Source organism: Lysobacter sp. CFH 32150, from assembly GCF_022758295.1.
Classification (GTDB): Bacteria; Pseudomonadota; Gammaproteobacteria; order Xanthomonadales; family Xanthomonadaceae; genus CFH-32150.
Genome location: NZ_JALDWJ010000007.1, coordinates 115,344 through 225,256, shown reverse-complemented (window position 1 = coordinate 225,256; position 109,913 = coordinate 115,344). Strand labels below are relative to the sequence as shown.

Annotated in this window: 118 protein-coding genes, 3 tRNA genes and 1 riboswitch (2 of these 122 cut by a window edge); of the genes, 69 read left to right on the top strand and 52 right to left on the bottom strand. The window is 64.5% G+C overall.

The window, feature by feature from the left end:
* Positions 1-85, top strand: partial view of a VTT domain-containing protein gene (locus tag MO486_RS10990; protein ID WP_242907428.1) — the 3' end only. The gene continues 620 nt to the left of window position 1, outside the view; 85 of the gene's 705 nt are visible here — the last part of the coding sequence; its start codon lies off the left edge, out of view; the stop codon is at positions 83-85.
* 12 nt (positions 86-97) lie between these two features.
* Here MO486_RS10990 and MO486_RS10985 read toward each other — a convergent pair whose 3' ends face one another.
* Both MO486_RS10985 and MO486_RS10980 read right to left on the bottom strand, forming a co-directional pair.
* Positions 98-562: a hypothetical protein gene (locus tag MO486_RS10985; RefSeq protein WP_242907426.1), complete on the bottom strand. Its 465-nt coding sequence runs from the start codon at positions 560-562 to the stop codon at positions 98-100.
* 239 nt (positions 563-801) lie between these two features.
* The gene (locus MO486_RS10980; protein ID WP_242907424.1) at positions 802-1,362 is read right to left on the bottom strand and encodes a DUF3016 domain-containing protein; all 561 of its coding nucleotides are present in this window, start codon (positions 1,360-1,362) and stop codon (positions 802-804) included.
* Positions 1,363-1,610: 248 nt separating this feature from the next.
* Here MO486_RS10980 and MO486_RS10975 point away from each other — a divergent pair, with 248 nt between their 5' ends.
* Positions 1,611-2,192 (top strand): DUF1353 domain-containing protein, encoded by a 582-nt coding sequence (locus tag MO486_RS10975; protein ID WP_242907422.1) that lies wholly within the window; start codon positions 1,611-1,613, stop codon positions 2,190-2,192.
* A 24-nt stretch (positions 2,193-2,216) separates the two neighbouring features.
* Here MO486_RS10975 and MO486_RS16495 read toward each other — a convergent pair whose 3' ends face one another.
* Both MO486_RS16495 and MO486_RS10965 read right to left on the bottom strand, forming a co-directional pair.
* Entirely contained in the window at positions 2,217-4,154 is a 1,938-nt protein-coding gene (locus tag MO486_RS16495; protein WP_242907420.1) for a glycosyl hydrolase family 18 protein, read from the bottom strand.
* A 233-nt stretch (positions 4,155-4,387) separates the two neighbouring features.
* Positions 4,388-5,077 (bottom strand): hypothetical protein, encoded by a 690-nt coding sequence (locus MO486_RS10965; protein ID WP_242907418.1) that lies wholly within the window; start codon positions 5,075-5,077, stop codon positions 4,388-4,390.
* 117 nt (positions 5,078-5,194) lie between these two features.
* Here MO486_RS10965 and MO486_RS10960 point away from each other — a divergent pair, with 117 nt between their 5' ends.
* Entirely contained in the window at positions 5,195-5,575 is a 381-nt protein-coding gene (locus tag MO486_RS10960; RefSeq protein WP_255746746.1) for a YajD family HNH nuclease, read from the top strand.
* Positions 5,576-5,613: 38 nt separating this feature from the next.
* Here the strand turns inward: MO486_RS10960 and MO486_RS10955 are convergent, their stop codons facing one another.
* The gene (locus MO486_RS10955) at positions 5,614-5,832 is read right to left on the bottom strand and encodes a hypothetical protein (RefSeq protein ID WP_242907416.1); all 219 of its coding nucleotides are present in this window, start codon (positions 5,830-5,832) and stop codon (positions 5,614-5,616) included.
* Positions 5,833-6,061: 229 nt separating this feature from the next.
* On the opposite strand from MO486_RS10955, the gene MO486_RS10950 reads away from it, so the two are divergent.
* Positions 6,062-6,496: a hypothetical protein gene (locus MO486_RS10950; protein WP_242907414.1), complete on the top strand. Its 435-nt coding sequence runs from the start codon at positions 6,062-6,064 to the stop codon at positions 6,494-6,496.
* A 5-nt stretch (positions 6,497-6,501) separates the two neighbouring features.
* Here MO486_RS10950 and MO486_RS10945 read toward each other — a convergent pair whose 3' ends face one another.
* The gene (locus MO486_RS10945) at positions 6,502-7,758 is read right to left on the bottom strand and encodes a PilT/PilU family type 4a pilus ATPase (RefSeq protein ID WP_305037369.1); all 1,257 of its coding nucleotides are present in this window, start codon (positions 7,756-7,758) and stop codon (positions 6,502-6,504) included.
* A 163-nt stretch (positions 7,759-7,921) separates the two neighbouring features.
* On the opposite strand from MO486_RS10945, the gene MO486_RS10940 reads away from it, so the two are divergent.
* Positions 7,922-8,158: a DUF1508 domain-containing protein gene (locus MO486_RS10940; RefSeq protein ID WP_242907412.1), complete on the top strand. Its 237-nt coding sequence runs from the start codon at positions 7,922-7,924 to the stop codon at positions 8,156-8,158.
* A 53-nt stretch (positions 8,159-8,211) separates the two neighbouring features.
* Here MO486_RS10940 and MO486_RS10935 read toward each other — a convergent pair whose 3' ends face one another.
* Positions 8,212-8,919, bottom strand: a complete 708-nt coding sequence (locus MO486_RS10935) for a glycosyltransferase (RefSeq protein WP_242907410.1) — start codon at positions 8,917-8,919, stop codon at positions 8,212-8,214.
* A 123-nt stretch (positions 8,920-9,042) separates the two neighbouring features.
* Between MO486_RS10935 and MO486_RS10930 the strand changes: the two genes are divergently transcribed.
* Both MO486_RS10930 and MO486_RS10925 read left to right on the top strand, forming a co-directional pair.
* On the top strand, positions 9,043-9,363 hold the full coding sequence (locus MO486_RS10930) for a PilZ domain-containing protein (protein WP_242907408.1): 321 nt from the start codon (positions 9,043-9,045) through the stop codon (positions 9,361-9,363).
* A gap of 113 nt (positions 9,364-9,476) precedes the next feature.
* Entirely contained in the window at positions 9,477-10,595 is a 1,119-nt protein-coding gene (locus tag MO486_RS10925) for a sensor domain-containing diguanylate cyclase (protein WP_242907406.1), read from the top strand.
* 31 nt (positions 10,596-10,626) lie between these two features.
* Here the strand turns inward: MO486_RS10925 and MO486_RS10920 are convergent, their stop codons facing one another.
* A complete protein-coding gene (locus tag MO486_RS10920; protein WP_345779211.1) occupies positions 10,627-11,118 on the bottom strand; it encodes a DUF3224 domain-containing protein in 492 nt (163 codons plus the stop codon).
* A gap of 81 nt (positions 11,119-11,199) precedes the next feature.
* On the opposite strand from MO486_RS10920, the gene MO486_RS10915 reads away from it, so the two are divergent.
* Positions 11,200-12,009 (top strand): helix-turn-helix domain-containing protein, encoded by an 810-nt coding sequence (locus MO486_RS10915; RefSeq protein WP_242907404.1) that lies wholly within the window; start codon positions 11,200-11,202, stop codon positions 12,007-12,009.
* A gap of 44 nt (positions 12,010-12,053) precedes the next feature.
* Here MO486_RS10915 and MO486_RS10910 read toward each other — a convergent pair whose 3' ends face one another.
* Positions 12,054-12,272: a DUF4386 family protein gene (locus tag MO486_RS10910; protein ID WP_242907402.1), complete on the bottom strand. Its 219-nt coding sequence runs from the start codon at positions 12,270-12,272 to the stop codon at positions 12,054-12,056.
* A 310-nt stretch (positions 12,273-12,582) separates the two neighbouring features.
* Between MO486_RS10910 and MO486_RS10905 the strand changes: the two genes are divergently transcribed.
* The 10 genes from MO486_RS10905 (at position 12,583) to MO486_RS10860 (ending at position 18,912) form a co-directional block, all read left to right on the top strand.
* Complete coding sequence (locus tag MO486_RS10905; RefSeq protein WP_242907400.1) at positions 12,583-13,344, top strand: alpha/beta hydrolase; 762 nt, start codon at positions 12,583-12,585, stop codon at positions 13,342-13,344.
* An 80-nt stretch (positions 13,345-13,424) separates the two neighbouring features.
* On the top strand, positions 13,425-14,006 hold the full coding sequence (locus MO486_RS10900; RefSeq protein ID WP_242907398.1) for an NADPH-dependent FMN reductase: 582 nt from the start codon (positions 13,425-13,427) through the stop codon (positions 14,004-14,006).
* Positions 14,003-14,563: a hypothetical protein gene (locus MO486_RS10895; protein ID WP_242907396.1), complete on the top strand. Its 561-nt coding sequence runs from the start codon at positions 14,003-14,005 to the stop codon at positions 14,561-14,563. The genes MO486_RS10900 and MO486_RS10895 overlap by 4 nt, the downstream gene beginning before the upstream one ends.
* Before the next feature lie 198 nt (positions 14,564-14,761).
* Positions 14,762-15,232: an EF-hand domain-containing protein gene (locus MO486_RS10890; RefSeq protein WP_242907394.1), complete on the top strand. Its 471-nt coding sequence runs from the start codon at positions 14,762-14,764 to the stop codon at positions 15,230-15,232.
* A gap of 43 nt (positions 15,233-15,275) precedes the next feature.
* Positions 15,276-15,515 carry a hypothetical protein gene (locus MO486_RS10885; protein ID WP_242907392.1) on the top strand — a complete coding sequence of 80 codons (240 nt, stop codon included), beginning with the start codon at positions 15,276-15,278 and terminating at the stop codon, positions 15,513-15,515.
* 105 nt (positions 15,516-15,620) lie between these two features.
* Positions 15,621-15,992, top strand: coding sequence for a hypothetical protein (locus MO486_RS10880; RefSeq protein ID WP_242907390.1), 372 nt, complete (start codon positions 15,621-15,623; stop codon positions 15,990-15,992).
* Positions 15,993-16,087: 95 nt separating this feature from the next.
* Positions 16,088-16,387 carry a DUF2798 domain-containing protein gene (locus tag MO486_RS10875; RefSeq protein WP_345779210.1) on the top strand — a complete coding sequence of 100 codons (300 nt, stop codon included), beginning with the start codon at positions 16,088-16,090 and terminating at the stop codon, positions 16,385-16,387.
* A gap of 29 nt (positions 16,388-16,416) precedes the next feature.
* On the top strand, positions 16,417-17,208 hold the full coding sequence (locus tag MO486_RS10870) for an alpha/beta hydrolase (protein ID WP_242907386.1): 792 nt from the start codon (positions 16,417-16,419) through the stop codon (positions 17,206-17,208).
* 7 nt (positions 17,209-17,215) lie between these two features.
* The gene (locus tag MO486_RS10865; protein WP_242907384.1) at positions 17,216-18,154 is read left to right on the top strand and encodes an ABC transporter ATP-binding protein; all 939 of its coding nucleotides are present in this window, start codon (positions 17,216-17,218) and stop codon (positions 18,152-18,154) included.
* The gene (locus MO486_RS10860; RefSeq protein WP_242907381.1) at positions 18,151-18,912 is read left to right on the top strand and encodes an ABC transporter permease; all 762 of its coding nucleotides are present in this window, start codon (positions 18,151-18,153) and stop codon (positions 18,910-18,912) included. The genes MO486_RS10865 and MO486_RS10860 overlap by 4 nt, the downstream gene beginning before the upstream one ends.
* A 26-nt stretch (positions 18,913-18,938) precedes the next feature.
* Here the strand turns inward: MO486_RS10860 and MO486_RS10855 are convergent, their stop codons facing one another.
* The 7 genes from MO486_RS10855 to MO486_RS10825 all read right to left on the bottom strand — a co-directional run bounded on the left by MO486_RS10855 (position 18,939) and on the right by MO486_RS10825 (position 23,791).
* Positions 18,939-19,913: a hypothetical protein gene (locus MO486_RS10855; RefSeq protein WP_242907380.1), complete on the bottom strand. Its 975-nt coding sequence runs from the start codon at positions 19,911-19,913 to the stop codon at positions 18,939-18,941.
* Positions 19,880-20,824 carry a tetratricopeptide repeat protein gene (locus MO486_RS10850; protein WP_242907378.1) on the bottom strand — a complete coding sequence of 315 codons (945 nt, stop codon included), beginning with the start codon at positions 20,822-20,824 and terminating at the stop codon, positions 19,880-19,882. Before MO486_RS10850 ends, MO486_RS10855 begins: the two co-directional genes overlap by 34 nt.
* A gap of 130 nt (positions 20,825-20,954) precedes the next feature.
* Complete coding sequence (locus MO486_RS10845; RefSeq protein ID WP_242907376.1) at positions 20,955-21,188, bottom strand: hypothetical protein; 234 nt, start codon at positions 21,186-21,188, stop codon at positions 20,955-20,957.
* Positions 21,189-21,308: 120 nt separating this feature from the next.
* The gene (locus MO486_RS10840; RefSeq protein WP_242907373.1) at positions 21,309-21,683 is read right to left on the bottom strand and encodes a YciI family protein; all 375 of its coding nucleotides are present in this window, start codon (positions 21,681-21,683) and stop codon (positions 21,309-21,311) included.
* 52 nt (positions 21,684-21,735) lie between these two features.
* A complete protein-coding gene (locus tag MO486_RS10835) occupies positions 21,736-22,020 on the bottom strand; it encodes a DUF4031 domain-containing protein (RefSeq protein ID WP_242907371.1) in 285 nt (94 codons plus the stop codon).
* 15 nt (positions 22,021-22,035) lie between these two features.
* Positions 22,036-22,302 carry a DUF3297 family protein gene (locus MO486_RS10830; RefSeq protein WP_242907369.1) on the bottom strand — a complete coding sequence of 89 codons (267 nt, stop codon included), beginning with the start codon at positions 22,300-22,302 and terminating at the stop codon, positions 22,036-22,038.
* A 61-nt stretch (positions 22,303-22,363) separates the two neighbouring features.
* On the bottom strand, positions 22,364-23,791 hold the full coding sequence (locus tag MO486_RS10825) for a PLP-dependent aminotransferase family protein (RefSeq protein ID WP_242907368.1): 1,428 nt from the start codon (positions 23,789-23,791) through the stop codon (positions 22,364-22,366).
* A gap of 86 nt (positions 23,792-23,877) precedes the next feature.
* On the opposite strand from MO486_RS10825, the gene MO486_RS10820 reads away from it, so the two are divergent.
* On the top strand, positions 23,878-24,783 hold the full coding sequence (locus MO486_RS10820) for a DMT family transporter (RefSeq protein ID WP_242907366.1): 906 nt from the start codon (positions 23,878-23,880) through the stop codon (positions 24,781-24,783).
* 67 nt (positions 24,784-24,850) lie between these two features.
* On the opposite strand, the gene MO486_RS10815 is transcribed toward MO486_RS10820, so the two are convergent.
* Positions 24,851-27,016, bottom strand: coding sequence for a M36 family metallopeptidase (locus MO486_RS10815; RefSeq protein WP_305037368.1), 2,166 nt, complete (start codon positions 27,014-27,016; stop codon positions 24,851-24,853).
* Between the two features lie 167 nt (positions 27,017-27,183).
* Here MO486_RS10815 and MO486_RS10810 point away from each other — a divergent pair, with 167 nt between their 5' ends.
* The 3 genes from MO486_RS10810 (at position 27,184) to MO486_RS10800 (ending at position 30,110) form a co-directional block, all read left to right on the top strand.
* Positions 27,184-29,064, top strand: a complete 1,881-nt coding sequence (locus tag MO486_RS10810; protein WP_242907364.1) for an ABC transporter ATP-binding protein/permease — start codon at positions 27,184-27,186, stop codon at positions 29,062-29,064.
* A gap of 111 nt (positions 29,065-29,175) precedes the next feature.
* Positions 29,176-29,487, top strand: coding sequence for a carboxypeptidase-like regulatory domain-containing protein (locus tag MO486_RS10805; protein WP_242907362.1), 312 nt, complete (start codon positions 29,176-29,178; stop codon positions 29,485-29,487).
* Between the two features lie 200 nt (positions 29,488-29,687).
* Positions 29,688-30,110, top strand: a complete 423-nt coding sequence (locus MO486_RS10800; protein WP_242907360.1) for a PepSY domain-containing protein — start codon at positions 29,688-29,690, stop codon at positions 30,108-30,110.
* 22 nt (positions 30,111-30,132) lie between these two features.
* On the opposite strand, the gene MO486_RS10795 is transcribed toward MO486_RS10800, so the two are convergent.
* Positions 30,133-30,693 (bottom strand): cysteine hydrolase family protein, encoded by a 561-nt coding sequence (locus tag MO486_RS10795; RefSeq protein WP_242907358.1) that lies wholly within the window; start codon positions 30,691-30,693, stop codon positions 30,133-30,135.
* A gap of 97 nt (positions 30,694-30,790) precedes the next feature.
* Here MO486_RS10795 and MO486_RS10790 point away from each other — a divergent pair, with 97 nt between their 5' ends.
* The 4 genes from MO486_RS10790 to MO486_RS10775 all read left to right on the top strand — a co-directional run bounded on the left by MO486_RS10790 (position 30,791) and on the right by MO486_RS10775 (position 35,184).
* Positions 30,791-31,225, top strand: coding sequence for an Lrp/AsnC family transcriptional regulator (locus MO486_RS10790; RefSeq protein WP_242907356.1), 435 nt, complete (start codon positions 30,791-30,793; stop codon positions 31,223-31,225).
* 113 nt (positions 31,226-31,338) lie between these two features.
* Positions 31,339-31,527: a hypothetical protein gene (locus MO486_RS10785; protein WP_242907354.1), complete on the top strand. Its 189-nt coding sequence runs from the start codon at positions 31,339-31,341 to the stop codon at positions 31,525-31,527.
* Positions 31,528-31,600: 73 nt separating this feature from the next.
* Positions 31,601-33,724, top strand: coding sequence for a TonB-dependent receptor (locus tag MO486_RS10780; protein WP_242907352.1), 2,124 nt, complete (start codon positions 31,601-31,603; stop codon positions 33,722-33,724).
* Positions 33,725-33,858: 134 nt separating this feature from the next.
* Positions 33,859-35,184, top strand: a complete 1,326-nt coding sequence (locus MO486_RS10775) for a sorbosone dehydrogenase family protein (protein WP_242907350.1) — start codon at positions 33,859-33,861, stop codon at positions 35,182-35,184.
* A gap of 122 nt (positions 35,185-35,306) precedes the next feature.
* Here the strand turns inward: MO486_RS10775 and MO486_RS10770 are convergent, their stop codons facing one another.
* Together MO486_RS10770 and MO486_RS10765 are read right to left on the bottom strand one after the other, a co-directional pair.
* On the bottom strand, positions 35,307-35,573 hold the full coding sequence (locus MO486_RS10770) for a hypothetical protein (protein ID WP_242907348.1): 267 nt from the start codon (positions 35,571-35,573) through the stop codon (positions 35,307-35,309).
* Positions 35,574-35,966: 393 nt separating this feature from the next.
* Positions 35,967-36,302 carry a DUF6249 domain-containing protein gene (locus MO486_RS10765; RefSeq protein WP_242907346.1) on the bottom strand — a complete coding sequence of 112 codons (336 nt, stop codon included), beginning with the start codon at positions 36,300-36,302 and terminating at the stop codon, positions 35,967-35,969.
* A 123-nt stretch (positions 36,303-36,425) separates the two neighbouring features.
* On the opposite strand from MO486_RS10765, the gene MO486_RS10760 reads away from it, so the two are divergent.
* The 4 genes from MO486_RS10760 to MO486_RS10745 all read left to right on the top strand — a co-directional run bounded on the left by MO486_RS10760 (position 36,426) and on the right by MO486_RS10745 (position 39,219).
* Entirely contained in the window at positions 36,426-36,992 is a 567-nt protein-coding gene (locus MO486_RS10760) for a sigma-70 family RNA polymerase sigma factor (RefSeq protein ID WP_242907344.1), read from the top strand.
* Positions 36,989-37,414: a hypothetical protein gene (locus tag MO486_RS10755; RefSeq protein ID WP_242907342.1), complete on the top strand. Its 426-nt coding sequence runs from the start codon at positions 36,989-36,991 to the stop codon at positions 37,412-37,414. The genes MO486_RS10760 and MO486_RS10755 overlap by 4 nt, the downstream gene beginning before the upstream one ends.
* Positions 37,415-37,498: 84 nt before the next feature.
* Positions 37,499-38,509, top strand: a complete 1,011-nt coding sequence (locus tag MO486_RS10750; RefSeq protein WP_242907676.1) for a class I SAM-dependent methyltransferase — start codon at positions 37,499-37,501, stop codon at positions 38,507-38,509.
* Positions 38,506-39,219, top strand: a complete 714-nt coding sequence (locus tag MO486_RS10745) for a pseudouridine synthase (RefSeq protein WP_242907340.1) — start codon at positions 38,506-38,508, stop codon at positions 39,217-39,219. Before MO486_RS10750 ends, MO486_RS10745 begins: the two co-directional genes overlap by 4 nt.
* A gap of 97 nt (positions 39,220-39,316) precedes the next feature.
* Here the strand turns inward: MO486_RS10745 and MO486_RS10740 are convergent, their stop codons facing one another.
* Entirely contained in the window at positions 39,317-39,859 is a 543-nt protein-coding gene (locus MO486_RS10740; protein WP_242907338.1) for a DUF1415 domain-containing protein, read from the bottom strand.
* Between the two features lie 201 nt (positions 39,860-40,060).
* On the opposite strand from MO486_RS10740, the gene MO486_RS10735 reads away from it, so the two are divergent.
* From MO486_RS10735 to MO486_RS10725, 3 genes are all read left to right on the top strand, one after another.
* Positions 40,061-40,888 carry a hypothetical protein gene (locus MO486_RS10735; protein ID WP_242907336.1) on the top strand — a complete coding sequence of 276 codons (828 nt, stop codon included), beginning with the start codon at positions 40,061-40,063 and terminating at the stop codon, positions 40,886-40,888.
* Between the two features lie 70 nt (positions 40,889-40,958).
* Positions 40,959-41,765 (top strand): transporter, encoded by an 807-nt coding sequence (locus tag MO486_RS10730; RefSeq protein WP_242907334.1) that lies wholly within the window; start codon positions 40,959-40,961, stop codon positions 41,763-41,765.
* Positions 41,766-41,937: 172 nt separating this feature from the next.
* Positions 41,938-42,387, top strand: coding sequence for a hypothetical protein (locus tag MO486_RS10725; protein ID WP_242907332.1), 450 nt, complete (start codon positions 41,938-41,940; stop codon positions 42,385-42,387).
* A gap of 95 nt (positions 42,388-42,482) precedes the next feature.
* On the opposite strand, the gene MO486_RS10720 is transcribed toward MO486_RS10725, so the two are convergent.
* The 5 genes from MO486_RS10720 to MO486_RS16400 form a co-directional block, all read right to left on the bottom strand.
* Positions 42,483-43,697 carry an RtcB family protein gene (locus tag MO486_RS10720; protein WP_242907330.1) on the bottom strand — a complete coding sequence of 405 codons (1,215 nt, stop codon included), beginning with the start codon at positions 43,695-43,697 and terminating at the stop codon, positions 42,483-42,485.
* Positions 43,698-43,754: 57 nt separating this feature from the next.
* Complete coding sequence (locus MO486_RS10715) at positions 43,755-44,879, bottom strand: slipin family protein (RefSeq protein ID WP_242907329.1); 1,125 nt, start codon at positions 44,877-44,879, stop codon at positions 43,755-43,757.
* 476 nt (positions 44,880-45,355) lie between these two features.
* Positions 45,356-45,427 (bottom strand) — tRNA-OTHER (locus MO486_RS10710).
* Positions 45,428-45,497, bottom strand: a tRNA-Arg gene (locus MO486_RS10705).
* Between the two features lie 376 nt (positions 45,498-45,873).
* Entirely contained in the window at positions 45,874-46,008 is a 135-nt protein-coding gene (locus MO486_RS16400; protein WP_255746725.1) for a hypothetical protein, read from the bottom strand.
* A gap of 196 nt (positions 46,009-46,204) precedes the next feature.
* On the opposite strand from MO486_RS16400, the gene MO486_RS10700 reads away from it, so the two are divergent.
* Positions 46,205-47,107: a DMT family transporter gene (locus tag MO486_RS10700; RefSeq protein WP_242907327.1), complete on the top strand. Its 903-nt coding sequence runs from the start codon at positions 46,205-46,207 to the stop codon at positions 47,105-47,107.
* A 95-nt stretch (positions 47,108-47,202) separates the two neighbouring features.
* Here the strand turns inward: MO486_RS10700 and MO486_RS10695 are convergent, their stop codons facing one another.
* Positions 47,203-47,835, bottom strand: a complete 633-nt coding sequence (locus MO486_RS10695) for an OmpW family outer membrane protein (protein WP_242907673.1) — start codon at positions 47,833-47,835, stop codon at positions 47,203-47,205.
* Positions 47,836-48,035: 200 nt separating this feature from the next.
* Complete coding sequence (locus MO486_RS10690) at positions 48,036-48,239, bottom strand: hypothetical protein (RefSeq protein WP_242907325.1); 204 nt, start codon at positions 48,237-48,239, stop codon at positions 48,036-48,038.
* Positions 48,240-48,414: 175 nt separating this feature from the next.
* Between MO486_RS10690 and MO486_RS10685 the strand changes: the two genes are divergently transcribed.
* The 15 genes from MO486_RS10685 (at position 48,415) to MO486_RS10615 (ending at position 61,923) form a co-directional block, all read left to right on the top strand.
* The gene (locus MO486_RS10685) at positions 48,415-49,152 is read left to right on the top strand and encodes a DUF2884 family protein (RefSeq protein WP_242907323.1); all 738 of its coding nucleotides are present in this window, start codon (positions 48,415-48,417) and stop codon (positions 49,150-49,152) included.
* A 157-nt stretch (positions 49,153-49,309) separates the two neighbouring features.
* A complete protein-coding gene (gene aceF, locus MO486_RS10680; RefSeq protein ID WP_242907321.1) occupies positions 49,310-50,719 on the top strand; it encodes a dihydrolipoyllysine-residue acetyltransferase in 1,410 nt (469 codons plus the stop codon).
* Entirely contained in the window at positions 50,716-51,606 is an 891-nt protein-coding gene (gene lepB, locus MO486_RS10675; RefSeq protein WP_242907319.1) for a signal peptidase I, read from the top strand. Before aceF ends, lepB begins: the two co-directional genes overlap by 4 nt.
* 9 nt (positions 51,607-51,615) lie before the next feature.
* Positions 51,616-51,741, top strand: coding sequence for a 2-oxo acid dehydrogenase subunit E2 (locus MO486_RS10670; protein WP_242907317.1), 126 nt, complete (start codon positions 51,616-51,618; stop codon positions 51,739-51,741).
* A 12-nt stretch (positions 51,742-51,753) separates the two neighbouring features.
* Positions 51,754-52,503 carry a hypothetical protein gene (locus MO486_RS10665; RefSeq protein ID WP_242907315.1) on the top strand — a complete coding sequence of 250 codons (750 nt, stop codon included), beginning with the start codon at positions 51,754-51,756 and terminating at the stop codon, positions 52,501-52,503.
* 25 nt (positions 52,504-52,528) lie between these two features.
* Positions 52,529-54,304 (top strand): dihydrolipoyl dehydrogenase, encoded by a 1,776-nt coding sequence (lpdA, locus tag MO486_RS10660; RefSeq protein ID WP_242907313.1) that lies wholly within the window; start codon positions 52,529-52,531, stop codon positions 54,302-54,304.
* Between the two features lie 420 nt (positions 54,305-54,724).
* The gene (locus MO486_RS10655; RefSeq protein WP_242907311.1) at positions 54,725-55,093 is read left to right on the top strand and encodes an ATP synthase subunit I; all 369 of its coding nucleotides are present in this window, start codon (positions 54,725-54,727) and stop codon (positions 55,091-55,093) included.
* 10 nt (positions 55,094-55,103) lie between these two features.
* Entirely contained in the window at positions 55,104-55,931 is an 828-nt protein-coding gene (gene atpB, locus MO486_RS10650; protein WP_242907309.1) for a F0F1 ATP synthase subunit A, read from the top strand.
* Between the two features lie 70 nt (positions 55,932-56,001).
* Positions 56,002-56,268, top strand: a complete 267-nt coding sequence (gene atpE, locus MO486_RS10645; protein ID WP_242907306.1) for a F0F1 ATP synthase subunit C — start codon at positions 56,002-56,004, stop codon at positions 56,266-56,268.
* A gap of 84 nt (positions 56,269-56,352) precedes the next feature.
* The gene (locus tag MO486_RS10640; RefSeq protein ID WP_242907304.1) at positions 56,353-56,823 is read left to right on the top strand and encodes a F0F1 ATP synthase subunit B; all 471 of its coding nucleotides are present in this window, start codon (positions 56,353-56,355) and stop codon (positions 56,821-56,823) included.
* 24 nt (positions 56,824-56,847) lie between these two features.
* The gene (locus MO486_RS10635; RefSeq protein WP_242907302.1) at positions 56,848-57,375 is read left to right on the top strand and encodes a F0F1 ATP synthase subunit delta; all 528 of its coding nucleotides are present in this window, start codon (positions 56,848-56,850) and stop codon (positions 57,373-57,375) included.
* A 67-nt stretch (positions 57,376-57,442) separates the two neighbouring features.
* Positions 57,443-58,993 carry a F0F1 ATP synthase subunit alpha gene (gene atpA / locus MO486_RS10630; protein ID WP_242907300.1) on the top strand — a complete coding sequence of 517 codons (1,551 nt, stop codon included), beginning with the start codon at positions 57,443-57,445 and terminating at the stop codon, positions 58,991-58,993.
* 113 nt (positions 58,994-59,106) lie between these two features.
* The gene (gene atpG / locus MO486_RS10625) at positions 59,107-59,970 is read left to right on the top strand and encodes a F0F1 ATP synthase subunit gamma (protein WP_242907297.1); all 864 of its coding nucleotides are present in this window, start codon (positions 59,107-59,109) and stop codon (positions 59,968-59,970) included.
* Between the two features lie 98 nt (positions 59,971-60,068).
* Complete coding sequence (atpD, locus tag MO486_RS10620; protein ID WP_242907295.1) at positions 60,069-61,472, top strand: F0F1 ATP synthase subunit beta; 1,404 nt, start codon at positions 60,069-60,071, stop codon at positions 61,470-61,472.
* A gap of 25 nt (positions 61,473-61,497) precedes the next feature.
* Positions 61,498-61,923, top strand: coding sequence for a F0F1 ATP synthase subunit epsilon (locus MO486_RS10615; protein ID WP_242907292.1), 426 nt, complete (start codon positions 61,498-61,500; stop codon positions 61,921-61,923).
* 64 nt (positions 61,924-61,987) lie between these two features.
* Here MO486_RS10615 and MO486_RS10610 read toward each other — a convergent pair whose 3' ends face one another.
* Positions 61,988-62,371, bottom strand: coding sequence for a GtrA family protein (locus tag MO486_RS10610; RefSeq protein WP_242907291.1), 384 nt, complete (start codon positions 62,369-62,371; stop codon positions 61,988-61,990).
* A 107-nt stretch (positions 62,372-62,478) separates the two neighbouring features.
* Here MO486_RS10610 and MO486_RS10605 point away from each other — a divergent pair, with 107 nt between their 5' ends.
* A complete protein-coding gene (locus MO486_RS10605) occupies positions 62,479-63,468 on the top strand; it encodes a glycosyltransferase (RefSeq protein WP_242907289.1) in 990 nt (329 codons plus the stop codon).
* Here MO486_RS10605 and MO486_RS10600 read toward each other — a convergent pair.
* The gene (locus MO486_RS10600; protein WP_242907285.1) at positions 63,380-64,945 is read right to left on the bottom strand and encodes a glycosyltransferase family 39 protein; all 1,566 of its coding nucleotides are present in this window, start codon (positions 64,943-64,945) and stop codon (positions 63,380-63,382) included. The genes MO486_RS10605 and MO486_RS10600 overlap by 89 nt on opposite strands.
* A gap of 67 nt (positions 64,946-65,012) precedes the next feature.
* Here MO486_RS10600 and glmU point away from each other — a divergent pair, with 67 nt between their 5' ends.
* A complete protein-coding gene (glmU, locus tag MO486_RS10595; protein ID WP_242907282.1) occupies positions 65,013-66,383 on the top strand; it encodes a bifunctional UDP-N-acetylglucosamine diphosphorylase/glucosamine-1-phosphate N-acetyltransferase GlmU in 1,371 nt (456 codons plus the stop codon).
* Positions 66,384-66,445: 62 nt separating this feature from the next.
* Here the strand turns inward: glmU and MO486_RS10590 are convergent, their stop codons facing one another.
* The 7 genes from MO486_RS10590 to MO486_RS10560 form a co-directional block, all read right to left on the bottom strand.
* Positions 66,446-67,762, bottom strand: coding sequence for a PAS domain-containing sensor histidine kinase (locus tag MO486_RS10590; RefSeq protein WP_242907280.1), 1,317 nt, complete (start codon positions 67,760-67,762; stop codon positions 66,446-66,448).
* 268 nt (positions 67,763-68,030) lie between these two features.
* The gene (locus tag MO486_RS10585; RefSeq protein ID WP_242907278.1) at positions 68,031-69,386 is read right to left on the bottom strand and encodes a sigma-54 dependent transcriptional regulator; all 1,356 of its coding nucleotides are present in this window, start codon (positions 69,384-69,386) and stop codon (positions 68,031-68,033) included.
* A 21-nt stretch (positions 69,387-69,407) separates the two neighbouring features.
* Positions 69,408-70,640, bottom strand: a complete 1,233-nt coding sequence (locus tag MO486_RS10580) for an FtsX-like permease family protein (RefSeq protein WP_242907276.1) — start codon at positions 70,638-70,640, stop codon at positions 69,408-69,410.
* An 8-nt stretch (positions 70,641-70,648) separates the two neighbouring features.
* Entirely contained in the window at positions 70,649-71,968 is a 1,320-nt protein-coding gene (locus tag MO486_RS10575) for an ABC transporter permease (RefSeq protein ID WP_242907274.1), read from the bottom strand.
* A 78-nt stretch (positions 71,969-72,046) separates the two neighbouring features.
* Entirely contained in the window at positions 72,047-72,778 is a 732-nt protein-coding gene (locus MO486_RS10570; protein WP_242907272.1) for an ABC transporter ATP-binding protein, read from the bottom strand.
* A gap of 129 nt (positions 72,779-72,907) precedes the next feature.
* Positions 72,908-73,120 carry a hypothetical protein gene (locus MO486_RS10565; protein ID WP_242907270.1) on the bottom strand — a complete coding sequence of 71 codons (213 nt, stop codon included), beginning with the start codon at positions 73,118-73,120 and terminating at the stop codon, positions 72,908-72,910.
* A gap of 2 nt (positions 73,121-73,122) precedes the next feature.
* The gene (locus MO486_RS10560; protein WP_242907268.1) at positions 73,123-74,409 is read right to left on the bottom strand and encodes an HlyD family efflux transporter periplasmic adaptor subunit; all 1,287 of its coding nucleotides are present in this window, start codon (positions 74,407-74,409) and stop codon (positions 73,123-73,125) included.
* 179 nt (positions 74,410-74,588) lie between these two features.
* Between MO486_RS10560 and glmS the strand changes: the two genes are divergently transcribed.
* On the top strand, positions 74,589-76,418 hold the full coding sequence (glmS, locus tag MO486_RS10555; RefSeq protein ID WP_242907265.1) for a glutamine--fructose-6-phosphate transaminase (isomerizing): 1,830 nt from the start codon (positions 74,589-74,591) through the stop codon (positions 76,416-76,418).
* Between the two features lie 73 nt (positions 76,419-76,491).
* Here glmS and MO486_RS10550 read toward each other — a convergent pair whose 3' ends face one another.
* The 8 genes from MO486_RS10550 to MO486_RS10515 form a co-directional block, all read right to left on the bottom strand.
* Positions 76,492-79,083: an EAL domain-containing protein gene (locus MO486_RS10550; protein WP_242907263.1), complete on the bottom strand. Its 2,592-nt coding sequence runs from the start codon at positions 79,081-79,083 to the stop codon at positions 76,492-76,494.
* 1 nt (position 79,084) lies between these two features.
* Entirely contained in the window at positions 79,085-79,522 is a 438-nt protein-coding gene (locus MO486_RS10545; protein ID WP_242907261.1) for a response regulator, read from the bottom strand.
* Positions 79,519-81,006 carry an ATP-binding protein gene (locus tag MO486_RS10540; RefSeq protein ID WP_242907259.1) on the bottom strand — a complete coding sequence of 496 codons (1,488 nt, stop codon included), beginning with the start codon at positions 81,004-81,006 and terminating at the stop codon, positions 79,519-79,521. The genes MO486_RS10545 and MO486_RS10540 overlap by 4 nt, the downstream gene beginning before the upstream one ends.
* Complete coding sequence (locus tag MO486_RS10535) at positions 81,003-81,563, bottom strand: YfiR family protein (protein ID WP_242907257.1); 561 nt, start codon at positions 81,561-81,563, stop codon at positions 81,003-81,005. The genes MO486_RS10540 and MO486_RS10535 overlap by 4 nt, the downstream gene beginning before the upstream one ends.
* Positions 81,564-81,586: 23 nt before the next feature.
* Positions 81,587-83,434, bottom strand: a complete 1,848-nt coding sequence (locus MO486_RS10530) for a TonB-dependent receptor (RefSeq protein WP_242907254.1) — start codon at positions 83,432-83,434, stop codon at positions 81,587-81,589.
* A 512-nt stretch (positions 83,435-83,946) separates the two neighbouring features.
* On the bottom strand, positions 83,947-84,753 hold the full coding sequence (agaR, locus tag MO486_RS10525; protein WP_242907252.1) for a transcriptional repressor AgaR: 807 nt from the start codon (positions 84,751-84,753) through the stop codon (positions 83,947-83,949).
* The gene (locus tag MO486_RS10520) at positions 84,750-85,961 is read right to left on the bottom strand and encodes an amidohydrolase family protein (RefSeq protein WP_242907250.1); all 1,212 of its coding nucleotides are present in this window, start codon (positions 85,959-85,961) and stop codon (positions 84,750-84,752) included. The genes agaR and MO486_RS10520 overlap by 4 nt, the downstream gene beginning before the upstream one ends.
* A 15-nt stretch (positions 85,962-85,976) precedes the next feature.
* Positions 85,977-86,897 carry a fructose-bisphosphate aldolase gene (locus MO486_RS10515; protein ID WP_242907248.1) on the bottom strand — a complete coding sequence of 307 codons (921 nt, stop codon included), beginning with the start codon at positions 86,895-86,897 and terminating at the stop codon, positions 85,977-85,979.
* A 51-nt stretch (positions 86,898-86,948) separates the two neighbouring features.
* Between MO486_RS10515 and MO486_RS10510 the strand changes: the two genes are divergently transcribed.
* The 4 genes from MO486_RS10510 to MO486_RS10495 are packed head-to-tail and all read left to right on the top strand — an operon-like array spanning position 86,949 to position 91,401.
* A complete protein-coding gene (locus MO486_RS10510; protein WP_242907242.1) occupies positions 86,949-88,142 on the top strand; it encodes an SIS domain-containing protein in 1,194 nt (397 codons plus the stop codon).
* Entirely contained in the window at positions 88,139-89,077 is a 939-nt protein-coding gene (locus tag MO486_RS10505; RefSeq protein WP_242907240.1) for a carbohydrate kinase family protein, read from the top strand. The genes MO486_RS10510 and MO486_RS10505 overlap by 4 nt, the downstream gene beginning before the upstream one ends.
* On the top strand, positions 89,074-90,006 hold the full coding sequence (locus MO486_RS10500; RefSeq protein ID WP_242907238.1) for a 1-phosphofructokinase family hexose kinase: 933 nt from the start codon (positions 89,074-89,076) through the stop codon (positions 90,004-90,006). Before MO486_RS10505 ends, MO486_RS10500 begins: the two co-directional genes overlap by 4 nt.
* A gap of 39 nt (positions 90,007-90,045) precedes the next feature.
* On the top strand, positions 90,046-91,401 hold the full coding sequence (locus tag MO486_RS10495) for a Gfo/Idh/MocA family oxidoreductase (RefSeq protein ID WP_242907236.1): 1,356 nt from the start codon (positions 90,046-90,048) through the stop codon (positions 91,399-91,401).
* Between the two features lie 69 nt (positions 91,402-91,470).
* On the opposite strand, the gene btuB is transcribed toward MO486_RS10495, so the two are convergent.
* The 3 genes from btuB to MO486_RS10480 all read right to left on the bottom strand — a co-directional run bounded on the left by btuB (position 91,471) and on the right by MO486_RS10480 (position 94,589).
* The gene (btuB, locus tag MO486_RS10490) at positions 91,471-93,330 is read right to left on the bottom strand and encodes a TonB-dependent vitamin B12 receptor (RefSeq protein WP_242907233.1); all 1,860 of its coding nucleotides are present in this window, start codon (positions 93,328-93,330) and stop codon (positions 91,471-91,473) included.
* Positions 93,331-93,446: 116 nt separating this feature from the next.
* A riboswitch (cobalamin riboswitch) is annotated at positions 93,447-93,688 on the bottom strand.
* Between the two features lie 53 nt (positions 93,689-93,741).
* Positions 93,742-94,107: a TfoX/Sxy family protein gene (locus MO486_RS10485; protein WP_242907231.1), complete on the bottom strand. Its 366-nt coding sequence runs from the start codon at positions 94,105-94,107 to the stop codon at positions 93,742-93,744.
* Entirely contained in the window at positions 94,104-94,589 is a 486-nt protein-coding gene (locus tag MO486_RS10480) for a GAF domain-containing protein (RefSeq protein WP_242907229.1), read from the bottom strand. The genes MO486_RS10485 and MO486_RS10480 overlap by 4 nt, the downstream gene beginning before the upstream one ends.
* Before the next feature lie 62 nt (positions 94,590-94,651).
* Between MO486_RS10480 and MO486_RS10475 the strand changes: the two genes are divergently transcribed.
* The 4 genes from MO486_RS10475 (at position 94,652) to MO486_RS10460 (ending at position 99,783) form a co-directional block, all read left to right on the top strand.
* Positions 94,652-94,795, top strand: coding sequence for a hypothetical protein (locus MO486_RS10475; RefSeq protein WP_242907227.1), 144 nt, complete (start codon positions 94,652-94,654; stop codon positions 94,793-94,795).
* Positions 94,792-95,463, top strand: a complete 672-nt coding sequence (gene bioD / locus MO486_RS10470; RefSeq protein ID WP_242907199.1) for a dethiobiotin synthase — start codon at positions 94,792-94,794, stop codon at positions 95,461-95,463. Before MO486_RS10475 ends, bioD begins: the two co-directional genes overlap by 4 nt.
* A gap of 87 nt (positions 95,464-95,550) precedes the next feature.
* Complete coding sequence (locus tag MO486_RS10465; RefSeq protein WP_242907197.1) at positions 95,551-96,699, top strand: efflux RND transporter periplasmic adaptor subunit; 1,149 nt, start codon at positions 95,551-95,553, stop codon at positions 96,697-96,699.
* A gap of 3 nt (positions 96,700-96,702) precedes the next feature.
* Positions 96,703-99,783 carry an efflux RND transporter permease subunit gene (locus MO486_RS10460; RefSeq protein WP_242907195.1) on the top strand — a complete coding sequence of 1,027 codons (3,081 nt, stop codon included), beginning with the start codon at positions 96,703-96,705 and terminating at the stop codon, positions 99,781-99,783.
* 193 nt (positions 99,784-99,976) lie between these two features.
* Here the strand turns inward: MO486_RS10460 and MO486_RS10455 are convergent, their stop codons facing one another.
* Both MO486_RS10455 and queD read right to left on the bottom strand, forming a co-directional pair.
* A complete protein-coding gene (locus tag MO486_RS10455; RefSeq protein ID WP_242907193.1) occupies positions 99,977-100,369 on the bottom strand; it encodes a phasin family protein in 393 nt (130 codons plus the stop codon).
* A gap of 268 nt (positions 100,370-100,637) precedes the next feature.
* A complete protein-coding gene (queD, locus tag MO486_RS10450; protein ID WP_242907191.1) occupies positions 100,638-100,994 on the bottom strand; it encodes a 6-carboxytetrahydropterin synthase QueD in 357 nt (118 codons plus the stop codon).
* Positions 100,995-101,296: 302 nt separating this feature from the next.
* Here queD and MO486_RS10445 point away from each other — a divergent pair, with 302 nt between their 5' ends.
* The 6 genes from MO486_RS10445 to MO486_RS10420 are packed head-to-tail and all read left to right on the top strand — an operon-like array spanning position 101,297 to position 107,718.
* The gene (locus MO486_RS10445) at positions 101,297-101,896 is read left to right on the top strand and encodes a GspH/FimT family pseudopilin (RefSeq protein ID WP_242907189.1); all 600 of its coding nucleotides are present in this window, start codon (positions 101,297-101,299) and stop codon (positions 101,894-101,896) included.
* On the top strand, positions 101,893-102,354 hold the full coding sequence (gene pilV / locus MO486_RS10440) for a type IV pilus modification protein PilV (RefSeq protein ID WP_242907187.1): 462 nt from the start codon (positions 101,893-101,895) through the stop codon (positions 102,352-102,354). Before MO486_RS10445 ends, pilV begins: the two co-directional genes overlap by 4 nt.
* Positions 102,351-103,439, top strand: a complete 1,089-nt coding sequence (locus MO486_RS10435; protein WP_242907184.1) for a PilW family protein — start codon at positions 102,351-102,353, stop codon at positions 103,437-103,439. Before pilV ends, MO486_RS10435 begins: the two co-directional genes overlap by 4 nt.
* The gene (locus MO486_RS10430) at positions 103,436-103,969 is read left to right on the top strand and encodes a PilX N-terminal domain-containing pilus assembly protein (RefSeq protein ID WP_242907182.1); all 534 of its coding nucleotides are present in this window, start codon (positions 103,436-103,438) and stop codon (positions 103,967-103,969) included. Before MO486_RS10435 ends, MO486_RS10430 begins: the two co-directional genes overlap by 4 nt.
* Positions 103,970-103,982: 13 nt before the next feature.
* Positions 103,983-107,261 carry a PilC/PilY family type IV pilus protein gene (locus MO486_RS10425; RefSeq protein ID WP_242907180.1) on the top strand — a complete coding sequence of 1,093 codons (3,279 nt, stop codon included), beginning with the start codon at positions 103,983-103,985 and terminating at the stop codon, positions 107,259-107,261.
* 1 nt (position 107,262) lies between these two features.
* Positions 107,263-107,718: a type IV pilin protein gene (locus MO486_RS10420; RefSeq protein WP_345779209.1), complete on the top strand. Its 456-nt coding sequence runs from the start codon at positions 107,263-107,265 to the stop codon at positions 107,716-107,718.
* Between the two features lie 103 nt (positions 107,719-107,821).
* On the opposite strand, the gene MO486_RS10415 is transcribed toward MO486_RS10420, so the two are convergent.
* A tRNA-Met gene (locus tag MO486_RS10415) sits at positions 107,822-107,898 on the bottom strand.
* Between the two features lie 132 nt (positions 107,899-108,030).
* Between MO486_RS10415 and MO486_RS10410 the strand changes: the two genes are divergently transcribed.
* The 3 genes from MO486_RS10410 to bfr all read left to right on the top strand — a co-directional run bounded on the left by MO486_RS10410 (position 108,031) and on the right by bfr (position 109,502).
* A complete protein-coding gene (locus MO486_RS10410; RefSeq protein ID WP_242907176.1) occupies positions 108,031-108,654 on the top strand; it encodes an RNA pyrophosphohydrolase in 624 nt (207 codons plus the stop codon).
* Positions 108,655-108,712: 58 nt separating this feature from the next.
* Positions 108,713-108,910, top strand: a complete 198-nt coding sequence (locus MO486_RS10405) for a (2Fe-2S)-binding protein (protein WP_242907174.1) — start codon at positions 108,713-108,715, stop codon at positions 108,908-108,910.
* 121 nt (positions 108,911-109,031) lie between these two features.
* The gene (gene bfr, locus MO486_RS10400) at positions 109,032-109,502 is read left to right on the top strand and encodes a bacterioferritin (protein ID WP_242907164.1); all 471 of its coding nucleotides are present in this window, start codon (positions 109,032-109,034) and stop codon (positions 109,500-109,502) included.
* Position 109,503: 1 nt separating this feature from the next.
* On the opposite strand, the gene MO486_RS10395 is transcribed toward bfr, so the two are convergent.
* Positions 109,504-109,913 carry the end of a hybrid sensor histidine kinase/response regulator gene (locus MO486_RS10395; protein WP_242907162.1) on the bottom strand. Its footprint extends 1,966 nt past the window's final position, so the window shows 410 of its 2,376 coding nt (coding positions 1,967-2,376); its start codon lies off the right edge, out of view; it ends in the stop codon at positions 109,504-109,506.

Below are 109,913 nucleotides of genomic sequence, written 5' to 3'. Positions count from 1 at the left end.
GGCCGTGATCGGCGCCAGCGTCAGCTTGTTGGCCGTCTATCTCCTGCACAGGAAGCTGGCGCCAGGCGCAAAAGGCAACCCGTGAAGGGAGCCCGGTTCAGCCCGCGCCGTCCTCCTCGGCCTGCACCGCAAGCTGGGCGTTCTTTCCAGCCGGCACACCGACCGCAGCGTCAGCATCCACCGACGCGGGTATCGCCTCGTTGTCGGCGGTGTTCTCTACCGGGGTGAACGTGGTCTGGCCAGCGATCGGCGTGACGGTAATGGTCAGCGCCGAATGATCGGACGGCGTACCGGGAAGACTCGTGTCGGGCTGCGCGCCCGTTGCTTGCTTGGTGGCGGCTTCCTGCAGCAGGTGCGTCAGCACCGCCATGACTTGTCCGAACGCGCTCTTCGGCTTTTTTGGCGTGATTGCGCGCTCCGAGGTGGCCTCTGCAGCCTGCGTTTGCACAGGAGTTGCGACTGCAGTGGATGGGCTGTCTGTGGAAATGTCGCGGCTTTGGGCCAAGGCAAGTGGCGAGGCTGCGCAGGTTGCGATGGCGAGCATGAGAAATGCCTTGCGCATCGAACGATTCTCCTACGATTCGCGACACTGGCACCCTATGCTGCAGATCTTCCAGCCGTCGTGAATCCGGACGCCGTACGATGAACACGGACTAACGGGTGTGCGAAATAAGTGATGGGCGTGTGAGCGATAACAAAGCGAAGGAGCCATAAGCACCGCAGGACGGTTGGGCGCAGCCAAACCCATTCGACATGTGGAACATGTCCCCGGATGCGGTCGCTACGGCTCGCAATGTTGCGTTACGCGCCAGATGCGGCGAGTTCGCGCACAAGCCAGCGGTCGATCATGGTCTTTTCGTAGCGCAGCGGATCGCTGTTCCAGACTGTAGTCGAGCCGGTCAGGAAACCCATGTCGCTGAGTTTGCGTTCGCCTTGGGCGATGACCTGGCCATTCGCGCCGATACGCTTGAAGCTCAGGGTGATGCGTGGCGGATAGATGTCGCGGATGACACGGACATCGTTGAATGCGATGCCGCGCCACGGCTCATAGTTGCCGGCGCGCTGCACGTCGAGGATGTCGACGTCCAGCCGCTCGCCTGCCGGCAGTCGCTTCTGCGCCCGATCGCGCAAATAAATCGCCAGTTGTTCGACCCAGTTGCCGCGACGGGCTTCCCATCGGTTGTGGCTGTATTTGATCTCGGTGAATTGCGCCGGATCGTTCCAGCGCACGCTCACCGTGCCCTGCACAGGCACGCTGCGTGGGGCGTCCGGATCGGTGACGTTGCGAATCCTGGCGGAAGCGACACCTGTCGCCGTCGCAAGGATCAACAGTGTGGTGAAAAACGTGAGCCGGCGGTTCATGACAGGCTCCGATGGAGGGGACAGTTAGATTTTCTGCCTGTCCGCGCGCTACCGCAAAGGCCCCCGGGTTCTTGTTCACCAGCCATATGGAAACGGCAAGTTTCCACGAGGCTGGCATCTTCCCGCCGAGCACCCGACCGATTTTGCAGAGTGGACGCGCGATCCATAGGAGTGCTACCCGGATTCACCTCTGTCCGCACGCACCGGCGTCGGCCGTTTCCAGAGCAGGGATTCCTCGGGAGAGTGCCATGATCAGGACACTGGTAGCGGCGGCCTTGCTTGTTACTGGTGCCGTCTGGGCGCAGCAAGCGCCGGAGCCGGCCTCCGAGCGGGAGTTCGCCGACGGGAACGCATGGACGCTGACCGAGCCGATGACCTGGTCAATCGGGTCGTCCGGCGTGCTCATCACGGTTCCGGAAAACTTCGTGCACGACAAGGCGAGCATTCCGCGCGCGCTGTGGAGCTTCCTTCCGAAGAACGGCCAGTACACCCGGGCTGCCGTCATCCACGACTATCTGTATTGGACACAACGCTGCACACGCGAGCAGGCCGACAACCTGCTGGTGATCGCGATGAAGGAAAGCGATGTGGGCTGGTTCACGCGTCGAGCCGTTTTCAGGGGCGTGCGGCTGGGCGGGGAAAGCGCGTGGAACGCGAATCGTACCGATCGCATGAATGGCCTGCCCCGTTTCAACCCGCGCCGGGGAGGCTACGGGAACATGACCTGGCCCCAGCTGCGCCAGGACCTGGTCATCCGCGGTCATCGCGACCCACCGATGGATGCGGTAAGCGACTACTGCGCCTTCGGGGATTCGCAGGAAGTGCCGTGAGGCATCGCGGGGCGAAGATGGCTTTTACTGCAGGCCGCTGCTGATCGCCGCCAACAGCGAACCCTGCGCGTCGTCGCCACTGAAATCCCACAGGAACGCGCCGCCGAGGTTCTGCACCTTGGCGTAGGCCATCTTGTCGGCGATGGCCGCGGGGTCGTCGAAGTTCCAGAAGGTGGTGCCGTTGTAGATCCAGCGCGACTTGGCGTCGTTGTCGACGTATTGCGGCCAGCCGAGCGCCTTCAACACGCGGTAGGACTCGATGCCGGGTTCCAGGCTGCCGCTCGCGGTCGTGCCGCCCTGGTACAGGCCGTGGTTGGTGCTGCCGACCTGGGTCCAGCCACGGCCGTACGAGGCCATGCCGAGGTTGATCTTCGCCGTCGGCACGCCGCGGTCGAGCAACGCCTGGATGCCATCGTGGGTGTTGTAGTAGCGCGCATCGCCGGTGGACGGATCGTTCGGCGAATTGAACAGCGCGGTATGGAAGTTGGTCTTGTTCTCCCATCCACCGTGGAAGTCGTAGCTCATCACGTTGAGGTAATCGACGTACGGGTGGTACAGGTCGGGACGGGTCACGCGGATCTTGTCGATGCCGGCGCCCACCGCGGCGCTGAGCACCAGGCCCGGGCGCTGCGCATCGAGCTGACGACGGAATTCGGCGAGTAGTGCGGTGAAGTTGTCGGTGTCTTCGCTGCCGCCGCAGGTGACGCCGCAAGCTGCGGGATATTCCCAGTCGATGTCGAAACCGTCGAACACGCCCGCCGCTGCGCCGCTGCCGCCCGCGGCGTCGAATGCCGGCAGATTGCCTTTGATGTAGGCATCGATGCAGGAGGCGACGAAGGCCGCGCGGTTTTCCGGACGTGCCGCGCTGGCGAAGCCGCCCGACCAGTTCCAGCCGCCGAGCGAGATCAGCACCTTCAGTCCGGGATATTTCTTCTTCAGCTTCTTCAGCTGGTTCCAGTTGCCGCGCAGCGACTGGCCCCAGACGTCGGCGACGCCGTCGACGCTTTCGGCCGCGGTGAAGGTACGCGAGTAATCGGCATACGCATCGCCGCCTTCGCCGGTGCTGGTGTTGGCTTTCAGCACGCCGACTTCGCAGCGGTTGTTGCGGACGTTGCCGAAGGCGTAGGTCAGGTGCGTGAGTTTGGCGGCCGAACCGTTGGCGTCCAGCGTGCGCACGAAATACTTCTGGTTGTAGATGCCCCACTGCGTGAAATAGCCGACCACGCGCTTGCTGCCGGTGCCGGCCGGCGCGGTGGCGACGACCAGGGCCGCGCTCTGCATGGAAGCGTTGCCAGCGACGTCGCGAGCACGCACCGTGTAGCTGTAACCGGTGGCCGCTTGCAGGCCGCCGTTGGTGTAACTGGTGGCAGTGGTGGAACCGACGAGCGTGCCATTGCGGAACACGTCGTAGCCGGCGATGCCGCTGCCGCCGATGTTGTCGGTCGACGCATTCCAGGCCAGCGCGATGCTGCTGCTGGTTTGCGCGGTCGAGGCGAGCCCGGCGGGCGTGCTCGGCGCGATGCTGTCGCTGCTGGTTCTCACGGTGATGCTGACGAGGCTCGAAGCGGTGCTGGCCTTGCGATTGTCGACCGCGACCGCCTTCAACGCATGCGTGCCGACCGGTGCAACCTGCCATGCGACTGCATAGGGCGCGGTGGTGTCGCGGCCGAGCAACGTGCTGCCGGCGTAGAAGTCGACGCGCGCGATGCTGCCATCGCTGTCGCTTGCATTGGCGGCGATCGTGATCGCAGCGCCACTGGTGAAGCTGGCGCCCGCGGTGGGCGCCGTGATCGCGACGCTGGGCGCGACGTTCGGGGTGCGGACCGCGGCCTGCACGACCCAGGCCAGCAGCAGCACGAGCAGCGCGGCGGAGAGCAGCCATGCACGTCGCGTGCGGCGCGGTGCACGTTGCGCGGGGCAGAAAGTCGTCTGGAAAGCCTGGGCCTGGGAGTGTTCGGACACGGTGTGTTGCCTGCTGCGGGGAGGGCGTGGCGACCGTGGAGTCCCCTCCAAGGCGGCGAAGCGCGCGCAGTGTCCGTGCTGCACATGGGCCGTGTTGGGCCCTGGATCACACATCCGCTCGCCCTAACATGTGGCTTGGTCCGGAGCGTGGTTTTTGCCGCGGAAAAGTCGTGACTAACGGGCAAAAACCCCGCTATTCAGGAAGCGACGACCGGGCCTGCACCGCAAAGGGACTAGGGCGACGAGGCTTTGGTGAAGGCCAATCCCTGGCGATGCGTCACGACAGTGCCTACGACGCATGCCGCAGTGGCGGAAGAGTCGCGACGCTGTTGCAGGGCACGGTGATAGCGGCCCGCATGCTGGTACGCCATCCACCAGCCGTCCGCCACCGGCGCGAACGCGAACGCTTCTGGCTCAGGCGTCGCGGGAATGCTGTCGCCGCTTCGCACCAGCGCCAGCTGGATGCCCGTACCGCTGCCGTGCGGTCGTCCGAGCCATAACCAGGGCTGCGCATCGCCGCACGGCGTGCGCGTGGTATCCACAAGGAAGTGACCAGCACGGCGGCGCCGGTCGCCATAGCCGTCGCGCGCCACTGCGAGCAATGCGTCGCGACTGGACGAGACCTTCCAGCGCAGGCCCGTCCCGGTACGTTCGTAGGCCCACGCAGCCAGGACGACGGCCACGATGGCCGCCAGCGGCAATGCTGGTCGCATCGATGTGCGCGATTCGCGTCGCCATGCCAGGCGCAGGCCTTCGGCCGCGGCCCAGAACAGCAGAACGAAGCGCAGGTAAAACAGCAGGTCGTACAACCACAGTCGCGGTGCCCGGTCTTCCGCCCATGGCGTGAACACCGAACTCGCCCAAAGCCAGAACAACACGGCTGCGAGCAGGGTCCACAAGCGTAATGACGATGGCAGGCGCATCCAGTGCTGGCTTGGCGGGGACCACGCGAGCATAGCGGCGGGCGGAAAACGGCGTCAGGTTTCCCACGCAAGAGCAGGGTCGTATCCTTGGTTCCGTCGAAGACGACGGAATACCTGATGCCCACGCGCAAGCCGACGCCGGACCACGCCAAGCTCGACCGCATCGTGGCCGAGGCCCGGCGCAATGCCGAGCAGCGCGAGAAGGGTTACCGGGAGCGTGCGCTGAAGATGTACCCGTGGGTCTGCGGACGCTGTTCCCGCGAGTTCACCCGGGCGAACCTGCACGAGCTGACGGTGCACCACCGCAACCACGATCACGACGACAACCCGGCCGATGGCAGCAACTGGGAATTGCTGTGCGTGTACTGCCACGACAACGAGCACTCGCGCTACATCGACCATACCGGCGTCAGCGCGACCGCCGCGGAGGATGCACCCGCAGCGGCCACCGGCAATCCGTTCGCCAATCTCAAGACGTTGCTCAAGCGCGACGGGTAAAGCCGGTCAAAGGCAAAGCAGGGCGAGAGTATGGCGGCTCACTCTGCCTTGCACGTGGCGGCCTGCTGTATCAGTTCGGCATTCTGCATCTGCATCCGCAACTGCTTGGTGGAGAAATCCTGCAGCATGCGGTGATGGCGCTGTTCCAGGTAGTGCAACCGCGTGCTCTGCAGCACGGCGACGGCCAGTGGGAGCAGGATCGACACGATGACGAGCGTATGTCGGTAACGGTGGATCAGTCCGTTGAAGCGGGTCATCGTTGAGTCCGGGATGAAATTCGTAGCGAAAGATATATCGCTTGCGTGCGCCACTCCGCTAGTGGTCGTGACGCACTTCGGGAAGCGGGTGGCACTTTGGCCCCGCAGGCGAAGCCAGGGCGCCTTCGAACCCAGCTGGTGGGCAAAGTCGGATCGCCTTGATCGGTACATCACCGGCCGCGAGGCAGGCTGCAGCCACATCCGCATGGGTGCAGACCGGAGCCTTGCCATGAACACCCTCCAAGCCAATGTCTTGGTAGTCGCCGTCGCCGCCCTGGTGGGCACGCAGGCCCACGCCTACGGCGGCCAGGCCGTGTCCCCTGCCGAGGCCAGATTCGCCGCCTTGGACCGTGACAACAACAATGCGCTGTCGCTGGACGAATATGCCGCCGAGGCGCGAGCGGAGTTCGATGCGATGGACACCGACCACAACCGCAGCATCACCGTCGAGGAGATGGACGCAGCGGACCCGCAGGCCGACGGCGAGATGTCGTCGGCGCAGAAGATCGCACTGCGCGACGAAAACGATGACAGTGTGCTGTCCCTCGACGAGTACCAGGCATCGGTCGAGGAGCAATTCGAGGTCATCGACGTCAACGACGACGAGAGCATTACCCTGGACGAACTGAAGTCCGGCGTTCCGGTGCAAGTGCCGACGCCGTAGCGGGGCTACATCGCCTGCTGCTTCGCCGCCTGCATACGTTCCAGTTCCAGCTGGTCGCGCTTTTCCTGTTGCCTGCGCAATTCCTCGCCACGGATGGCTTCGACTTCTTCGGGGCTCGGCTCCTCGTGCAGTGACAGCGCCGTCGCCAACGCGGAAGCCGGTTCGCCACGGCGGCTCTTGAGCTTGATGTTCAGGCGCAGTTCGTTGGCGGAATCGGCGTTGCGGATGGCTTCCTCATAAGAAATCAGGCCGTCGTTGTAGAGCTCGAACAAGGCCCAGTCGAACGTGCGCATGCCCAGCTCGCGCGACTTGGTCATGATGCCCTTCAGCTCGTTGAACTCGCCCTTGAAGATCTTCTCGGCGATGGTCGGTGTGTTGAGCAGGATCTCGATCGCCGCCACGCGGCCCTTGCCGTCCTCGGTGCGCACCAGCCGTTGCGAGACGATCGCGCGCAGGTTGGCCGACAGGTCCATCAGCAGTTGTGTGCGGCGCTCTTCCGGGAAGAAGTTGATGATCCGCTCGATCGTCTGGCTGGCGCTGTTGGCATGCAGCGTGCTCAGGCACAGGTGGCCGGTCTCGGCGAAGGAAATCGCCTGCTCCATCGTCTCGGCATCGCGGATCTCGCCGACCAGGATCACATCCGGCGCCTGCCGCAGCGCATTCTTCAATGCGTGGTGCCAGCTGTGGGTGTCGACGCCGACCTCGCGGTGGGTCACCAGCGACTTGCGCGAGACGTGCGCGTACTCGACCGGATCCTCGACGGTGATGATATGGCCGGCCGAAGTCGTGTTGCGATGGTCGATCATCGCCGCCAGCGACGTTGACTTGCCCGAGCCGGTGCCGCCCACGACCAGCACCAGGCCGCGCTTGTCCATCACCACGTCCTTTAGGATCGGCGGCAGGCGCAGCTTCTCGAAATTGGGGATTTCCGCGGCGATCGTGCGCAGCACCAGGCCGACCTGGCCCTGCTGCACGAACACGTTGACGCGGAAACGGGACACGCCCGGCACCACGATCGCGAAGTTGCACTCCATTTCCTTGGCGAACTCCGCGCGCTGCTTGTCGTTCATCAGCGCGTCGGCCAGCTTCGCCGTGACCGTGCCGTTGAGCTTCTGCTCGGTCATCGGCGTCATCTGGCCGTGCGCCTTCATGCTCGGCGGGAAGTCGTGGGCGACGAACAAGTCGGAGCCTCCCGCCTTCACCATCGAGGCGAGCAGTTTGTACGTGTAGTCACGGGCTTGTTCTGGGGTCAGGGCTGACATGATTGGCTCGCGGGAAGCCTGCGATCCCTCCATGGTGCCTGCGGCGCCGTCAAACGCGGGTCAACACAGCAATGTCCTGGATCGGTGCCGCCAGTCCGTGTTGACCTGGCGTTCGCGCATGCCATGTGAGGATGGCCGTCACCAAGGTGACTGGAGCACGCCCATGCCAACTGCATCGTTGAAGGCAGTGCCCGCAACCGGACACGTCAAGCATTTCATCATCTATCGTGAGCGCGGGGAGTGGCACTGGACCCTGAGCGCCGCCAACTCCCGCAAGGTCGCCCGCAGCGCGCACGGTTACCACGACAAGCACGACTGCATCCGCAGCGCGCGTGCACTCAGCATGGCTGCGTACGACGCGTCCATCTTCAATGCAGAAGAGGATGCCTACGAACTTTGAAGCAGGTCGAAATGTTCTGATTCAGTGCCGGCAACAACGGGCACTACTTCGATTCAATGTGGTCCGTGCCGTCGCTTGCCGTACCACAGCGCCAGATCCTCGCGCGAGCGCAGCACGTGACGGCCACGCCAGGCGAAGCGCAGGGCCAGGCGCAGGTGGTCGGCCATCGCGTGCGTACGCAGCTTGCGGTCGGAGGTCGCGACCGATTCGCGCAGGATGACGAAGCGTCCGTGCCGGGCCAGTGCGCGGCTCATTACGATGTCCTCGGCGGCGAAATACGACTCGTCGTAACCGCCCACTGCCTCGAACGCGCTGCGTGTGCAGAACTGGAAGCAGCCTGGCGCAATGCGGATGATCCGGAACGCGGGGACGACCAGCGCCATCGCCAGGCGTTCGTACCAGCGCAGCGCGCCGAGCATGCGCACCGTGCAGCCGCCACCGGACACGCCAGCGGCCAGCGCCTGCATCGCGGCGTCGAGCACGGTGGCATCGATCAGCGTGTCGGCATCGACGAAGACGAGGCGCTCGCCACGCGCCGTACGGGCGCCGGCATTGCGCGTCGCCGCGATGTGCCGGTACGCAACCGGTACGACACGAGCACCGTGTTGTTCCGCGACTGCCGCGGTGCTGTCGGTGGAAGCATCGTCGACCACGACGATCTCGTAATCCAGCCCCAGGTTGCGCGCCGCCGCATGCAACGCATCGAGCGTCGCGCCGATCAGCGGCGCTTCGTCGTGGGCCGGGACGATGAAGGAAAGCACCTGGAGATGATGGCACGGGCACGATTCATGCATCGCCCGCAGCGTGTCGCCGCGCTTTGTCCGTTCGTCGGAAATCCGGGGCAACAGGCATCGCGGGCACACTGATCGGCGCAGCATCGGCGCATGGACACGACTACCGAAAAGCGTCGTCATCGGCGCCGGGAGATCGTAGGTGCGGTCATGATCGCGCCCAACGGCAACCAGCACGACGCACGGGTGCTGGACCTGTCCGAGGGCGGCGTGCGCGTCGATCTGCCGCACGACGACTGGTCCCCGAGCGACGGCGCGGCAATCAAAGTGTTCTTCGTGTTCGATGGCTACCAGGAAATCATGCTGGAGAGCCACGTCGCACGGGTCGCCATCGACCACATGGGGCTGGAGTTCGATCCCGCACAGGAAGACCGCATCCGGCATCTGCTGGACGTCGCCGCCATTCCGCAATAGCCCGGACGTTGCGGTTCACATGGCTTGCCCGAGGTTGGCGTGTTGGAGCCATGCCGCCAGCGGCTCGCGCTGGTGCGCGGGAGTAGACTCTCGGCAGGCAGGGCGGGGGAAGGATGTCGGATCCGGCTGCGCGCAAGACGGTTCTCCATGCGCCGGGCGTGCCCTGGGGCGACCAGGATGCGGCCGGCCGCGGCGCGATGCTGACCGAAATCCTGGCGCAGGTATCGCGTGAGGCCCTGCAGGGCGAAGGGCTGGAAGCAGTGCTGCGCAGGATCGTGGACTGCCTGGTGCAACGCCTGCCGGTGGCGATCGCCAGCATCATCCTGCTTGAGGAGGACGGCACGCATTTCGTGCAGGAAGTCTGGGCGGGCGAACTGGACCTGCAGGAACCAGCGCTCGCAACCGGCTGGCCGGTGACGATGGGTGCAGCGGGACGTTGTGCGCGTACCGGGCAGGCGCAGCTGATCGTCGATGTCGACAGCGATCCGGATTACGTGGCAGGCAACAGCGCCGTGCGCTCGGAGTATCTGGTGCCGATCCGCCATCGCGAGCGCATGCATGGCGTGCTCAATATCGAAAGCACGCGTGCGGACTTCTTCACCGCGGAGGCACGCGCGGTGTTCGATGCCATCGCCGACCAGATCGCCGGCGCCATCCACCTTGCGCGCGTTGCGGGTGAGCTGGAAGCCGCCAACCGCAAGCTCGAACAGCTGTCGATGCTCGACGGCCTGACCGGCATCGCCAATCGCCGTTGTTTCGACGCACGCATCGCCGCGGACTGGACGCGGCTGGCGTGCGAAGGCCGGCCGCTGGCGTTGCTGCTCGTCGACGCCGACTGCTTCAAGCCGCTCAACGATGCCTGCGGGCATCTCCATGGCGATGAATGCCTGCGCGAGCTGGCGCGCATCTGCGCGCAATTCGCCGACGGCGCGGAGGACCTGGTGGCGCGTTTCGGCGGCGAGGAACTGGTGCTGCTTTTGCCGGGCCGCGGAATGCGGGCGGCATGTGAAATCGCCGAGCGCCTGCGACAATGCGTCGAAGCGCAGGCGATGCCGCATCCGAACTCAGCCGTCGCGCCGCACGTGACGATCAGCGTCGGCGTCAGCGCGATGCAACCGGGTGCGCTGCATGCGCCGGAACGGTTGATCTCGGCCGCCGACCGCGCGCTCTACGCGGCCAAGGCCGGCGGCCGCAATCGCGTGGTCGCCTTGCCGCAGGTGGGCGAAGATTAAGCGCGGCGTACTGCGATGCCACGCAATGGAATCAGGGCGTGGACAAGGTGTAGGCGAAATCGTAATCGTGCTTGCCATCGATGATGGTGATGGTCATTGCGCCGGCAAGCCCGCGTAGCTGATCGGTGCCGGAATCGGGTACGACGGTGACGCTCCAGTGCTGCGGCGTGCCCTGGGTCATCACTGCGCTGTGCAGCAACACGAAGCTGCCCTTGCGTCCCTGTAGCGACCCGGTGACTTTCTCGAGCGCGACGTAGGCGCCGGACCCGGCTCCGTCGCCACTCGCCAGCATCTCGCCGGTGCTGGTGGCCTCGAGCGCGCCGTGGAACTGCTTGTCGATCGACAGGCGGGTGAGTTGCGCGGCTTTGGCTTCGGGATTGTCGGCCTGCTGCGGCTTCACTTTGACGTCGAAACTTCCCTGGGCGTGCATGGTGGGCGATCCTTGGGCTGGGGCTGGCGTGGCGATGACGGCGAGCCACAGGCCGGCGAGGAGGGCGGAGGCGGTGTGCATGCGGGACTTCATGGCGTGGTTCCATGGGACGAGTGCCGCGCATTCGAGCACGCGCCCATCCGTGGGTATTGCAAAAACGCGACAGGCCCGCGCGTGACACGCGACGTCGGCAAGGCGCGCGGGATCCTGCGGCATGCACCGGAACCAGGTGAATTCGGCCATGTCCGGATCGCACCGTCGCCGGCGCTGGCATGGCTGGTGCAGCACTACTGGATCGTGAGGTGGGACCTGCGCGGCCATCCACCGCAAGTGCGCGAGACGCTGCCGCATCCCAATGTGCACCTGACGCTGGAGCCGGGACGCAGCGGCATCCACGGCGTGCATTCCGGGCGCTTCACCTGTGAACTCGATGGGCAGGGTGGCGTGTTCGGCGTGAAGTTCCGGCCGGGTGGCTTTCGTCCCTTCCTGCAGCGATCGGTGTCGACGCTACGCGATCGCTCGCTGTCGTTGCAGGATGTCTTCGGCCCTGCTGCTGATGCGCTCGAAGCGGAGGTGCTGTCGCAATCCGAAGATGGGGCCATGGTGGCGATCGCCGAACGCTTTCTCGTGGCGCGCATGCCACCTTCGGACCCCGTTGTCGCCCAGGTCGGCGACATCGTCGACATCATTGCCGATGATCGCGACCTCATTTCCGTCGATCAGCTCGTGCAACGCTGGCATCTCGACAAACGCCGCCTGCAACGACTGTTCAACGATTACGTCGGTGCCAGTCCGAAATGGGTGATCAACCGCTACCGCCTGCACGAGGCTGTTGAACGACTGGCCGCAGGCGTTACTGTCGACTGGCCGCAGCTCGCACTGGACCTGGGTTACTTCGACCAGGCCCACTTCATCCGCGACTTCAAGGCGTTGGTTGGACGCACCCCGGGGGACTACGCGCGCAACGATCCCGGTGGCGGTTGATGCGAGGCACGACGATCGCAGGAGCGCGGCTTCGAATGAATTATTCAGGCCGCGTCACGGGCTGAAACGAAGAGCCTGTTCGGCTCATGAACGCCCATGAGCAGCAGCCACAGGCAGGTGCCGATCTCTTCCAAGGAGGCAGGCAACGTGACGAAACGCGCGATGGCGGTTTCCGGGTAGCCGGTAACAAGCACGCTTCCGAAAAAGTCGATCAGATAACCGAAGCACCCCGCCATCAGCAGGAGGCCCAGAATCCTGGTCATGAGGCCGATTGTCTGCACTTTGTCGGCGTCGCGGCCCGCGCCGCGGGGTCCGGGTGCCAATTCGTTGCAAGCGGTCGGGACCAATCGCACGCGGGTTTCGCCCGATGCAAGGCTAATCTACGGGCCGCTTCCATCTGGAGACTCGACCATGACGACCGCGTTTCTTCGGTGCTCCCACCACATGCTCCTGGTGATATGCCTGCTTCCGTCGCTGGTGTTCGCGAACGACGTCGCGCGAACTGCGCAAGTTTCAAGCGCGTTCGTGACGGCGCCGGATGAGGCCAGGATCCACTACTTGCATGGCGGAACGATGAACTCGCTGCCCGCCGTCGTCTTCATTCCAGGGTGGACGTGGTCGGCGTCGATCTGGGGGCCACAGATGACGATGCTGGCGTCGGGGCGTCGGGTCGTTGCCATGGATCCGCGTTCGCAAGGGGATTCCGCGAAGACGACGGAGCGCAATACGCCCGAAGGCAGGGCCGAAGACATTGCGGCGCTGTTGCAGCAGTTGGGCGATTCGCCGGTCGTGCTCGTGGGCTGGTCGCAGGGCGTGCAGGACATCGCCGCTTATATCGAGCAGTCCGGCACGGATCGCCTGGCGGGCATCGTGCTCGTGGATTCGGCGCTGGCTGCGGGCTCGGCGAGCATCGATGTCGATCGCGAAGGGACCAGGCAATTGCTCGATCGCATGGGCATCTACGTCCGGTACCCCGCGGAATACCTGGCCGGCATGATGGACGCGAGCCGCACGCATCCGTTTACCGCGGACGAGAAGGCGCAACTCGTCGCACTGGCGCGGAAGACACCTACCAGCACCGGGCTATCGATGCTCGTGTCGGATGTGCTGACCAGGGATCGACGTGGTGTGGTCGCAAAGATCGACAAACCGACGCTGGTGATCGCATCGGCGACGTCGGGCGAGCTCGCGGCGCAGAAGCAGATGGCTGCGGACATTCCAGATGCGACGCTGCATGTGGTGGACGACGCCGGCCATGCAGTCTTCCTCGATCAGCCGAAGGAATTTTCGCGGGTGCTGGCGCGCTTCCTGGACGGACTGAACACGCGTGGCTAGATACCGCGACATGGCCGCCGGTTTGTAGCGGCCCGCCAAGAAGCGCAGCATGTCGTCCACGGTGACGACAGGAGCGGTCGATGGTGCGCATTCTTGGAATCTCGGGCAGCCTGCGCAGCGGCTCCTACAACACGGCGCTGTTGCGGGCAGGTGTCGACCTGATGGGGGATGGGGCCACGCTGGAGACCGCAACCGTGCGTGGCATTCCCTTGTACGACGGCGACGTGGAAGCCGCCGAAGGCCTGCCGCCGTCCGTGCAGATACTGAAGGGGCAAGTGCTCGCCTGCGACGGCCTGCTGCTGGCGACGCCCGAATACAACAATGGCATCCCCGGCGTGTTCAAGAACGCGATCGACTGGCTGTCGCGTCCGGCATCGGAGATCCCACAGGTGTTCGGCAATCGTCCGGTGGCGGTGATGGGGGCCTCGCCCGGTGGGTTCGGCACCATCCTGTCGCAGAACGCGTGGTGGCCGGTGCTGCGCACGCTGCGCGCAAACACATGGTTCGGTGGCCGCCTGATGGTTTCGCGCGCGGGCAATGTGTTCGACGCCGATGGCGCGTTGGTGGACGAGACCGTGCGCACGCAGTTGCGGGATTTCCTCGCCGGATTCGTCCAGTTTGTAGCGCAAGGCAAGGCTGTGCAGGAGCAGCGTGGGCCATGAATACTCCCGACATCGAATTCGATCCGGATGACAACTTCGCCCATAGCTTCGAGGCCGGTGCGGATGCCGACGACGAGGAAACGCCGGAAGCGCTGGTTTGGCAGTTGCTGTTGCTGATCAATCCCGGCGACGAGGAAACGGCGCTGCAGCAGTTCACCGCATACCGCGACGCGTTGGCGGAAACCGGGGCGGATGATACCGAGCCCGTATGGCTGCTCAAGGACGTGATCGACTGGAAGTCGGGCTTCTACGTCGACTGGACGGACGTCGCGACGTTGATCGACAGCATCAACGAGTTGGTCGCGCGCTGGAACCTGCGCATCGACTGGGGCGTGGAAGACCCGACCGACGATGAGTTCCTCAACGACACCGACGTACCCGCATTGATGGCGATCGCGTACGACCGCCTGCGTGAATACGGCTACACGCTGTGGACCTGGAACACCAATGGCGACGCTCATGCCGGCTGGATCACGCTTAGCCGCGATGACGAGGCGATGCGGGTGATTGCGCCCGCGCTGGGGATCGAGTTGCGTGCAGCGAGCGATGCGTATTGAGCATCACTTAACGACACAAGCCTGTCCGCTCATGCGAGGTCATTGTGGCCTTCGTCGCGCGCATCGGATGACGCCATTCAGGACGGTGAATGAAGCATGCGCCGTTTTTTTGACGGACCGCTAACCGCATGGAGCGCACGCTAAGCGATGGGCAATGAGCGTGCCGGATCGCGGGTACGTCTGGCAGGAGTCATCGCAATGAATCACCAGAAGAATCGCGGCATGCTGTTTGCATGTTCGTTGTTGGGCGGCATGACGTTTTCCGTCTGGGCGAACCATGCCAATGACATGTTCAAGACCATGGACACCAACGGCGACAACATGGTGTCCGCGGCGGAACACGCGGCCGGCGTCAAGACTATGTTCGCCAAGATGGACACCGATGTCGACGGCAATGTCACTGCTGTCGAAATGGATGCCAGCCACAAGATGAAGATGAAGGACGACAAGGGCATGCGTCATGCCATGTCCTCGGCCGACAAGATCAAGATTATGGATACCAACGGTGACGGCATGCTGTCCGCGGCGGAGCACGACGCCGGCGCGCAGCAGAAGTTCAGCGAAATGGACACCGACAAGAATGGCAGCCTGTCCCGAGAGGAGATGCAGGCTGGACACCGGATGATGAAAAAGGAGAAGCCGGAAGCCAAGCAAGACAGCGGCACATGAATCCAGACGGGATGCACGCATCCTGCATGTAAGGAGCAAGATGATGAACCAACGTGCCAATGCACCCGAAGGCCTGCGCAGTGGTGAAGCGAGCGGCCGGCATCAGGGCCTGCGTCGGCCCAGCGATGCCGAGCGTATCGAAAGGGCGTTGCATGTGGTGAGCCTCGAAGAGCTGGGCGACGTCGTGGAGGACCAGTTGCGCGATCGACGCAGCAGTGGTCTTCCAGTCGCTGACGATGGCGACAACGCAACAAGTCGGAAGCTGCAAAGGCGGCGGCAGTGAACACGAGGTGCAGATAGCTCGTGCTTGTTGCCGTGCCCAACGACGCACGCCCTCGCGTGCCGTGGGCGCGTTTGGACTGCATGACGCCGATGCCAAGGACCAACGATGCAGACGCCGCCCACACCCACGCCGGTCCAGGAACCGACCGAACCCCAACGCGAGCCGGTCACTCCGCGGCCGGAGCCCACCACGCCGACGCGTGAACCGATCACGCCATCGCCGGATGAACCGAAGCCGGATGCGCCCGCGCCTGCACCGCCGATACCGGAGCAGCCCATACCCGCACCGCCATCGCCAGAAGTGCCACAACGTCCCGAACCCATGCCCGAGCAACCGCAGCCGGAAGTGCCCGAGCCACCGACGCCACAACCACCGCTCCCGGGACCGGAGATTCCGGCACCGGATGTCCCGCAGCCGAGTCAGCCACCGGCGCACGATCCGATGCCGCCGGCACCGAAGTCGAACTCGCACAGCTGACGTACGAGTCGTCGCCGAAACCCTGTGACAAACGCGATTGCCCCGTCGATGGGACGATCCTTCCCTCGATTGCGGGCTTATCGGCGCACCGTGCGATGCCTAGGCTATGCGCTCCGCATTCGAGGCATTCCCCCATGCTCACGCCCCGCCAAGCCCAGCTGGCCTTTGTTCCGCTCATGGTCACGGCCATGTCCGGCATCATCAGCCTTGTCATGACGTTGTTGCATCATGGGTTCGCGCCTGGTTTGACCGCGATATGGCTGTACAACTGGGCGATCGCCTTCGTCGTCGCCCTGCCGACGGCCTGGGTGATCGTGCCGTCCGTGCGCGCGTTGCTGGCGCGGTTGACCCGGGAGACGACTTCGATGGGAAGGCAGCTTGGCGACATGGGCTAAGCGCAATACCTCCACGTCTCGAGTGACGCATGACCGAAGATCTCTCCGTATTGGACCGAGCCGCATCTCCTCCCGATGAAGTCGTGAAGTACGGCGACGCGGTCGATCAGGCCGCTGACGTTCGATTCGGCGATCAACGCGCAAGGTTGCGGCCATTGGTGCTGCTCATCCATGGTGGATTCTGGCGCCCGCAATACGATCGCGCGCAGACCGGACCGATGGCAGCCGAAGTGGCGGCGCTGGGGTGGACAGCGGCGGCGATCGGCTACCGACGGATACCGGGCCTCCCCGATGCGACCGTCGCGGATGTCGCGCTGGCGCTCGAGCGCCTGCCAGCGCAAGTGGCGCAGCACGATGGCCGCGTCATCCTGATCGGTCACTCCGCGGGTGGCCATCTGGCGCTGTTGGCAGCGACGAAGCACGCGACTCCCGCCTTGTCGGGCGTCCTGGCATTGGCGCCGGCTGCCGATCTGCAACTGGCCGATGAACTTGGACTGGGCAACGGTGCCGTCCACGCCTTCCTCGGCACCACGCCGGATGCGCGCGTCGACCTCGATCCGCGCCAACTGGATACGCCATCGGTAGCTACGATCTTCGTGCATGGCGAGGACGATGCCGTCGTGCCACTCGCCATTTCGGAGTCCTACCAGGCGACGCATGCAGCCATCCAGCTGCTGCGTCTCGAGGCGTGTGGGCACTTCGCCCTCATCGATCCGCTCAGCCCGGCATGGCCCACGGTCGTGCGGGAACTGGAGCGCCTATCTGCCGGCGACCGCGTTGCGATCGTTCCGCAAGCGGTCGCCCACCTTTCGTGCGAATGAGGTCAACGTGCAGCCGATCATCTCCGTCACCAATCTCAGCAAGACCTACGCATCGGGGTTCAAGGCGCTCAGCAACGTCGACCTGGACATCCGGCGCGGCGAGATCTTCGCGTTGCTGGGTCCGAACGGTGCCGGCAAGACCACGCTGATCAACATCGTCTGCGGCATCGTCAACGCGAGTGCAGGCACGGTGGTGGCCGATGGCCGCGACATCGTGTCCGAGTTCCGGGCGGCGCGCGCGAAGATCGGCCTGGTGCCGCAGGAGTTGCACACCGATGCGTTCGAGACGGTGTGGGCGACAGTGAACTTCAGTCGCGGCCTGTTCGGCAAGGCGCCGAACCCCGCGCACGTCGAAAAAGTCCTGCGCGACCTGTCGCTGTGGGACAAGAAGGACAACAAGATCATGACGCTGTCCGGCGGCATGAAAAGGCGCGTGCTGATCGCCAAGGCGCTGTCACACGAGCCGAAGATCCTGTTCCTCGACGAACCCACCGCCGGCGTCGACGTCGAACTGCGCCACGACATGTGGCAGATGGTGCGGAACCTGCGCGAGAGCGGCGTGACCATCATCCTCACCACGCATTACATCGAGGAAGCCGAGGACATGGCCGATCGCATCGGCGTGATCAGCAAGGGCGAGCTGATCCTGGTCGAGGACAAGGCCGTGCTGATGCGCAAGCTCGGCAAGAAGCAGCTAACCCTCCACCTGCAGCAGCCATTGCCGGATATTCCAGATGAGCTCGCCGCGTTGCCGCTGGAACTCGCCGAGGACGGCCACGCGCTGGTGTACACCTTCGACACGCAGGGCGACGAGACCGGCATCGCCACACTGCTGAAGCGGCTCGGCGAACACGGCATCGATTTCAAGGACCTGCACTCCAGCGAGAGTTCGCTGGAAGAGATCTTCGTCAGCCTGGTGCACGCCAACGGCGGAGGCCGCGCATGAACCTGCCTGCGATCCGCGCGATCTACCGCTTCGAAATGGCGCGTACTTTCCGCACCATCACCCAGAGCATCGCCTCGCCGGTGCTGTCGACATCGCTGTACTTCGTCGTATTCGGCGCGGCGATCGGTTCGCGCATGGGCGCGATCGACGGCGTCAGCTACGGCGCCTTCATCATTCCCGGCCTGATCATGCTCACGTTGCTCAACGAGAGCATTTCCAACGCCTCGTTCGGCATCTACCTGCCGAAATGGTCGGGCACGATCTACGAGCTGCTGTCGGCGCCGGTGTCGTTCGTCGAGGTGGTGGTCGGCTACGTCGGCGCGGCGGCGACCAAGTCGGTGATGCTCGGCGTACTGATCCTGGTGACGGCGCGCTTCTTCGTGCCCTACGAGATCGCGCATCCGGTGTGGATGGTCTGCTTCCTGCTGCTGACGGCGGTGACCTTCAGCCTGTTCGGCTTCATCATCGGCCTGTGGGCGGACGACTTCCAGAAGCTGCAGGTCATCCCGCTGATGATCGTGACGCCGTTGACCTTCCTTGGCGGCGCGTTCTATTCGATCAACATGCTGCCGCCGGTATGGCAGAAGATCACGCTGTTCAATCCGGTCGTGTACCTGATCAGCGGTTTCCGCTGGAGCTTCTACGGCGTGGCCGACGTCAATGTTGGCATCAGCGTGACCGCGATTCTCGGCTTCCTCGCGTTGTGCCTGGCATCGGTGTGGTGGATCTTCCGCACCGGTTGGAAGCTCAAGGCTTGAGGCTTTGGTCTATCGCTTGCCACGCATCAATGTGCGGCTGCTGCCGCCAGCTGCTCGGGGTTGAAGAGGGATAGCGGTTCGTCGCGCGCGAGCGGTTCCGCCCAGCGCGGGACTTTCGCCAGCCACGCGGCGATGCGCGATGCGACGTCAGGTTTGCGGAGATCGATCGCGTTCTGGATCGCCGCGAGTTCGCGATCGGCTTCGCGCAACCGTTGGCGGTCGTGGGCGAGTGCAGCCGCGGCGTAGCGCTCATTGATCGTGCCGAGCGCCGTGCGTGCGCTTGCCAGCATCAAACGCGCGGTGGCGGGTTCCTTCGCATCGAGTGCGTAGCCCGCGGCTTGCGCGGCAGCGCGCGCATCGGCGATGGCATTCGCGAGTCGTGTCGGTTGCACGGGAGTGGATGGGCACGCGCCAGGCGAGAGCATGCGCACGTACGAGGCCACGCTGTCGAGGGTCAACCGCGATGGTTCCGGACCATCGAATTCTTCGACGATGAGGCCGCGGATGAAGGTTTCCAGCGCGCGATTCGCAGGGTCCCTGGGCACTTTCAGCAACTGTGCCGGCCCACTCAGGTCAGGAATGGGCGTCGGGTTGTGGCGACCATCGCCGCGGTGCGAACTCATCAGCGACGAGGTGACGTCTGCGGTGCCCGGCGCGCCCGAGAATCCGCGGAACTGGAAATCCGGATTGCCGCGCCCGTTGCGATGACAGCTGTTGCACGACAGGCCTGCGCGCGCGGCTTGGCCGCCCAACAGCAACGGCGTACGAAACGCAGCGCGGCCGATGGCGAGGCGATGTGCGGTTTGCGCGTCGGCGGATAGCGACAGGCATTCGGTGGGTTCATGCGTTAGCGCGTGTGCTTGCCGTTCTTGCGGCAACCAGCGTGCGGCACGCAGCGGCAACTCCGCCGCCGCTCCCAATGGCGATGCTGCCGCCAGCGCGAGGCTGGCGGCGAGGGCGAAGCCGATCAGGAAGCGTCGGGCGTTGCGGCGACGATCCATCGACGCAATTCATCCGCCTGCGCGCAACCGTAGCTGCACGTGGCTTCGAGTTTCGCGAGCATGCGACGTGCGCCGGTCAGGTCGCCGCGTTCGACCATCAGCTCGCCGTAATACTCGGTTGCGCCGAGATGATCGGGCGCTGCGGCCAGCGCTTGCCGGTAGTAATCCTCGGCCACCGTGAAGCGGCCGAGCTTGCGATTGGCAAAGCCAAGGTAGGTGAGGATGTCAGGGTGCGGGCCGAACACGCGCGCCGATGCGCTCAAGGCGACGATCGCATCCTCGTAGCGTTTTTCATTGATCAGCGCGACCGCCTCAAGATAGGCGCGGTCACCGTGATCGGCGCTGGCGAACAGGAACTCCGACGCGGTCGGTACGGATGACGTCGGCGGTGGCGTGGTGCCGAGCGCCGCTTCGACGGCGGGAACCGCGGCCTTCAGGTCGGCGGCTTGCGCGCAGGTGTCGGCGCACGTGGTGGCGCGTTGCTTGAGGTCATCGAGCACGGCGCGTGCCTTGTCGGCTTCGCCGAGCTTGGCGAGGGTAATGCCGAGTTCCTGGTGCGCGGGAATCAGGTTCTCGTCGTACTTCACGGCTTTTTCGTAATAACGACGCGCGTCTTTCAGCTTGCCCAGTCCGGTACGAGCCAGGCCCGCCATGAAATTGCTGTTGGCGTCGCGTGGGATGACCTGCAGCACGCGGCCGAAGGCGCGGTCGGCGTCTTTGTAATTTTCAGCCTGTAGTGCTTCGAGGCCTTTCTTGTATTCGACGGTCGGGTCGAAGCGCGGCGCGCTCATGCTCGGCGGTGCACCGCTCGGCATGTTGCCGCCGCCGCCACCATCGGCGCAGACTGCCGTCGCAAGGACCAACAGCGCGCTGCCGCATGCAACGCGGACCAGTCGTGAGTGAGCAGGCATGGCGGCTCTCCGGAATGGCGTCGACGCGCGAACACTACTCCGAAAAGTCTGGGGTTGCAGCACGACTTAAGGCAGGGTTGGAGCGGCCAAAAAACCGAGCGGAAGCGCTTCGGCACCTGTCCGAATGCGGCTAGCGCTTGCGTGCCGGCGGCTTGGGCGGCGGCGTGCCCGTCGCGGCCGTGGAGTCGACCTTCTGCAACACGCGGGTCGTACCGAGCTTCTCGACGCGGCCACCGCTGCGTTCGAAATCGGCGATGTGATCGGAGATGCGGCGGCTCTCCATGCGCTTGTGGTTGGCATCGCCACCGGGCTGCGTGCCACGGGTGTTGTCCCGTTGATTGCCGCGACCCTTGCTACTGGACATGGGGTTCCTTCGCTTTCGGCGCCCGCACGCCCGCCTGGAAGGGGCGGGCACGATTGCGGCGCGTGCCCCCACTATGCGCCCTCTGCGACGGTTCGTGTCACCTGAATGGGATGGGGGCCGTTACGCGCCGACCAGGCGTCGCACCGCTTCGAAATCCCGCACTGGGCGCACCTCGATGCTGCCGTAGCCTGCCCAGGGGAAGTCGGCGGCGATGCGCATCGCTGCGTCGATGTCCGGGGCTTCGATCAGGTTGAAGCCGGCGAGGACTTCCTTGGTTTCGGCAAAAGGACCGTCGATCACCGTGCTGCGTCCGCTGCGCACGCGCAAGGTGCGTGCGGTTGCCGGCGCTTCGAGCTGCTGTGATTCGAGTAGATGGCCGGCGTCACGCAGTTCATCGGCCTTGCCGATGCAGCCACGCATCATGGTGTCATATTCGCCCGCAGGCAGGGCGTCGAGCAGGCTTTGGTCGATATTGATCAGCATCAGGTACTGCATCGGCATCCTCGGTGCGGTGGCAATGCAAGGATGATAGCCGGCTGGCCGGATCTCACGCGTGTTCGCCGCGTCCCTGCGCCTTGGCGTTGCGGATCACGGTGCGCACCAGCTCGCGATCGTGATGGCGCGAGATGGCGACGGCACCAAGGCGGATCGCCTCTTCGCGCACAGGCGCGGGGACATCGTAGTGCGCGCCGCTGGTCTTGTTCTGGAACGCGCGGTGCGGGATGCCGAGCCGTGCCGCCATCTCGTGTAACTCGTCCAGTGTGTCGGCCATCAGATGCGCCCAACGCTGGCCGCGCCAGAGGGTGACTGCATCGTCGACGTAGACGGTCATGCCCGCATCCGCACATCAGCCTGCGGGGTCTGGCTCTGCGTGCTTCGTGTCGAGGAAGTAGGGCACGACTTCGCCCTTGACCTTCATCGTCATCGGCTGGCCGCGGCGATCGAGCGACTTGCCGACCGGCAGGCGCACCCAGCCTTCGCTGACGCAGTATTCCTCGACGTTGGTCTTCTCCACGCCGTTGAAGCGGATGCCGATGCCGCGTTCGAGGATGGCGGCGTCGTAATGCGGGCTGCGGGGATCGGTGGAGAGGCGATCGGGAAGGGTATCGGTCATCGTTCGAGCTCAGTGGCTGTGGTCGCTACGACCACGTTCGCGTGAATTGTAGCCTCGCACCCTATGCGAGCAGGCGCTGCGCCAGGCTGCCGACGGTACGCAGGCCGGCTTCGACAGGCGCGTCCCATTTCAGGCCGCAGCTCAGGCGCAGGTGGTGGCGGTAATCGCCACGATTGGAGAACAGGTGGCCGGGCAGGGTGCCGATGCCGCGCGCGAGGGCGGCCTCGAACAAGGCCTGGCCCTCGAGTGGCGCCGGCAATTCCAGCCACAGCGCCATGCCGCCGGTCGGTTCAGAGACGCGCGTGCCTTCGGGCCAGTGATGGGCGATGGCTTCGCGGTAGCGTTGCGCGTTGGTGGCGAGTTCGCGGCGCAGGCGGCGCAGGGCGCGATCGAAATCGTGGCGCGACAGGTATTCGGCGATCGCCAGTTGCGGCAACGTTGCCGTGGCCACGGTCGAAAAGCATTTCGCGCGTAGCAACTCCGTGGCCCACCGTCCCCCGAGCACCCAGCCGACGCGGAAGCCCGGCGCGAGCATCTTGGAGAACGAGCCGCAGGTGATCACGTGGCCGCGGCCACCATCGAAGCGACGCAACGGGGCAGGACGCTCGCCTGAGTAGGCGAGCTCGCCATAGAGGTCGTCTTCGATCACCACGACGTCATGCGCCGTGCAGGCGGCGACCAGGGCGCGCTTGTCGACATCGCTGGTGAGGCTGCCGCTGGGATTGTTGAAGTTCGGCACCAGGACTGCAGCGCGGACGGAATGGCGATCCAGCAATTCCGCTGCGCATGCGGCGTCGATGCCGGCACCAGCCCGATTCGGTACCTCGATCACGCGCAGGCCGAGGGCTGCGACCGCCTGCAGCAAGCCGTAATACGTCGGCGTCTCCAGCAGCACGATGTCGCCGGGCTTCGTGACGGTACGCAACGCCAGGGTGATCGCCTCCATCGCGCCGGCGGTGATGATGATCTCGTCGGGATCGACGTCGACTGCGCATTGCGCATAGCGCTGTGCAATGCGCTGGCGCAATTCGGCGATGCCCTGCGGCACCGCATAACTCAGCGCGACACCCGGGTCGCGGCGGAGGACGCGTGTCGTGGCGGTGGCTAGTGCAGCACTGGGCAGCAACTCGAGCGAGGGCGTGGCGGCGTGGAACGGCAGGACGTCCTTGCGCCCGAGCACGTCGAGGACACCGAGCAAGGCCGGGTTGCGGATGGGCTGCGGGGCGCGTGTGCGCGCCGGGGTGAGGCCGCGTGGTAGCGATGCATGGGGTGCGCGGACGTAATAGCCCGAGCGCGGCCGCGCCTCGACCAGGCCTTCGCGTTCGAGATGCAGGTACGCCTCGACGGCCGTCGCCAGGCTGACCCGTTGCTCGCGGCCGAGCCGTCGCAGGGAAGGCATGCGTTCGCCCGCGCGCAGCACGCCGCGCTGGATCTGTCCGCGCAGGCGTTCGGCTAGGCGCTCATAGAGCAGGGTTTCGGGCATGGGCATCTGTACTGGTCAAATTATATGATAGCTGCATCTGTACTGGCGTTCAGTCACGGCCTAGCCTGCAGTTCCCCCGCCCGGCCCCCTGCATGAACGCCGCTTCCAGCCGTGAATCGCGTACCGCGCTGATCCAGTTGTTCGTCGCCGAGATCCTGATCGGGTCGGTCGGCGTCTTCGTCCATGAAAGTGGGCAGGATGCGACCACCTCAGTGTTCTTCCGCTGCGTGTTCGGCAGCCTGTTCCTGATCGCGTGGGGCATCGCGCGGGGTCATCTGCGCGGATTGCTCGCAGAGCGCGCGCTGATCAAGGCGGCCGTGGTCAGCGGCGTGGTGCTGGTGCTGAACTGGGTCGCGCTGTTCGCCGGCATGGCGCGCTCGTCGATCGGCGTCGCCACGCTGGTCTATCACTTCTTCCCGTTTGCGATGCTGGCGTTGGCGGCGCTGTTCTACGGCGAACGCACGCGACCCGCAGACCTGGCCTGGACCAGCCTCGCGTTTGCCGGGGTGGTGCTGTCCGCTGATCCGATCAAGCTGTTCGGCAGCGCCGACGCCAGTTACCTGCTTGGCGTCGGCCTGGTGTTCGTCGCGGCGATCCTTTGCGGCGCCTCGATGCTGCTGTCGCGCCAGATCAGTCGCGAGCGTCCGTTTGCGGTGGTGCTGATCCAGTGTCTGGTCGGCGTGGCGATGCTGGCACCGTTCGCGGATTACTCAGCGGTGGCCGGCATGGGTTCGCATTGGGTCTGGCTGGCCGGCCTCGGCCTGATCCACAGCGGCATTTGCTATGTGCTGTTCTATTCCGCTTACCCGCGTCTGCCGGTGGTCACGATTGCGGTGCTGGCCTTCGTCTATCCGGTGATCGCGTTGTTGCTCGATTATCTGTTGTATGGCCAGGCACTGAGCCCGATCCAGACGGTGGGTGTTTCCCTGATCGTCCTTGGCACGCTCGGTGTGAACCTGAAGTGGAGCTGGGCGCGCTCGGTGCCGGTGGAGGCCTGATTGGTTGCATGTGCAAAAAGAACGGGGGCGCCCGCGCGCCCCCGTCGATGCGTGCAATGTCCACGGTCTACGGAATTGCGGTGCACCCCGCCGGCAGCGCGAACGACTCGGTCACGATCACACTCACGCCAAGCGCCGAGGATTTGGCCTTGCCCCTGGCGCCGACGCCGACGCCGTAGTCGGCGAATGCATCCCACACCAGGCATTCGTGGCCGCTACCCGCAGTGGCCGCGAGAATGCCATCACGCATGTTCTCGAAGCTTGGGTACGCCTGCGTGTAGTTCATGCCGTCGACGATGAAGGCGAGCGTATCGTCCTTGCTCACCCCCGCGCCCTGGAAGTTCTTCCACAGCCGCCAGCCGATAGCGCCGTAGACCTCGCCGTCGAAATGCACTTCCGCGCCGACGATGTCGCCGTAGGTGCGCGAATAGTTGGCGTAAGGCGCGGAACGGATGCCGCCCGGGTCAGCGAACGAATACTCGGCCACGACGTCATCATCGTTGATGATGATCGCGAGCACGTCGCTCATGCCTTCGCCGATGGCACCGGACAGCGGGCCGCTCATGTGTCCGATCATCCGCCAGGTCAGGCCATGGCCGTATTCGTGCCAGACGATGTCGGAGTCGAGGGCGCTGTCCTGCATGATCGGCGCCGGATCGAGGAGGCGCAGGGTGGCATTCACGCCTGTCGCTGCTTTCAGGATGCCCCCGTTCGACTGGCCGATCATGACCGCGGGAATGGTGATGGTGGCATCAGTCCCACCCATCACGATCGGGTTGTTACCCTGGTTGTTGACCATGATGACGCCGACCGCGCCGGCGTTCTGCGCGTTCTTCACTTTGATGACGAAAGTACAGGTTCCGCGGTCGATCAGGGCGACCTTGTCCGCGACGTCGGCAGCATTGGCGATCGGCTCGCAGGCATCGGTGGTGGTGCCTGTGCCATCGTTGACCAACACCACGTCGTCAGTGAGGCCAGTGGCGTCGAGCGAGCCGCCGAAAGCGGCACGGCGGGCGGCATACGAAGTGCCGGCAAGCTCCGCCGGTGCATTGATCAGCACTTCATGGTCGGGCAGCGGTGAGGACCACAGGTACATCTGCATGCGCGGATTGTTGCCGTCGCGCGGCGTGGCGAAATTGGCGTTGTCGGTGCCGCCACCGTCCTGCGCTTCGGCGTTGACAGAATCGCTGCCGCGACCGCCGAGTCCGAAGTTGTCTTCCTGGAAGTTGCCCGCGGCCTCGTCGAAACCGGCGAGGTAGAGCCGGTCGTGGATCACGTTGTTGAGATAGAACAGGTTCTGCACCGCGACATTGGGGTTCTCGCCAGCCGAAGGCTGGATGCCGGTATCGAATGCGGTGAGGAAGTTGCCGTCGGCGACACTCGTACCGCCTGCATCCGGCACGCTATCGTTGACCGCATCGAGATAGGCGTGCGCATTGTTGCCGGCGATGTCGATCGAGCGGTGCGTCCCGCCGAACAACCAGCCGCCGGGCCCTGCCACGATCGCCTGTGGGGTTGCGGTGGGATCGACGGTGAATACGTTGTAGGAGTCGGTATTGGTGCGCTTGACTACTTCGATCACGCGACCGTTGCCGTCGACGACAGTCTCATGCAGCAGGTTGCCGGACAGGCGCCACGTCTCGACCAGGAAGCCGGTCGACAATGTGCCGTCGGGCATCGGGAGTGCCACGCGCGTCACCGTGGGTGCTGCATAAAAGCCACGGGCCTTGGCGAAGCTGGTCGTATTGCCGCGACGGGTCACTACCTGCGGTACTGCGCCCGCGATCTTCAGTTCCCTGAACGCCGCGGCCAGTGCTGTCGCTTCACCAACGGCTGCGCGCGTGACGCCGCCGCCGGCGGGCACGGGCGCGAGGTTTTCGATCATGCCCAACAGTTCGCCGCGCCGATTGATCGTGGCCTTGACGTAGGTGTCGTACACCATCAACCCGCCGACTTCCTGCGTCATGCGCAGGTGGCGGCGATCGTCATGCCGGCTGTCCGACCTGAGCTTCAGCGAAGCTACCGTAGTGTCGGAATGGCCGTGTTGGCGCAGGTAGGTGGCGGCAATGGCCGCAGGGGCCGCCTGCGAAGGCAGGGTCAGCGCGCGGCCGCCCGGGGCCAGCGCCGTGCGTGTCGTCAGTACGCCGGGGGTGACCGGATTGCCGGCCGCATGCACGGCCAGCGCGAGGCTGGCCGACAACAGGCCAACCGTCAGGATCTTGTTTCTGTACATGATGGGTTCCCCTTGCTGCAGTGGAAAAGCCGCACCTGTGCGGGTCTATTGATGCAAGGTCGAGCAAGCCAAACGATGATTCGCTTCCCGGCGTTAATAGACCGAGAAAAGCAGCGTCCATCGGCCATCGGCTTGCAACGTCGCCGGCGAGTCACCATGTTGGCGCCATGACCCTGCCCACCGAATCCGCGCCGCTGCCTGTTACCGATGCTGCCGGCAGCGACGACGGCAACGCGCCTGTCGCCCGCGCCACGACCGCGCGCAGCGAATGGCAGGTCGTCCGCGAGCTGGTGCCGTTCCTGCGGCCATTCATCGGCCGCATCGCCCTGGCCCTGGCCCTGGTCGTCGCCGGCAAGCTCGCCAACTTGGCCGTGCCGATGGTGCTGAAGCAACTCGTCGACGGGCTGGATGTGGCGCCGACGTTGCTGGTCCTGCCGGTCGCATTACTGGTCGCCTACGGCGCCTCGCGCTTGTCGGTGACGCTGTTCACCGAGCTGCGGCAAGTGGTGTTCGCGCGGGTCATGGCACGCGTGTCGCGGCGGGTGACGCTGCAGGTGTTCCGCCACCTGCATGCGCTGTCGCTGCGCTTCCACCTGGCGCGCCGCACCGGCGGCGTGGCGCGCGATGTCGAACGCGGTGGCAGCGCGATCTCCGACCTGCTCGACTGGACCCTGTACACCATCGTGCCGACCGTGCTTGAAGTGGTGCTGGTCACCGCGGTGCTGGTGCGGCTTTACGACTGGGGCTTCGCCTTCATCACCCTGGCGACGCTCGCGGCCTACATCGTGTTCACGGTCGCGATCACCGAGTGGCGCACGCGCTACTACCGCGCTTCGGTCGAAGCCGACACGCATGCCAACGAGCGGGCGGTTGACTCGCTGCTCAACTACGAAACGGTCAAGTACTTCGGCAACGAGGAACACGAGGCGCGTCGCTACGACGAAAACCTGGTGCGCCTGGAGAATGCCCAGGTGATGAGCCGCAAGACGCTGGCGGTGCTCAACCTGGGACAGACCGCGATCGTCGCGATCGGCGTGACCGCGATGATGTGGCGCGCTGCCGCCGGCGTGGTCGCTGGCCACATGACCATCGGCGACCTGGTGCTGGTCAACGCCTACCTGCTGCAGCTGTCCGCGCCATTGAACATGCTCGGCATGATGTATCGCGAGGTGAAGCAGGCATTCACCAACCTCGAACGCCTGTTCGGCCTGCTCGACGAGCGCCAGGACGTGCAGGACCGTCCCGACGCGGTGCCGCTGCATGCGCTGCATCCGCGGGTGACGTTCGAAAACGTGCAGTTCGCCTACGACGCGCGCCGGCCGATCCTGCAGGACGTGGGCTTCACGATCCCGCCCGGGGGCACCGTCGCCGTGGTCGGGCATTCGGGTTCCGGGAAATCGACGCTGGCGCGATTGCTGTACCGCTTCTACGACGTCGACGCCGGGCACATCCGCATCACCGATGCCGAAGGTGCGGTACGCGACGTCCGCGACTACACCCAGGCCTCGGTACGCAGCGCCATCGCCATCGTTCCCCAGGACACGGTGCTGTTCAACGACACCATCTTCTACAACATCCAGTACGGCCGCCCGGAAGCGAGCCGTGAGGAAGTCGAACAGGCGGCACGTGCCGCGCACATCCACGACCTGATCGTGTCGCTGCCGGACGGTTATCAGTCCGAAGTCGGCGAGCGCGGGCTCAAGCTCTCCGGCGGCGAAAAACAGCGCGTCGCCATTGCACGCGCGTTGCTGAAGAACCCGGCGATCCTGATCTTCGACGAAGCGACCTCCGCGCTCGATTCCAAGTCCGAGAAGGCGATCCAGGCCGAGCTCGACCGCATCGCGGTTGGCCGCACTACGCTGGTGATCGCGCACCGGCTGTCGACGGTGATGGGCGCCGACGAGATCCTGGTGATGGATGCCGGCCGGATCGTCGAACGCGGCCACCACGCACATCTCCTCGCCGTCGATGGCCACTACGCGCAGATGTGGCGGTTGCAGCAACAGGCGCAACGCGCGGCGGCGGCGGAAGCGGCCGCAGAATCATGACTTCGCCTCTGCTGAATTTGTCAGCTAACCGGTGACCTTCGGCACGGTTGGCACTTCCAGTCGTGCGCCTAGACTGCCAGCACCACGTCCTGATCATTGAAGAGAACTCGCATGTCTTCGCAAAACAACACCTTGAAGCGCCTCATCATGGGGGCGTCCATCACCATGGCGATCGCCTTCGGTGCGAACGCGCAACATTCGAACGGCAATATCGCCGGTACAGCAGTAGCGGGAGATACCGTGGTCATCCAAGGCAGTGACACGGGATGGCATCGTGAACTAACCATCAAGAAAGATGGCAAGTTCCAGGTGCGAGCGGTGCCCTCGGGTGAGTATGTCGTTACCATCACACATGCAGACGGCAAAGCCGAGCCAGCAAAGCCGATAATCGTTAGGGTGGGTTCGACTGCGCGCGTGCAGTAACGCCAGTATTCAAGTTTAAGGAACGCCGCTTCTCAGGGAGCGGCGTTTGTTTTCCAGCCTTGGTTGCTTAAAGGCATGTCAAGGCCATTTGAAGATTGCATTAAAGCGTGAACTGGGACAGCCAGGACATGCTGACGACATTCACCGCCAGTTCGCGCAGCGCGACCAAAACTCAAGGCTCCTGCCAGTAGGAGCTTGTGATGAAGAAGATCGCTGCATTGAGTCTCGCCCTGACCGTGTTCGCTTCCGGCGCCGTCATGGCGCAAGAAGCGTTGACCGAGCACGAGGTGCGCGAAGCGCTCGCCGAGCAGGGCTACACCAAGGTCAACGACGTGAAGTTCAGCGACGGCGTATGGTTGGCCGACGCGCGCAGCGCCGATGGCAACCGCATGGAAGTGCGGATCGACCCGAAGACCGGCAAGGTCTATCCCAACACGGGGGTCGCGCAGTTGAACGAGAAGGACGTGCGTGCGCAACTGGCAGCGGCCGGTTACACCAACGTGCACGATGTCGATTACGAGGACGGCATCTGGAATGCCGAGGCCGATGATCCGGAAGGCAAGGACGTCGAACTGAAGATCGATCCGAATACCGGCAAGGTGATCGGGAAAGAGAAGGATTGAGGATTGCCTTGCTCGCGGCGGCTCAGCCCAGCGCCGCGAGCAAGGCGTCGGTGTCGAGCACCTCGGCGAATTCCGTGCGCAGCGTGGCCAGGTGCGCACGCTGGATGACGTCGGCGGCGATCACGCTGCCGTCGGCGTCCTTCAGGTCGAAGCAAGCGCAGGCATCACCGACGACCAGCGTGCGGTAGCCGAGGTTGCTGGCGACGCGCGCAGTGGTCGACACGCACATGTCGGTGCTGATGCCGAACAGCACCACGCCAGTCACGCCGAGGCGGCGCAAGCGCAGTTCGAGGTCGGTGCCGATGAAGGCCGCGTTGACCGACTTGCTGACGACAGGTTCGTCGTCCTGCGGCTCGAATCCAGATCGGAAGGCGTTGCCCGGATGCTGCGGATGCAGCGACGAGCCGACGTGGATCGAATCATGGCGCACATGGATCAGCGGTAGCCCGCGTGCACGCCAGGCGGCGAGCAGACGCTGGCCGTTGGCTTCCATCACCGGGTTGTTGCGTTGCGGCCACGGCGCGTAATCGAAGCCTTGCTGCACGTCGATCGGAATGAGGACGGTGGTGTGGTCGAAGGTCATGGCGGCGTCCGCTGGGCGAGGCGCGCACTGTGCGTGGTCGCGCACGCCGGTCTCAACCCGGCAGAATGCCGGTCTTGTCGGCCCCGGGTGACCAACGATGAAAGCCCTCGATGCCATCGACCGCAAGTTGATCGCGTTGTTGCAGGACAACGCGCGGTTGTCGACCGTCGCGTTGGCCAAGGCCGTCGGTCTGTCGCGCAGCACCGTGCAGGAACGCCTGCAACGCCTGGAAAGCGCCGGTGTGATCGCGCAGTACACGGTGCGCCTCGGCAGCAACGGTGATCCGCTGCAGGCGTGGTTGTGGCTGCGTTATGCCGACGGCTTCAGTTGCGACGACGTCATGCCGCTGCTCACCGAACTGCCGCAGGTGCAGCAGTGCTACAGCGTTGCAGGCGAGATCGACCTGCTGGTGCTGGTGCAGGCGGAGACGCCCGGTGCACTGGCCGACCTCCGCGAACGGATCGCCGGGTTCAAGGGCGTCGACGACGTCACCACGGTGCCGGTGCTGCGGACCATGCTCGATCGGCGCTAGACCCGCCGGCAGTCTCAGTCCCGGCGATTTCGGGCAGGGTGACTTCCGGCCTATGGCGAAGAGGTGTCTGGTGTTGTAGTCTACCAACACACCAATTCACAAGGACGACCGCCATGACCACTGCCCTCTATATCGAACGCCGCAAGACCCCGCGCACCAGCGCCACGACCACCCGCAACGCCGCCCCGGCCCATATCCACCGCGAGCGCGATTTCGGTGTCGGCTACGGCAACAGCAGCGGCTACGCCTCGAACCGCCGTTACATCGATACCCGCGGCCAGACCTATTTCCGCTGCCGCTGAAAGGTAGCGTGATCGAAACCGCGGGCTGGCGGGGGATCGCACGGCCTGAACACGGCCACGCTAGGCTGGTGCGATGTCGAAATGCGCCCTCGCCCTGGCTGGAATGCTCACCCTCTGCGGCCCGGTCTTCGCAGCCGGGCCGCAACGCAAGCTCGAGGAGCTCGATCGCATCCAGGTGACGGCGACGCGCACGCCGCACGCGGCGCAGGACGTGCCGGCTTCGATCAGCGTGGTGGAAGGCCCGGATTACCGCACCGACACCCTGGGTGCGAGCCTCTCGGAAAAGCTGGCGACGATCCCGGGCCTGTTGGCACGTAACCGGCACAACTACGCACAGGACGAGCAACTGTCGATTCGCGGCTCCGGCACGCGCGCCAGCTTCGGCATTCGCGGCGTGCGCCTGTATGTCGACGGGATCCCGGCGACGATGCCGGATGGACAGGGGCAGGTTTCGCATTTCCCGCTGGCTACCGCCGAGCGCATCGAAGTGCTGCGCGGGCCGTTCTCGGCGTTGTACGGCAATGCCTCTGGTGGCGTGATCCAGTTGTTCACTGCGGACGGAACGGCACCGACGAACATCGGCATTGCATCAGCCGGTGGCAGCGACGACAGCCGGCGGCTGGGCGTCGATCTGCGCGGGGCGCAGGCAGATAGATTCGACTACAGCCTCGGCCTCAATCATTTCGCCACCGATGGTTTTCGCGACCACAGCCGCGCAGAACGCACTGCCTTCAACGGCAAGGCGAATCTGTCGCGGGGCAACACGACGGTGACCCTGCTGGCGAATGCATTGTCGGCGCCCGGCACGCTCGATCCACTCGGCCTGAGCCGCGTGCAGTTCGAAGCCGATCCGCGCCAGGCCACGGAGGGCGCGCACCTGTTCAACACCCGCAAGTCGGTATCGCAGCGACAACTGGGCGCGGTGCTCGCGCACGATTTCACGAGCGATGCGCAGTTGCGGCTGCTGGCCTATGCCGGTGAGCGCGAGGTCACCCAGTTCCTCGCCATCCCGGTCGCGACGCAACGCAATCCGCTCAGCGGCGGCGGCGTGATCGATCTGCGCGCACCGTATGCGGGCCTCGATGCGCGCTGGACGCAGACCGCGACGCTGGCGGGAAAGCCACTGGAAGTCGTCGTCGGTCTCGGCTACGACCAGCTACGCCAGGATCGGCGCGGCTACGAGAATTTCGTCGGCAGCCAGCTCGGCGTGCGCGGCGCGCTGCGCCTGCAACAGGACGATCGCGTCGCCGCCCTCGACCAATACGCGCAGGCGACGTGGCGACCGGACGAAGCCTGGTCGCTGATGGCTGGTGTGCGCCGCAGTGAAATCGCCTTCCGCTCGCGCGATCGCTACATCACCACCGCCAATCCAGACGACAGCGGCCGCGTGACCTATCGCGCGACTTCGCCGGTGTTCGGCCTCGGTTGGCAACCGCGCCCTTCGCTGCATGTGTACGCATCCTATGGGCACGGTTTCGAGACGCCGACGTTCAACGAACTCGGTTATCGCGCCGATGGCGGCAGCGGGCTGAATTTCGGCTTGCGCCCGGCGCGTACGCGCAGCGGCGAGGTCGGCATGAAGCTGCAAGACGATGCCGGCTTGCGCACCGAGGTCGTTCTGTTCCGCGCCGACACCCGCGACGAACTCACGGTCAACACCAGCAGCGGTGGCCGCACGACGTTCCAGAATGCCGGCGATGCGCGCCGCTTCGGCGCGGAATGGTCGGCGAGCCTGCCGCTGGCAGGCGCCTGGCGCGCGCTATTCGCCTACACCCATGTCAACGCGCGTTTTCGCGACGGCTTCCTCACCTGCGTGACCACACCGTGCGCGCAAGCGACCATCGTGGTGGCGCCGGATACGCGAATTCCCGGTGTGCCACGCAACACGCTGTATGCGGCGCTGCATTGGGGTGACGAGATCGGCTGGCACGTGCGCTTCGATGGGCAATACGGGGGGGCGGTGCCGGTGAACAATCTTGATGACGAGCGCGCCGATGCGTACGCGGTATTCGGTGCCAGTGCCGGTTACGGTTTTCGCGACGCGCGCAGCGAAGGCCGGGTGTTCTTCGCCGTCGGTAACGCGTTCGATCGACGTTATGCCGGTTCGGTGATCGTCAACGAAGGCAATCGCCGTTATTACGAACCGGCGCCGGGGCGCAAGGCGACCGTCGGCATCGAGTGGCGATGGCGCGATTGACATGGCGCAGTTGAAAGCTTTGACGCCACGTTCACGGCGTGTCGCCGTCTCACATGGACTTCATAGTCGCGGGTTCACCGTGACGCCTCGACAGGCGTGGCCTGCGGCTCACCTGTCACGCACAGGAGGTCGCTATGAACAGCATCGTCCATCCCCATGCGCGTCACACCTTCGCGTTATTGCTGATCGGCATAGTCGGTTGCGGCGAGACCGCGCGCTTGTCGACGAAGGCCGGCACCGGACCGCATCCGATGCTGCCAGCGCCGACCAAGACACTGATCCCCACGGTCAAGATCGCTACAGCGGTCGGTTGGCCTGCCGGCGCAATGCCGACACCGGCTGCAGGGCTTGCGGTCAACGCCTATGCACGCGACCTCGTGCATCCGCGTTGGGTGTACGTGCTACCCAACGGCGACGTGCTGGTGGCGGAAACCAATCGGCCGCCCACCGAAGATCCGCCACTGGGCGTGTTGCGCAGGTGGTTCGTGAACAGGGCCTTCGCGAAGGCCGGCGCCTCCATGTCCAGCCCCAATCGCATCACGCTGCTGCGCGATACCGATGGCGATGGCGTCGCCGAGACCCGCAGCGTGTTCCTGCAGAACCTGATGTCGCCGTTCGGCATGGCACTGGTCGGCGAGACGTTCTATGTCGCCAATGCCGATGCAGTGGTGCGCTTTCCGTACCGCAGCGGCGACAAGCAGATCACCGCTGCGCCGACCAAGGTCACCGATCTGCCGGGTCTACCGCGCAACCATCACTGGACTAAAAGCCTGGTCGCGAGCAAGGACGGCTCGAAGTTGTACGTCGGTGTCGGCTCCAACAGCAACGTCGCCGAACACGGCATGGAGATCGAAACCGATCGCGCTGCGATCCTCGAAATCGATGCGGCGACCGGCAGCCGGCGTTTGTTCGCCTCCGGTTTGCGTAATCCGGTCGGCATCGCCTGGCAACCGCAGAGCGGGGTGTTGTGGGCGGTGGTCAACGAGCGCGACGAACTCGGCAGCGACCTGGTGCCCGATTACCTGACTTCAGTACGCGAAGGCGCGTTCTATGGTTGGCCTTACAGCTATTACGGCCAACATGTGGATAGCCGCGTGCAGCCACCGCGGCCCGATCTGGTGGCGAAAGCGATCCCGCCCGACTACGCGCTGGGCTCGCATGTCGCGCCGCTGGGCCTGACGTTCTACACCGGCAAGCTGTTGCCCTCGCGTTATGCGAATGGCGCCTTGGTTGGCTTGCATGGTTCGTGGAATCGCGATCCGCCGGCTGGCTACAAGGTAGTGTTCGTGCCGTTCGCGGATGGCCGTCCGGCCGGCGACATCGAAGACGTGCTGACCGATTTTCTCGACACGTCCGGCAACGCACGCGGGCGCCCGGTCGGTGTTGCGGTCGGCAAGGATGGCGCGCTGCTGGTCGCCGACGATGTCGGCGACGTCATCTGGCGCATTGCGCCGAAGTAGGGCCTGATGCCGCGTGATGCCGCGTCATCGCTCGGTTGCGTATCGGCATACGCGCCCTCGCTCTTCCTTGCCTCGCACGGCCTCAGGCCCGGCGCGACCTGCTCGGATAGCGTGAACAGGCCCTAGCTGGTCACGAGCGCGGGGGTGGCGTCAAAACGGCGCGGATAGCCGCGCTCGCTGGCAATGCGCTCGACCTCGTAATCGGCCAGCTCCGGTGCGGCATAGACCACGTAGGCGATCTCGCCATCGCTATTGTGTTCACCGATGTGGTGCAGCCGGTAGCGCGGCCGGCCGGCGCCAGTGTTTTCGGGGTAATGCGCAGGCGGCTGGGCTGCGTCGAGATCCAGTTCGCTGTTGTCCACCATGCCGCCGACGAAGAGTGCTCGCATCGCTTTGCTCCAGGGTGGGTTCGCGAGCATGGTGACGCCAACGATGTTGCGATTTCATAAAGCCGGTGTTAGCGACGCAACGCCGCACCAGGGCCTGTTAACGCTATCCGAGCAGGTCGCGTTGCTCCTCAGTGGCTGCCAGGTGGTGTTGCGTGCCGCAGCGCCTTGCTTGCTGCAAGGACAAGGCGCGCGGCGCCGGCTGGCGGCCACTGAGGAGCAACCCGGAGGGCCGGGCCTGAGGACGCGCGATGCCGCGTCATCACTCGGTTGCGTATCGACATACGCGCCCTCGCTCTTCCTTGCCTCGCACGCCGTCAGGCCCGGCGCGACCTGCTCGGATAGCGTTAACAGGCCCTGGTGCGGCGTTGCGGATGCGAAGCCTCGATAGCGCGATCAGGCGTTCAGACCCATCTTGCGCGACAGCGCATAGAAGGCGAGGTTGCCCAAGCCGGTGGCGCCGGCAAGCACGGCGATCACGCCCGGGGTGATTTCGGTCCAGCCGGCCGCTTCGATCAGACCGAAGCCCAGCGCAACCGCCACCAGGGTGATGCCCCAGCGCAGCGAACCGTGGCGCTGGCGCGCCTCTTCGCCTTGCAGCATGGCGCGGATCAGGTCCTGCGAGCCGTTGGACTGGACCATCTGCCGGCGGAAGCGGGCGTCGACCACGGCCTTGATCGCATAGGTGATGCAGATGAACAGGGTGATGGGAATCAGGATTTCGAAATTCATGGGTGGGCTCCGCAGGGTTTTTGGGGTTACGGGGCTAGAGATACGGGCAGGCAAGAGCCGGTTGCAGCCAGGCCGTAATCGGGTGATTGCAACCGGACGCCTCCTGGGCGTATCCAGACGGGAATGAGTGAAGACCGCGCCCTGGTGGATGCCGTGCTGGCCAATGCGCCGGGCGCGTTCGAGCGCCTGGTGCGCGAGTACCAGGGCCTGTGCTGGCACATCATCCAACGGATGGTCCGGCACCCCGACGATACCCGCGAGCTGTGCCAGGACACATTCCTGCGCGTGCACCAGTGCCTGCACCAGTACCGTTACGAGAGCGCGCTGAAGTCGTGGATCGGGCAGGTGGCCTATTCGGTGGCCAAGCGCCACCTGGAGCGCAAGCGCATTCCACTGCTGGAACCGACTGCGGACGAGGATGGGCTGTCGCTGCTGGAAAGCGTTGGCGACGGGTTCGACCTCGAAGCCGCCTGCGCCGACGAGGAAATCGCCCGCAGCCTGCACGCCGAGATCGAACGCCTGCCACCCTTGCAGCGCACGCTGTTGACGCTGTATCACCTGGATGAAGTGCCGATCAGCGAGATCGCCAGGATCACCGGCCTCGCCGAAGGCACCATCAAGAGTCATCTGTTCCGCACCCGCCTGCGCCTGCGTGAAGCGCTGGAACCGCGGATAGGAGTCGCCGCATGAACATCGACAAAGACAACGAATGGCTGGCACAGGAGCGCGCACTGCAGGACGAGCGCGCGGGCGCGGCCAGCACCAACGACCCGCTGGTCTCCCGCTATCGCGTGATCGCCCGCGCGTTGCGACAGCCATTGCCGGATGCGCTGCCAGCGGACTTCGCGCGAACACTGGCCGCACAGGTGCAGAACGCGCCCCTCGATACGCGGGTCGAGCAAGGCCTGATGCGCGCGCTGGTGACCCTGATGGCCCTGTCCGGGGCGGTGGTTGCGGCGCTGTATGGACAAAGCTGGTGGCCGGCGATCGCGGAGTTGCTGCCGTTGTCCTCGGGCGTCGCGCTCAATTGGGCCATGGCCTTGGCTGCCTGCGTTGGTGCTTCGTGGCTGGTCGAGCAGGTGCGCAACACGTCGAGCCGGCACCACGCCTGAGTCCTGCCGCGTAAAATCGCGGCATGTCCTCCGTTTCCTCGTGCCGTGGCGACTGACCACGGCGATCCCGCGCTCGAAACCCTGATGCTCCCGTTCGTGACGGGCGCATTGGCGTGGCCGCAGGCGGGCGGCGCCTTGTTCCTGCGCGCACGCGACGGCTGGCCGCTGCACCAGCGCGCGTTGCCGGGGCTGGTGTGCGAACAGAGCTTCAAGCCTGAAGCCGATGCCTTGCAGCATTCCGGCGGCACGCTGATGGACGAGGACGACCGCGCGACCTATCCGCTGGTCTTGCTGCTACCGCCGCGCCAGCGCGAGGAAGCGCGCGCCTTGTTCGCGCGTGCGCTCGAACGCACGCAAGCGGGTGGCACCGTGATCGCCTGCATGCCCAACAGCGAAGGCGCCAAATCCGGCGAAGCCGACCTGGTCCGCATCGCCGGACCAGTGCAGACGTTGTCGAAAAACCATTGCCGGGTGTTCTGGACGCAGCCTCCGCGAGGCGCAGTCGATCCGGCGCTGGCGGCGGAATGGCGCGCGCTGGATGCACCGCGCCCGATCCTCGACGGTCGGTACCTCAGCCGTCCCGGCGTGTTCGCCTGGGATCGCATCGATCGTGCCTCGGCCTTGTTGGCCGCGCACCTGCCGCACGATTTCGCCGGCTGCGGCGCGGACCTGGGGGCAGGCTACGGCTATCTCGCAACGGAAGTGCTGGCGCATTGCCCCGCCGTGACCGCGCTCGATCTGTACGAGGCCGAAGCACGGGCGCTGCAACTGGCCCGCGCGAATCTCGCAGTGCATGCGGCACGTGCCACGCTCGGCTTCCATTGGCATGACGTGACCACCGGTTTGCCGCAGCGTTACGACTTCATCGTCAGCAATCCACCGTTCCACGCACAGGGCCGTGCCGACCGGCCCGATATTGGCCGCCGCTTCATTGCCGCAGCAGCCGAAGCGCTCAAGCCGGGCGGACGGTTATGGCTGGTCGCCAACCGGCACCTGCCGTACGAATCCGTGCTGGATGCGAATTTCGGCCGCGTGCGCATCGTCGCGCAGCAGGACGGGTTCAAGGTGATCGAAGCAGTGAAGGCCACGCGATGAAACTGGTGAAGCTGATCGCCAACCTCGGCTACGGCAGCCGCAAGGATGTGGCCCTGATGTTCCGCGAAGGCCGCATCACCGATCCGCAGGGCGAAGTGCTGTACGCCGACGACAAAGTGAGCCACGCCGACATCCGCATCGACGGCGAACCGCTGGATCCGCCCGCCGGGCTGGTGCTGATGCTGCACAAGCCCGTCGGCTACACGTGCTCGACCAAGGATCCCGGCCGCATCGTGTATGACCTGCTGCCGCCGCGCTATCGCCTGCGCTCGCCGCTGCTGTCGACGGTGGGGCGGCTGGATCGCGACACCAGCGGCCTGTTGCTGCTGACCGACGATGGTGCGCTGCTGCACCGGATAGTGTCGCCGAAATCGCAGTTGTCGAAGGTGTACGAAGCGACGTTGGCGCACGATCTGCGTGGCGACGAAGCAGGCCTCTTCGCCAGCGGCACGTTGCTGCTGGAATCGGAACCGACGCCGCTGGCGCCGGCGAGATTGGAAGTCGTCGATCCGCGCCATGCAGCGCTGACGCTCACCGAAGGCCGCTACCACCAGGTGCGACGGATGTTTGCCGCGGTTGGCAACCATGTCACCGCACTACATCGCAGCCGGATCGGCGGGCTGGAACTTGGCGATCTGCCATCCGGTGATTGGCGTGCGTTGGATGCGGGCGACCTGGATCGCCTGTTCACCCCTGTGGGAGCGACGTAAGTCGCGACTGCTTCGACCACCGAAAAGCTCGCCCCTTGTGGGAGCGACGTAAGTCGCGATTGCTTCAGCGACCGAAAGCTCGCGACTTACGTCGCTCCTACAGGAGCAGTTTTTCCCAGCCGTCGCGGCCGAGCCGGCGCAACGTCTCGAGATTGCGCTCCACGATCGCATCCGGGTCAGGAAATGCCTCCACCGCACGCGCCACGCTGTCCTCGCGTAGCAGGTGCAGCATCGGATATGGCGAACGATTGCTGCAGTTCTCGATATCGTCGGGGTCGGTGCCGGCAAACTGATACTGCGGGTGGAAGCTGGCGACCTGGATCTCACCGTCTAGTTCCAGCGCCTCGATCAGCGCATCGGCATCGTCGAGGAAATCGTTGTAGTCGAGGAACTCGCCCAACACTTGCGGGTGAATCAGCAAGGTCGTGTCGATTTCCTCCGCAGGCGTGTCGCGCAACAGCACGAGTTCGTTGCCGAGCTCCTCCAGCAATGCTTCCGGAGTCGTCGCCATGCTGAGCACGAAGCGCACCTGCTGCTTGGCGTACACCGCCTTCGCGAACGGGCACAAGTTCAGCCCGATCACCGCGCGTTCGAGCCAGTGCCGGGTCGCGCCGATGGCGTCTTCGTGAGCCTCATTCATGAACATCACGCGCGATCGAAGGGCGTGCAGAGTAACGCGACACGAAGCTGACGTGCGCTCTGTCACGCATTCGCGGTCAGCTCGAACCTAGACTGAACGCGACGCCTGAAATGCCTTGTCGCAGTGCTCTTCGCCGCGCATCGTTGCGCCAGCCGATGTTCCCAGACGGCTTCCCAGTTCGGTCAAAAAAGGACCTATGCCATGAACGTGAAGACGAAGATCCTGTTGCTGCCGGCCGCGCTGAGCTTTGCGCTGTTCGCGGCCGTACCTGCGTTCGCGCAGGACACCGCGACCGACAACACGGTCGAAACCGATGCCAGCGTGCCGAAGGATCGCCTCGTCGATCGCTATTCCGGTGTCGAAGGTTTCCCGGAAGATGCGACGGACATCGTGACCGACCTGCGCAGCGGCGGTGATTTCACCACCACCACGACGGAAACCAAGCCCGTCCTCAACGCGGACGGCACCCAGGCCACCAACCCGGACGGCAGTCTCAAGTTCGAAACGGTGACGACCACCGCAACCATCGAAAACCCAAATGGCCCGATGGGTTGGGGTGAAGTGAATATCACCCTGGCGATGGCCGAAAAGCTGATCGCCTCCGGCGATGCGGCAAGCCTCGATGAAGCGCTGACGGGTACCTCGGTCACCAACGCTGATGGCACCGTCACGACCACCGACGGCCTCCTGCAGATGCGCGCCGACGGCATGGGTTGGGGCAAGATCGCCAAGGAGTTGGGTTTCAAGCTTGGTTCAGTGGTGGGCAAGGGCAAGACCCCGACCACCAGCGATGAGGAAACCGACGCCACCACCACGGAAACCACCGCCAAGGCCAAGGGCAAGAGCGACACCGCCAAGGGCAAGACCGATCGCACCGCGAAGGCCGAGCGCAGCGCCAAGGCCGACCATGGCAAGCCGGAACGCGTCGCCAAGGTCGATCGTCCGAGTCGCCCGGAGCGCGTCGAGCGTCCGAGCAAGCCCGAGCGCCCGGAACGTCCGAGCAAGCCCGAGCGCGGCGGTCGTCCGTAATCCATAGTTTCGTCATGACGACGGGCGCCCAACGGCGCCCGTCTTGCTGTCAATCCATAGGGGAGTTCCGATGAAGTCCGTTTCAATCAAGAGTGCTGCAATCCTGTGCGCGGGCGTGTTGGCAGCCAGCGCCGCCTACGCCGAGGATGGTCCTTCGTTCGGCATTGGCGTCGATTACAGCAGCGGCGATTACGGCACCGACACCACCACCGAGATCACCTCGGTGCCGCTGACCTTCAAGTACAACAGCGGCAACTGGACCTGGAAGGCGAGCGTGCCGTGGATGCGCATCGATGGCGACGCCAGCGTCGTGCCGGGCCTGGGCAATGTCGGCAACTCGAATCCGCGCGGCCGCGGCCGTGGTGGCAACACTGCACCGACCGGCACCGAAACCGGCACCGCTTCCGGTATCGGCGACCTGCGCCTGGCGGCGACCTATGCGTTCAACACCGAAGGCGCGGTCGGCGTCGATCTCACCGCGAACGCCAAGATCGCCACCGCCGATGAAGACAAGGGCCTGGGCACCGGCGAGAACGATTATGGGATCGCCCTCGACCTCTATGGCGACGTCGGTGGCACCACGGTGTTTGGCGGCGTCTCGCATACGGTGCTCGGCGATTCGGAATTCATCGATGCCGACAGCGTGTGGGGCGCGAATGCCGGCCTGAGTTGGGCCGTCGGCGAAGGCAACAGCTTCGGCGTGATGTACGACTGGCGCGAAGCGGCGACCACCACCAGCGACGATCGCAGCGAGATCACCGGCTTCTACAGCGTCAAGGCCAGCGAGGCGAGCAAGTGGCAGGTGTACGCCACCAAGGGCTTGTCCGATGGCAGCCCGGACTGGGGCGGCGGCGTGTCGTTCTCGCACGCGTTCTGATTCGTCAACATGGCGTGATGCAGACGGCGGCCTTTCGGCCGCCGTTTCTTTTTCACGCCACGATCAACTCATCGACATTGCGCTGAAGAAAACGCGCGCCGTTTCATGAGGTTCAGGCGCAAGGTGGACACTGTGCGCGTGTTCTACAAAGAACACATACAGAGGAGGCAACATGAAAAAGACCATGATCGCAACGCTCGCATCGATCGCGTGCGCGACCGGCTTGGCCTTCTCCACCCAGGCCTACGCTGGCAACGACCTCGACTGCAAGCTGGATTACCAGCTCACCAACTGGTCGCTGGTCTACAAGCACGCCAGTGGCACCGGCACGGTGCGCTGCGAGAACGGCGAGACACTGCCGGTGCGCATCACCGCCAAGGGCCTCGGCCTGACCGCGGGCAAATGGAAGATCGACAACGGCAACGGCCGCTTCACCGATGTGCACAACATCAAGGAAGTGTACGGACGCTACGCCCAGGCTGGCGCGAGTGCTGGCATCGTCAAGTCCGCCGAGACGAACCTGCTCACCAAGGGCACGGTGTCGCTCGCCTTGGCCGGCAGCGGCGAAGGCGTGAACATCGGCGTCGATGTCGGCTCTTTCCATATCAAGCCGGCGCGTTGATCCATAGTCGGTAGCCCTGAGAACGGCGACGGACATCGTCGCCGTTCTTTTGTCGACGCATATAAAAAACGCCGCCCCATCCGGAGCGGCGTGGTTCAACCCTTGATGCACACCACCTGACGCAAGGTGTGCACCACTTCCACCAGGTCGGCCTGCGCGGCCATCACCGCGTCGATCGACTTGTAGGCGGCCGGCGATTCGTCGATCACGCTCGCGTCCTTGCGGCATTCCACATGGGCCGTGGCCTCGCGGTGCTGCTTCAGCGTGATCTGCTGGCGCGCCTGGGTCCGGCTCATCACGCGCCCGGCGCCGTGACTGCAGCTGTGGAAGCTGTCCGCGTTGCCGAGGCCACGCACGATGTAGCTGCACGTGCCCATGCTGCCCGGGATGATGCCGAGTTCGCCTTCGCGTGCGCTGACCGCACCTTTACGCGTCACCAGCAGCGACTCGCCAAAGTGTTGCTCGCGCTGCACGTAGTTGTGATGGCAGTTCACCGCCAGCTTCTCCAGCTGGAACTTCGGCAAACGGTGGCGCATCTCGTGCAGCACCCGCGACATCATCGCTTCACGGTTGTTGCGTGCGTAGTCCTGCGCCCACGACACCGCTTCCACGTAGTCGTCGAACAACGGCTCGCCTTCCAGGAAGAACGCAAGGTCCCTGTCCGGCAGGTGGAAGCCGAGCACGCGCTGTTCCAACTGCTTGCGCGCGAGCTCGATGAAGTAGGTGCCGATCAGGTTGCCGGTGCCACGCGAGCCCGAGTGCAGCATCACCCACACTGCGTCCGCTTCGTCGAGGCAGATTTCGATGAAGTGATTGCCGCCGCCCAGCGTGCCGATCTGCTTGTCGACCTTGTCGGGGCGGATTTTCGGATGCCTGGCGCGGATGGCGTCGAGCCGCACCATCAGGTGCGATTGCTCCAGCCGCGTGTCGATGCTGTCCGGGATGCGACGATGATCGCCACCCGGTCCGTTGCCGACCGGCACGCTGCGCTCGATCGAGTTGCGGAGTTGCGCGAGGTCATCGGGCAGGTCGTTCGCGCGCAGCGTGGTCCGTACCGCGGCCATGCCGCAGCCGATGTCGACGCCGACTGCGGCCGGAATGATCGCGCCGCGCGTGGGCACCACCGAGCCGACGGTTGCGCCGATGCCGAGGTGCACGTCGGGCATCACGGCCACCCACGGCCCGACGAACGGCAGCGAGGCGATGTTCTGCAGTTGCTGGTGCGCCTTTGTTTCCAGCGGCACGCCGCGCACCCAGCCCTTGATCGGCGTGGCGCCTTCGGCGTGCAGGAATTCGTATTGCGTATTCATGGTCGTCCTTCCTTAGATTAAAGATCGACGCAGTCGGTTCCCTCCGACCGCGCCGAGTTACTGCTTCAAGCTGACCAGCTGCTTCAGCACGCCATCCAGGCCGCCGAACACGGTGAGCTTGTCGATCTTCTCGGTGACCTTCTCCAGAGCCTCCAGCTCCTTCAACCGCATCAGCACCGGGCTCTCCTCGATCAGCTTGGCGGTGTTGAGCAACGAACGCGTGGCGTTCGCCTCCTCACGACGACGGATGACGTTGGCCTGGGCCGCCATCGAAGCCTGCACCACGCTGTTGAGGATCTCCTTCATCTCGCCCGGCAGGATCACGTCCTTGACACCCACGCCGAGCACTTCGACACCGAGCTCGTTCACGCGACCGCGCACGTAGCCGAAGATGTCGGCGTCGAGCGAAGCCTTGTCGCCGAGCAGCTCGTCCAGCGTCTTGGCGGAAATCGCCTTGCGCAGGCCGTACTGCAGCTCGCGGTACACGTAGTCGCCGTACTTGGCGACCTTGGTACGCGCGGCGACCGGGTCGGTCACGCGGATGCTGGCGGCGAGGTTGACGCGGAGCGAAACCTTGTCCTTGGTCAGCAACTCCTGGCCCGATACCTCGACCGACTGCACACGCAACTCGATCACCTCGGCGCTCACGTTCTTCTGGAAGTTCCAGAAGGCGTAGGCACCGGCCTCGAGCAACCGCGCGAGCTTGCCGTCGATGAACACCAGGCCCGCCGACTCCGCCGGCACGACCAGCGACACCGCGACCTTCTCGAGCACGCCGAGCTGGCGCAGGCGCTTCACGACGTCGGCCTGCATTTCCAGGCCGTCCGCCAGCGATACCGCCTGCACCTCGACCGGCACCAGGCCCTTCCAATACAGCTTGCGGGTACCTGGTGCGAGCACGTCCTCGAGCTTGCCGTTCTTCAACACCAGGCCGACTTCCTGCATGCCGAAGTTGGCGAGCACGAAGGTCTGGCCGAGCTTGTCGCCGAGCGCGACGATCAGTGCATCGGCATCGCTGCCGTTGTATTCCGGCCTGGCGATGTTGTGCACGACGATGTCGACGCGCTTCAACGGGTCGAAGATGCGGTACACGCCCGCGGTGAGCACACGCTCGAATCGACGGTTGCGATACATCAGGCCGCGCTCGCCGTCGCCGATCACGATCCTCTTGTTCCAGAACATGGCACGTTCTCCTTGTGGTTCTGGGTGGTCCGACCCGATGAATTGATTGCGCGATGGATCGGTTGTCGCGCGTTGCTTTTGCTCCTCCCCTTGCGCGAAGCGCAGGGGGAGGTTGGGAGGGGGTGCTTTTGACTTTGCGGTTGCATAAGCAAGATCAAAAGCACCCTCACCAACCCTCCCCTTCGCCTTTGGCGAAAGGGAGGAGAAGAAAAAGGTGGAAACGCCCCTGACGCCGATGCCGCGGAGCCCGCGTGCTTTCCGCAGGGCGATCGCTGCCTTCCGACGAACGCGACGATCCCGCTGTCGCGTTGCGTGTTCCGCCAACGACCGGCCTGCTTCAAGGGCGCAGGCCCGGCGACATCACCGCTGTGGCGTTCCGTTGCGCGATGCGCCGAAGCGCATCGTTTGGCGAAACGCCGCACGGGGCGTTTCCTGGTGTGGGACTTGCGTCCCTGACAAACGACGTGAAAGGTCGTTGGTTTGGAGCGGGAATCGAACCCGCGACTCTCGGAATCAAGTCCGATGCTCTAACCGACTGAGCTATCCAGTGGTGACGTGCCGGATTCGAACCGGCGACACACGACTCGAAGTCGTTGCTCTAACCTCTGAGCTACCGTCGCTTCGAAACACCGCCTCGCAGCCTCGGCATACGCCACGGCAATGCCGCGCGCACCGGCTGGAACTCACGAGTCCAGGCCGCTGAAAACTGTCCGATCGATGTTTCGCATTGGCGCCTGCTATCAGGCGCCAATTCGTTTGCGATGCCGCATCACCCACCGCCCGTGCCGAAGCATCCAGGCACAGCGCTTGCGCGCCTCAGCGGTCTTCCCTGACTCGGACCAGCACTGTCCGGATGCTTCGGGGCGCGATGCAACATCGCGACAACTGTGACTCTCCGTTTGCGAACGGCAAAAACAAAACGCCCCCGGATATCGAGTCCGAGGGCGTTCGCGTGCCTCGGAGGTCGGGGTGACCGACCTCCGCGAATTGGAGATCAGTCGATGGTCAGCGCGTCTTCCATGCCGCGGCCGCTGATAACCAGCGCGCAGCTCGTCGGCGCGCACGCAGCCGTGCCGTGGCCGGATGGCCGCAGCGTTAGCTTGTTCGCGATGTCGAAGGCGGGTCGCATGGAAGTCGTTCTCTGAAAAAATCTATCGCCACGTGGCGAGGGCGCGCACGTTACGCGCATGCAAATTTACTTGCAAGTGTTTTTCCGACGAACGGTCGATTGCTTGCATGCAAGAAAGAACGGGAAGAAGTTCTTTGCATCGATCGACGAAGCCGCAGTGCGAGCATTCGCACACGGCTTGCTCCATCCTATGGCGATGGACACCGCCACGACTTCCGCCCACACCGCTGCGCGCCGCACGCGCGCGATCTTCCTGATGCTGACCGCGGTCGGCCTGTTTGCACTGATGGATGCAGGCCTCAAGTTGCTGACGGCGCACTACCCGCCATTCCAGGTTGCGACCCTGCGCGGCGCCTCGTCGTTGCCGTTCGTACTGGTGTGGGCGCTGGCGACGACCGGGGTCGGGCCATTGCTCCGCGTGCGTTGGTCGCTGCACCTGCTGCGCGGCGTACTAGGCATCGCGATGATGGCGGGCTTCGTCTATGCGCTGCGTACGTTGCCGCTGACGACTGCGTACTCGATCTTCTTTGTTGCGCCATTGCTGATCACCGCGTTGTCGGTGCCGTTCCTGCGCGAACACGTCGGGCCGCGGCGTTGGATCGCGATCGCGATCGGCTTGCTCGGCGTGCTGGTGGTGCTGCGGCCGACTGGCGAAGGCGTACTGACCATTGCGGGTCTCGCGGTCCTGCTCGCTGCACTGGGGTACGCGGTATCGGCGATCACCGTGCGCATCCTGGCGCGCACCGATTCCACCCAGGCGATGGTGGTGTGGCTGATGGCATTGATGGCGCTCGGTGCTGGCGCGCTGGCGTGGCCCGGCTGGGTGCCGCTGCGGAGCGAGGACCTGTGGATCATCCTCGGCATCGGTCTGGGCGGTGCACTCGGGCAGTACACGATCACCGAAGCGTTCCGCCTCGGCGAGGCATCGCTGATCGCGCCTCTGGAATACACGGCACTGGTCTGGGGCGTCGGTCTCGATCTCGCACTCTGGGGCGTGCTGCCGGATGCGGTGACCTGGCTCGGTGCGGCGATCATCGTGGCCAGTGGCCTGTACCTGCTGCGGCGCGAACGCGTGCATGTCGAGGCCGAGCATCCTTGATCCTGCTGCGATCACCGTAACGAACGAAGCCAACCGCAGACGCTAATAGCAACGGGCCCGATCGGGCCCGTTGCGGTTGCATGGCATTGCGGTCGTCAGAACCGCACGCCAACGCCGACACCGACCGTCCACGGATCGAGCTGCACTTCCTCACCCGTCTCCTGGCCAGCCAGCTTCACCTCCGCGTCGCCCTTCATGTAACGGGCATCGGCGCGGGTGAACCAGCGATCGGTGATGTTGAAATCGACGCCGGCCGTGGCGATCGGGCCGTTCGGGGTGCCAAAACCGACATGGCGATTGCCGGTGAGTGCCGGATCGAACTGCTCATCGTTGATGTTGGACTGGTAGTAACCCAAGCCCACGAACGGACGGACCGTCTTGTCCGGTGCGCCGAAGTGATATTGGCCGCTCAACGCCACCGGCTGCTGCTTGATCGTGCCGCGGGAACCGTTGGCGAGGTTCACGTCGTGCTCGAAGCGGTCGGCCGCGCCCCACAACTCGATTGCGAAGTTGTCGTTGAGGTACCAGCTGCCGCTCAGGGTCGGTGCGCCGCTGCCGTCGAGGTCAGTCTTGGAACCCAACACGGTGCCGTCAGGATTCGACTTCGGCACCATGTGGGCGTAACCGCCGACCACCGAGAAGCGGCGCTGGCTGGTCGTGGTGTCCTGCGCAAAGACTGTCGGCGCGAATGCAATCGCGGCGACGGTGGCGAGGCTCAAGGTTCGCAAATGAAAATGTCGGATATTCAGCATGCAGATCTCCTCTTCTGTTCAAGCTGCCCGGGAGTAGGGCAGTGAACACCGTAGCCAGAGACGCATGAACCTCCACTACGCCGCGCGCATGATCTTCACCACGGCGCGCATTCACTGCGTGGATTTCACCGACAGATCACTTCGCTGACGCGTGCTTCAGGATTGCGCTTGCAATCTCAACCGCGTGCAGGCAGGGCGTCCGTCTGTGCGACGGGCTCGATCTTAATGTCCTCGCGCGCAGCCATCGCATCGCCATCGCAGGCTGGCGTCGCGATGTCCGCCACCGGCGCCTCCTGGAATCCAAAGCCGCTGCCGATGCCCAGCATCAGCAGGCTCAGCGCCATCACGCCGCGCCACATTACGTGCTGAAGGGAACGCATGACCGATACCTCGCTGTGGTTGGGGGATCCACACAGCTAAAGATGCGCCGTTGCAGGCCAGGGTTGCAGTGCCGGACGCCCTATGACGAGAGTCATGCCATCGATCGGCACTGACGTTGCCGGGCCGGCGCGCGCATGCTGCAGGCGTGCGGGCAGATGCCCGAAGGAGTGCACGATGCGTGGCATGGTGTTTGCGAGCGTTCTATTGCTGTTTGCTGGGCATGCGGGGGCAAAGGAAATCAGCTGCGACGTCGACAGCGACTACGACTTCCACATCACCCCGAAAAGCGTGATCTTCACCCGCGAAAGCGATACGCCAAAGGCCATCGTGATGCGGGAAGGCCGCCTGTTCATCGACGACCAATGGGTCACGTTGACTGCGGCCGACAGCAAGCGCATCAGGGACTACGAACGAGATGCGCGCGCGACGATGGTGGTCGCGCAGCAAATCGGCCACGATGCCGCCGAGATCGCATTCGTCACGCTTGGCGAAGTCGCTGCCGGTTTCAGCAGCGACCCCAAGGAGACTCGCGCAAAGCTGGGCAAGGCACGCGCGCAACTCGATGCGCGCCTGTCGCGCTCGGTCACGCCGACCCGTTTCAATGGCCATGATCTCGGCCAGGGTATCGGCAGCGCCGTCAGCGACGTACTGCCCAGCCTGATCGGCGACATCGTCGGCGGCGCCGTGCGGGCGGCCCTCAGTGGCGACACCATGCGCTTGCAGCGCATGGAGAACATGGACAAGGACATCGAAGCCCGCGTCGAACCGCGGGCGAGGGCGCTGGAACGGCGCGCCGAAACGCTGTGCCAGCGCATGGAAGCCCTCGACGCGATCGACGATGCGCTGGAGTATCGACTGCCGAATGGGCAGCGCCTCGAGCTACTCGAAGCCAAGGTCAATCGCCACAAATAGTCCCGCGAACGATCGCGGGTTGGTATCTCCAGAAACTATCCCCACGCCTGCAATGGCGTATTCCCCACTCCCGCGCACCGCGGGAGTTTTTTTGTGCTTGGCGTGCGCACGCGCTGGCGGCGACAATGGCGGTCCTGTTCCAGCACGGTTGAGCCCCATGGCAGAACTCAAGGAAGCGCGCGTCCCCGACATCGGCGGCTACGACGACGTGCCTGTGATCGAACTGCTGGTCGCGGTCGGCGACACGGTGCAGCAGGACCAGGGCCTGGTCACGCTGGAGTCGGACAAGGCGACGATGGAAGTGCCGGCGCCGTTCGCGGGCGTGATCAAGGAATTGAAGGTCAAGGTCGGCGACAAGTTGTCGGAAGGCAGCGTGGTCGCAGTGATCGAATCCAGCGCGGCCGCTGCCGAAGCCAAGCCGGCAGCCCCGCAACGGGCGGAACCAGTGGCGCCGCAGGCGACGACAGCAACTGCGGAAACCGGTGCGAAGGTCGAGCCGGCCATCGTCGCGGCGCAACCCGACAAACTGGCGCAGCGCTCCATCGAGGCGCCCACCACGCTCGACGGCAAGCCCGGTGTCGATCCCGAAGCCGCACCGCCGCGTACGCCGCCCATCGCGTTCACCGCCGACGAACTCTTGCCAGACAAAGTGCCTTACGCCAGTCCCGCCGTGCGCATGTTCGCGCGCGAACTCGGCGTCGATCTCGCCCAGGTCAAGGGCAGCGAGCGCGGCGGTCGCATCGGCAAGGAAGACGTGCAGCGCTTCGTCAAGGATGCACTGGCCAGTGGCGTGGTTGCCGGCGCTGCGCCGGTGGCGGGTGGTGGTGGGTTGAACCTGCTGCCGTGGCCCAAGGTCGACTTCGCCAAGTTCGGCCCGATCGAAACCAAACCGCTCACGCGCATCCAGAAACTCAGCGGCGCCAACCTTGCGCGCAACTGGGCGATGATCCCGCACGTCACCCAGCACGACGATGCCGACATCACCGAACTGGAATCACTGCGGGTCGCCCTCAACAAGGAAAACGAAAAGGCGGGCATCAAGCTCACCATGCTCGCCTTCCTGATGAAGGCGTCCGTCGCCGCGCTGCAGAAATTCCCGAACTTCAACGCATCGCTCGACGCCAGCGGCGAGAACCTCACGCTGAAGAAGTACTTCCATATCGGCTTCGCCGCCGACACGCCGAATGGCCTGGTCGTGCCCGTGGTGCGCGACGTAGACCAGAAGGGTGTGATCGAGATCGCCAGGGAAACCGGCGAGCTCGCCGCCAAGGCGCGCGAAGGCAAGCTGGGCCCGGCGGAGATGAGCGGCGGCTGCTTCTCGATCAGCTCGCTCGGCGGTATCGGCGGCACCAAGTTCACGCCGATCGTCAATGCGCCCGAAGTCGCCATCCTCGGCGTATCGAAGTCGGCCATCCGCCCGGTGTGGGATGGCAAGCAGTTCGCCCCGCGCCTGATCCTGCCGCTGTCGCTGAGCTACGACCACCGTGTGATCGACGGCGCAGCGGCGGCGCGTTTCACCGCGTATCTTGCGCAGCTCCTCGGCGACATGCGCCGGGTGTTGTTGTGAACGAAGCGGTCGCAAGTCCTGGGGGGCTCTCGCGCCGCAGCGGAGCACTGGCGCTGCTGCTGACGTTCTTCCTGCCCGTGGTCGGCTTCGCCTACGTGCGGAGGATGGCGTGGGGCTTTGTGTTCGTGGCGATCGCACCGTTGCTGATGCTGGTGGGTGGTCGGCTCGGCCTGCCGGCATCGCTGTTGGGGTATTACGGGCTTCTGGCGCTCCTGATCTTGGCGGCCATCGCCGCCCTGGTGCTCGCGTTCCGTTTCGCGCGCGCGATGCCCGTTGGCACGCCGCCGCGTTGGTACAACCGCTGGTACCACTATGTCTGGCTGGCGATCGCCAGCGTGGTCCTGGTCAACTGGCTTTTCGCGGACTGGTTTGTCAGGCATCGCGGGGAAGTGTTCGGCTACGAAACGTATCGAATCCCATCGACCAGCATGCAGCCAACGCTGCGACTAGGCGACTTCGTTACCGTCGACGCGCGTTCCGGTGAGCGGACTGCGTTGCGTCGCGGCGAGATCGTGACTTACGTGCCCGCGGAACATCCAGAACAGATGTGGATTGCGCGCATCATCGGCCTGCCCGGCGAGACGATCGTGACGCGCGACAACCGCGCCGCCATCGATGGCAACGTCCTCGATGAGCCCTACATCCAAATTGAAGGCAATCCGATTCCTGTCGAAGCAATTCCGTTTCCCTCCGCGAAACTCGGGTCCGACGAGGTTTACTTGATGGGCGACAACCGCCTCAATGCCGCAGACAGTCGATTCCAGGGACCTGTCCCTGTCTCAGCCTTGCGCGGCAAGGTGAAAGCCATCTGGTTCTCGTATTCCCCTATCACGCACACCATCGAAACTGCGCGGATCGGCTCGCTGTCCGCCGCGCATGCACGTTAAGGACGCCCCATGGCATGCCTGATCCTGCCGCTGTCGCTGAGCTACGACCACCGTGTGATCGACGGCGCAGCGGCGGCGCGATTCACCGCGTATCTTGCGCAGCTCCTCGCGGATATGCGCCGCGTACTGCTCTAAGGTGATGTTGAGATGAGACGGGTTTTGTTGTTGATCGTGGCATTGCTGGCGGCCCCGCTGGCCAGCGCGCAAAAGGGCTCCTGCGCCAACACGCTGGGCCGTGGGTGGCCAGTGGCGGGGCAGAACTGGGGCGCGGCCGTGGAGCAGTTGTTCTCGGCCGGACTCACCGAGCCGCCGGCGCTCTCGCTCACGCGCCTGCCGGAAAAAGACAACGAAAGCGGGCTCATGCTGATTCCGAGCGCCGCGGGCATCGCCAGTGGCGATGACTGGACGCTGCGCTATGTAGAAGCCGACAAGCGCGTGCGCTACTGGAAAGGCGACAACCTGGTGTTGCGGGTCGAGCAGGAACCGGAGATCAACGATGTGCCGATCCCGGCCGCCGTGGCGACGGAATTGCTGGATGTCTGGTATCGCGCGCTGTCGGTCGCCTCGCCGGTAGGCGCGCCCGCGATGTTCGACGACACCGAAGCCTGGACATTCGCGATCGGCAGCCTGCGCGCGAGTGGTCCGCCGCCGCGATGCGGCGCCTTCGCGAAGATGCGCGAGCAGGTCGAGCTGTTGATCGAAGCCAGCGACGAGCGCGCGGGAAAGCGCGAGCGCCGTTGGGAGCAGCTGCAAACGCTCACCGACGAATTGTCGGCAACGCTCGCGGCCGATTTCCCCACTGTTGCCAAGGATCTCGACTGGGGTGACGACTGGACCAATCCGGACGCACCCAAGGACACCGTGTCGTCCCAAACCGCCAACCCGCCCAAGCCCTAATCGGCCCCGACAGGACGTTTCAGCCATGCCCATGATCGAAGTCAAGGTTCCCGATATCGGTGGCTACGACGATGTGCCAGTGATCGAAGTACTGGTCGCGGTCGGCGACACCGTGGCGAAGGACCAGGGCCTGGTCACGCTGGAATCGGACAAGGCGACGATGGAAGTGCCGTCGTCGGTGGCGGGCGTGGTCAAGGAATTGAAGGTCAAGGTCGGCGACAAGCTGTCGGAAGGCAGCGTCGTGGCGATCGTCGAAAGCGTGGATGCGGGCGTGGCGCCTGTGGCAAAGGCCGAACCGAAGCCTGCAGCGCCGACACCCGCTGCGCCGCCTGCCGCACAACCCGCAGCGCCCACGCCCAAGGCTGCGTCAGCCAGCGGCCGCAAGGCCGATATCGAATGCCGCATCGTCGTGATCGGCGCCGGTCCGGGTGGTTACAGCGCCGCGTTCCGTGCGGCCGACCTCGGTCTCGACACGGTACTGGTCGAGCGCTTCCCGCAACTCGGCGGCGTCTGTCTCAACGTCGGCTGCATTCCGTCGAAGGCGTTGCTGCATGCCGCTGCGGTGATCGATGAAGCCGCGCACGCCAGCGACTACGGTGTCGACTTCGGCAAACCGAAGATCACGCTCGACAAGTTGCGCGACTACAAGGGCAAGGTCGTCGGCCAGCTGACCAAGGGCCTGACCGGCATGGCCAAGCAGCGCAAGGTGCGCGTGGCGACGGGTGTGGCGCAGTTCGTGTCGGCGAATGAAATCGAGATCGACGGCGCCGACGGGAAGAAACTGCTGCGTTTCGAGCAATGCATCATCGCCGCCGGCAGCCAGCCGGTGAAGTTGCCGGGCTTCCCCTGGGACGATGCGCGCGTGATGGATTCCACCGACGCGCTTGAGCTCGCCGAGATTCCGAACAAGCTGCTCGTCGTCGGCGGTGGCATCATCGGTTTGGAGATGGCGACGGTGTTCCGCGCACTCGGCAGTGCAGTGACCGTCGTCGAATTGATGGATCAGCTGATGCCCGGCGCCGACCTCGACCTGGTCAAGCCGCTCGCCGATCGCCTGAAGAAGCAGGGCGTCGCGATCCACCTGAAAACCAAGGTCGTCGAAGCCAAGGCGCAGAAGGATGGCATCAGCGTCGCTTTCGACGGTGCCAGCATTCCAGAAACGAAATTGTTCGACCGCGTGCTGGTCGCAGTTGGTCGTGCCGCGAACGGTGGCAAGCTCGCCGCCGATAAGGCTGGCGTCAACGTGACCGAGCGCGGCCTGATCCCGGTGAACCGGCAGATGCGCACCAACGTGCCGCACATCTTCGCGATCGGCGATCTGGTCGGACAGCCGATGCTCGCGCACAAGGCAACGCATGAAGGCCATCTCGCGGCCGAAGTCGCGGCTGGTCAGAAGCGCGAATGGGTTGCGCGGGTAGTTCCGTCGGTCGCATTCACCGATCCGGAGATCGCATGGGTTGGTGTCACCGAAACCGAGGCGAAGGCCAAAGGCCTGCACTACGGCGTAGGCAAGTTCCCGTGGGCGGCGAGTGGCCGCGCGATCGGCATCGGGCGCACCGAGGGTTTCACCAAGTTGATCTTCGACGAAGCCACGCATCGCGTGATCGGTGGTGGCATCGTCGGCCCGCATGCCGGCGACCTGATCAGTGAAATCGGGCTCGCGATCGAGATGGGCGCCGAAGCCGCCGACATCGGCCACACCATCCATCCGCATCCGACGTTGAGCGAATCCGTCGGCATGGCGGCCGAGGTCTACGAAGGCACGATCACCGACCTGTACGTGCCCAGGAAGAAGGGCTGAGGCTGCACCTCTTCCTGTTTTGTGGGGTTTGTGGGAGCGACGTAAGTAGCGATCAAGTGGTCGTTGAGCTCCCCCATCGCGACTTGCGTCGCTCCCACAAATGCCATAGCCCCCCACACAGCTCCTGCAAAAAGCGAAGCCCCGACGCGAACGCCGGGGCTTCCGAAGACCTGCCACGAGGACCGACGAGGAAGTAGAAGCAGGCCTCCGCAGGACTGACCCGGAGGGCGAGCAAAGGTTCCGTGCACGAATGCGTGCAGCGCCGGCGCGCATACGCCTACAGGTGCACCCCGTATGGAAATTCACGCCTTTCGGCGGTTGCCGCTGAAAATGGCCGACTGCTATACTTTTGCGGCTCCGCGGGGAGGTTTTGATTGCAAAGCCTGCCCGCAGCCCCTGCCACTCCCCCGGATCACGCGCGTGCTGAATTCTGCCGCTGCTGGTCGGCGGCTGGCGCAGCGCGCGGTGGCCCTGCAGGCCGCGGCGACGCTAGCGACAGCGCTGGCCTGCCTGCTGTCTGGACGCAGTGCCGCGCTCGGAGCGCTGGCCGGTGGCGCTGCGATGACCCTCGGCAGCCTGTTGGCCGCGTGGGGGGCGTTCGGAGGTGGTGTGGCCGGTGCCGGAGTGGTACTCGGGCGACTGCTGCTTGGGATGGCGGCGAAATGGATCGTAGTGATCGTCGGGCTGTATCTGGCGATCGCGGTATGGCACTTGCCGGCGTTGCCGGTGCTGGCTGGGGCGGCGTTGGCCGCGGCAGCTTTCCTGATTGCAACAAAACTGTGGACCTGAGGATGGTTGCGTGAGTCCGGAAAAGAGCAGCGGCGGTCTGACCGAATACATCGTCCATCACCTCACGCACAACACTGCGCAGGTGTCGGGTCTCACATTCCATGTCGACTCGTGGGTGATCGCGCTGACCGTGGGTCTGCTCGGCTGCTTCCTGCTCTGGAGTCAGGCACGCAAGGCGACCGCCGGCGTGCCGTCCAAAGGCCAGGCCTTCGTCGAGATGGTGGTCGAGTTCGTCGACACCCAGGTCAAGGACACCTTCCACGGCGACCGTCGCTTCATCGCGCCGCTGGCGCTGACCATCTTCGTCTGGGTGTTCTTCATGAACGCCATCGACCTGCTGCCGCTCGACCTGCCGGGCAAGGCCATCGAATTGGCCGCCGGCAAGGAAGCTGCGCACCACACTTACCTGCGCATGGTGCCGACCGCCGACATCAACACCACGTTCGGCATGTCGATCACCGTCTTCCTGCTGATCATCTTCTACTCGATCAAGGCCAAGGGCGGCTGGGGCTTCACCAAGGAGCTGTTCACCGCGCCGTTCCACGCGCACGGCACCTTTGCCAAGATCCTGCTCGCACTCCCGAACCTGTTCCTAAACCTGGTCGAGTACCTGTCCAAGCCGGTCAGCCTCGGCATGCGACTGTTCGGCAACATGTACGCCGGCGAGCTGGTGTTCATGCTGATCGCCGGCTTGTTCGCCTCGTGGATCACCTTCGTTCCGGGCGTGATCTTCAACGCCGGCTGGGCGATCTTCCACATCCTGATCATCCTGCTGCAGGCCTTCATCTTCATGGTGCTGACCGTCGTGTATCTCGCGATGGCGCACGAGCATCACTGATTCGTACTGTTCCAAAGCTTCGCTTCAACCTTTTCAACTTCCACGCACTGTTCTAACCCGGAGATACACCATGGAATTCATCGCCAACGTCCAGGCCTTCACCGCCGTCGCCATCGGCATCATCGTCGGCCTCGGCGCACTCGGCGCCGCGCTCGGCATCGGCATCATGGGCTCGAAGTTCCTCGAGTCGGCCGCCCGCCAGCCGGAACTGGTCCCGATGCTGCAGGGCCGCATGTTCCTCCTCGCCGGCCTGATCGACGCGGCGTTCCTGATCGGCGTCGGCGTGGCGATGATGTTCGCGTTCGCCAACCCGCTGCTGGCCGCGCTGCAGGGCTAAGCCGAAGCGCGGGCATTGCGCCCGCGCTGTTGCAGAAGTGCCGCGGCGTGCTGCCGCGGCGCCACCCGATTTGCAGGTCACGACATGAATCTGAATTACACCCTGCTTGGCCAGATGATCTCGTTCGCGATCCTCATCTGGTTCACCGTCAAGTTCATCTGGCCGCCGTTGATGTCGGCGATCGAGGAGCGTCAGCAGAAGATCGCTGAAGGCCTCGCCGCTGCCGACAACGCGCAGAAGAACCTGGCGCAGGCGCAGGACAAGGTCAACGAGGCGTTGAAGGACGCCCGCGTGAAGGCCAACGAGATCATCGATCAGGCGCATCACCGCGCCAATCAGATCATCGACCAGGCCAAGAACGACGCCATCTCCGAAGCCAACCGGCAGAAGGCGTTGGCCGAGGCCGAGATCACTGCCGCCGCCAACCGTGCCAAGGAAGACCTGCGCAAGCAGGTGTCCGCGCTCGCGGTCAGCGGTGCCGAAAAGCTGCTCAAGCGCGAGATCGACGCCAACGCCCACAAGGCGTTGATCGACGAACTGGCCGCGCAGCTCTAAAACGGGCCTTTTAGGAGCATCACGATGAGCCAGGCCCTGACCCTCGCCCGCCCCTACGCCCGTGCCGGGTTCTCGCTCGCGCGCGACGCCGGCAAGCTCGCCGCATGGTCGGACGCGCTCGGCTTTGCTGCGCGCGTCGCTGTCGATCCGCAGGTGCAGACGCTGCTCGGCAACCCGAAGCTGACCCACGCCGATGCGGTGACCTTGCTGTCGCCGGACGGCGCGGACGAAAACTTCGGTCGCTTCCTCGCGCTGCTCGCCGACAACCGTCGTCTCGCCCTGCTGCCGGAAATCGCCGGTCTGTACGACGAGCTGCGTTTCGAAGCCGAGCGCGTCGTGAAGGCGAGGGTGACCTCGGCGACGGCATTGCCGGCCGGCGAACTCGACACCATCAAGGCTGCGCTGAAGAAGCGCTTCGGCCGCGAGGTCGAGCTCGAGACGGCCGTCGATGAAAGCCTGATCGGCGGCGCGGTGATCGATGCTGGCGACGTCGTCATCGACGGCTCGCTCAAGGGCAAGCTCGGCCGCCTGCAGTCCGCACTAGCTAACTGATTGCATTTTTAAAAACAGAATTCATTTGCACACGCCGGCGGCAACGTCGGCACATAGGGAACCACCCATGGCTACCACCCAGCTCAATCCTTCCGAAATCAGCGAACTGATCAAGAACCGCATCGAGAAGGTCAAGCTCGCTGCCGAAGCACGCAACGAAGGCACCGTGACCTCGGTGTCCGACGGCATCGTGCGCATCCACGGCCTCGCCGATGTGATGCAGGGCGAAATGATCGAGTTGCCGAACGCTACGTTCGCGCTCGCGCTGAACCTGGAGCGCGACTCGGTCGGCGCCGTGGTCCTCGGCGACTACGAGCACCTGCGCGAAGGCGACGTGGCCAAGACCACCGGCCGCATCCTCGAAGTGCCGGTCGGTCCTGAACTCTGCGGCCGCGTCGTCAACGCACTCGGCGAGCCGATCGACGGCAAGGGTCCGATCACCGCTTCGCTGACCGCGCCGGTCGAGCGCGTCGCCCCGGGCGTGATCTGGCGCAAGTCGGTCGACCAGCCGGTGCAGACCGGCTACAAGACCGTCGACGCGATGATCCCGATCGGTCGCGGCCAGCGCGAGCTGATCATCGGCGACCGCCAGACCGGCAAGACCGCCCTGGCGATCGACGCGATCATCAACCAGAAGGGCGCCGGCATTAAGTGCGTGTACGTCGCGATCGGCCAGAAGGCTTCTTCGGTCGCCAACGTCGTGCGCAAGCTGGAAGAGAACGGTGCGATGGCCCACACCATCGTCGTCGCCGCCACCGCTTCCGAGTCGGCTGCGATGCAGTACATCAGCGCCTACTCGGGCTGCACCATGGGCGAGTACTTCCTCGACCGCGGCGAAGACGCGCTGATCGTGTACGACGATCTGTCCAAGCAGGCCGTCGCCTACCGCCAGATCTCGCTGCTGCTCAAGCGCCCCCCGGGCCGCGAAGCCTATCCGGGCGACGTGTTCTACCTGCACAGCCGCCTGCTGGAACGCGCATCGCGCGTGTCCGAGGCGTATGTCGAAAAATTCACCAACGGTGCGGTGAAGGGCAAGACCGGTTCGCTGACCGCGCTGCCGATCATCGAAACCCAGGCCGGCGACGTGTCGGCGTTCGTGCCGACCAACGTGATCTCGATCACCGACGGCCAGATCTTCCTCGAGACCGACCTGTTCAACGCCGGCATCCGCCCGGCCGTGAACGCCGGCATCTCGGTGTCGCGCGTCGGTGGTGCGGCCCAGACCAAGATCATCAAGAAGCTGTCGGGCGGCATCCGTATCGCGCTCGCCCAGTACCGTGAGCTCGCTGCGTTCGCGCAGTTCGCCTCGGACCTGGACGAAGCCACCCGCAAGCAGCTCGAGCGCGGCCAGCGCGTCACCGAGCTGATGAAGCAGAAGCAGTACGCGCCAATGCCGATTTCGCTGCAGGCGCTGTCGATCTACGCGGTCAACGAGGGCTACCTCGACGACGTGCCGGTCAACAAGATCGGCGCCTTCGAAGCCGCCTTGCACGCGCACTTCGCCAATACCACCGGCGACCTGCTCAACACGATCAACAGCACCGGCAACTGGAACGACGACATCGAAGGCGCCTTCAAGAAGGGCATCTCCGAGTTCAAGGCTACGGGTACCTGGTGACCGCAGGGCGGGTCTTGACCCGCCCTGACGACGCGAAGCGGGTCTTGACCCGCCATCGCGAAGAAATACAGATCGAGACGGCGGGTTGAAACCCGCCCTACACGAGAAAAGACATGGCCGGCGGCAGAGAAATCAAAACCAAGATCAAGAGCGTGCAGAACACCCGCAAGGTGACGCGCGCGCTCGAGATGGTCTCGGCCTCCAAGATCCGCAAGGCGCAGGATCGGATGAAGGCGTCGCGCCCATATGCGCGCGCGATGAAGCAGGTGATCGGACACTTGGCGCAGGCCAATTCCGAGTTCAAGCATCCCTACCTGGTCGAACGCGCCGAAACCAAGCGCGTCGGCTACATCATCGTGTCATCCGACCGCGGCCTGGCCGGCGGACTCAACAACAACCTGTTCCGCAAGCTGCTGGGCGAGTTCCGCAGGTGGCAGGAGCAGGGCGTCGAAGTCGACGTCGTCACCATCGGTCAGAAGGCTTCGGTGTTCTTCCGCCGGATCAAGGTCGAGATGCTCGCGTCGGTCACCCATCTGGGCGACGTGCCGCATGTCGAGCAACTGGTCGGTGTGATCAAGGTCATGCTCGATGCGTACAGCGCCGGCAAGGTCGACAAGGTCTTCCTGGCCTACAACGATTTCGTCAACACCATGACCCAGCGCGCGACGTTCGATCAGCTGCTGCCGTTGCCGGCCGCGGAGACGACGATCGCGCACCACGACTGGGATTACCTGTACGAACCCGATGCGCAGGCGGTGCTGGAGCACGTGCTGACCCGCTACGTCGAGTCGCTGGTGTACCAGGCGGTGATGGAAAACGTCGCCTCCGAGCATGCCGCGCGCATGGTCGCGATGAAGTCGGCGTCGGACAACGCCACCAAGCTGATCGGCACGCTGCAACTGGTCTACAACAAGGCTCGCCAGGCGGCGATCACCCAGGAAATTTCCGAAATCGTCGGCGGCGCCGCGGCGGTCTAAACCTAACCACTCCTGTGGGAGCGACGTGAGTCGCGATTGCTTTCGCGACTCACGTCGCTCCCACAAAAAGCAGCATTAAAGAGTCTGAGGAAACAGTGATGAGCAACCAGGGCAAGATCGTTCAGATCATCGGCGCGGTCGTCGACGTCGAGTTCCCGCGCGAGAGCGTGCCGAAGGTGTACGACGCACTGAAGGTCGACAACACCGAGATCACGCTGGAAGTGCAGCAGCAGCTCGGCGACGGTGTCGTGCGCACGATCGCGCTCGGTTCCACCGACGGCCTCAAGCGCAACCTCGTTGCCAACAACACCGGCAAGGGCATCTCGGTGCCGGTCGGCGCCGGCACGCTGGGCCGCATCATGGACGTGCTCGGCAGGCCGATCGACGAAGCCGGCCCGGTCGATGCGAAGGATCATTGGGAAATCCACCGCTCCGCTCCGTCGTACGAGGAACAGTCCTCGGCCAACGACCTGCTCGAGACCGGCATCAAGGTCATCGATCTGATGTGCCCGTTCGCCAAGGGCGGCAAGGTTGGCCTGTTCGGCGGCGCCGGCGTGGGCAAGACCGTCAACATGATGGAACTCATCAACAACATCGCCAAGGCGCACGCGGGTCTGTCCGTGTTCGCCGGCGTGGGCGAGCGTACCCGCGAGGGCAACGACTTCTACCACGAGATGAAGGACTCCAACGTCCTCGACAAGGTGGCGATGGTGTACGGCCAGATGAACGAGCCGCCGGGCAACCGCCTGCGCGTCGCGCTGACCGGCCTGACCATGGCCGAGTACTTCCGCGACGAGAAGGACGCGTCGGGCAAGGGCAAGGACGTGCTGCTGTTCGTCGACAACATCTACCGCTACACGCTGGCCGGTACCGAAGTGTCGGCGCTGCTCGGCCGCATGCCGTCGGCGGTGGGTTACCAGCCGACGCTCGCCGAGGAAATGGGCGTGCTGCAGGAACGCATCACCTCGACCAAGACCGGTTCGATCACCTCGATCCAGGCCGTGTACGTGCCCGCGGACGACCTGACCGACCCGTCGCCGGCGACCACGTTCGCGCACTTGGACGCGACCGTCGTGTTGAGCCGTAACATCGCTTCGCTCGGTATCTATCCGGCGGTCGACCCGCTCGACTCCACCTCGCGCCAGCTCGATCCGAACGTGATCGGCAACGAACACTACGAGACCGCGCGCCGCGTGCAGGCCACGCTGCAGAAGTACAAGGAACTGAAGGACATCATCGCGATCCTCGGCATGGACGAGCTGTCGGAAGAAGACAAGCAGGCCGTGTCGCGCGCGCGCAAGATCGAGCGCTTCTTCTCGCAGCCGTTCCACGTCGCCGAAGTCTTCACCGGTTCGCCGGGCAAGTACGTCGCGCTGAAGGACACCATCCGCGGGTTCAAGGCGATCGTCGACGGCGAATGCGACCACCTGCCGGAACAGGCGTTCTACATGGTCGGCGGCATCGAAGAGGCCATCGAGAAAGCCAAGAAGATCACCGGCTGATCGATCGCCTTACCGAGGAATCACCATGGCATCCACAATCCGTTGCGACATCGTCAGCGCCGAAGCCGAGATCTTCCACGGTGAGGCGGAACTGGTCGTCGCCACTGGCGAGCTCGGCGAACTCGGCATCGCGCCGAAGCACGCACCGCTGATCACCCGGTTGAAGCCGGGCAAGGTCGTGGTCACGCTGCCGGGCGGCGAGAAGCTCGACTTCGCGATCTCCGGCGGCATCCTCGAGGTGCAGCCGCAGGTCGTGACCGTGCTGGCCGACACCGCCGTGCGTGCGCAGGATATCGACGAAGCCGCAGTGCTTGCCGCCAAGGCCGAAGCCGAACGCGTACTGGCGCAGAAGGATCCGAAGATGAGCGCGCAGGAAGCCGAAGCACAGCTGGCCATGAGCCTGGTGCAGCTGCAGGCGCTCGAGCGTTTGCGCAAGAGCATGAAGCACTGAGCCCCCGCTACCGCGGCGATGTACATAAAAACGCCGGCCTCGCGCCGGCGTTTTTATTCGTATCTCAGCGTCGGTAGACCCAGTGCCGCGAGATCACGAATCCGAGGGCGCCCAGCAACACTTCCAATCCCGGCTTCGCGACCCAGGCCCATTTCAGTCCCGCCAGGTCATCGATGACGCCCAGGGCCGAGGTGCTGATCGCGGTCGTGCAGAGCCACATCGCCAGGAAACGCATGAACTGCGTGCGGCCGAGCGTATTGTGCTCGCTGGCGAAGGTGATGCGGCCGTTGAGCCAGTAACCGAGCAGCGCACCGCTGATGCGGCCGGCGATGTTGGCGGGTTCCACCGGCATGCCGGCATGGCTCAATGCCATCATCACGGCACAATCCACCAGCCACTGCAAACCGCCGAGCAGTAGATAGTTCCTGCCCTGTCGGCCCAGGCTCATGGCGTCGTCCATTGTTCGTATGGGGCAATCATGTCCGCGGGAATGCTACCAGTGCACCGCCCGCCAACGGATAACGGATAATGACTCGCACCCAAGCAGGATCCGACATGGCCTCCATTGCTTCGATCGCCGTCGCGATCCCGTGCCACAACGAAGAACAGACCGTGGCCAAGGTGGTCGCTGATTTTCGCGCCGCGCTGCCGGAGGCGACGATCCATGTCTTCGACAACGCGAGCACGGATGCCACGGCTGCGCGCGCGCGCGAAGCCGGTGCACGGGTGCATACCGTCGCCAGCAAGGGTAAGGGGCATGTGGTGCGGTGGATGTTTCGGGAGATCGACGCCGACGTGCTGCTGATGGTCGATGGCGATGACACCTATCCGGCCGACAGCGCCCGGCTGCTGCTGCAGCCCGTCCTTTCCGGCGACGCCGACATGGTGGTGGCCACGCGTCTGGAAGACCATGATGCGCGTGCATTCCGTCGCTTCCATGGCATCGGGAACCGGCTCGTACGCGCGGTGATATCGCGCCTGTTCAATGCCTCGCTGGCCGATGTCCTGTCCGGATACCGCGCCTTCAGCAGGCGCTTCGTGCGGTCGATGCCGGTGCTGTCGCACGGGTTCGAAATCGAGACCGAGATGACCGTCTTCGCCCTGGCGCAGGGATTGCACATGCGGGAAGTGCCGGTCGCATACGGATCGCGGCCGGAAGGCAGTTATTCCAAGCTCAATACCTACCGCGATGGTTTGCGCGTCCTGCGCACGATCCTGTTTTTGTACAAGGACTATCGTCCGTTGTTCTTCTTCGGCGCGATCGCCATGGCCTGCATGGCGGCGGGACTGTCCTTCGGCGCCTTCGTGGTGCGCGAATTCGCCCTGACCGGTTCGGTCACCCATCCGTCGACCGCGGTGCTCGCGGTGGCCCTGGTCCTGGCGGGCATGCTGTCGTTGGCCACGGGCCTGATCCTCGACACGGTCAACCGCCGTAGCCAGGAACTGCTACGCCTGATCACCGACCAGGTGCTGGCGCGGGGACCTGGCATGCAATCGGAGCCGGCCGGTGCTGCAACCGGCACAGTCGCAACTCGCCAAGGCTAGTCGGCACCTGCTGGCAGCCGGCACTCGTCAACCCGTACTGCCGCGCGATCGTTTCGCCCACGTCGTCGGCTTCCGATGGCGTGCGCAACAGCCATAGCGGCCCCTGGTGCGAGGCAATCCGTCGCTCTGCCTGCGCCTGCAGGCCGGTGCAACGCTCCGGGATCATGAAATTGTTGTAGATGGAGACGACGGGAACGTCATCGGCTATGGCGAGCAACGCGTAAGCGAGCGGCTCCTGGCTGCTGACGACCAGCATCGATCCAACCGGCAACGTGGGCATGTCGACCTGGACCATGGGCGTGGTGAAGCGGGTGTGGTTCCAGTCCGGACGGATGGTGACTTTGACAAACGCCAACGCCGCCACGATCAGCGCGATGCGTGCCCATGGTTGCGGAAGCCGCTGCAGCAGCAACACCAACGGCAACGCCGCCAGCATCTCGAGCGGCAGGGCGTAGCGGTAGATGCCGTAGAGGTACAGCCAGACCACGAGCGAGACGAAGAAGAACGCCGCGAGCATGCGCAGCTTCTCCTTGTGCTCTGGCCAGTGCTTGCCCAGCCACAACAGCAGTGGGAAGCAGACGATGCCGGTCAGCAGGCGCGGATCGCGCAATTCAAGTTCGGAGTAACGATTCGACATCTGCAACAACCGGAATGGCGTCAGCAAGGCGTCAATCAGGGTTTGCGGACGGAACCGGGCGTCCGCGTGCGCGGTCGGCAATGCGCCGGGCGAATGGAATATCTGGTTGAAGTAAGGAAACATCGGATTGCCATGCATCTGCTGCACGGTCCATCCCCAATAGCCATAGGTCAGGATGAACCCGGCGATACCGCCCAGCATCAGCATGGCCAATCGTTTGGGCGCGTCCTGCCAACGGCACGCGACCAACGCCGCGCCGGCCAGGCCCAGGCAATAGATCGCCGCAGTCAGTTTGAGACCGGCCATCGCACCGCCCAGCACGCCCGCCCACAGCCAATCGCTGGGCTTCGGCGCGTCGCGACGCAACAGCAGGAACAAGCTCGCCATCGCTACGGCCGCGACGAAGCCATCGTTGAGGGTAGTGCCCAGCGAAGGGTGGGTGGCAGCCCCGGTGATCGCGATCGCGGCAAGCGCAACGGCTCCGATCCGGGTTGCGCCGCCGCCGGTCATGCGCTGCTGGATACGCAGCAGGCAGTACAACGAGACGATGAAGGGCAAAGTCAGCCACAGGCTGACCACCAAGCCGGGCCAGCCGGCTTGCGCCATCAGGTAAAACGGAAGGTCGAGCAACGGGTTGTGCCAGCTCTGCAGCTGCGCCGGGGCGATGTCGATCGCCAGGCGCCCGTGTAACCACGCGTGCGGGTTGTAGAGGTGGTAGTTGCGCAGATCCCAGTTCGCGTCCTGTCCCTGGCGAACGAGCACAAGCAGCGGCAGCGCGATGCTCAACGCCACGATCCAGCTGCGGAGGGAAAATAGCCTGGCCGGCAGCGAAGGGTTCATGCGGGCGACGTGTCGGGGGTTGCTAAGATTGTCGCAGACACCCGCGAGGCATATCGCCGAGGCTCGCATGACTGCTCCTCTCCACGTTGTCATCCTCGCCGCCGGCGAAGGCAAACGCATGAAATCGGCGTTGCCGAAGGTGCTGCAACGGATCGCCGGTCGACCGATGCTGGCACAGGTGATCGACACTGCGCGCGCACTGCACCCGGCTGGCATCCATGTGGTTTTCGGCCACGGCGGCGAACAAGTGCGCGCCGCATTCGAGGAGCAGACCGATCTGCAGTGGGCCGAACAGGCGCAGCAACTCGGCACCGGCCACGCCGTGCAGCAGGCGATGTCGAACGTACCCGACGGCGTCCAGGTGCTGGTCCTGTACGGCGACGTCCCGTTGATCACGCCGGAAACCCTGCAGCGCCTGCTCGCCACACCGGGCCGCCTTGCGGTGCTGGCCGCGGAACCGGCGAGCCCCGACGGCTACGGCCGGATCCTGCGCGATGCCGAAGGCCGCGTCGCCGCGATCGTCGAGCAGAAGGACGCCGACGAAGAACAACGTCGCATCCGCGTGATCAACACCGGCGTGATCGCCGCCGAAGCGACGGCGCTGAAGCGTTGGCTCAATGGCCTTTCCAACGACAACGCGCAGCGCGAGTACTACCTCACCGATATCTTCGCCATGGCCACCGCCGAGTTCAGCGCGGCCGAAATCGTGCAGGTCGCCGACCCGATGGAGACCGAAGGCGCCAACGATCCGTGGCAGCTCGCGCAACTCGAACGTGCGCTCCAGCTGCGCCGCGCGCGCGCGCTATGCCTGCAGGGCGCACGCGTGGTGGATCCGGCCCGGCTGGATATCCGCGGCACGGTCACGGTCGGCCGCGATGTCGAGATCGATGTCGACGTGGTGCTGGAAGGCCGGGTCGAGCTCGGCGATGGCGTCCGCATCGGCCCGTTTTGCCGCTTGAAGGACGTCAGACTCGCTGCGGGCACCGAAGTGCGCGCCCATTGCGATCTCGACGGTGCGCGAAGCGAAGGCGCGGTACTGATCGGCCCGTTTGCGCGCTTGCGTCCCGGTACCGTGCTTGCCGATGGCGTGCACATCGGCAACTTCGTCGAGACCAAGAACGCGCAGCTCGGCGTCGGCAGCAAGGCCAACCATCTCGCTTATCTTGGCGACGCCGTGATCGGCGCAGGCGTCAACGTTGGCGCTGGTACGATCACCTGCAATTACGACGGCGTGAACAAGAGCACGACCACGATCGAGGATGGCGCTTTCATCGGGTCGAACTCGTCATTGGTGGCGCCGGTGACGATCGGCAGGAACGCGACGATCGGCGCCGGTTCCGTGATCAGCAAGCCGGCGCCGGAAGGCAAGCTCACCGTCGCGCGCGGCCGCCAGCAAACCATCGAAGGATGGCAGCGGCCGGTGAAGACGCCGAAATAGCGCTACGGCGCCGGTGCTGTTTAGTACATGGTGTTTGCTTCGGCCTGGTTGGATCTGCACATCTAAGCCGTAGGCAGCGTCAGGCTCACGCACAATCCGCCACCCTCGCGGTTGAGCAGGGCGATGCGGCCGCCGTGTGCTTCGGCGATCTCGCGTGCCAGCGCCAGCCCCAGGCCGGTGCCGTTGCGCTTGGTCGAATAGAAGGGCAGCAGTGCATTGGCGAGCACCGCGGCGTTCATGCCCTGGCCCCGATCGAGTACATCGATCCGCCAGGCATCGGGCAGGCGCCGCAACGCGAGTTGCACGTGCTCCGGTCCGGAGCCGGACTCGTGGGCGTTCTTGAGCAGGTTCAGCAACGCCTGCTCCAACTGCGCGGCATCGACGCGGATGTTGCCTTCTGGAACCGGGCCATCGAACGCGAACGCGACTTGTCCGCGCAACTGCTCGATGAAGCGCGGCCACGCGACGGGTTCATAGCGAGGTGCCGGCAGCTTGGCGAAACGGGCATAACCGCGGATGAAGCCTTCGAGGTGGCGCGCGCGTTCCTCGATCGTGGACAACGCGACCGGCAAGCGCTCGAGCTGGCCACGACGCAACAATTCGGCGCCGGAATGCGCCAGTGAGGCGATCGGCGCGAGCGAATTGTTGAGTTCGTGGCTGATCACCCGGATCACTTTCTTCCAGGTATGCACTTCCTGTCGGCGCAGCTCGGCGGTGAGCTGGCGCAGCAGGATCAGTTCGTGGCGGCGTCCGTTGAGGCGGAATTGCCGGCGCGAGAGATGGTAGATGTCCTCGTCGTCTTCATCGCCGACGCTGAACATGCCGTCGCCACCATTGGCGAACGCTTGCTGCATGGCAGCAGGTGCGGCTTGCAGCAGCGCGTCGAAGGCGTGTCCCTCGAGCTTGTGGCCCTCGCCCAGCAATTTGCGTGCGGCGATGTTGGCATGGACGATGTGGCGTCCCGGATCCACCAGCAGCATCGCCACCGGCGTGTTCTGCACCATGGTGTCGAGCAGCAGTTCGCGTTGCACCAGTGCCAGGCGCTGGTCGCGCAGTGCATCGCCGAGGGCGTTGTGACTGGCAACGAGTGCACCAAGTTCACCGCCGCCGTCCCAGGACAGGCCGAAGCTGTAGTCGCCGTCGCGATAACTGCTGACCGTGCCTGTGAGCGCGCGGAACAGCGAATGCATCGGCGCGAAAGCGCGGCTGACGTGATAGACGAGCAACGGCAGCAAGACCACCACGGCGATGGCCGCGGCGAGCCAGCGGTTGGCGAGCCATTGCGAGAGCAACAGGGTCAAGACCGCGGCCAGCACCATGTAACCCAGCGCGACCGCGCTGAATTGCAGGCTTAACGGCAGCCGTTGACGCCAGCGCATGCTAGGGCCTGTTAACACTTATGGAGCATGCCGCGCCGGGCCTGAAGCCGCGCGGGGCAAGGAAGAGTGAGGGCGCGTATGTCGATACGCAACCGAGCGATGACGCGGCACCGCGCGGCTTCAGGCCCGGCCCTTTGGGTTGTTTCCCAACGGCCGCCATGCGGCGCCGCACCGCTTGACCTTGCAGGCGGCAAGGCGCTGCGCGGTGCAACACCACCTGACGACCGTTGGGAAACAACGCGGCATGCTCCATAAGTGTTAACAGGCCCTAGTCCCGGCCTTCGTCGCGCTTGATGCCCAGGCGCTCCAATCGGCGGTATAGCGCTTGCCGCGACAGGCCGAGGTCGCTCGCGGCTTGTGCCAGTACGCCACCATTACGTTGCAATGCAGCCTCGATCGCAACGCGGTCCGGTTCGTCGAACACGACGTGGTTTCCATTGGTCGGCGTCGATGTCGGCAAACCGAGCGCTTCGGCGGTGATCGTCGCATCGCGTGCAAGCAGTGCAGCGCGCTGCACCACGTTGCGCAACTCACGCACGTTGCCGGACCAGCGATGTGCCAGCAGCGCACGCTCGGCATCTTCCGTCAGGCGTTTGCCCGTGGGCAGGAAATGCCGTGCCAGCGGCAGGATGTCGTCGCGGCGTTCGGCGAGCGGCGGCAACTGCAGTTCGATCGCATTGAGGCGATAGAACAGGTCTTCGCGGAAGTGTCCTGCACGGATCAGCGCGGGCAGGTCGGCATTGGTGGCGCTGAGCACACGCACGCTGACCTGGCGTTCCTTGTTGCTGCCAAGACGCTGGAAGCGGCCGGTTTCGAGCACGCGCAGCAGCTTGACCTGTCCGGCCAGCGGCAACGTGCCGATCTCGTCGAGGAACAGGGTGCCGCCATCGGCCGCTTCGAACTTGCCTTCGCGCGCGCGCTGGGCGCCCGTGTACGCGCCGGCCTCGCTGCCGAACAACTCGGCCTCGATCAACTCCCCCGGCAGTGCACCGCAGTTGAGCGCGACGAACGGGCCATCCTTGACCGTCGAATTGGCGTGCACGATCTCGGCGATCTTCTCCTTGCCCGCGCCGTTCGGGCCGGTGATCAGCACCGGCAGTTCCGAGCGCGCGACCCGGCACGCCAGCGACAGCACGCGTTCGCTCGCGGCGTCGGCAAACACGTAGCCGCGCAGGTCGAAGTCGCGTGCGAGCTCGTCGCGGCGTCGGCGCTCGCCTGCGCGCACCTGTGCGAGTTCGCGCCGCGTCTCCGACAGTTCCAGCAGGTTGTTGACCGTCGCCAGCAGCTTGCGGTCGTCCCACGGTTTGGCGAGGTAATCGGCGGCGCCGGCCTTGACCAGGTCGACCGCGCTTTCCAGGTGCGTCCATGCAGTCAGCAGTACGACGGGCAGGTCCGGAAAGCGCGCGCGGATCTCGCCGAACAGCGCCACGCCTTCCTCGCCCGACGTGGTGTCGGCCTGGAAGTTCATGTCCTGCACGACGAGATCGACCTGTTCGCGTTCGAGCAGGGCCAGCCCACGCTGCGGCGTCGATGCCGCCAGCGTGGTCAATGCCTGCAACGAGAACAGGGTTTCCAGTGCGGTCGCAACCGCGGGGTTGTCATCAATGACCAGGATCGTCGGCATCGTGCAAGGTTACCTGCTTCCTCAAACCGAGCGTGTAGCCACTGCCGGCGGCACCGCCGCGGCACGTCGCGCCGGACCCAGCACCGACAGTTGTCCGAGCAACCACAGGACCACCGCGCCGACCGGTAGGTACAGCAGCGGCAACCGCGGCAATTCGTACTTGCCCATCAACAACTGGTTGATGCCGTAGGCGAGCAGCATGCCGATGACGATTCCGATGGTCGCGAGCAGGAAGTTCTCGGTCTGGAAGTAGCGCAGGACCTGTCCGCGGGTTGCCCCGAGCGCGCGCCGCACACCGATCTGCTTGGTGCGCTGCTGCACCCAGAAGCTGGCGAGGCCGACGATGCCGAGCGCGGTGACGACCAGCAGTGCGATCGACACCGCCACCAGCAACCAGGCCATCGCCCGATCCTGGCGGTAATAGTGTTCCCGAAGGGTAGTGAACGTCTGCTGCTCGAGGATGATGCGATTGGGATTGTTGCGTTGGAGCGTTGCGACCGCCGCCTTCAGTACCTCGCTGCGAAGTGCCGGGTCCTCGACGCGCAGCAGGTAGTTGCCGCCGACGGTGTAGGGCACGCGCACCGGCAGCAGCATCGAGTATTCGTGCGCCGTCGGACCGCCCTGTTCGTTCGGGCGGACCAGGTGCTCGACGATGCCCACGACGGTGGTCGGATCGTCGCCCCAGCTGAAGAACTGCTTGCCGACCGGATTCTGTCCCGGGAACAGCTTCTCGGCCATGCTGCGGGTGATGATCGCGCTCCGCGGTTGGACCTTGCTGTTGGGCGCGGCAAGTGCATCCCATTCGACGAACTCGTCGGGCGTGAAGCGTCGGCCTGCCACCAGGTTAAGACCCATGGTGTCGAGCAGTTGTTCGTCGCCCATGTAGATCGTCGAGCTCAGCGTCTGGTGCGTCTGGTCCTTGGTGAGGTTGACCGAGCTGTTCCAGGAACCGTTGCCGTAGACGATCTGGTTGGCGGCGGAGGCGAACTTCACGCCAGGCAGGCCACGCAGCGCGGCGAGGTCGCTCTTGGTCAGCGCAGTGGCATTGTCGTCGTTGCCGATGCCCGTCATGTACACGCGGACCATTTCATTCTCGGCTATGCCGCTGACGCGCTCCATGCGCTCGAGGCGACCACCGATCAGGAACAGGGCGTTGCAGATGATGGCGCAGCTCAATGCGATCTCAAGCACGATCAGCGCGGAGGCGGTCTTGTGGCGACGCAGGGTCGACAGGATGGGGCGGATATCAAGCATGACAGGCCTCACTGGCTCTTGAGCTGGATGGCGGGCGTGACCTGGCAGGCATGCCAGGCGGGCACGAGCCCGGCCAGCACGCTTGCAGCCACGGCAAGCACGAACGTGGTCAACAGCATCACCGGGTCGAGTTGCGCAAGATCGGCATAGCTGGCGGGTTGCTGACGCACCGCCCATAGGCCGAGCGCTGCGAGTCCGAGCCCGAGGATGCCGCCGACGAGGCCGACGGTGCCCGCTTCGATCAGGCACTGGGCGAAGATCGAGCGCCGGGACGCCCCGAGCGCGCGACGTACGCCGATTTCGCCGCTGCGCCGCATGAATTTCGCCAACAGCAGGCCGACGGTGTTGAGCAGGCAGACCAGCAGGAACCCGAACGCCAGCCACACCTGCAGGCGTACGTCGCTCGGCACGACCTCGTTGAAGTCCAGCCATTCCATCAGGTTGCGCAGGCGCACGTTGGTCGGACGCTGGAAGCGGCCGCTCGCACGCTGCTGGTCGGAATAGTTGGTGAGGTACTTCTTGTAGGCCTCGGCTTTTTCCGGCGTGTCGAGTTGCACCCAGTACTGCATCCAGGTGCAGGGCGCGTTGACGCCGGTTTCGCCTTCGGGATCGTCTTCGGCGTCGTCGCCGGCGTCCCAGCAGTTCATGCTGCCGTTACGCCCCATCTTGAGGTCGCGCGAGGTGGAGAAGGGCAGAAAAACCTGTTCGACCTCGCCGTAGCGATCAGAATTGAGGTCGTAGAACTTCGGCGTCGGCCGCCAGTCGGCGACGACACCGACGATGCGGAAGTCGGTCCCGTCGAGTCGCACGGACTTGCCGACACTGTTGCCGCCGTCGAACAACTTGTCGTTGAGCGGCTTGGTGATGACGGCGACGCGATCGCGACGTTCGTCCTCGGTCTTGCTCCAGCCGTTGCCATGGAGGAACGGTGCATCGAACATCGGGAAGAAATCGGCGGAGGTGTAGCGCGCCTCGATCGCGAACGGCGACAGCCCCTGCTTCTGCGGTTGCACGCCCACGCCACCGCCCGTCATCAACGCCTGGCGATCGCCCCGCGCCTGGCGCAACAAGGTTTCGGCATCGAAGCGGGTGAGTTGGCTGTCGGGTTCTTCGCCCGCAACGTAGCCATCCATGCTCGTCGGGTCCATCTGCGGGTAGAACAGCGTGCTGCTCTTGCCCGGCAATGGATCCCCGGACAGGACATGGAACACCGTGAGCGTGGTCATGCTGGCGCCGATGCCGAGCGCGATCGCCAGCACCATCAGCGCGGTCAGCACCTTGTTGCGGCGGAAGCTGCGCAGGGCGAGATCGAGGTAATAAGCGAACATCCTGGTCTCCGTAGGGCGGGTCTTGACCCGCCGCTTTTTTGATTCATCGATTTGCAGGAAGGCGGGTCAAGACCCGCCCTACGCGATCGATGCGTTGGATTCGGCCGCAGCGAGGTCACGCGCGCGGATCAGGCTCGGTTCGACCGAGAGATCGGTAGCCATGCCGTCGACGATGTGCACGTTGCGTTGTGCGCGTGCGGCCAGTTCCTGGTCGTGGGTGACCATCACGATGGTGGTGCCCTTGGCGTTGATCTCCTCGAGCAGTTCCAGCACGCCACGTGCCATCTGCGAATCGAGGTTGCCGGTGGGTTCGTCGGCGAGCAGCAGGCGCGGACTGCCGGCGAGTGCACGCGCAATCGCGGCGCGTTGCTGCTGTCCGCCGGAGAGTTCCGTCGGGTAGTGCTTCATGCGCGAACCCAGGCCCACCTGCGCCAGCGCTTGCTCGATGCGTTGCTTGCGGTCGGCAGCGGTCATGCCGCGGTAGCGCAGCGGCACGTCGACGTTGTCGAACAGGTTGAGGTCGGGGATCAGGTTGAAGCTCTGGAAGATGAAACCGATCTTGCGATTGCGCAGCTTGCTGCGGGCATCGTCGGACATGCCGCGAACGTCCTCGCCATCGAGTTTGTAAGTGCCGCCGGTGAAGTCTTCGAGCAGGCCGGCGATGTTGAGGAAGGTGGTCTTGCCGGAGCCGGACGGACCGGTGACGGCGACGAATTCGCCCTCACGCACATGCAGGTCGAGCGAGCGCAGCGCGTGGGTTTCGACGAGTTCGGTGCGATAGACCTTGGAGACGGCTTGCATGTCCAGCATGGCTTTGATCCTTGGATGGGATGTGGTTTTGTTTTGCTCGTCATCCCTGCGAAAGCAGGGATCCAGTGCCTTATCGTGTAGAGACAAAGTCGTTGGATTCCTGCTTTCGCAGGAATGACGAGAACAGTGTCATTGGCGGATGCGGATGAATGCCGGCAACTCGGCGGCCTGCAGGTAACTGCGCTGACGCCAGTCACGCCGCATGGGGGCACTCGCGGCTGCATTGGCTGCATCGACGTCGCCAGCATCGAAGGCGACCAGTTCCGACAGGCGCAGCGGCACTGCGTCGGCGAGGTCTTGCGGCGTCCAACTCAGGTCGAAGGGGAAGGAATGGGTGTTCATGTTTACTCTCCAGAGATTCGAATACGTTCGGCATCGCCGAAACCGTCGGCGCCGGAGACCACGACGCGGTCGCCCGCCTGTAGTCCTTCGAGGATTTCCACCGCGTCGAGGCTGCTGACGCCGGTGCGGATCGCGCGCTTCACTGCGCTGTTGCCATCCATCACGTAGGCGCTGTTGCCGCCGCTCTGCTCGAGGAACGGGCCGCGCTCCACCATCAGCACGTTGCGGCGCGTATCGAGCAGGATGCGTGCGCTGAGGCGCTGGTTCTGGCGCAGCGCGGAAGGCTGCTTGCCCTTGAAACGCAGCCGCCCGGTGACTTCGCCGCCGACCACTTCCGGCGAGATCGCCGAGAGCTGCGCGGCAAAGGTGCCACTTGAACCGGTGAGTTGTGCCGGCATGCCGATGGCGAGATCGCGGGCAAAGCTTTCCGGCACTTTGATCTCGACTTCGAACACCTTGAGGTCGACCACGCTCAACACCGGTGCGTTGACTGCAACATTCGCACGCTGTGCTGCCATGACCTGGCCCACCTGGCCATCGAATGGCGCACGCAAGGTCAGCGCATCGACCTGGCGCTGCAATTCGGCGACGACCGCGCGCTGGCGATCGGCGAGCAAGCGCTTGTTGCGGGTATCGAGGCCCGCGCCTTCGCTCTGCAGGCCGAGGTCGCCGCGCGCATGAGCGAGGCCGATATCGGCCTTCTTCAGGTTGTCCTGGGCGCGCGCCACGTCGATCTGCGCTACGGCGCCGCCGTCGAAGGCGCGCTGGTTGCGTTCCAGGTCGCGCAGCGCGGACTGGCGATCGATCTGCGCCTGGTCGAACAACTTGCGTGCGTTCGCCCGCGACAGCTGTGCATCGAGCCCGGCGCGGCTGACTTCGGCTTCCAGGCCGGCCAGCGTCGCCTGCTCCTGCGCGAGCTTGCTGCGCAGTTCCGGGCTGTCGATCTCGGCCAGCGGCTGGTCCTTCTTCACCGCATCGCCGGCGACGACCTTCAGCGTGACCGTGCCGCCGGCGATCGCGTACAGGGTCGGGTTGTTCGCCGCGATCACGCGGCCGTCGGCGGAAATGTCGCGCACCAGATCGCCGCGCTTGACCTCGGCGATGCGAACGCGCGAGGCATCGAGCGAACGCGCGCCGGCGCCCCAACCGATGATCAGCCATGCCGCGAGCAACACCACAGTGCCGCCGCCTGCGGTCACGAGCAGGCGCTGGCGCAGCTTGCGGTTCCGCACTTCGGCGGGTGCCGAGGCGACTACGCGGTCCTGTCCGGAAGTGTCACGAATGCTCATGCGGGTCCTGTTGCGCGAGTACGGTCTTGCTAGAAGTAAAGCAAGGCGCGTGCCAACTTCAACTGATTGATTCTTATGGGTTTGCCGTGGGCGGACAGGGCGTCCGCGCGGACACTGCGGCGTCCGCGGACGGCGTGCCGGCTACACTAGGCGCCGGCCTGGCAAGGAATCTGCAGAACATGTGCGGCATCGTTGGCGCGATCGCGAATCGCGATGTGGTCCCGGTCCTGATCGAAGGACTGAAGCGATTGGAATACCGCGGCTACGATTCGGCCGGCATCGCGGTCGTCGATGGCGGAGTGCGTCGCGTGCGTCGCACTGGTCGCGTCGCTGAAATGGAAGCCGCGGCGCTGGCCGAGCATTTCACCGCCACGCTCGGCATCGGCCACACCCGGTGGGCGACGCACGGCGGCGTCACCGAAGGCAATGCGCACCCGCACATCAGCCACGGCGAGCTCGCACTGGTCCACAACGGCATCATCGAGAACCACGAGGAGCAGCGCGAACGCCTGCGCGCGCTCGGTTACGAATTCGAGTCGCAGACCGACACCGAAGTCATCGCGCACCTGATCCATTACTACCGCACGCAGGGCGATGATCTGCTCGTGGCATTGCAGAAGGCCGTGCGCGAACTCGACGGCGCTTACGCCATCGCCGTCATCGACAAACGCGATCCCGAGCGCATGGTCGCCGCGCGCGTGGGCTGTCCGCTCCTGGTCGGCCTCGGCGAAGGCGAGAACTTCATCGCTTCCGACGTCTCCGCGATCGTGTCGTCCACGCGCCGGGTGATCTTCCTCGAAGAGGGCGACACCGCCGAGCTCACCCGTACGGCGGTGCGCGTGTTCGACGCCGCCGACAACGAGGTGCAGCGCGAGGTGCATGTCTCCGACGTGTCGCTGGCCTCGCTGGAGCTCGGCCCGTATCGCCATTTCATGCAGAAGGAGATCCACGAACAGCCGCGCGCCGTCGCCGACACCATCGAGGCGGTGATCGACAACAACGGCTTCACGCCGGAACTGTTCGGTCGCGACGCCGCGACGGTGTTGCGCGACGTCGAAGCCGTGCAGATCCTCGCCTGTGGCACCAGTTACTACGCCGGCCTGACCGCGCGTTACTGGATCGAAGCGATCGCCGGCGTGCCGTGTTCGGTCGAAGTCGCCAGCGAATACCGCTATCGCAAGGTCGTCGCCAACCCGAAGCAGCTGATCGTGACCATCTCGCAATCGGGCGAAACCCTCGACACGATGGAAGCGCTCAAGTACGCCAAGTCGCTCGGCCACGACAAGACGCTGTCGATCTGCAACGTGCCGGAAAGCGCGATTCCGCGCGCGAGCAAGCTGGTGTACTACACCCGTGCCGGTGCCGAGATCGGCGTGGCTTCGACCAAGGCCTTCACCACGCAGCTGGTCGCGCTGTTCGTGCTCACCGGCACGCTCGCGAAACTGCGTGGGCTGCTCTCGGCGGAACAGGAAACCGGCTATCTCGACGCGCTGCGCCAGCTGCCGGGCAGTGTGCAGCACGCGCTGAACCTGGAGCCGCAGATCATCGTCTGGTCGGACCGCTTCGCGCCGAAGCAGCACGCGCTGTTCCTCGGCCGCGGCATGCACTATCCGATCGCGCTTGAGGGCGCGTTGAAGCTGAAGGAAATTTCGTACATCCATGCCGAGGCCTATCCGGCCGGCGAACTCAAGCACGGACCGTTGGCGCTCGTCGACAGCGCGATGCCGGTGGTGGTGATCGCGCCGAACGACAGCCTGCTGGAGAAGGTCAAGTCCAACATCCAGGAAGTGCGCGCGCGCGGCGGCGAGATGTTCGTGTTCGCCGATGCCGACAGCCGCTTCGGCGAATCGGAAGGCGTGCACGTGATCCGCACCCCGCGCCACGTCGGCGTGTTGTCACCGATCGTGCATGCCATCCCGGTGCAATTGCTCGCGTATCACGCCGCGTTGGCGCGCGGCACCGACGTCGATAAGCCGCGCAATCTCGCAAAATCCGTTACCGTCGAATAAGGGCGCGATCCTGGTTTTTTGGTAGGGTCGCCGTCGCATCATGGACGGGCTGCCAAGGACAGGGCTGTGTGTATCAGGCGACGGCGAGCAACTGTTCTTCGAACTGATCCGCTGGCAGCGGGCGACCCAGCAGATAGCCTTGCAGCGTGTCGCAGCGCAGCAGTCGAAGCAGCTTCGCCTGCTCCTCCTCTTCCACGCCTTCGGCGATCACGGTCAACGACAGCGAATGGGCCAGCGTAATGATGTTGGTGACCAGGCCCATCGTTTCCGGGCTCTGCGTCAGCAGCGCGATGAACGACTTGTCGATCTTGAGATCGTCCACTGGCAGTCGAGCCAGGTAGTTGAGCGACGAGTAGCCAGTGCCGAAGTCGTCGATCGCCACGCGGCAACCGAGGTCGCGGAGGCCTTCGAGCAGGTGCATGCAGTGCTCGACGTCATCCATCAGCTGGCTCTCAGTCAACTCGATGTCGATCGGCTGATCGACGAGGTGCGGTTCCAGCAGCGTGCGGCAGTAATGGAGGAAGTCGGTGTGCCGCAGTTCGCGTGCGGACACGTTGACCGCGATGCGCAAGCTCGGATGGTATTCCTGGCGCCAGCGCAAGGCCGTCTCCAGGGCTTGCCCTATCACCCAGCGCCCCACCGGCACGATCAGGCCGGTTTCCTCTAGAACCGGTATGAATACGTCCGGCGATACCAGGCCGGTGCGCGGATGCCGCCAGCGTAGCAGCGCCTCGGCGCCGACCATGCGCCGGCTGAGGGTTTCGAACTTGGGCTGATAGTGCAACTCGAATTCCTGCTGATCGATCGCCCGGCGCAGGTCGTGCTCCAACTCCAACCGCCGCGCAGAGAGCCCACGCAGGTGCTCGCCGAACGTATGGGTGCGTGCGTGGCGCTTCCCGGCTTCCGCAAGCGCAGCCATCGCGTTGCGTTCCAGGACTTCGCCGTCGTCGCCGTGCAGCGGCCCTATGGTGACGCCGCTGCACACCGTGACATAGACTTCCTCGCCCCGGACGATGTAGGCGCGCTGTTCGGCTTCGTGCACGCGCGCATCGAGTCGCTGGCTTTCGATTTCCAGGTCGGCTTCGGCGGGATAGGCGAGCACGAACGCGTCGGCCTCCAGATGTCCTACGAATGCGTTCTCGGCCAGTTCCTCCAGGCGCAGGCCGAACTCTCGCAGCAGCGCATCGCCGAACGCCCGTCCCCGCGAGTCGTTGATGTAGGCGAACCGTTGAAGATCGATTACCGCCACCACGACTGGGCCCATTCTCAACATCGGCAGCAATCTTTCGCGGAAGGCCGTTCTGTTGGGCAGACCGGTCACCGGATTGTGATAAGCCAGGTATTCGAGCCGTTCGCTCTTGGCGATGAAGTCGACGGCGTAGTCGATTTCGTTGGCCAGCCTGTCGAGCAAGGCGATCTCTTCTTCATCGAATTCCTGCACTTCCCCCGCGAACAGGCTCAGCACGCCCCAGGCCGGATTGCCAATCGGCAGCGCGGCCTTGGCCGCGATTCCCACACGTCGTGCGTCCGCCAGTGCCTGCTCCGACAGGAAGTCGGCGTGAGCGAAGTTCCGCAGAATCACTTTACCGTCTTGCCGCAGGGCACGCGCGCCGGGCGAGGACGTGATGTCGTCGCTGTCGAGGGACGCGCCGCTGTACTGGTCGATCAGCTCGAGCACGCCTGCATCGCCATAGGCGCTGACCACCACCAGCGCGCCGTCCCTGACCTCCGCGATCGAGGCCGCCTTGAAGCCGCCCTTTTCCACGGCCACGGTGCACACTTGGTGCAACAGCACGTCGCGGCTCTTCGCCCGCAGGACGACCTTGCCCAGCGAGCTGAGCACGCCATGGATCCGGACCAGGTGGCGGATGCGGATCTCCTGCTGCAGGCGCTCGGTGACGTCCTGATCGACGCCGCGAAAACCGATGAGCTTGCCGCCTTCGTCGTGCCTCGGCGTGGCGGTGCTTTCCAGGACCCGCACGCTGCCATCGCGATGACGCCAGCGCAGTCGCCAATGGCGCCAGCCGCGGTCCTCGGCAGCCAATGTGGGGACGCGCCGTTGTACCTCCAGCCGGTCATCGGGCACCAACAGTTCGGACGCGCAGCGGCCGATCAGCTCCTGGGGTCGGTACCCCAGGATGTTCGCGATCGCGCCGTTGCTGTAAACGATGCGGGTGTCACGGTCGCACTCCCAGATCCAGTCCTGACTGCTTTCAACGATGGTGCGGAAGCGCTCCTCGCTGTCGCGCAGTGCAAGCTCGATGCGTTCGCGCACGGCGCGCTCGTGGGCGCTGCGCATGGCGCGATCCACCGCCGACGGCAGGCGGCGCAGGTTGTCCTTCAGTACGTAGTCGGCCGCACCGCGCTGCAGCGCATCGATCGCGCATTCTTCGCCGATGGTCCCGGACACGAACAGGAAGGGGATCTCGGGCGCGTGTTGCTGCGAGATCTGCAGCGCGTCGCTACCGCCGAATCCGGGCATGGAGAAATCACTTAGGACGACATCCGGACCGAACTCCGCGAGCGCGGTTTCCAACGCAGCCTTGTTGGCGACGCGTTTGTGCTCGATGGGTCGCGCGAGTTCGCGCAGCGCGCGCAGGATGAGTTCGGCATCGGCCGATGAATCTTCGACCAGCAATACCTTCAGCGGCACTACCGCGTCCACGCTAGTCTGGCGCCTCGTTGGCGATCATCCAGTACATGCCGACCTGGGCTACGGTTTCGGCGAACTCGGTGAAGTCCACCGGCTTCACGACGTAACTGTTCACGCCCAGCTCGTAACTGGTGATCAGATCACCCTCTTCGCGCGACGAGGTCATCATCACCACCGGGATGGCCTTGGTGCGCGGATCGGCCTTCATCTGTTTCAACACCTGCAGACCGTCCATCTTTGGCATCTTCAGGTCCAGCAGCACCAGTTTCGGATAGCCGTTGGGGCGATCCGCATAGCGGCCTTCGCAATGCAGGTAGTCCAGCGCCTCGACGCCGTTGCGCACCCATTCGATGTTGTTGGCAATGCCGCGGCGCTTGAGTGTGCGCAGGGTCATTTCCGCGTCCGCCTTGGAATCCTCGGCGAGGAGGATGTCGACTTGTTGGTAGTTCATGCGGTCGCCTCCGTGGCATTGGCGTCGATATTTGGCAGTTCGATCGTGAAGGTGGCGCCATGGTCCGGCTTGGCCTCGGCCCAGACGCGACCGCCGTGGCGGTTCACGATCCGCTGCACGATGGCCAGACCCACTCCAGTGCCCTCGAACTCGTCCTGCGAATGCAGGCGCTGGAATACGCCGAACAACTTGTCGGCATAGCGCATGTCGAAGCCGACGCCGTTGTCGCGGACGATGTAGCGATTCACCGTATCGTCGGACTCGCCGCTGACTTCGACCCGCGCGTTGGCGCCGCGGGTTGCGCTGTACTTGAGCGCATTCGACAGCAGGTTCACCCACACCTGGTGCAGCAGCATCGGGTCCGCGTACACCGGAGGCAATGGCCCCAGCGATACCTGCGCAGTGCCCGGTTGACTACCACCGGCATCCCGGAGCGCCCGGTCGGCCAGCGCGTTCATGTCGACCGGCACCCGCGTTACCGGATTGCGACCAAGGCGCGAGAATGCCAGCAAGTCGTCGATCAGCATGCCCATCCGCCGTGCACTTTCGCCGATGGTATCGAGGTAGCGGCGCATGTCGTCGTCGAGCTGGTCGCCGGCATCTTCCTTCAGCATGTGGGCGTAGCCGTCGATGTGTCGCAGCGGCGCGCGCAAGTCGTGCGACACCGAGAAAGAAAATGCTTCGAGTTCACGATTGGCAGCTTCGAGTTGTGCGGTGCGGTCGCGTACCCGATCCTCCAGGTCAGCATTGAGCCGAAGAATCTCGGTGTTCGAAACCTCCAATTCGCCGGTGCGGTGCTCGATCTCGGCCAGCATGTCGTTGAAGGAGTCGACCAGAACGCCGACTTCATCTTCGCTCATCTTTTTCGCACGGCGCGAATAGTCCCTCTGCTCCACGACTTCGCGCGCGATCCTGGCGATCGTCAAAATGGGATTCGTTATGATCCGCTGCAGGTGCGTCGACATGAACAGGGCCACCAGCATCGCGATGATCACGACGGCTACGGCAATGCCGACATAGTCGCGGATGCGAGTGAGCATTTCGTATTCGGTTCGGAGATAGACCGTGCCCAGAATCTCCTTGTCGCTGACGATGCGCCTGTATAGGACTAGTGACCGGCCATCGACGCGCATGCCGTCGGCCTCCGGCACCTTGGGGAACTCCGGGCTGGTGCCCGGTTTGACGTAATTGGCAAACAGCGCACCACGCGCGGTATAGATCGCCGCAGCTTGCACCCGAGGGCGAAGGCGCAGCAGTTCGAGATTCTCCTTGGCGACCTGCGGGTCATCGAAGGCGATGGCCGACGCTGAAGTACGGCCGAGCAGCTCGGCTTGCGTGGTCACGTCGGCGATCCAGTTCCGGTGATAGGTGCGAAGGTCGTAAGCGATGATCGCGACGAGAGCGACGATGAGCGCCGCCAGCGTCGTCAGCAGGATGACGCCGATCAATTTGAGACGCAGCGAGCGGGAAAATTCGAGGCTCATGGCGGCGATGCCACGACATTGCGAGCGACAGCAAGTAGTCGCGAGCTGATCTTCAACCGGCTTGCCTCGGCTGAGGCGAGCGCGACGTCGAAGCGGACTTTGTCCGACTCAACGACGAAATTGATCATGCTGCCGAGCCTGATCCCGTCCGCCGATTCCGTTACCGTCAGCGCGGTATGCCCTTTGCTTGCCACAAGTGCGGCGGTGAGTTGTTTGCTGGTCGACTGCCCGAGGAAAATCACATGCAGGCCGGACAGCGGCTCGCCGTACCTCAGTTTCCTTACCGCCACCGGTCGACCGCCGACTGTCCGGCCGCTGGCGATCCGCGCCAATTCGTCGGCCAGCGTGTCGGCACCGACAACGCCGATCACCAGCGGACTGTTCGGATTGGCGAATGCCTCCGAGGGCCATTCGACGTAGTCGCTGAACTTGTAGACGAACGCTGCTTTCACCCGATACTCGGGCGCCTGTGCCTGCGTGCTGGCCGGGACAGCGCCAAGGCACGTGAAGGTGAGGAGCAGCACGAATGCCAACGCGCCGAGCAGGCGTTCGGCCATGTATCGACATTGCAACAGTTTGTTTAGAACGACCACTTGATGCCCACTCGGAACGCGCGTTCGATTTCGCTGAAGGTGCGTTGATTTTCGAACTCGATGTGCGTGGAGTCGAAAATGTTCTGCCCAGTCAGCGATAGCTCAAGCCGGTCGTTCGGTCGCCAGCCGAAGCGCAGGTCAACTGCCGTATAGGCCGGGATGTGTGGGGCCGGCAGCTCACCGACATGGCGAACGCTGGCATCGAGCTCCATCTGTCCCGGCAGCTCCCATGACGAGCGCAGGAGCCATTGCCGCTCGGGGTCGTTGCCGGCCGTGCGACCTCCAGCCGGAGCCGTGCTGTCGGCCTTGAGACGAAGATCCAGGTCGAGCAGCGTGCCCCCCGTGCTCAAGCGCCAGTGCTCCGTAACCTGCACGTTGGCCCATGCCTCCAGGCCGGTGCCGGTGCCTTCCAACTTGTTGCCGATGACGAAATCGCCGGTTGGACGGCGCTCGACGCTGCGCAGGTCGTCATAGTCGTGGTGGAACACGGTGACCGAATACGAGAACTTCGGGGATGGCTGGGAGCGGTAGCCAATCGCAAGTACGTTGGCGACTTCCGAACGGAACTCCGGTCCGCCCGTGAGCTTGATGCCGCCACCGGAAGCGAAGAAATCGCGATCGACGCGCGATGGCGTGCGCACTGCGCGCGTCAGTGCCATCCATGCAAGCTGCGACGGACTCGGTTTCCAGGCCAGTCGCAGCGTCGGCAGAACCTCCGTGCCGGTGTAGGAGTTATGTTCTACCCGAAGGCCGCCGATGAGCTTGAGCTGCTCGCCGCGTAGCGCGATTTCGTCCTGGGCGAATACGCTCGTCCAATACAGATCGCGGTCGGCGGGCAGGAACCCGATTGCGGGCGTGTTGATCACATGATCGATGGCGCCGCGATGGCTGATGCCCCAGGTCAAGGCGTGCCCTTCGACCCCGGCGACGTTGTGTTGGAACTCGACGTCGTAGATTTTGAGCCGCTCACGGATCGATCCGGGAATATCGCGGTCGCTCCGGTCGAAATAGGCCTGCAGCTGGACGCCGCTGCCGGACGCGAGCTGGTGGGTCCAGCGCGCAAGCAGGTTGGTCCCGAAGGTGCGCAAATCGTTGGGGAGGGCGGTATCCAGCGCGCCGCGATACGCAGCGCCCTGCAGGGTGAAGCCGGTCGCCGGCGTGCCCCAGTCGGCGCGAAAACCGACCTCGCCCCGGTCCCAACCATCGTGCTGGGTCGCGCCGTTAGCCCGCGATGTGGGGTCTCGCTCGAAGAATTTGCCGTAAATCCGGTATGAGGCAGCGCCGCCCGATGCGCCGAATCGTAACGCGTAGTTACGCTCGAGATTCCCGGCATTGACACTCGCGAGCCCGCCCTGCGTTTCCGACGAACGTCGAGTGATCACATTGATCACGCCATTGACGGCGTTGGCTCCCCACAGCGTCGCACCAGGGCCGCTGATCACCTCGATGCGTTCGACATCCTCCAGCATCACGTCGGGGACGTCCCAGAACACCCCGGAGAACAGCGGGGTGTACAGAATGCGCCCGTCCATCAGCACCTGCAGCTTGTTGCCCGAGCTATTGAAGCCGCGCGCACTGATCGCATACCCGTGGGAGCTGCTGCGAGCGACTTCGAGGTTGGGCGCCAGCCGCAATACTTCGGGAAGACTGGTCGCTCCCGAACGGCGTATGTCTTCGGCGGTGATCACGAAGATCGAAGCGGGGGCGTCCGAGAGCCGTTGAGCGCGCTTGGATACCGAGGTGATCTCGATGTTGCTGAGTTCTTCCAGGCTCAGATCGGCGAGGGTGTCAGTGGGGGGCTCTTGCGCAATCGCCGACGACATCGCGGCCAGCATGAGCACCATTGCGCAGCATTGCTTCCCTGACTTCCTGATAGGCCCTGTCATGATAGGTACCCCTTCCCCTAGGCCCTATAACCTGACCTTGCGGCCAAGTGTCCTAACCAGTACAGCCACCACTGGCACCGGTCAATCGATGCCAGGCCCCTCGAAATCCCGTCGATACCTACATCAACAACGAACTTGTGCTGGTTGCGCGGCCATGTTGACCCGCACCCTCCAGGGCGTCCGACAGGCGGTAAGTGCGAGCTGCCTCGTCGTGAGCTCATTCGTGATCGCTTGGAAGAGCCGAAAATCTCTCACGCGACCGAATGGGGGATACCAAAAGCGGTCATTCAACATCGGACGTCAGATGTCCGGTATCCATCTCTGCACTCGTTTGTTCGGCTGGCGATTCAATTGCCGCTTGCGATCCCGGCCGGTCGCTCCGTTCCGGTCCAGTACGTCTGCACAGCCGGACGCAAACCCCAACCACGCCCGGTCTTGCACAAGGCGTAACTGTTTGCGGATCAGGCGATCATGACATCCACGCCTTGTGCGCGGAACGCGTCCAGCATCTCCGGTGGCGCAGCGCCGTCGGTGATCAGGCGGTGCAGGCTGCGCGCCGGTGCGATCACCGACAGGCTGCGCCGTCCGAACTTGCTGGCGTCGGCGACGGCGATGACCTCGCGCGAAACCCGGATCATGAGTGCATTCAACTCCGCTTCCAGCGGCTCGGGTGTAGTGACGCCAACTTCGGGATCGAGGCCATCGACGCCGAGGAACAGTTTGTCCGCGGTCAATCCTGCCAGCGCCTGTTCCGCGTGCGGTCCGACCAGCGAATACGACATCGGTCGCAGTAGGCCGCCCAGCATCAATACGCGGATGTGTGCAGGTCCGGAGAGTTCCAGCGCGATGTTCAGTGCGTTGGTGATCACCGTCAGCGACTCCAGCTTGAGTCGCAGGATCTGCCTGGCGATTTCGGCGGTGGTGGTGCCGGAGTCGAGGATGATGGTTTCGCCGCTGCGGATCAGCTGGGCGGCCACCTTGGCGATGCGCACTTTTTGCGGCTGATGCTGCGCCGCCTTGATGCTCAAGGGCGCGTCCTGTACCGGGCCGACAACGTCCACAGGTATCGCACCGCCATGCGAGCGCACCAGGGCGCCGCTGCGCGCGAGGGTTTCCAGATCGCCGCGGATGGTGACCGTGGAAACTCCAAAACGCATGGCCAGTTCCTCGACCGTGGCGCGGCCGTGTTGCGTGACCAATCCGGCGATCTTGCGACGGCGCTCTTCAGTCAGCAGTCGGGGAGCGAGGGTCTTGGGGCGTGGCTTCATGCAGTGTCGCTGAGTGGTGGGAGCCCAAGCAGGTGTGCGGCGTTGTCGTGGTAGAGCTTTTTCAGGAGCGGTCCCTGCAGGCCCAGGCCATAGATCGACCAGCGTCCCTGCGGTGGTACTGGGGCTGGAGCGTAATCGAAGTACTCGTCTTCCGTCTCCAGGAAGCGGTAATAGATCTCGTACAGCGCGTCGCCGAATACCTGTTGCGGCGTTTCATCGCCGACCGGCGAGGGGATCGCATCGGTGCCGAAATGGATACGGTCCTGGTAGCGATCGAAGAACCGCCGCGCGGCGCGCGGCTGGCGGCCGAGTTCGCCGATGCGCGCGGCGATGTCGACTGATGTGTTCGGATAGTGGTCGAGCGTCGCCGACACGCCTTCGAGGTTCTCGGCATTGCTGACGTGCAGCAGCACGAACCGGGTGCGCGGATGGCGCGCGATTACGCGATCGCGCGCGGCCAGCAGTTCGGCGTTGCCGGGAAAGTCGCGGCCGTGGAACGACCAGTCCGGATGCGCACTGAGTTCGTCGAGGCGCTCGTTTTCGCGGTCGACCGGTTCGAAGAAGGCTTCCGGATCCGAAGTGTGGATGAACACCGGCAGGCCATGCGCCGCGCAGGCTTCCCACATCGGATCGAAACGGCGGTCGTCGACCTGGACCAGTACGCCGTCATCGATGCGCTCGCGCAGGTACAGGCCCAGCGTCTTGAGGATCTTCAAACCGGCGGCGCCGGCTTGCTTGGCGTGGCCGATGGCGTCGGCCTGCCGCTGCGGAAAGTCGGCTTCGAGCCAGTCGCCGTAGCTCGGCTCGGTGAGAGTGAGGAAGCGGCCGGGTGCGGCGCGGTCGAAGCGGCGGATCGATTCCTCGAGCCCGGCACCAACGCCGCCGGTGAGGTTGACCATCATCTGCACGCCCTTGCGATCCATCACCGGTAACAGGTCCGCGGCGTCCGCGAAGTACTGCATCTTTTCGCCGGTCGCGACGCCGTTGCGTACCGTGGCCGACCACGACAAGTGCGTGTGCAGGTCGATCACCGGGAAACGCGGGCGCTCGATCGGCGTGCGCGCGACGCGCAGCATGCTGCGTGGCCGGAACTCCTTCAGCAGCACATCGCCGTGTGCACGGCCGCCAGCTGTTGCACCGGTCACCGGATGCGGTGCCTGGGCATGGGTGGCACAGCCGGTGCGGAGCAGCAGGTCGCAGGTGCACATGGCGTGCTGCGCTCGTCAGCGCGGATACTTGGCCATGATCTTATGCACCGCGCGGCTTAGGGCCACCGCCCTGTCGAATTCGCGCAGCCACATGTTGCGACCGAACATCACGCCGGTCGCGCCGGACTGCATGTAGAACTCGACCTTGCGCAGCACGGCCTTGTCGTCGTCGTTCTTGGTGCCGCCGGAGAACAGCACCATGGTGCGACCGGCCGAGCGCACCACGCGTTGCGTGCGCTTGCCGGCGTCTTCCTTCAGCGTGCGATAGGGCGCTGGCGACTCGGTGCCATCGGCCTCGGGTTCATGCAGCTTGACGATGTCGGCGCCGAGTTCCAGTGCAACGCGCGCGGCGTAGTCCTGCGCGAACAGCGAATTCTTCCCACCCTTGGCATCGATGGCGCTGCCGCGCGGATACGACCAGAGCACCAGCGGCATGCCGTAGCGCTCGCAGTCCTGGCGGACCTGGCGGAAGTTGGCGAGCTCGTCATGCTGGCGCGGCGAGCCGACATAGATGGTGTAGCCGACGGCATCGGCGCCGAGACGCACGGCGTCTTCGACCGAAGCGAATGCCGGCGAAGTCGCCTCGCCATCGTTCGGGATGTTGGTCTTGCCGTTGAGCTTGAGGATCAATGGCACGCGGCCGGCGTAGTTGCGCATGTATTTCTCGGCCAGGCCGACGCCGAGCGCGATCGCCGAGTAGTTGCCCTCCAGGGCGAGGCGGAACTGGTAGTCGGGATCGACCGCCGGCGGATTCGGAAAGAAGTCGGTCGGGCCGTGTTCGAGGCCCTGGTCGAGCGGGAGCACCACCAGGCTGCCATTGCGCGGGCCGGAGCCGTAGAGCAATCGATGCAGGCGGGCGCGCTTGCCGTGGGGCAAAGCCAACCGGTCGAGTGTCGATGGAGCGGACAATGCCAGCGCTTGACTCTTACTTTTCATTTCGTTTACCGTTTCTATTACTTTCGAATGGTTTCATTCTTGAACGAGCCGATGAGTGCTGTCAATCCCGTGCCGACGACCGAAATCGAGCGACTGCTCACGCGGCCTTCGGCTGAACAAGAGGCACTCGGCTATGTTCATACGCTGCGCGAGATCGTCCAGCAACCAGCGACCTGGGTCGACACCGCTGCGCAAGTTTCGAAGGCGATCGAAAGTCACCAGCTGGCCTCGGCCTTCGACCCCGCGCTGCGCGGCATCGTACTGACCGGCTCCGGCAGCTCGCACTACATCGGTGAATCGCTGGCGCTCGGGCTGCAGGCGGCGTTGCATACCCCGGTGCAGGCCGTGCCTGCCGGCACCCTGCTCACCCACTGGCACAGTGCGATCCCGAACGATGCGCTGCTGGTGTCGTTCGCACGTTCCGGCGACAGTCCCGAAAGCGCAGGCGTGGTCGATGCCTTGCTGGCGCAGGCGCCCGACTGTCGCCATCTGTTCATTACCTGCAACGCCAACGGCCATCTCGCCACGCACTACAGGAATGAGCCACGCGTCACCGTGTTGCTGCTGGACGAGCGCACCAACGATCGCAGCCTGGTGATGACCAGCAGCTTCACCAACCTGATGCTGGCAGGCCGCGGCCTGGCCGCGCGCTCGGCACCGCACGCCTATCGGCAACGTGCCGGACTCGCAGCGGATCTCGCGACGCGCGTACTAGCCGAATACACCGACCCGCTTGCCGTTATCGCGCGTCGCGACTTCCACAACATCGCCTTCCTCGGCAGTGGCGTGCGCTTCGGCGCCGCCCGCGAGTCGGCGCTGAAGATGCTGGAGATGTCGGGCGGTCAGGTACAGACGCTGGCCGAAACGTTCCTGGGCTTGCGCCATGGTCCGATGTCGGCGCTGGATGCGCGTTCGCTGGTGGTCGCGTTCGTGTCCGCCGATCCTGCCGTGCGCGCCTACGAGTGCGACCTGTTGCGCGAACTCGCGCGCAAAGGCCTGGGCACGCACAAGGTACTGGTCGGCGCGGACCTGCCTGCGGACATGATTAACGACGTAGACGTCGTCGTCGATTTGCCAGGACTAGCCGCACTCGGCGACGAGGATGCACCGCTAATCGACGCCGTCGTCGGACAACTGCTGGCGTTCTTCCGCTGCCTCCAGCTCGGTTTCAAACCCGACGCGCCGTCGCAAGGCGTGCTGACACGCGTGGTCCAGGGTTTCGCGCTCCATGGTGGTGCGGCATGAAGCCAACCATCCTTGTTGTGGGCGAGATCAATGTCGATCTGATCTGCACCGGTTACCGCAGTTTCCCGGAGCCCGGCAAGGAAGTGCTGGTCGACGACTTCACCATGACGCTCGGCAGTTCATCCGCGATCTGCGCGATGGGCCTGGCACGCCTTGGCAACGCGGTGCGTTTCGTCGGCAAAGTGGGCGCCGACCCGTGGGGCGATTACTGCGTCGCAACGATGCGCGACGCCGGCATCGATGTTTCGCGCGTCGTTCGCGATCCAGCTATCAAGACCGGCGTCACCGTGTCGATTACCTCCCGGCGCGATCGCGCGCTGGTGTCCTACCTCGGTTCGATCGGCGCCTTGCGCGCCGAGGATGTCGATGGCCAAGCCCTCGACGGCGCCGATCACCTGCATATCTCCTCGTATTTCCTGCAGCAAGGACTGCGTGACAACTGTGGCGAACTGCTGGCGCGCGCAAGCGACGCCGGGCTGTCCACGTCGCTCGATCCCGGATTCGATCCCGCCGAGCGCTGGGAGCACGACTTGCTCGACGCCCTCGATGCGGTCGATCTGTTTTTCCCGAACGAGGTGGAGCTGCGCGCGATCACTGGCGAAGCCTCCATCCTCGACGGCCTGCGTCGCCTGCAGAACGGCCGCACCCGCACGATCGCAACGCTCGGCGCCGAAGGTTGCGCCACGCTCGACGGCGATGCGCTGCTGCAAGCGGTCTGTTACCCGATCGCCACGGTCGACAGTACCGGTGCCGGCGACTCGTTCAACGCCGGTTTCCTGCACGCCTGGCTGCGCAGGCAACCGATCGCCGATTGCCTGCGCTGGGGCGCTGCTTGCGGCAGCCTCTCTACGCGCGGTCTCGGCGGCACCTCGCGGCAAGCGAGTGTCGCCGAAGTCGAAGCATTGCTGGCTGCATCCGGCGGTTTACGGACATGATCACGGTCGCTGGCTTCAACACGTCGATCGACAAGCTCATCGAGCTCGACGCGTTGCGGCCCGGCCAAGTGCACCGTACCCGTGCCGTGCGGCCGTTCCCCGGTGGCAAGGGCCTGCATGTCGCCCAGACCATCGCGGCGCTGGGCGAACCGGTACGGCTGGTGGGCCTGATCGACGCCGCGCACCGCACGTGGTTCGAACAGGTGCTGCGGGAGCGCGGCGTCGAATTCCACGGTATCGAAGTCGACATGGTCCGCACCTGCCTTGCGCTGCACGAGGCCAACGGTCGCGTGACCGAAGTGCTGGAGCCCGGCCCGCAGCTAGATGCCGACACACGCGCTGAATTGCTCGAGACCTTCCATCGCCATGCCTTGCAATCGCAACTGGTGGTGTTGTCCGGCAGCCTGCCACCGGGCTGCGGCGACAGCACCTACGCCGAGCTTGTCCACGAATTGACGCGCAGTGGACCGCGATGCCTGGTCGATGGCAGTGGTGAGCCGATCCGGCGCGCCTTGGCAGCGCGGCCTTTCCTGATCAAGCCCAATCGCGATGAAGCCAGTGAACTGATCGGCGCATCGATCGACGGCCTGTCCGCCGCCGCGCATGCCACGCGCATGCTGAGCGAGGAAGGCGTGGAGTGGCCGGTGGTGTCGCTGGGCGCACAGGGTGTCGTCGCGGCCGATCACGACCGCGTGCTGCACGGCCATGTCGTTGTTCCCAATCCCATCAACGCGGTGGGTTCCGGCGATTGCCTGGTGGCCGGCATGGCTGTGGCCATCGCGCGTGGCGATCGCCTCGAATCCGCATTGCGGCTCGGCGTCGCCTGCGGCGCGGCCAATGTCATGTCGAACGAAACAGGCTGGGCACGCCGCGGCGATGTCGAGGCCCTGCTGCCGCGCGTCAACGTCACCGTCATGCGGTCATGGTGAGCGCGCTATCCATTTCCAGAATTACACGAGAACCCAAGCATGAACCGACGTGAATTCATTGCTACCGCCGCTGCAGGCGCCGCACTCGCGCTGCCGCTTGCCAGTCTCGGCAAAATCCGGAACAAGGGCGACAAGCTGCGCATCGGCATCATCGGCACCGGCGCGCGCGGGCAGGTGCACCTGGAGGAACTACTCAAGCGCGATGACGTCGTCGTGACCGCGATCTGCGACATCGAGCAGTACATGCTCGACAGAGCTCTGAAGCAGATCGCCGATGCCGGCAAGCCCAAGCCGCGGGTGTTCACCGGCAGCGGTCATGCCTACGAGCAGATGCTGGCGCGGGGCAAGCTCGATGGTGTGCATATCTGCACGCCGTGGGAATGGCATGCGCCCATGGCGATTGCGGCGATGCAGGAGAAGATCGCCGTCGGTTGCGAAGTGGTCGCCGGCATCACCCTCGACGATCACTGGAAAGTGTTGCGCACGCAACAGGAAACCGGCACGCCGTACATGCTGCTGGAGAACGTGTGCTACCGCCGCGACGTGATGGCGGTGATGAACATGGTGCGACGGGGCCTGTTCGGTGAACTGGTCCACCTACAGGGCGGCTACCAGCACGACCTGCGCGCGGTGAAGCTCAACGGCGGTACCCCGGACACGATGTACGGAGGTGGCTGCGAGTTCAACGCGCAGGGCTGGTCGGAATCGCGCTGGCGCACACAGCATGCGGTCGCGCGTAATGGCGAGTTGTACCCGAGCCATGGCATCGGCCCGATCGCGATGAACATCGATATCCATCGTGGCAACCGCTTCACCCGCATCGGCAGCTTTGCGACCAAAAGCCGCGGCCTGCGCAACCATATCGTCGACACCTGCGGCCCGGAGCATCCCAACGCCAAGGTCAGGTTCGCGCTCGGCGATGTCGTCACCACGCAGATCGCCTGCGAGAACGGCGAGACCATCCTGCTGCAGCACGACACCTCGCTGCCGCGGCCGTACTCGCTTGGCTTCCGCGTACAGGGCACCGAGGGACTGTGGATGGATGTCAACGAGTCGATCTACCTCGAGGGCAAGAGTCCCAAGCCGCACCAGTGGGAACCGGCGCAGCCGTGGCTGGACAAGTACGACCATCCGCTGTGGCAGAAGTACGCCAAGGCCGCGGAAGGTGCGGGCCACGGCGGCATGGACTTCTTCGTGGTGCACGCCTTCATCGAAGCGCTCAAGCGCAACGAGCCGATGCCGATCGACATCTATGATGCGGTGGCCTGGAGCGCGATCACCCCGTTGTCGGAACAATCGATCGCAGAAGGCAATAAAACCCTCGATTTTCCCGATTTCACCGATGGCAAGTGGGCCACGCGCAAGCCGATCTTCGCGCTGGATGATCGTTACTGAGTAACCATTTTCAGGGCAAAGAAAAGGCCCGGCATTGCCGGGCCTTTTGCTGTCACGCGGCAGGTGCGATCAGCGCTTCGGTGCGTAACGCAGGCTCAGGCCGTACTCGCGGCCGGGCTGGTTGTAGAACGCCACGGTTTCGTACTCGCGATCGAAGACGTTGCTCGCGCGCGCCTGCAGCGTCCATGCCGGGCTGAACGCGTACTCCAGGCGCAGGTCGACGGTGGCGTAACCGGGGAGGCGACGGGTGTTGGCGAGGTCGTCGTAGCGTTCGCCTTCGGCCATCCAGGTCAGGCCGGCGCGGAAATCGCCGAAGCCGCGATCGAGGTCGATGCGGGCGGTGTTGCGTGCGCGGCGCGGCAGCAGCTTGTCGTCGCTATAGTCCGAAGTGTTGCGTGGATCTACGTGGCTGAGCTGCGTGTTGAGGTTCCAGCCGGCCAGGGTCGCGCCGACCACGAGTTCGGCGCCGCGGATGCGGGCGCGTGCGATGTTCTGCGGCACGAAGTTGTCGTCCAGACCAATCAGGTTGTCGATGTCGGTCTGGTAGGCGTTGAGCTGCCAGTGCCACTGCGCCAGCTTCTGCGCCAAGCCGAGCTCGTAGCTCTCCGACTCTTCCGGAAGCAGCTTCGGATTGCTGGTCGGGAAACCGAAGAACGGGGGAAAATAGAGATCGTTGAACGTCGGTGCCGTGAACGCGGTGCCGGCATTCGCAGTGAGGCGCAGGCCGTGGCCGAAGTCGAAGCCCCAGCCGATGCCGCCGGTGGTGTGGCTGCCGAACTGCTCGTTGTCGTCGTGGCGCGCGCTGAGCTGGATGTCGTGCTGGCCGAAGCCGCCCTGGTACTGGGCGAAGCCGGCGCGGTTGTGGCGGCGGGTGATGTCGAAGTCGGTGTCGCTGTTGACGCGATCGCGCACCCAGTCGAAGCCGAGGGTGACCAACTGCTCTTTGCCGAAACCGAAATCACCTTGCAGCGAGGCGCTATCGCGGTCGCTGCCGAAGAAACCCTGGAAGGCGTCGTCGCTGTAGTTGTCGGAAGCATCGGTATTGCGGCCGGCGTTGAGTTGCAGACTGAAGCGCTCGGCCGCTTGCCAGCGCAGCTTGCCGCCGACGACCTGCTGGGTCGTGCGCGAGCTGTTGTAGAAGCCGTCGTAGTCGTTGTGCGCCACGGCGCGCAGGCCCTGCACTTCGGCGTCCAGCTGCTCGGTCAGGGCATAGCCGCCGCGCAGCGACACGGAGTTGTTCTCGTAGCCATCGAGATCCGGTTCATCAGTGAAACAGCCTGCGAAGATCGGGAAGCCGGCGCCGCGGCAGGCATTGATACCGTCGCTGGACTGGTGCGCGTAGTCGGCGCCGAACCAGCCGCGCTCGCCGCGACCGCCGAAGCCGCCGCTGACTTCGCGCAGGTTGTGGCTGCCGGTGCCAATGCGGAAGTGCGGCGCGTAGCCGGCCTGGTCGCGCTTGGTGAAGATCTGGATCACGCCGCCGATCGCTTCCGAACCGTAGAGGCTGGAGCGCGGGCCGCGCACGATCTCGATGCGATCGATCAGTTCGACCGGCAGGTCCTGGAACGCGACGAGGCCGGAGGTGGCCGAGCCGACGCGCACGCCGTCGATCAGCACCAGCGCATGGTTGGATTCGCTGCCGCGCAGGAACACGCTCGAGAGCTTGCCGAGGCCGCCCTGGTTGGCGATGTTGATCCCGGCGCGGCCGCGCAGCAGTTCCGGCAGCGAATGCGCCTGGCTGCGCTCGATCTCTTCGCGATCGATCACTTCGACGGCGGCCAGCGACTGGTCGACTGTGACTGCGGTACGGGTGCCGGTGACGACGACGGTATCGAGGTCGGTGGCGGTTTCGGGAGTGGTCGCCTGTGCAGCAGCGAGCGACGGCAAGGCCATGGCGATGGCCACGGCCAGGGAAGTACGGAACGACATCGATGTATCTCCAGCGCGCACGCCCGCGCGCATTGCGGTTTCGGATGAAGTCGCGGGAGAAGGCATTGCGCGCGGGTGCCGGCACGCCGGCGTAGCCGCCGCGATGCCCTCCGCATCGCAACCAGTAGATCCGAGGCCGGTCTCCGGGCTTGCGAGTGGATGCGGCTTCCCAATGGAGCCGACTCCGGCCGCGGCGCCTTCCCGTGCGATGCACAGTGGCGGATGCGTTGGCTTGACTCGCTTACCGTTGCGGGGGCAGCGCCGGACTGGAATTCGTCTGCTGGACGAAGGCGTCACCGGCTTCCCGTTTCAACCCGTGGGCGGACGCCGCCGGGTCACCTCGAAGCGCGGGAAGTGTAACAAAGCGGCGCGCGGCAGCAGAAATGCCGGCACGTCATGAGTGCAGGGAGGTCAGTCGTCGCCCGCGGGATCGTCGAACAACTGGAAAGCCGGCGCGGCTTCTTCTTCGTGCATCGTGGTCGTCACTGGCGACGCAGCCGGCCGGTGACGGGGCGGCGGCAGCAACGCGGTAGCGGCCTCGGCGGCATGGACCAACTCAGCCCGTCGTTCGTCCGGGACTTGTTGCCAATGGCAGTCGAGCAAGGCGCCTTCCAGCGCGTACAGCAGGTTGAGGCTGGGTTTGAAGCCGGCCCGCTTGACCCGCATGAAGGCCTCGACCGCGCCCACCGCTTCGATGTCGGCGCGCGAGCGCAAGCCCACCTGGCGCAACCAGGCCGCGCTCTTCGGGCCGATGTTGCGTAGCTTCTCGCCGCTCATGCGAGCGACTCCACGAACGCCTGCGCCAAGGCTTCGAGACCGCGCTGGTCGTCGGCGTCGAATCGATCCGGGATGGGACTGTCGAGATCCAGCACGCCCAGCAAGCCTCCGTCACGCAACAGGGGAACCACCACTTCAGAGCGCGAAGCCACATCGCAGGCGATATGGCCCGGGAATGCATGGACATCGGCCACGCGCTGGGTCTGTCGCGTGGAGGCCGCCGCGCCGCAGACGCCCTTGTCGAGCGGAATGCGTACGCATGCTGGTAATCCCTGAAACGGACCGACGACCAATTCCCGGCCATCGTAGAAATAAAAACCCACCCAGTTGAGCTGCGGCAGTGCGTGGTAGACCAGCGCCGACAGGTTGGCGGCGTTGGCGATGCGGTCGCGTTCGCCAGCGAACAGCGCCCTCGCCTGGGCCAGCAGTTGCGCATATTGCTCCGGCTTGCTGCCGGTGAGGACGGAGGCGGCGAATGTCATCGATCGAGTGTAGCAGCGGTGCATGCGGGCATTACCATGCACCCTCCGGGCGAGGAGTACGCATGGCTATGAATGCGCTGTCGAGCGATGCACCATCGTTCGATTCACTCCCGTCAGAGCACGGATTCCGCCTGCGTGGTCAGCAGGTCACGCGGCTCGAAACCTTCGTCGCGGCGTTCGCCTTGTCGCCGGCATCTGCGCCATGACTTCCAGCGTCTACATCACCGGCACCGATACCGGCGTTGGCAAGACAGTCGCGAGTTGTGCGCTGTTGCATGCGCTACGCGCACGGGGTCTGCGCGCGGCAGGCATGAAACCCGTTGCCAGTGGTTGCGAATACAGCGATGGCGCGTGGCGCAATGCCGATGCGCTGGCGTTGCAGGCTGCGAGTGATCCACAGCCTGCGTATGCCGACCTCAATCCTTATGCGTTGCCGCAGCCACTGGCGCCGGAACTGGCGGCGCAGCAGGCCGGCATCAGCATCGAACTCGAACCGCTGCAGGCGGCCTATCGTCGACTTGCTGCGCAAAGCGATGCAGTGGTGGTGGAAGGCGTCGGTGGTTGGGCCGCGCCGCTGTCGGCGACGCTCGACCAAGCCGACCTGGTGCATGCGCTCGCGTTGCCGGTGGTGATTGTCGTGGGGCTGCGGTTGGGCTGTCTCAATCACGCCTATCTAACAGCGCGTGCGATATCAGCCGATGGCTGCCAACTGGTCGGCTGGATCGCCTCCACGATCGATCCCGACATGGCGCAGGCCGACGCGAACTTCGAGTTGCTCCGCGCGCGCTTGCCGGCACCTTGCTGGGGCCGGCTGCCGCATCGCGCGGGGCCCGATCCTGTGGAGTTGGCCCGTTTCCTGCAAGTTCCGGGCTGAGCAAAGCCCACGACTTCCGGCACGGGTGCCATCAGCGGGCAATGCTAGACTGAGCAGTATAGGAATGAATCCCCCATGAGGTTGCGCATGCGCCGTACTCTGGTTTTGTTGACCCTGTCCGCGGCGATCGCGCTTGCCGCGACCGCCTGTTCGAAGGGAGGCGAGGCCGGCGGCGCGCAAGCCGGTGGACCGCCGGGTGGCGAAATGCCGCCGATGCCGGTCGAAGCCGTCACCTTGAAAGCGGAACCACTGGCTGCCGGCGTGCAGACCGTCGGCAGCCTGCGTGCCGACGAATCCGTGGTGGTGCGTCCTGAAGTCGGCGGCCGCATCGTCCGCATCCATTTCACCGAAGGTGGCCGCGTTGCCGCGGGGCAACCCCTGTTCACGCTCGATGGCAGCGTGGCCCAGGCAGCGCTCAACGAAGCGACGGCGAACCTCGAGAACAGTCGCCGCGCCGTCGCACGTGCCGGCCAACTCGCCGAACAGAAGCTGATCGCGGCATCGGACTACGACAAGGCCAAGGCCGCGTTCGGCGTCGACCAGGCCCGCGCCGCTTCGGCGCGCACAGCCCTGTCGAAGATGACCCTATCGGCACCGTTCTCCGGCCAGATCGGCCTGCGCGAAGTCAGCGTCGGCGATTTCGTCAGCGTCGGCCAGGATCTGGTCACGCTGGTGCGGCTGGATCCGATCGAAGTCGACTTCAGCGTGCCCGAGAACGTGCTGTCGCAGCTGAAGAACGGACAGAAGATCAGCATCACCGTCGATGCTTTCCCCAAGGATGTGTTCGGCGGCGAAGTAGTGGCGATCGATCCGGTGATCGATCCCAACAGCCGCAGCGCCAAGCTGCGCGCGCAGATCGCCAATCACGATTTCCGCTTGCGTCCCGGCCAGTTCGCGCAATTGCAACTCGACACGGGCGGTAACCGCACCGATGCACTGCTGGTGCCGGAACAGGCGTTGATGCAGGACGGCAACACGCGTTACGTCTACACGGTGGTCGACGGCAAGGCGCATCGCGTCGAGATCAAGACCGGCGTGCGCGTGCCGGGCAAGGTGCAGGTCATCGAGGGTTTGAAGGCTGGTGATGTGGTGATCACCGCCGGGCAGACCAAGCCGATCATGCATGAGGGCCTCGGCGTGCAACCGCTGCCATCCGGAGGAGCGCAGGCACCTCCGGGTGCACCGCAGGCAGGTCAACAGCCGGCGAAGAAACCCGCGACGAAGCAGGACAGCTAAGCCATGGTGCTCTCCGATATCTCGATTCGTCGCCCGGTCTTCGCCATGGTGATCAACCTGGTGGTGCTGCTGGTCGGCATCATCAGCTACCAGCGCCTCGCGGTACGGCTGATCCCCAACGTCGACACGCCGACCATCAACGTGTCGACCAGCTACCCAGGCGCCAGCGCGCAGGTGATCGAATCGCAGGTGACGCAGCCGATCGAGGATGCGCTGTCCGGTGTCGAAGGCATCGAGTACATGCAGTCGACCAGCCGCGAGCAATCCAGCCAGGTGACAATCCGCTTCCGCCTCAACCGCGACGCCGACGGCGCTGCATCCGACGTGCGCGACCGCGTGGCGCAGGCGCGGCAATTCCTGCCGGAGGAAGTCGACGAGCCGATCATCCAGAAGCAGGAAGCCGACCAGCAGCCGATCATCTACCTCGCGTTCTCCTCCGACCACCATTCGCAGGTCGAGATCGCCGACTACGCCGAAACGCTGGTCAAGGATCGCGTGCAGACCATCCCCGGCGTCGCGCAGGCACAGGTGTATTCCAGCACCTACGCGATGCGCATCTGGCTGCAGCCGCAACGCCTGGCCGGTTTCGGCCTGACCCCGGCCGATGTCGAGGACGCGCTGCGCAAGCAGAACGTCGAAATTCCGGCTGGTCGTGTCGAAGGCAACCAGCGCGAATTCACCGTGCTGTCGGAAACCGACTTGAAAACGCCGGAGCAATTCGGCGAGATCATCCTTGGTGACGTCAATGGCACCCTGGTGCGCCTGAAGGACGTCGCCAAGGTAGAGCTAGGCCAGGAGGAAGAACGCTTCCGCGCCCGCTACAACGGCAAGAACGCGGTGCCGCTGGGCATCGTCAAGCAAGCCGTGGCCAATCCGCTCGATATCTCCGCGGCGCTCGATGTGATGTTGCCGCAGATCACCGCATCGTTGCCGGAAGGGATGAAGGTGGAGATTGCGTACGACTCGACGATCTTCATCAAGAAGTCGATCGAGGAGGTCTACACCACCGTCGGCATCGCGATCGGACTGGTGATCATCGTGATCTTCCTGTTCCTGCGCAGCTGGCGTGCCACGCTGATCCCGCTGGTGACGATCCCGGTGTCGCTGATCGGTGCGTTCGCGTTGATGTACGCGTTCGATTTCACCATCAATACGCTCACGCTGCTGGCGATGGTGCTGGCGATCGGCCTGGTGGTCGACGACGCGATCGTGATGCTGGAGAACATCGTTCGCCACGTCGAGGAAGGCATGCCGCCGTTCGAGGCGGCATTGAAAGGTAGCAAGGAAATCGGATTCGCGATCATCGCGATGACGCTCACCCTTGCCGCGGTGTACGTGCCGCTGGCGTTCGCCACTGGCCGTACCGGCAAACTGTTCGTCGAGTTCGCGCTGACCTTGGCCGGTGCAGTCCTGGTCTCGGGTTTCACGGCATTGACGTTGTCGCCGATGATGGCGTCCAAGCTGTTGCGCGCCGACAACGGTCAGGGCCGCTTCTATCAGGCCGGCGAGCGCGTGTTGAAGTGGATCGACAGCCGCTACCGCATCGTGCTCACGCACCTGCTGGCATGGCGTGTTGCGGTACTCGCCGGGGCTGCGCTGGTGTTCGCATGCGCCATTGGCTTGTTCCTGTGGTTGCCGCAGGAAACGGCGCCGCAGGAGGATCAGGGTTTCATCCTGGCGATGGGCATCGCGCCGCAGGGCTCGACAGTCGAGTACACCGACAAGTACGCCACACAAATGGAAGGCATGCTGATGGCGCTGCCGGATCAGCAGCGCGTGTTCCAGATTGTCGGTTTCCCCGACGTGACGATGGCGATCGGCTTCACCATGCTCAAGGACTGGGATCAGCGGGAGCAGTCCGCCAAAGAGACCTCAGATGCCCTGGGCCAGCAGATGTTCTTCACGATTCCCGGCGTGATGGCCTTTACCCAGACTCCGCCGCCACTGGGTTCGGATGATTTCCTTGGCCAGCCGGTCAGTTTCGTGGTGCAGAGCACTGGCACTTGGGAGGAGCTTGGCGAGACCGTGCGCAAGCTGACGGCGAAGATGCAAGCCAACCCGAACCTCATCAACCCCGACACAGATCTCAAGCTCGACAAGCCGCAACTCAAGCTCGATGTGGATCGGGACAAGGTTGCGGCGGTCGGCAGCGATGTCACCACGGTCGGCCGCACGCTGGAAACGTTGCTGGGCGGGCGCAATGTCACCCGCTTCAAGAAGGGCGCAGAGCAATACGACGTGGTCGTGCAGGTCGAGGATGTCGACCGCCGCACACCAGGAGACCTGTCCAACATTTTCGTGCGCAGTGGAGACGGCCAGATGGTGCAGCTGTCGAACCTTGTTTCCGCGCGCGAGACGGTGGCTGCGAAGGAACTCAACCACTTCAACAAACTGCGTTCGGCCACGATCAGTGCAGGCCTGGCGCCGGGTTATCCGATCGGCGAAGCGCTCGAATGGATGGAGGGCACATTGAAGGAAGTCGCACCCGGCTCCCCCTATGACCTGTCGGGGCAGAGCCGCGAATTCCGCGAATCCTCCAGCGACTTTGTGATGATTTTCGCGCTGGCGCTGATTTTCATCTTCCTGGTGCTGGCCGCGCAGTTCGAAAGCTGGGTCGATCCGTTCGTGATTCTGCTGGGCTCGGTGCCGCTGGCGTTTTTCGGCGCATTGCTGCTGCTCAAACTGACCGGAGGTAGCTTCAACATCTACACGCAGATCGGCTTGGTGACGCTGGTGGGTCTGATCGCCAAGCACGGCATCCTGATCGTGGAGTTCTCCAATCAATTGCAGGAGCAAGGCAAATCGAAGCTGGACGCGGTGATCGATGCGGCCGCACTGCGCCTGCGCCCGATCCTGATGACCACCGGCGCGATGGTGCTGGGTTCGCTGCCACTGGCGATCGCCACGGGCGCCGGCGCCGAAGCGCGCAACCAGATCGGCTGGGTGATCGTTGGCGGTATGTCGATCGGCACCTTCTTCACCCTCTTCGTGGTGCCGGTGGTGTACTTGCTGATCGGTCGCGACCACCACAAAGCCGAGGCGCGCAAAGCGGCCAAGTTGAGGCAGTCGCCGGTCACCACCTGAAGCTCTGCTCCCTCCCTTTCGCCGAAGGCGAAGGGGAGGGTTGGGGAGGGGTGCTCTTGATCTTGCAGCTCCCCGCGAAAAGCACCCCCTCCAACCTCCCCCTACTCGCTGCGCGCGCAAGGGGAGGAGTAAGGGCAACAAAAAACCCGGCAGCGCGAGCTGCCGGGTTTTTGTTTGCGCGAGTGAAACGTGATTACTTGGCTTTTGCAGCCTTGGTCACCGTCTCGGCGGCATCCTTGGCCTGCTCGGTGGCAGCTTCGAACTGCGCCTTGGCGATCTGGCTGATGGCTTCATTGGCCTTCAGCGTGCGGCCGAACACTTCCTGGCCGGTGCTGAGCGCGCGCTCGGCGTTCTCGCGGGCGACCTGCAGGCCCTTCGGCCACACGGTCTTGAGCTGTTCCGGATCGCGGACGTCGGCGACTTCACCGAAGAAGGCGAAGGTGGCGGTGACGTTCTGCTCGAACGCAGCCAGCTGCAGGCCGAAAGCCTTGGTGGCGTTATCGAGGGCGAGGCGGTTGATCTGCGCCGCGGTGTCCGCGAACTGGCGCGAGGCGGCGGCGAACTGTTCGTTGAACTGCTGGTACATGGGAGGGACTCCACGGTGCGCCCAGCGGGATTGCCGGGTTTGTGCGGTGCAGCATAAGCCCCTTTATGTTGCAATGCAACATAACCTGATTTGTATTTATTAAGCCTTGTGAATCAATCGTTTAGCAACGAAGTGGAGGCTGGCCAGAAGGGTCAGGGCTGCCCGGTCAGTAGCGGCGCCATGGCCTACGTTGTCGCCAGGGGATCAGCAGTTCGGGGTCGCCGAGCGGTGGTTGGCGCAGGGCAGAGCCGTGACCGGACTACGCGCTTTATGCGCCACGGTAACGACAACCCGACGTGCAGGTTTCATGCACGACTACTTCATCGAGTAACGGCAGTTCGGGCTTGAGGCGTTCCCAGATCCAGCGGGCCAGGTTCTCGCTGGTCGGGTTGTCGAGTCCGTCGATGTCGTTCAAGTAATGATGATCGAGCCGGTCGTACAACGGCTGGAATGCGGTCTTGATATCGGCGAAATCCATCACCCAGCCGGCATGCGGGTCGACCTCGCCTGCGATATGCAACTCGATGCGGAAACTATGCCCGTGCAACCGGGCGCACTTGTGCCCTGGGCGCACGTTGGGCAACCGGTGCGCGGCTTCGATGGTGAAGACTTTGAAGATATCCATGCCGTTATTGTGCGCCCGGGCGGCCGTACACGGCTCAAGAAACGGCCATCCGGCATCCGCAAGACAGGCGTCGGCCGCTGCTGCAGTTGCACAGACACAAGGCAGTCACGCCGCGGGACCGGTCACGGCAAGGGCAGGAAACGGGGTGTACGTCACAGAACGCCGTGTTGCCCGCCGCGCGTACTGTGTTGTTGGCACGACGCTCGGTATCTTTCAGCCGACTACCGGTCGACGGAGGGCTTGCAACAGCTCTCTGTGATTGACGGGGCGGGGAAGGATCCAGCGCTGGGGAGCGCCCATACATGTCGATGTCGCGCCACCAGGGGTTCACCCTGATCGAGCTGATGGTCACGGTCATCGTCATGGCGATCATCCTGACGATCGCCATTCCCAGTTTCGAAGCCACGATCAATTCCAATCGCCTCACCGGGGCAGCCAACGAGTTGCTGGCTTCGCTGCAGGTGGCGCGACTGGAGGCCATCCGACGCAACAAGCGCATCGTCCTCTGCTTCAGCAGCGACGCGAACACGCCCAATCCGACGTGCGCTCCCGACAACGCGGGCGACGCGAGTGGCTGGATCACGTTTGTAGACCTCAACAAGAACGGCATGTACGACGACGGCGGCCCAGCGTTGTTGCGCACTACCACCGTCCACGACACCGTCAATGTCCTCGCCAGCAGCAACATCCCCGGAAAAGTGCGGGTGATGTTCCGCTCCGATGGTTTCGCCCGGGATAGCGCCGGTGTCGTCCTGCTCGTGGGTGCGATCGACATGTGCCTGCCGACGCGCAGGCCGACCGAAAACGTGCGTCGCATTTCGATTGGCTCTGGAAGTCGCATTTCGATCGCAAGGCACGATGCCGCCGGCAGTTGTGCCGCACCACCGGATCCCACCTCATGATCAGATACAGCAGAACCACTCCCCGTGGACCGAGGACGGTATCGGGCGTCGGCCTGATCGAGGTCCTCGTCGCCGTCGTCGTGCTCTCCTTCGGCATGCTGGGCCTGGCCGCGATGCAGGCCCTCGCGTTGCGCAGCAGCCAGAGCGCGCTCGAGCGCAGCCAGGCCGTAGTGCTTGCCTACGCGATCTTCGACTCAATGCGGGCGAATCGGGCGGTAGCGCTCATCGGCGGGTACGACATCCCGATGACCTGTGCGCCGCCGGACACCGGTGACCTCGTCGCCAACGACCTGCGTCGTTGGATCACCTCGATGCAACAGAACCAGGCATTGGGCGGTTCGGCCTGCGGCCAGATCACCTGCGGCAGCCTCGAATGCACGGTCACCGTGCAATGGAACGATTCCCGCGGCAATGGTGGCGAGGACCGGCACAAGATGAAGACGACGACACGCCTATGACTGCGATCCGCTTCCATCGCCCCCGGCATGCGCGGGGCGTCACTCTGGTCGAACTGATGATCGCGCTGGTGCTCGGCCTGGTCGTGACTGGCGCTGCGCTCGCGTTGTTCGCCACCAATCGGCGAACGTATCTCGCGACCGAAAGCCTGGGCCGCATCCAGGAAAACGTACGTGCCTCGTTCGAGCTGATGGCGCGTGACCTGCGCGAAGGCGCCGGCAATGCCTGCGGGAACGACGTCACCGAGGTCAACGTCCTTAAAAGTCCTGCAGGCCGTTGGTACACCGATTGGGCGGGCGGCATCCGCGGCTACAGCGATGCCACTGCGTTCCCCGATGCCGCCTTCGGCACCGCGCGGACACAGCGGGTCGCCGGGACCGATGCAATCGAGCTGAAGTCCGCTGTGAACGATGGTGTTCCGATCGTCGAACACGTGGCCACGTCGGCGCAGTTCAAACTCAACACCGTCAATCATGGTTTCCGTGTGGGCGACATCGCGGTCGCCTGTGATCCCGGCCACGCGGCGATCCTGCAGGTCACCGGACCCGCATCCGCACCGGGTACCAACACCGAGATCGTGCATAACACCGGCGCTGCAGTGATTCCCGGCAACTGCACCAAAGGCCTCGGTGGCGAGGGCGTGCAGAGCGCCTGCACCACCGGCGGCATCGAATACACCTTCGGGTGCTTCAACGGCGACAAGACGACCTGCACCGCCGCGGACGAGAAATGGCCGGCGATCCTGGCCAAGCTGCGCGCGTCGCGGTGGTATGTCGGCTACAACGGCCGCGATGGCGGGCAGGGGCGGTCGCTCTACCAGAGCGTGCTCGCCAACAGCGGCGGCGTGTTGAACACGGTTTCCCAGGAGATCGCGGAAGGCGTGCGTGACATGCAGATCAGCTATCTGCTCAACGGCGCAGCGAACTACGTCGAGGCGAATTCGACCTGGACGACGGGCGATATCGCCAACATCGTCGCGGTCAGGATCGTCCTGGTCATCCAGGGGCAGGACCAGGCTGGTACGGACGGAAACGCGTTGCAGCGGTCCCTTGAACACGTCGTCACCATCCGGAATCGGGCGCCATGATCCGCACGACCAATTCTCCAAAAGCGCAGCAGGGCGTTGCCCTCGCAGTCGTGCTGATCCTGCTGCTGGTCATGACGTTGCTCGCCCTCGTCAGCTTGCGCGGCACCCTGATGGAAGAGCGCATGAGCGCCAACCTGATGGATCGCAGCCTCAGTTTCCAAGCGGCGGAGGCGGCGTTGCGCGAAGGCGAGGCGCTTGCAGCCAGCAAACCGGCGTTGCCCGCCAGTGGTTGCAGCAATGGCGTGTGCGCGATCCCTGATCCCAGCGCAGCGCCGCACTGGCTCGACGACACGGTCTGGGCCACGGCGCGCGTCGCCGAAGTCAAGGTGGGCGGCATCACCGCCAAGCCCAAGTACATCGTCGAACTGCTTGCCGACAACGTGCCGGCCAAAGGCAGTTGCACGACAGGCGAGGACGTGTCGCCGGAAGAGGCGTGTTCCGGCAAGGAGCGCCGTTATCGCATCACTGCGCGCAGCGAAGCGGATGGTCGCGCCGAAGTGATGTTGCAGACCAACTATGCGGTGCCTTGAGACAGGACGTGCCATGACCGACCAGATCACCGTCGCTACGCGACCGAGCCCATGCGAGACACCGAAGCGGAAGGTCTTCGCGCGACTCTTGCCGGGCGCTTTCGCGTTCTTCGCGACCTTGTTGTCGCTGCCGATCCAGGCGGTCACCATCCCGGCCGTGCCGCTGCAATCGGGTTCTGCCTATCCGCCGGCGAACGTGATGTTCATCCTCGACGATTCCGGGTCGATGGAATATTTCTCGATGCCGCACGACGTCTCCGACTGGGACGACCTCGACAACGACTTGCAGGACAAATTCCACGGCAACAACACGATCTATTACAACCCTGCGACGACATACCTGCCGTGGATCAAGGCAGACAACACGCGCTATGCCACCGGCATGTCCTACGCCAGTGCCTGGGATCACCCCAGCTTGCTGCAGAACGCAGTCGACTTGTCCGACGAAACACAGACGTATTTCGTGCCGAAGGCAGGCGTCACCGACCTGACCGACTTTGCGAACTTCCATCGCTACCAGATCCGCGAGGTCGGGACGCAGGTGCGCGTTGTCCGCAGCGAATACGTACGGCGGACAAGCGGCAATGAAGGCGTGGCCAACGCAGGCTGCGGAGGCAACGGGACGCGAACCTGGAGGAACTGCGAGTTCGCCACGCCAACTGGTCGCACCGAGGATGAGGAAAAAGGCAACTACGCCACCTGGTATTCCTACCACCGCACGCGCATGAAGGTGGCGAAAGCTGGTGCCAGCGAGGCCTTCAGCCAGCTGGCTTCCAATCTGCGGGTCGGTTACGACTCGATCTGGAATCGCAGTCCTTTTCCGATTCCGGTAGGCACGGACGAGGGCTTGTTCCAGGACGGCAACCGCCAGACCTGGTTCGAACGGCTGCATGCCGCCAATGGTGGCGGCCGCACGCCGCTGAAAGGCGCACTGCAGCGCGCCGGTGAGTACTTCTCTGACAGCAGCGCCAGCGGTCCATGGGGACCAGTCACGGGCAATGCCCAGATCAGTTGCCGCCAGAACTTCGCGATCCTGACCACCGACGGCTACTGGAACGACAGCACCGGATACACGTCGCCGGTCGGCGACGCGGACAACACTGCCGGCCCGACCGTCACCAACACGGCGGGGAGCAGCTATTCCTATAGTCCGCTCAAACCGTACATCGACAACTTCAGCACGTCGCCAAGAACCCAGCCGGACACACTGGCCGACGTTGCCATGTATTACTGGAAGCGCGACCTGGTCAACACGCTGGAGAACAACGTTCCGGCTTCGCTCGCGGACCCCGCGTTCTGGCAACACATGGTCACCTTCGGCGTTTCCATCGGTTTGCAGGGCAAGTTGAACCCGAAGACAGACCTGGTCTCGCTGAAGAACGGCAGCCTGCATTGGGGCGACCCGACCAACGCCGAGGACGCCGATCGCATCGACGATCTCTGGCATGCATCGGTGAACGGCCACGGAAGTTTCGTCACAGCCAGGAATCCGACCGAATTCGTCGAGGGTTTGTTGGAAGTGCTCACTTCGGTCGCCGCGCGCCTGGGTTCGGCTTCGAACGTTTCCACCAACAGCACGTCGTTCACGTCCGACACCCGCATTTTCCAGGCGACGTATATCTCGGGGAAATGGACCGGCGAACTCGCTGCCTTCGGTGCGACCCGGGCCGGCGTTGCAACCACGTCGGACTGGAAGGCCTCGGAACACATTCCCGCGACTGGCCGCAACGTGCTCACCTGGAACGGCAGCCGCGGCGCGGCGTTCCCGACGTCGGCGCAGGAGGCAGCGCTGGTGCGAGCCAGCGGGATCGCCACGGTCACCGGTGCACAGAACGCCGCCTACATCAAGGGTGCGACGACACTCGAGAAGCGCAACGGCGGCAATTTGCGTGACCGCGATAGTCTGCTCGGCGATATCGTCAATTCGTCTCCGATGTACGTGAAGGAGAACGAGACCCTCTTCGTCGGCGCCAACGACGGCATGTTGCATGCGATCGATGCATCGAACGGTGCCGAGCGTTTCACCTATATCCCGGGCGGCGTCAGCACGAGCGATCTCGCCACGCTGAGCGATCCGCAGTACACCAATAACCACAAGTACTTCGTGGACGGCCCGGTCGTTGTTTCGACCCGGAAGCAGACGCCCGACAAGAACTATCTCGTCGGTGCGCTCGGTCGCGGCGGCAAAGGCGTGTTCGGCCTCGATGTCACAAATGCCGCCAGCTTCGGCACCAACGACGTGCTGTGGGAGAGGAATGGTGGCGCCAACATGGGCCAGGTGCTCGGAGAGCCTCTGATCGTCACGCTCAACGATACCGACAGGACCAGTGCCGTCATCGTCAGCAATGGCATCAACAGCAGCAATGGGCACGCGGTGCTGTTCGTGCTCGACCTCGCCACGGGCGCAGTGATCAGTGAAATCGACACTGGTGCCGGCGGCGACAACGGACTATCGGCCCCACGCGGCCGTGATATCGATGCCAACGGCACCGTCGACCAAGTGTATGCCGGCGATCTGAAGGGCAACCTGTGGAAATTCGACTTGACCAGCGCCACGCCTGCAAGTTGGGGCGTCGCCTATGGTGGGCAACCGCTATTCAAAACGCAGGCAAATCAGCCGATCACGGGCGGCATCGTCGTCGCGCGTAACCCGATCGATGGCCAACGCTGGATCTTCTTCGGCACGGGTAGCTTCATGACCAGTGCAGACCTGACCGACACTTCGATCCAATCGATGTACGGGATTATCGACGATGGCGTTGCCACAGTCGCATTATCAGAACTCGCCGAGCGACAGATCCTGGTGACCACCACGCTGGACGGTCGTACGGTTCGCGGTTTCGAATCATCGGCCGTGCTCCCCAGCGGCAAGAAGGGTTGGTATGTCGACCTGGATGATCCAGCTGCAGGCGAGCGCATCATCACCAGGCCGTTGCTGCGCGGCAACGCATTGGAGACAGCGAGCATCATTCCCCCGACCGCTTCCGCGTGCGATGCCGGAGGCCGCGGCTTCATCAACGCGATCGATGCCTTTACCGGGACGAGTTTGCCGGCGCCGTTCTTCGACGCCAATGGCGATGGCAAGTTCGATGATGACGACAAGATCGGCGCTGGCGGCGCGACGGTTCCGGTGGGATCGATCGACTTGGGCGTCGGCATGCCGACGATGCCTACGATGATCGACGTCCTGGTGGTGGCGGGCGGCTCCAAAGGCAACGTCGGCTCGGTGCTCACCAACCCGCCAGGCGGCGCGCCCCGTCGGATCCGCTGGCGTGAAATCCTCAAGGATTGAAATGCATTGCAATGCTTCTGCAACGCCTCGGGTTGTGATGCGCCCTGTATCGGATCGGCGCCGTCGGGCTGGCTTTACCTTGCTCGAATTGATGATCGTGGTTTTGGTGATCGCGGTCCTCGCATCACTGGCGATGGCGGGTTACGACTTCGCGGTCCTCAAAACCCGGCGTAGTGCCGCACAGGGATGCTTGGCCGAGGCGGCGCAGTTCATGGAGCGCTTCTACACGACCAACCTCAACTACCAAACGGACCTGGCAGGAGCGTCTGTGTCCCTGCCCAGGTGTTCCGCGGACGTGACGCCGTACTACGCGGTTGGTTTCGTGGCGGGCCAGCCGACGGCGACGACATTCACGATCACCGCGATCCCGCAAGGCGGTCAGGCCAAGGAAAAGAATTGCGGAACGATGACCGTCAACGAAAAGGGCCTGAGGACTCCGGCCGGCGATTGCTGGTGATTCGCGGAGTACTTGCCGCCAGATGCTCGCGGCGACGCGCTGGACAGAAGCCTGCGAATTGGCGAGGCGACCTTTACTGTTTGGCGCGCAAAGGTGCGTGGTTTGGTGGCTATGGGTGGACTCGAACCACCGACCCCAGCATTATGAGTGCTGTGCTCTAACCGGCTGAGCTACATAGCCACGCGGTGAACCGCGAATTATTCCTGTTCATGGCGGTGCCGTCAACGTGAATTGGGCACGCCGGGCCCGCGCTTGTCGCCCTGTGCCGCGCGTGGCAGAGTCGGAACCAGTGAATTTGATGGAGTCCGCATCGTGATCGATCCGGACGGTTACCGCCCCAACGTGGGCATTGTGCTGATGCATCCCGACGGCCGTGTGTTCTGGGCGCGGCGCGTGCATCGCGATGGGTGGCAATTCCCGCAAGGCGGGATGAACACCGACGAGACGCCGCTGGAGGCGATGTATCGCGAGTTGCGCGAGGAAACCGGGCTACTGCCCGAGCATGTCGCTGTGCTCGGCGTGACCCCTGGTTGGCTGCGCTACCGGCTACCGCCTCGGGCGATTCGTCGCCACGACAGGCTGGTCTGCATCGGCCAAAAGCAGGTGTGGTTCCTGCTGCAGCTCACCGGGCAGGAGTCCGACCTGCACCTGGACCTGACCGAGAAGCCCGAGTTCGATCTTTGGCGCTGGGTCGATTTCTGGTATCCACTCGAACACGTGGTGACCTTCAAGCGCGGTGTCTATGCCAGCGCCTTGCGCCATCTGGCGCCATTCGCCCGGCAAGTCGCGGGGACGCAGGCAATCCCGAATCTGGCCCTGGACCTGCGTCCGTTCCCCGGCGGCCCAGGCGGGCGCAGCCGCCAGCGTCCGCGGACGCGGACGGCAGGGGGTCGTTCAGATAGCGGGCGCTCCGACACCGAGCCCGGACAGAATTGACAATCATTCTCATTTGTGGCGAAAATCATCACAGATTTCCACCCGTGACTTTCCGACCGTGTACGTCTGCATCTGCAATGGTGTCACCGACCGCGATATCCGCCAGGCCGCTGAAGCGGGCTGTCGCAGCCTGCCGGAACTGACCATGCGCACCGGTTGTGGCGCAACCTGTGGCACCTGCCTGGAGACCGCCGCGGCGATCCTTGATGAAGCGCGGCATCCGCGCGAACTGCCAGTCCTGCAGGTCGCGGCCTAAGCCCGCGATCGCGCTTCATCCCCTGGTTGCAAATGCGTCGCGAATGCACTCGATTCGCGTTTCGTCATTGCGCGCGTCGCAGCGCTAGAGTGCCTGCCATCCAGACGCACGGAGCACTGTCATGAAGGGCGACCCCAAGGTCATCGAGCACCTCAACAAGGCGCTCTACAACGAGTTGACCGCGATCAACCAGTATTTTCTCCACGCCAAGATGCTGAAGAACTGGGGGCTGAAGGAACTCGCCGAGTACGAGTACAAGGAATCGATCGACGAGATGAAGCACGCCGACAAGTTGGCGGAGCGCATCCTGTTCCTCGATGGCCTACCCAACTTCCAGGCACTGGGCAAACTGAAGATCGGCGAGAACCCGCGCGAGCTGTTGCAGTGCGACCTGGCGCTGGAGCTGGAAGCGCTGCCGGTCCTGAAGACGGCAATCGCGTATTGCGAGTCGATTGGCGATTTCGTCAGCCGGCACCTGTTCGCAGACATCCTCGATTCCGAGGAAGAACATATCGACTGGATCGAGACGCAACTGGCGTTGATCGAGCGCCTGGGCGAACAGAACTACCTGCTGACCAAGATCGAAGAGTGAACTAAGCCTCGGCGGGGCGTTTCGTCGCTTGCAGCCTCGCCTGCAGCGCATTGCGCGCGCGCGCGAATTCGTCGGCGAGGATGGCGACCGCGACCGCAGGGCGATCAAGCGTCTGCATGCGCGCACCGAGTTCAATGCGCTTGGCTGCAGCCGACAGCGCCATCGCACCCAGATTGGCGCTGGAGGACTTCAGTGAGTGCGCGGCGTCGCGGAGCGCGGCATAGTCAGGCCCGAGCGCAGCCTGTTCCAGTTGCGCCAGCAGTTGAGGCGTGTCTTCGAGGAAGACAGTGACAATGCGTCCGGCGTCTTGGCCGATCACCGCATACAACTCGTCCAGCGCTTCATCATCCAGCACCGGCTCGGATTCGGCGGCGACCAGGGGCACCGTCGTGATGGGCGCCTGCGCGGCGG

Excerpts from the sequence above, each read along its gene's own strand:
- MO486_RS10985 (WP_242907426.1), bottom strand. The coding sequence starts at position 562 with ATGCGCAAGGCATTTCTCATGCTCGCCATCGCAACCTGCGCAGCCTCG.
- MO486_RS10980 (WP_242907424.1), bottom strand. The coding sequence starts at position 1,362 with ATGAACCGCCGGCTCACGTTTTTCACCACACTGTTGATCCTTGCGACG.
- MO486_RS10975 (WP_242907422.1), top strand. The coding sequence starts at position 1,611 with ATGATCAGGACACTGGTAGCGGCGGCCTTGCTTGTTACTGGTGCCGTC.
- MO486_RS10965 (WP_242907418.1), bottom strand. The coding sequence starts at position 5,077 with ATGCGCCTGCCATCGTCATTACGCTTGTGGACCCTGCTCGCAGCCGTG.
- MO486_RS10960 (WP_255746746.1), top strand. The coding sequence starts at position 5,195 with ATGCCCACGCGCAAGCCGACGCCGGACCACGCCAAGCTCGACCGCATC.
- MO486_RS10955 (WP_242907416.1), bottom strand. The coding sequence starts at position 5,832 with ATGACCCGCTTCAACGGACTGATCCACCGTTACCGACATACGCTCGTC.
- MO486_RS10950 (WP_242907414.1), top strand. The coding sequence starts at position 6,062 with ATGAACACCCTCCAAGCCAATGTCTTGGTAGTCGCCGTCGCCGCCCTG.
- MO486_RS10945 (WP_305037369.1), bottom strand. The coding sequence starts at position 7,758 with ATGTCAGCCCTGACCCCAGAACAAGCCCGTGACTACACGTACAAACTG.
- MO486_RS10940 (WP_242907412.1), top strand. The coding sequence starts at position 7,922 with ATGCCAACTGCATCGTTGAAGGCAGTGCCCGCAACCGGACACGTCAAG.
- MO486_RS10930 (WP_242907408.1), top strand. The coding sequence starts at position 9,043 with ATGGACACGACTACCGAAAAGCGTCGTCATCGGCGCCGGGAGATCGTA.
- MO486_RS10925 (WP_242907406.1), top strand. The coding sequence starts at position 9,477 with ATGTCGGATCCGGCTGCGCGCAAGACGGTTCTCCATGCGCCGGGCGTG.
- MO486_RS10920 (WP_345779211.1), bottom strand. The coding sequence starts at position 11,118 with ATGAAGTCCCGCATGCACACCGCCTCCGCCCTCCTCGCCGGCCTGTGG.
- MO486_RS10910 (WP_242907402.1), bottom strand. The coding sequence starts at position 12,272 with ATGACCAGGATTCTGGGCCTCCTGCTGATGGCGGGGTGCTTCGGTTAT.
- MO486_RS10905 (WP_242907400.1), top strand. The coding sequence starts at position 12,583 with ATGAACTCGCTGCCCGCCGTCGTCTTCATTCCAGGGTGGACGTGGTCG.
- MO486_RS10900 (WP_242907398.1), top strand. The coding sequence starts at position 13,425 with ATGGTGCGCATTCTTGGAATCTCGGGCAGCCTGCGCAGCGGCTCCTAC.
- MO486_RS10895 (WP_242907396.1), top strand. The coding sequence starts at position 14,003 with ATGAATACTCCCGACATCGAATTCGATCCGGATGACAACTTCGCCCAT.
- MO486_RS10890 (WP_242907394.1), top strand. The coding sequence starts at position 14,762 with ATGAATCACCAGAAGAATCGCGGCATGCTGTTTGCATGTTCGTTGTTG.
- MO486_RS10885 (WP_242907392.1), top strand. The coding sequence starts at position 15,276 with ATGAACCAACGTGCCAATGCACCCGAAGGCCTGCGCAGTGGTGAAGCG.
- MO486_RS10880 (WP_242907390.1), top strand. The coding sequence starts at position 15,621 with ATGCAGACGCCGCCCACACCCACGCCGGTCCAGGAACCGACCGAACCC.
- MO486_RS10875 (WP_345779210.1), top strand. The coding sequence starts at position 16,088 with ATGCCTAGGCTATGCGCTCCGCATTCGAGGCATTCCCCCATGCTCACG.
- MO486_RS10870 (WP_242907386.1), top strand. The coding sequence starts at position 16,417 with ATGACCGAAGATCTCTCCGTATTGGACCGAGCCGCATCTCCTCCCGAT.
- MO486_RS10860 (WP_242907381.1), top strand. The coding sequence starts at position 18,151 with ATGAACCTGCCTGCGATCCGCGCGATCTACCGCTTCGAAATGGCGCGT.
- MO486_RS10855 (WP_242907380.1), bottom strand. The coding sequence starts at position 19,913 with ATGGATCGTCGCCGCAACGCCCGACGCTTCCTGATCGGCTTCGCCCTC.
- MO486_RS10850 (WP_242907378.1), bottom strand. The coding sequence starts at position 20,824 with ATGCCTGCTCACTCACGACTGGTCCGCGTTGCATGCGGCAGCGCGCTG.
- MO486_RS10845 (WP_242907376.1), bottom strand. The coding sequence starts at position 21,188 with ATGTCCAGTAGCAAGGGTCGCGGCAATCAACGGGACAACACCCGTGGC.
- MO486_RS10840 (WP_242907373.1), bottom strand. The coding sequence starts at position 21,683 with ATGCAGTACCTGATGCTGATCAATATCGACCAAAGCCTGCTCGACGCC.
- MO486_RS10835 (WP_242907371.1), bottom strand. The coding sequence starts at position 22,020 with ATGACCGTCTACGTCGACGATGCAGTCACCCTCTGGCGCGGCCAGCGT.
- MO486_RS10830 (WP_242907369.1), bottom strand. The coding sequence starts at position 22,302 with ATGACCGATACCCTTCCCGATCGCCTCTCCACCGATCCCCGCAGCCCG.
- MO486_RS10825 (WP_242907368.1), bottom strand. The coding sequence starts at position 23,791 with ATGCCCATGCCCGAAACCCTGCTCTATGAGCGCCTAGCCGAACGCCTG.
- MO486_RS10820 (WP_242907366.1), top strand. The coding sequence starts at position 23,878 with ATGAACGCCGCTTCCAGCCGTGAATCGCGTACCGCGCTGATCCAGTTG.
- MO486_RS10815 (WP_305037368.1), bottom strand. The coding sequence starts at position 27,016 with ATGTACAGAAACAAGATCCTGACGGTTGGCCTGTTGTCGGCCAGCCTC.
- MO486_RS10810 (WP_242907364.1), top strand. The coding sequence starts at position 27,184 with ATGACCCTGCCCACCGAATCCGCGCCGCTGCCTGTTACCGATGCTGCC.
- MO486_RS10805 (WP_242907362.1), top strand. The coding sequence starts at position 29,176 with ATGTCTTCGCAAAACAACACCTTGAAGCGCCTCATCATGGGGGCGTCC.
- MO486_RS10800 (WP_242907360.1), top strand. The coding sequence starts at position 29,688 with ATGAAGAAGATCGCTGCATTGAGTCTCGCCCTGACCGTGTTCGCTTCC.
- MO486_RS10795 (WP_242907358.1), bottom strand. The coding sequence starts at position 30,693 with ATGACCTTCGACCACACCACCGTCCTCATTCCGATCGACGTGCAGCAA.
- MO486_RS10790 (WP_242907356.1), top strand. The coding sequence starts at position 30,791 with ATGAAAGCCCTCGATGCCATCGACCGCAAGTTGATCGCGTTGTTGCAG.
- MO486_RS10785 (WP_242907354.1), top strand. The coding sequence starts at position 31,339 with ATGACCACTGCCCTCTATATCGAACGCCGCAAGACCCCGCGCACCAGC.
- MO486_RS10780 (WP_242907352.1), top strand. The coding sequence starts at position 31,601 with ATGTCGAAATGCGCCCTCGCCCTGGCTGGAATGCTCACCCTCTGCGGC.
- MO486_RS10775 (WP_242907350.1), top strand. The coding sequence starts at position 33,859 with ATGAACAGCATCGTCCATCCCCATGCGCGTCACACCTTCGCGTTATTG.
- MO486_RS10770 (WP_242907348.1), bottom strand. The coding sequence starts at position 35,573 with ATGCGAGCACTCTTCGTCGGCGGCATGGTGGACAACAGCGAACTGGAT.
- MO486_RS10765 (WP_242907346.1), bottom strand. The coding sequence starts at position 36,302 with ATGAATTTCGAAATCCTGATTCCCATCACCCTGTTCATCTGCATCACC.
- MO486_RS10760 (WP_242907344.1), top strand. The coding sequence starts at position 36,426 with ATGAGTGAAGACCGCGCCCTGGTGGATGCCGTGCTGGCCAATGCGCCG.
- MO486_RS10755 (WP_242907342.1), top strand. The coding sequence starts at position 36,989 with ATGAACATCGACAAAGACAACGAATGGCTGGCACAGGAGCGCGCACTG.
- MO486_RS10750 (WP_242907676.1), top strand. The coding sequence starts at position 37,499 with ATGCTCCCGTTCGTGACGGGCGCATTGGCGTGGCCGCAGGCGGGCGGC.
- MO486_RS10745 (WP_242907340.1), top strand. The coding sequence starts at position 38,506 with ATGAAACTGGTGAAGCTGATCGCCAACCTCGGCTACGGCAGCCGCAAG.
- MO486_RS10740 (WP_242907338.1), bottom strand. The coding sequence starts at position 39,859 with ATGAATGAGGCTCACGAAGACGCCATCGGCGCGACCCGGCACTGGCTC.
- MO486_RS10735 (WP_242907336.1), top strand. The coding sequence starts at position 40,061 with ATGAACGTGAAGACGAAGATCCTGTTGCTGCCGGCCGCGCTGAGCTTT.
- MO486_RS10730 (WP_242907334.1), top strand. The coding sequence starts at position 40,959 with ATGAAGTCCGTTTCAATCAAGAGTGCTGCAATCCTGTGCGCGGGCGTG.
- MO486_RS10725 (WP_242907332.1), top strand. The coding sequence starts at position 41,938 with ATGAAAAAGACCATGATCGCAACGCTCGCATCGATCGCGTGCGCGACC.
- MO486_RS10720 (WP_242907330.1), bottom strand. The coding sequence starts at position 43,697 with ATGAATACGCAATACGAATTCCTGCACGCCGAAGGCGCCACGCCGATC.
- MO486_RS10715 (WP_242907329.1), bottom strand. The coding sequence starts at position 44,879 with ATGTTCTGGAACAAGAGGATCGTGATCGGCGACGGCGAGCGCGGCCTG.
- MO486_RS16400 (WP_255746725.1), bottom strand. The coding sequence starts at position 46,008 with ATGCGACCCGCCTTCGACATCGCGAACAAGCTAACGCTGCGGCCATCC.
- MO486_RS10700 (WP_242907327.1), top strand. The coding sequence starts at position 46,205 with ATGGACACCGCCACGACTTCCGCCCACACCGCTGCGCGCCGCACGCGC.
- MO486_RS10690 (WP_242907325.1), bottom strand. The coding sequence starts at position 48,239 with ATGCGTTCCCTTCAGCACGTAATGTGGCGCGGCGTGATGGCGCTGAGC.
- MO486_RS10685 (WP_242907323.1), top strand. The coding sequence starts at position 48,415 with ATGCGTGGCATGGTGTTTGCGAGCGTTCTATTGCTGTTTGCTGGGCAT.
- aceF (WP_242907321.1), top strand. The coding sequence starts at position 49,310 with ATGGCAGAACTCAAGGAAGCGCGCGTCCCCGACATCGGCGGCTACGAC.
- MO486_RS10670 (WP_242907317.1), top strand. The coding sequence starts at position 51,616 with ATGGCATGCCTGATCCTGCCGCTGTCGCTGAGCTACGACCACCGTGTG.
- MO486_RS10665 (WP_242907315.1), top strand. The coding sequence starts at position 51,754 with ATGAGACGGGTTTTGTTGTTGATCGTGGCATTGCTGGCGGCCCCGCTG.
- lpdA (WP_242907313.1), top strand. The coding sequence starts at position 52,529 with ATGCCCATGATCGAAGTCAAGGTTCCCGATATCGGTGGCTACGACGAT.
- atpE (WP_242907306.1), top strand. The coding sequence starts at position 56,002 with ATGGAATTCATCGCCAACGTCCAGGCCTTCACCGCCGTCGCCATCGGC.
- MO486_RS10640 (WP_242907304.1), top strand. The coding sequence starts at position 56,353 with ATGAATCTGAATTACACCCTGCTTGGCCAGATGATCTCGTTCGCGATC.
- MO486_RS10635 (WP_242907302.1), top strand. The coding sequence starts at position 56,848 with ATGAGCCAGGCCCTGACCCTCGCCCGCCCCTACGCCCGTGCCGGGTTC.
- atpA (WP_242907300.1), top strand. The coding sequence starts at position 57,443 with ATGGCTACCACCCAGCTCAATCCTTCCGAAATCAGCGAACTGATCAAG.
- atpG (WP_242907297.1), top strand. The coding sequence starts at position 59,107 with ATGGCCGGCGGCAGAGAAATCAAAACCAAGATCAAGAGCGTGCAGAAC.
- atpD (WP_242907295.1), top strand. The coding sequence starts at position 60,069 with ATGAGCAACCAGGGCAAGATCGTTCAGATCATCGGCGCGGTCGTCGAC.
- MO486_RS10615 (WP_242907292.1), top strand. The coding sequence starts at position 61,498 with ATGGCATCCACAATCCGTTGCGACATCGTCAGCGCCGAAGCCGAGATC.
- MO486_RS10610 (WP_242907291.1), bottom strand. The coding sequence starts at position 62,371 with ATGAGCCTGGGCCGACAGGGCAGGAACTATCTACTGCTCGGCGGTTTG.
- MO486_RS10605 (WP_242907289.1), top strand. The coding sequence starts at position 62,479 with ATGGCCTCCATTGCTTCGATCGCCGTCGCGATCCCGTGCCACAACGAA.
- MO486_RS10600 (WP_242907285.1), bottom strand. The coding sequence starts at position 64,945 with ATGAACCCTTCGCTGCCGGCCAGGCTATTTTCCCTCCGCAGCTGGATC.
- glmU (WP_242907282.1), top strand. The coding sequence starts at position 65,013 with ATGACTGCTCCTCTCCACGTTGTCATCCTCGCCGCCGGCGAAGGCAAA.
- MO486_RS10590 (WP_242907280.1), bottom strand. The coding sequence starts at position 67,762 with ATGCGCTGGCGTCAACGGCTGCCGTTAAGCCTGCAATTCAGCGCGGTC.
- MO486_RS10585 (WP_242907278.1), bottom strand. The coding sequence starts at position 69,386 with ATGCCGACGATCCTGGTCATTGATGACAACCCCGCGGTTGCGACCGCA.
- MO486_RS10580 (WP_242907276.1), bottom strand. The coding sequence starts at position 70,640 with ATGCTTGATATCCGCCCCATCCTGTCGACCCTGCGTCGCCACAAGACC.
- MO486_RS10575 (WP_242907274.1), bottom strand. The coding sequence starts at position 71,968 with ATGTTCGCTTATTACCTCGATCTCGCCCTGCGCAGCTTCCGCCGCAAC.
- MO486_RS10570 (WP_242907272.1), bottom strand. The coding sequence starts at position 72,778 with ATGCTGGACATGCAAGCCGTCTCCAAGGTCTATCGCACCGAACTCGTC.
- MO486_RS10565 (WP_242907270.1), bottom strand. The coding sequence starts at position 73,120 with ATGAACACCCATTCCTTCCCCTTCGACCTGAGTTGGACGCCGCAAGAC.
- MO486_RS10560 (WP_242907268.1), bottom strand. The coding sequence starts at position 74,409 with ATGAGCATTCGTGACACTTCCGGACAGGACCGCGTAGTCGCCTCGGCA.
- glmS (WP_242907265.1), top strand. The coding sequence starts at position 74,589 with ATGTGCGGCATCGTTGGCGCGATCGCGAATCGCGATGTGGTCCCGGTC.
- MO486_RS10545 (WP_242907261.1), bottom strand. The coding sequence starts at position 79,522 with ATGAACTACCAACAAGTCGACATCCTCCTCGCCGAGGATTCCAAGGCG.
- MO486_RS10540 (WP_242907259.1), bottom strand. The coding sequence starts at position 81,006 with ATGAGCCTCGAATTTTCCCGCTCGCTGCGTCTCAAATTGATCGGCGTC.
- MO486_RS10535 (WP_242907257.1), bottom strand. The coding sequence starts at position 81,563 with ATGGCCGAACGCCTGCTCGGCGCGTTGGCATTCGTGCTGCTCCTCACC.
- MO486_RS10530 (WP_242907254.1), bottom strand. The coding sequence starts at position 83,434 with ATGCTGGCCGCGATGTCGTCGGCGATTGCGCAAGAGCCCCCCACTGAC.
- agaR (WP_242907252.1), bottom strand. The coding sequence starts at position 84,753 with ATGAAGCCACGCCCCAAGACCCTCGCTCCCCGACTGCTGACTGAAGAG.
- MO486_RS10520 (WP_242907250.1), bottom strand. The coding sequence starts at position 85,961 with ATGTGCACCTGCGACCTGCTGCTCCGCACCGGCTGTGCCACCCATGCC.
- MO486_RS10515 (WP_242907248.1), bottom strand. The coding sequence starts at position 86,897 with ATGAAAAGTAAGAGTCAAGCGCTGGCATTGTCCGCTCCATCGACACTC.
- MO486_RS10510 (WP_242907242.1), top strand. The coding sequence starts at position 86,949 with ATGAGTGCTGTCAATCCCGTGCCGACGACCGAAATCGAGCGACTGCTC.
- MO486_RS10505 (WP_242907240.1), top strand. The coding sequence starts at position 88,139 with ATGAAGCCAACCATCCTTGTTGTGGGCGAGATCAATGTCGATCTGATC.
- MO486_RS10500 (WP_242907238.1), top strand. The coding sequence starts at position 89,074 with ATGATCACGGTCGCTGGCTTCAACACGTCGATCGACAAGCTCATCGAG.
- MO486_RS10495 (WP_242907236.1), top strand. The coding sequence starts at position 90,046 with ATGAACCGACGTGAATTCATTGCTACCGCCGCTGCAGGCGCCGCACTC.
- btuB (WP_242907233.1), bottom strand. The coding sequence starts at position 93,330 with ATGTCGTTCCGTACTTCCCTGGCCGTGGCCATCGCCATGGCCTTGCCG.
- MO486_RS10485 (WP_242907231.1), bottom strand. The coding sequence starts at position 94,107 with ATGAGCGGCGAGAAGCTACGCAACATCGGCCCGAAGAGCGCGGCCTGG.
- MO486_RS10480 (WP_242907229.1), bottom strand. The coding sequence starts at position 94,589 with ATGACATTCGCCGCCTCCGTCCTCACCGGCAGCAAGCCGGAGCAATAT.
- MO486_RS10475 (WP_242907227.1), top strand. The coding sequence starts at position 94,652 with ATGGCTATGAATGCGCTGTCGAGCGATGCACCATCGTTCGATTCACTC.
- bioD (WP_242907199.1), top strand. The coding sequence starts at position 94,792 with ATGACTTCCAGCGTCTACATCACCGGCACCGATACCGGCGTTGGCAAG.
- MO486_RS10465 (WP_242907197.1), top strand. The coding sequence starts at position 95,551 with ATGCGCCGTACTCTGGTTTTGTTGACCCTGTCCGCGGCGATCGCGCTT.
- MO486_RS10460 (WP_242907195.1), top strand. The coding sequence starts at position 96,703 with ATGGTGCTCTCCGATATCTCGATTCGTCGCCCGGTCTTCGCCATGGTG.
- MO486_RS10455 (WP_242907193.1), bottom strand. The coding sequence starts at position 100,369 with ATGTACCAGCAGTTCAACGAACAGTTCGCCGCCGCCTCGCGCCAGTTC.
- queD (WP_242907191.1), bottom strand. The coding sequence starts at position 100,994 with ATGGATATCTTCAAAGTCTTCACCATCGAAGCCGCGCACCGGTTGCCC.
- MO486_RS10445 (WP_242907189.1), top strand. The coding sequence starts at position 101,297 with ATGTCGATGTCGCGCCACCAGGGGTTCACCCTGATCGAGCTGATGGTC.
- pilV (WP_242907187.1), top strand. The coding sequence starts at position 101,893 with ATGATCAGATACAGCAGAACCACTCCCCGTGGACCGAGGACGGTATCG.
- MO486_RS10435 (WP_242907184.1), top strand. The coding sequence starts at position 102,351 with ATGACTGCGATCCGCTTCCATCGCCCCCGGCATGCGCGGGGCGTCACT.
- MO486_RS10430 (WP_242907182.1), top strand. The coding sequence starts at position 103,436 with ATGATCCGCACGACCAATTCTCCAAAAGCGCAGCAGGGCGTTGCCCTC.
- MO486_RS10425 (WP_242907180.1), top strand. The coding sequence starts at position 103,983 with ATGACCGACCAGATCACCGTCGCTACGCGACCGAGCCCATGCGAGACA.
- MO486_RS10420 (WP_345779209.1), top strand. The coding sequence starts at position 107,263 with ATGCATTGCAATGCTTCTGCAACGCCTCGGGTTGTGATGCGCCCTGTA.
- bfr (WP_242907164.1), top strand. The coding sequence starts at position 109,032 with ATGAAGGGCGACCCCAAGGTCATCGAGCACCTCAACAAGGCGCTCTAC.